The 112,194-nt window shown below is 68.7% G+C and carries 101 protein-coding genes and 1 tRNA gene (2 of these 102 only partly in view); 47 read left to right on the forward strand and 55 right to left on the reverse strand.

The window, feature by feature from the left end:
• The 6 genes from QTH87_RS12550 to QTH87_RS12575 form a co-directional block, all read left to right on the forward strand.
• Positions 1-640, forward strand: the final stretch of a protein-coding gene (locus QTH87_RS12550; protein ID WP_286609371.1) for a hypothetical protein. It extends 1,889 nt beyond the left edge of the window; 640 of the gene's 2,529 nt are visible here — the last part of the coding sequence; its start codon lies beyond the left edge, outside the window; its stop codon occupies positions 638-640.
• 29 nt (positions 641-669) lie between these two features.
• Entirely contained in the window at positions 670-2,571 is a 1,902-nt protein-coding gene (locus tag QTH87_RS12555) for a GMC family oxidoreductase (protein WP_286609372.1), read from the forward strand.
• 64 nt (positions 2,572-2,635) lie between these two features.
• The gene (locus tag QTH87_RS12560; protein ID WP_286609374.1) at positions 2,636-3,067 is read left to right on the forward strand and encodes a hypothetical protein; all 432 of its coding nucleotides are present in this window, start codon (positions 2,636-2,638) and stop codon (positions 3,065-3,067) included.
• A 4-nt stretch (positions 3,068-3,071) separates the two neighbouring features.
• Positions 3,072-4,400 (forward strand): hypothetical protein, encoded by a 1,329-nt coding sequence (locus QTH87_RS12565; protein ID WP_286609376.1) that lies wholly within the window; start codon positions 3,072-3,074, stop codon positions 4,398-4,400.
• Positions 4,397-5,899: a Dyp-type peroxidase gene (locus tag QTH87_RS12570; RefSeq protein ID WP_286609378.1), complete on the forward strand. Its 1,503-nt coding sequence runs from the start codon at positions 4,397-4,399 to the stop codon at positions 5,897-5,899. The genes QTH87_RS12565 and QTH87_RS12570 overlap by 4 nt, the downstream gene beginning before the upstream one ends.
• Positions 5,896-7,122, forward strand: a complete 1,227-nt coding sequence (locus QTH87_RS12575; RefSeq protein ID WP_286609380.1) for a catalase family protein — start codon at positions 5,896-5,898, stop codon at positions 7,120-7,122. The genes QTH87_RS12570 and QTH87_RS12575 overlap by 4 nt, the downstream gene beginning before the upstream one ends.
• A gap of 9 nt (positions 7,123-7,131) precedes the next feature.
• Here the strand turns inward: QTH87_RS12575 and QTH87_RS12580 are convergent, their stop codons facing one another.
• The 4 genes from QTH87_RS12580 to QTH87_RS12595 form a co-directional block, all read right to left on the reverse strand.
• Positions 7,132-7,785, reverse strand: a complete 654-nt coding sequence (locus QTH87_RS12580; protein WP_286609382.1) for a glutathione S-transferase — start codon at positions 7,783-7,785, stop codon at positions 7,132-7,134.
• Positions 7,782-9,128, reverse strand: a complete 1,347-nt coding sequence (locus QTH87_RS12585; RefSeq protein ID WP_286610380.1) for an MATE family efflux transporter — start codon at positions 9,126-9,128, stop codon at positions 7,782-7,784. Before QTH87_RS12585 ends, QTH87_RS12580 begins: the two co-directional genes overlap by 4 nt.
• A 137-nt stretch (positions 9,129-9,265) precedes the next feature.
• The gene (locus QTH87_RS12590; protein WP_286609384.1) at positions 9,266-9,871 is read right to left on the reverse strand and encodes a DUF2239 family protein; all 606 of its coding nucleotides are present in this window, start codon (positions 9,869-9,871) and stop codon (positions 9,266-9,268) included.
• 68 nt (positions 9,872-9,939) lie between these two features.
• Positions 9,940-10,437 carry a hypothetical protein gene (locus QTH87_RS12595; protein WP_286609385.1) on the reverse strand — a complete coding sequence of 166 codons (498 nt, stop codon included), beginning with the start codon at positions 10,435-10,437 and terminating at the stop codon, positions 9,940-9,942.
• 96 nt (positions 10,438-10,533) lie between these two features.
• Between QTH87_RS12595 and QTH87_RS12600 the strand changes: the two genes are divergently transcribed.
• The 3 genes from QTH87_RS12600 to QTH87_RS12610 are packed head-to-tail and all read left to right on the forward strand — an operon-like array spanning position 10,534 to position 14,272.
• A complete protein-coding gene (locus QTH87_RS12600) occupies positions 10,534-12,906 on the forward strand; it encodes a Tex family protein (RefSeq protein WP_286609387.1) in 2,373 nt (790 codons plus the stop codon).
• Positions 12,907-12,948: 42 nt separating this feature from the next.
• Entirely contained in the window at positions 12,949-14,022 is a 1,074-nt protein-coding gene (locus QTH87_RS12605) for a patatin-like phospholipase domain-containing protein (protein ID WP_286609390.1), read from the forward strand.
• A gap of 28 nt (positions 14,023-14,050) precedes the next feature.
• Entirely contained in the window at positions 14,051-14,272 is a 222-nt protein-coding gene (locus QTH87_RS12610) for a hypothetical protein (RefSeq protein WP_286609391.1), read from the forward strand.
• A 28-nt stretch (positions 14,273-14,300) separates the two neighbouring features.
• On the opposite strand, the gene gbd is transcribed toward QTH87_RS12610, so the two are convergent.
• Entirely contained in the window at positions 14,301-15,437 is a 1,137-nt protein-coding gene (gbd, locus tag QTH87_RS12615; RefSeq protein ID WP_286609393.1) for a 4-hydroxybutyrate dehydrogenase, read from the reverse strand.
• Between the two features lie 113 nt (positions 15,438-15,550).
• Between gbd and QTH87_RS12620 the strand changes: the two genes are divergently transcribed.
• From QTH87_RS12620 to QTH87_RS12645, 6 genes are all read left to right on the forward strand, one after another.
• The gene (locus QTH87_RS12620; RefSeq protein ID WP_286609394.1) at positions 15,551-16,486 is read left to right on the forward strand and encodes an alpha/beta hydrolase; all 936 of its coding nucleotides are present in this window, start codon (positions 15,551-15,553) and stop codon (positions 16,484-16,486) included.
• Positions 16,483-17,352: a YbgC/FadM family acyl-CoA thioesterase gene (locus QTH87_RS12625; protein ID WP_286609395.1), complete on the forward strand. Its 870-nt coding sequence runs from the start codon at positions 16,483-16,485 to the stop codon at positions 17,350-17,352. Before QTH87_RS12620 ends, QTH87_RS12625 begins: the two co-directional genes overlap by 4 nt.
• Before the next feature lie 28 nt (positions 17,353-17,380).
• Positions 17,381-18,745, forward strand: coding sequence for a cache domain-containing protein (locus QTH87_RS12630; protein ID WP_286609397.1), 1,365 nt, complete (start codon positions 17,381-17,383; stop codon positions 18,743-18,745).
• Positions 18,742-19,383, forward strand: coding sequence for a response regulator transcription factor (locus tag QTH87_RS12635; protein WP_286609399.1), 642 nt, complete (start codon positions 18,742-18,744; stop codon positions 19,381-19,383). The genes QTH87_RS12630 and QTH87_RS12635 overlap by 4 nt, the downstream gene beginning before the upstream one ends.
• Positions 19,384-19,510: 127 nt before the next feature.
• Entirely contained in the window at positions 19,511-21,577 is a 2,067-nt protein-coding gene (locus tag QTH87_RS12640) for a carbon starvation CstA family protein (RefSeq protein WP_286609400.1), read from the forward strand.
• Between the two features lie 5 nt (positions 21,578-21,582).
• Complete coding sequence (locus QTH87_RS12645) at positions 21,583-21,801, forward strand: YbdD/YjiX family protein (RefSeq protein ID WP_353506146.1); 219 nt, start codon at positions 21,583-21,585, stop codon at positions 21,799-21,801.
• Between the two features lie 3 nt (positions 21,802-21,804).
• Here QTH87_RS12645 and QTH87_RS12650 read toward each other — a convergent pair whose 3' ends face one another.
• Together QTH87_RS12650 and ygfZ are read right to left on the reverse strand one after the other, a co-directional pair.
• On the reverse strand, positions 21,805-22,320 hold the full coding sequence (locus QTH87_RS12650) for a DUF1697 domain-containing protein (RefSeq protein WP_286609401.1): 516 nt from the start codon (positions 22,318-22,320) through the stop codon (positions 21,805-21,807).
• A 4-nt stretch (positions 22,321-22,324) separates the two neighbouring features.
• Positions 22,325-23,254: a CAF17-like 4Fe-4S cluster assembly/insertion protein YgfZ gene (gene ygfZ / locus QTH87_RS12655; protein WP_286609403.1), complete on the reverse strand. Its 930-nt coding sequence runs from the start codon at positions 23,252-23,254 to the stop codon at positions 22,325-22,327.
• Between the two features lie 127 nt (positions 23,255-23,381).
• Here ygfZ and mltG point away from each other — a divergent pair, with 127 nt between their 5' ends.
• From mltG to QTH87_RS12685, 6 genes are all read left to right on the forward strand, one after another.
• Positions 23,382-24,464: an endolytic transglycosylase MltG gene (gene mltG / locus QTH87_RS12660; protein WP_286609405.1), complete on the forward strand. Its 1,083-nt coding sequence runs from the start codon at positions 23,382-23,384 to the stop codon at positions 24,462-24,464.
• A complete protein-coding gene (tmk, locus tag QTH87_RS12665) occupies positions 24,461-25,114 on the forward strand; it encodes a dTMP kinase (RefSeq protein WP_286609407.1) in 654 nt (217 codons plus the stop codon). Before mltG ends, tmk begins: the two co-directional genes overlap by 4 nt.
• A complete protein-coding gene (locus tag QTH87_RS12670; RefSeq protein WP_286609408.1) occupies positions 25,111-26,130 on the forward strand; it encodes a DNA polymerase III delta subunit-related protein in 1,020 nt (339 codons plus the stop codon). The genes tmk and QTH87_RS12670 overlap by 4 nt, the downstream gene beginning before the upstream one ends.
• Positions 26,127-26,501 carry a PilZ domain-containing protein gene (locus QTH87_RS12675; RefSeq protein WP_286609410.1) on the forward strand — a complete coding sequence of 125 codons (375 nt, stop codon included), beginning with the start codon at positions 26,127-26,129 and terminating at the stop codon, positions 26,499-26,501. Before QTH87_RS12670 ends, QTH87_RS12675 begins: the two co-directional genes overlap by 4 nt.
• Before the next feature lie 119 nt (positions 26,502-26,620).
• A complete protein-coding gene (locus tag QTH87_RS12680; RefSeq protein ID WP_286609412.1) occupies positions 26,621-27,427 on the forward strand; it encodes a TatD family hydrolase in 807 nt (268 codons plus the stop codon).
• Entirely contained in the window at positions 27,424-28,092 is a 669-nt protein-coding gene (locus tag QTH87_RS12685; RefSeq protein WP_286609414.1) for an ankyrin repeat domain-containing protein, read from the forward strand. Before QTH87_RS12680 ends, QTH87_RS12685 begins: the two co-directional genes overlap by 4 nt.
• A gap of 7 nt (positions 28,093-28,099) precedes the next feature.
• On the opposite strand, the gene QTH87_RS12690 is transcribed toward QTH87_RS12685, so the two are convergent.
• The 8 genes from QTH87_RS12690 to glgB form a co-directional block, all read right to left on the reverse strand.
• A complete protein-coding gene (locus QTH87_RS12690) occupies positions 28,100-28,525 on the reverse strand; it encodes a hypothetical protein (RefSeq protein WP_286609416.1) in 426 nt (141 codons plus the stop codon).
• Positions 28,526-28,646: 121 nt separating this feature from the next.
• On the reverse strand, positions 28,647-33,788 hold the full coding sequence (gene treY, locus QTH87_RS12695) for a malto-oligosyltrehalose synthase (RefSeq protein ID WP_286609418.1): 5,142 nt from the start codon (positions 33,786-33,788) through the stop codon (positions 28,647-28,649).
• Complete coding sequence (treZ, locus tag QTH87_RS12700) at positions 33,781-35,676, reverse strand: malto-oligosyltrehalose trehalohydrolase (RefSeq protein WP_286609420.1); 1,896 nt, start codon at positions 35,674-35,676, stop codon at positions 33,781-33,783. The genes treY and treZ overlap by 8 nt, the downstream gene beginning before the upstream one ends.
• Entirely contained in the window at positions 35,673-37,808 is a 2,136-nt protein-coding gene (gene glgX / locus QTH87_RS12705; protein ID WP_286609421.1) for a glycogen debranching protein GlgX, read from the reverse strand. The genes treZ and glgX overlap by 4 nt, the downstream gene beginning before the upstream one ends.
• Positions 37,805-38,635, reverse strand: coding sequence for a mechanosensitive ion channel family protein (locus tag QTH87_RS12710; RefSeq protein ID WP_286609423.1), 831 nt, complete (start codon positions 38,633-38,635; stop codon positions 37,805-37,807). Before QTH87_RS12710 ends, glgX begins: the two co-directional genes overlap by 4 nt.
• Positions 38,636-38,686: 51 nt before the next feature.
• Positions 38,687-42,013, reverse strand: a complete 3,327-nt coding sequence (gene treS / locus QTH87_RS12715; protein ID WP_286609425.1) for a maltose alpha-D-glucosyltransferase — start codon at positions 42,011-42,013, stop codon at positions 38,687-38,689.
• 12 nt (positions 42,014-42,025) lie between these two features.
• Positions 42,026-44,086 carry an alpha-1,4-glucan--maltose-1-phosphate maltosyltransferase gene (locus QTH87_RS12720; RefSeq protein WP_286609426.1) on the reverse strand — a complete coding sequence of 687 codons (2,061 nt, stop codon included), beginning with the start codon at positions 44,084-44,086 and terminating at the stop codon, positions 42,026-42,028.
• Positions 44,087-44,100: 14 nt separating this feature from the next.
• Entirely contained in the window at positions 44,101-45,996 is a 1,896-nt protein-coding gene (glgB, locus tag QTH87_RS12725; protein WP_286609428.1) for a 1,4-alpha-glucan branching protein GlgB, read from the reverse strand.
• Between the two features lie 380 nt (positions 45,997-46,376).
• On the opposite strand from glgB, the gene QTH87_RS12730 reads away from it, so the two are divergent.
• Together QTH87_RS12730 and clcA are read left to right on the forward strand one after the other, a co-directional pair.
• A complete protein-coding gene (locus QTH87_RS12730; RefSeq protein WP_286609429.1) occupies positions 46,377-47,495 on the forward strand; it encodes a glycosyltransferase family 61 protein in 1,119 nt (372 codons plus the stop codon).
• 106 nt (positions 47,496-47,601) lie between these two features.
• Positions 47,602-48,909: a H(+)/Cl(-) exchange transporter ClcA gene (clcA, locus tag QTH87_RS12735; RefSeq protein ID WP_286609430.1), complete on the forward strand. Its 1,308-nt coding sequence runs from the start codon at positions 47,602-47,604 to the stop codon at positions 48,907-48,909.
• A gap of 11 nt (positions 48,910-48,920) precedes the next feature.
• Here the strand turns inward: clcA and QTH87_RS12740 are convergent, their stop codons facing one another.
• Entirely contained in the window at positions 48,921-49,952 is a 1,032-nt protein-coding gene (locus QTH87_RS12740; RefSeq protein WP_286609432.1) for an isocitrate/isopropylmalate dehydrogenase family protein, read from the reverse strand.
• An 82-nt stretch (positions 49,953-50,034) separates the two neighbouring features.
• Here QTH87_RS12740 and QTH87_RS12745 point away from each other — a divergent pair, with 82 nt between their 5' ends.
• Both QTH87_RS12745 and gnd read left to right on the forward strand, forming a co-directional pair.
• Positions 50,035-50,946, forward strand: coding sequence for a 2-deoxy-5-keto-D-gluconate 6-phosphate aldolase domain-containing protein (locus tag QTH87_RS12745; protein ID WP_286609434.1), 912 nt, complete (start codon positions 50,035-50,037; stop codon positions 50,944-50,946).
• 20 nt (positions 50,947-50,966) lie between these two features.
• Complete coding sequence (gene gnd, locus QTH87_RS12750) at positions 50,967-51,980, forward strand: phosphogluconate dehydrogenase (NAD(+)-dependent, decarboxylating) (protein WP_286609436.1); 1,014 nt, start codon at positions 50,967-50,969, stop codon at positions 51,978-51,980.
• 44 nt (positions 51,981-52,024) lie between these two features.
• Here the strand turns inward: gnd and QTH87_RS12755 are convergent, their stop codons facing one another.
• Complete coding sequence (locus QTH87_RS12755; RefSeq protein ID WP_286609438.1) at positions 52,025-52,333, reverse strand: hypothetical protein; 309 nt, start codon at positions 52,331-52,333, stop codon at positions 52,025-52,027.
• A gap of 333 nt (positions 52,334-52,666) precedes the next feature.
• Between QTH87_RS12755 and QTH87_RS12760 the strand changes: the two genes are divergently transcribed.
• The 3 genes from QTH87_RS12760 to QTH87_RS12770 all read left to right on the forward strand — a co-directional run bounded on the left by QTH87_RS12760 (position 52,667) and on the right by QTH87_RS12770 (position 54,582).
• Positions 52,667-53,161, forward strand: coding sequence for a hypothetical protein (locus QTH87_RS12760; protein ID WP_286609439.1), 495 nt, complete (start codon positions 52,667-52,669; stop codon positions 53,159-53,161).
• Positions 53,162-53,311: 150 nt separating this feature from the next.
• Complete coding sequence (locus tag QTH87_RS12765; RefSeq protein ID WP_286609441.1) at positions 53,312-53,944, forward strand: response regulator; 633 nt, start codon at positions 53,312-53,314, stop codon at positions 53,942-53,944.
• A gap of 95 nt (positions 53,945-54,039) precedes the next feature.
• A complete protein-coding gene (locus tag QTH87_RS12770) occupies positions 54,040-54,582 on the forward strand; it encodes a hypothetical protein (protein WP_286609443.1) in 543 nt (180 codons plus the stop codon).
• Here QTH87_RS12770 and QTH87_RS12775 read toward each other — a convergent pair.
• Positions 54,579-55,532: an adenylate/guanylate cyclase domain-containing protein gene (locus tag QTH87_RS12775; RefSeq protein WP_286610384.1), complete on the reverse strand. Its 954-nt coding sequence runs from the start codon at positions 55,530-55,532 to the stop codon at positions 54,579-54,581. The genes QTH87_RS12770 and QTH87_RS12775 overlap by 4 nt on opposite strands.
• 399 nt (positions 55,533-55,931) lie before the next feature.
• Here QTH87_RS12775 and QTH87_RS12780 point away from each other — a divergent pair, with 399 nt between their 5' ends.
• Positions 55,932-56,159, forward strand: coding sequence for a hypothetical protein (locus QTH87_RS12780; RefSeq protein WP_286609444.1), 228 nt, complete (start codon positions 55,932-55,934; stop codon positions 56,157-56,159).
• A gap of 33 nt (positions 56,160-56,192) precedes the next feature.
• Here the strand turns inward: QTH87_RS12780 and QTH87_RS12785 are convergent, their stop codons facing one another.
• The 8 genes from QTH87_RS12785 to QTH87_RS12820 form a co-directional block, all read right to left on the reverse strand.
• Positions 56,193-57,116, reverse strand: a complete 924-nt coding sequence (locus tag QTH87_RS12785) for an LD-carboxypeptidase (protein ID WP_286609446.1) — start codon at positions 57,114-57,116, stop codon at positions 56,193-56,195.
• Positions 57,113-58,198: a tRNA adenosine(34) deaminase TadA gene (tadA, locus tag QTH87_RS12790; protein WP_286609448.1), complete on the reverse strand. Its 1,086-nt coding sequence runs from the start codon at positions 58,196-58,198 to the stop codon at positions 57,113-57,115. The genes QTH87_RS12785 and tadA overlap by 4 nt, the downstream gene beginning before the upstream one ends.
• Positions 58,188-58,415 carry a hypothetical protein gene (locus QTH87_RS12795; RefSeq protein ID WP_286609449.1) on the reverse strand — a complete coding sequence of 76 codons (228 nt, stop codon included), beginning with the start codon at positions 58,413-58,415 and terminating at the stop codon, positions 58,188-58,190. The genes tadA and QTH87_RS12795 overlap by 11 nt, the downstream gene beginning before the upstream one ends.
• Positions 58,416-58,418: 3 nt before the next feature.
• Entirely contained in the window at positions 58,419-59,054 is a 636-nt protein-coding gene (locus tag QTH87_RS12800) for an FMN-binding negative transcriptional regulator (RefSeq protein ID WP_286609450.1), read from the reverse strand.
• Between the two features lie 54 nt (positions 59,055-59,108).
• Positions 59,109-59,813 (reverse strand): ankyrin repeat domain-containing protein, encoded by a 705-nt coding sequence (locus QTH87_RS12805; RefSeq protein ID WP_444812784.1) that lies wholly within the window; start codon positions 59,811-59,813, stop codon positions 59,109-59,111.
• A 5-nt stretch (positions 59,814-59,818) separates the two neighbouring features.
• Complete coding sequence (locus QTH87_RS12810) at positions 59,819-60,349, reverse strand: GlcG/HbpS family heme-binding protein (RefSeq protein ID WP_286609451.1); 531 nt, start codon at positions 60,347-60,349, stop codon at positions 59,819-59,821.
• Positions 60,350-60,500: 151 nt separating this feature from the next.
• Positions 60,501-61,124 carry a response regulator transcription factor gene (locus QTH87_RS12815; protein WP_286609452.1) on the reverse strand — a complete coding sequence of 208 codons (624 nt, stop codon included), beginning with the start codon at positions 61,122-61,124 and terminating at the stop codon, positions 60,501-60,503.
• Positions 61,121-62,614 carry a sensor histidine kinase gene (locus tag QTH87_RS12820; protein WP_286609453.1) on the reverse strand — a complete coding sequence of 498 codons (1,494 nt, stop codon included), beginning with the start codon at positions 62,612-62,614 and terminating at the stop codon, positions 61,121-61,123. Before QTH87_RS12820 ends, QTH87_RS12815 begins: the two co-directional genes overlap by 4 nt.
• Positions 62,615-62,728: 114 nt before the next feature.
• On the opposite strand from QTH87_RS12820, the gene QTH87_RS12825 reads away from it, so the two are divergent.
• From QTH87_RS12825 to QTH87_RS12835, 3 genes are read left to right on the forward strand one after another with little or no spacing between them, the layout of a single operon-like run.
• A complete protein-coding gene (locus tag QTH87_RS12825) occupies positions 62,729-64,630 on the forward strand; it encodes an ABC transporter ATP-binding protein (protein ID WP_286609454.1) in 1,902 nt (633 codons plus the stop codon).
• 7 nt (positions 64,631-64,637) lie between these two features.
• Positions 64,638-65,693 (forward strand): phospholipase D-like domain-containing protein, encoded by a 1,056-nt coding sequence (locus QTH87_RS12830; protein ID WP_286609455.1) that lies wholly within the window; start codon positions 64,638-64,640, stop codon positions 65,691-65,693.
• Positions 65,690-66,397, forward strand: coding sequence for a hypothetical protein (locus QTH87_RS12835; RefSeq protein WP_286609457.1), 708 nt, complete (start codon positions 65,690-65,692; stop codon positions 66,395-66,397). Before QTH87_RS12830 ends, QTH87_RS12835 begins: the two co-directional genes overlap by 4 nt.
• A 25-nt stretch (positions 66,398-66,422) precedes the next feature.
• Here QTH87_RS12835 and QTH87_RS12840 read toward each other — a convergent pair whose 3' ends face one another.
• Positions 66,423-67,361 (reverse strand): LysR family transcriptional regulator, encoded by a 939-nt coding sequence (locus QTH87_RS12840; RefSeq protein WP_286609459.1) that lies wholly within the window; start codon positions 67,359-67,361, stop codon positions 66,423-66,425.
• A 118-nt stretch (positions 67,362-67,479) separates the two neighbouring features.
• Here QTH87_RS12840 and QTH87_RS12845 point away from each other — a divergent pair, with 118 nt between their 5' ends.
• Genes QTH87_RS12845 through QTH87_RS12855 form a run of 3 tightly spaced genes read left to right on the forward strand, consistent with a single transcriptional unit; the run spans position 67,480 to position 71,409 of the window.
• Positions 67,480-68,817 carry a DUF3100 domain-containing protein gene (locus tag QTH87_RS12845; RefSeq protein ID WP_286609461.1) on the forward strand — a complete coding sequence of 446 codons (1,338 nt, stop codon included), beginning with the start codon at positions 67,480-67,482 and terminating at the stop codon, positions 68,815-68,817.
• A 20-nt stretch (positions 68,818-68,837) separates the two neighbouring features.
• Positions 68,838-70,007: a M20 aminoacylase family protein gene (locus QTH87_RS12850; protein WP_286609463.1), complete on the forward strand. Its 1,170-nt coding sequence runs from the start codon at positions 68,838-68,840 to the stop codon at positions 70,005-70,007.
• A gap of 7 nt (positions 70,008-70,014) precedes the next feature.
• Positions 70,015-71,409 carry an L-serine ammonia-lyase gene (locus tag QTH87_RS12855; RefSeq protein WP_286609465.1) on the forward strand — a complete coding sequence of 465 codons (1,395 nt, stop codon included), beginning with the start codon at positions 70,015-70,017 and terminating at the stop codon, positions 71,407-71,409.
• 6 nt (positions 71,410-71,415) lie between these two features.
• Here the strand turns inward: QTH87_RS12855 and guaA are convergent, their stop codons facing one another.
• From guaA to guaB, 4 genes are all read right to left on the reverse strand, one after another.
• The gene (gene guaA, locus QTH87_RS12860) at positions 71,416-73,062 is read right to left on the reverse strand and encodes a glutamine-hydrolyzing GMP synthase (RefSeq protein WP_286609466.1); all 1,647 of its coding nucleotides are present in this window, start codon (positions 73,060-73,062) and stop codon (positions 71,416-71,418) included.
• Positions 73,063-73,067: 5 nt separating this feature from the next.
• The gene (locus QTH87_RS12865) at positions 73,068-73,502 is read right to left on the reverse strand and encodes a type II toxin-antitoxin system VapC family toxin (RefSeq protein ID WP_286609467.1); all 435 of its coding nucleotides are present in this window, start codon (positions 73,500-73,502) and stop codon (positions 73,068-73,070) included.
• Entirely contained in the window at positions 73,499-73,747 is a 249-nt protein-coding gene (locus QTH87_RS12870) for a type II toxin-antitoxin system Phd/YefM family antitoxin (protein ID WP_286609469.1), read from the reverse strand. The genes QTH87_RS12865 and QTH87_RS12870 overlap by 4 nt, the downstream gene beginning before the upstream one ends.
• Positions 73,748-73,828: 81 nt before the next feature.
• The gene (gene guaB, locus QTH87_RS12875; protein ID WP_286609471.1) at positions 73,829-75,298 is read right to left on the reverse strand and encodes an IMP dehydrogenase; all 1,470 of its coding nucleotides are present in this window, start codon (positions 75,296-75,298) and stop codon (positions 73,829-73,831) included.
• Positions 75,299-75,469: 171 nt separating this feature from the next.
• On the opposite strand from guaB, the gene QTH87_RS12880 reads away from it, so the two are divergent.
• Positions 75,470-76,003 (forward strand): DUF4124 domain-containing protein, encoded by a 534-nt coding sequence (locus tag QTH87_RS12880; protein ID WP_286609472.1) that lies wholly within the window; start codon positions 75,470-75,472, stop codon positions 76,001-76,003.
• A gap of 47 nt (positions 76,004-76,050) precedes the next feature.
• Here QTH87_RS12880 and QTH87_RS12885 read toward each other — a convergent pair whose 3' ends face one another.
• Entirely contained in the window at positions 76,051-76,383 is a 333-nt protein-coding gene (locus QTH87_RS12885; RefSeq protein ID WP_286609474.1) for an RnfH family protein, read from the reverse strand.
• Between the two features lie 5 nt (positions 76,384-76,388).
• Positions 76,389-76,835 carry a type II toxin-antitoxin system RatA family toxin gene (locus QTH87_RS12890; protein ID WP_286609475.1) on the reverse strand — a complete coding sequence of 149 codons (447 nt, stop codon included), beginning with the start codon at positions 76,833-76,835 and terminating at the stop codon, positions 76,389-76,391.
• Between the two features lie 62 nt (positions 76,836-76,897).
• Here QTH87_RS12890 and smpB point away from each other — a divergent pair, with 62 nt between their 5' ends.
• Positions 76,898-77,374 (forward strand): SsrA-binding protein SmpB, encoded by a 477-nt coding sequence (gene smpB / locus QTH87_RS12895; RefSeq protein WP_028250248.1) that lies wholly within the window; start codon positions 76,898-76,900, stop codon positions 77,372-77,374.
• A gap of 64 nt (positions 77,375-77,438) precedes the next feature.
• Positions 77,439-77,822, forward strand: a complete 384-nt coding sequence (locus QTH87_RS12900; RefSeq protein WP_286609478.1) for a COG4315 family predicted lipoprotein — start codon at positions 77,439-77,441, stop codon at positions 77,820-77,822.
• 81 nt (positions 77,823-77,903) lie between these two features.
• Here the strand turns inward: QTH87_RS12900 and QTH87_RS12905 are convergent, their stop codons facing one another.
• From QTH87_RS12905 to QTH87_RS12960, 12 genes are all read right to left on the reverse strand, one after another.
• Entirely contained in the window at positions 77,904-78,809 is a 906-nt protein-coding gene (locus QTH87_RS12905) for a DMT family transporter (protein ID WP_286609480.1), read from the reverse strand.
• 12 nt (positions 78,810-78,821) lie between these two features.
• Positions 78,822-80,648: a translational GTPase TypA gene (gene typA, locus QTH87_RS12910; RefSeq protein ID WP_286609482.1), complete on the reverse strand. Its 1,827-nt coding sequence runs from the start codon at positions 80,646-80,648 to the stop codon at positions 78,822-78,824.
• The gene (gene truB / locus QTH87_RS12915; protein WP_286609483.1) at positions 80,645-81,592 is read right to left on the reverse strand and encodes a tRNA pseudouridine(55) synthase TruB; all 948 of its coding nucleotides are present in this window, start codon (positions 81,590-81,592) and stop codon (positions 80,645-80,647) included. The genes typA and truB overlap by 4 nt, the downstream gene beginning before the upstream one ends.
• Before the next feature lie 2 nt (positions 81,593-81,594).
• Positions 81,595-81,966: a 30S ribosome-binding factor RbfA gene (gene rbfA / locus QTH87_RS12920; protein ID WP_286609485.1), complete on the reverse strand. Its 372-nt coding sequence runs from the start codon at positions 81,964-81,966 to the stop codon at positions 81,595-81,597.
• A gap of 21 nt (positions 81,967-81,987) precedes the next feature.
• Positions 81,988-84,885: a translation initiation factor IF-2 gene (infB, locus tag QTH87_RS12925; protein WP_286609487.1), complete on the reverse strand. Its 2,898-nt coding sequence runs from the start codon at positions 84,883-84,885 to the stop codon at positions 81,988-81,990.
• A gap of 24 nt (positions 84,886-84,909) precedes the next feature.
• Positions 84,910-86,394 (reverse strand): transcription termination factor NusA, encoded by a 1,485-nt coding sequence (gene nusA / locus QTH87_RS12930; RefSeq protein WP_286609488.1) that lies wholly within the window; start codon positions 86,392-86,394, stop codon positions 84,910-84,912.
• A 17-nt stretch (positions 86,395-86,411) separates the two neighbouring features.
• The gene (gene rimP, locus QTH87_RS12935) at positions 86,412-87,020 is read right to left on the reverse strand and encodes a ribosome maturation factor RimP (protein ID WP_286609489.1); all 609 of its coding nucleotides are present in this window, start codon (positions 87,018-87,020) and stop codon (positions 86,412-86,414) included.
• Positions 87,021-87,182: 162 nt separating this feature from the next.
• Positions 87,183-88,388, reverse strand: coding sequence for a YbfB/YjiJ family MFS transporter (locus QTH87_RS12940; RefSeq protein ID WP_286609491.1), 1,206 nt, complete (start codon positions 88,386-88,388; stop codon positions 87,183-87,185).
• A gap of 19 nt (positions 88,389-88,407) precedes the next feature.
• Complete coding sequence (locus QTH87_RS12945) at positions 88,408-90,036, reverse strand: ABC transporter ATP-binding protein (protein WP_286609493.1); 1,629 nt, start codon at positions 90,034-90,036, stop codon at positions 88,408-88,410.
• On the reverse strand, positions 90,033-91,073 hold the full coding sequence (locus QTH87_RS12950; RefSeq protein ID WP_286609495.1) for an ABC transporter permease: 1,041 nt from the start codon (positions 91,071-91,073) through the stop codon (positions 90,033-90,035). Before QTH87_RS12950 ends, QTH87_RS12945 begins: the two co-directional genes overlap by 4 nt.
• Positions 91,066-92,100, reverse strand: a complete 1,035-nt coding sequence (locus QTH87_RS12955; protein WP_286609497.1) for a microcin C ABC transporter permease YejB — start codon at positions 92,098-92,100, stop codon at positions 91,066-91,068. The genes QTH87_RS12950 and QTH87_RS12955 overlap by 8 nt, the downstream gene beginning before the upstream one ends.
• A gap of 4 nt (positions 92,101-92,104) precedes the next feature.
• Complete coding sequence (locus tag QTH87_RS12960) at positions 92,105-93,901, reverse strand: extracellular solute-binding protein (protein WP_286609499.1); 1,797 nt, start codon at positions 93,899-93,901, stop codon at positions 92,105-92,107.
• A gap of 37 nt (positions 93,902-93,938) precedes the next feature.
• Here QTH87_RS12960 and fabI point away from each other — a divergent pair, with 37 nt between their 5' ends.
• Together fabI and QTH87_RS12970 are read left to right on the forward strand one after the other, a co-directional pair.
• Positions 93,939-94,730, forward strand: coding sequence for an enoyl-ACP reductase FabI (gene fabI, locus QTH87_RS12965; RefSeq protein ID WP_286609500.1), 792 nt, complete (start codon positions 93,939-93,941; stop codon positions 94,728-94,730).
• Between the two features lie 95 nt (positions 94,731-94,825).
• On the forward strand, positions 94,826-95,722 hold the full coding sequence (locus QTH87_RS12970) for a DNA ligase (protein ID WP_286610387.1): 897 nt from the start codon (positions 94,826-94,828) through the stop codon (positions 95,720-95,722).
• Positions 95,723-95,727: 5 nt separating this feature from the next.
• On the opposite strand, the gene phnX is transcribed toward QTH87_RS12970, so the two are convergent.
• From phnX to QTH87_RS12995, 5 genes are read right to left on the reverse strand one after another with little or no spacing between them, the layout of a single operon-like run.
• Complete coding sequence (gene phnX, locus QTH87_RS12975) at positions 95,728-96,543, reverse strand: phosphonoacetaldehyde hydrolase (protein ID WP_286609502.1); 816 nt, start codon at positions 96,541-96,543, stop codon at positions 95,728-95,730.
• Between the two features lie 27 nt (positions 96,544-96,570).
• Positions 96,571-97,701 (reverse strand): TIGR03364 family FAD-dependent oxidoreductase, encoded by a 1,131-nt coding sequence (locus QTH87_RS12980; RefSeq protein ID WP_286609504.1) that lies wholly within the window; start codon positions 97,699-97,701, stop codon positions 96,571-96,573.
• 27 nt (positions 97,702-97,728) lie between these two features.
• A complete protein-coding gene (locus tag QTH87_RS12985) occupies positions 97,729-99,432 on the reverse strand; it encodes a putative 2-aminoethylphosphonate ABC transporter permease subunit (RefSeq protein ID WP_286609505.1) in 1,704 nt (567 codons plus the stop codon).
• Positions 99,433-99,446: 14 nt separating this feature from the next.
• Positions 99,447-100,544 (reverse strand): putative 2-aminoethylphosphonate ABC transporter ATP-binding protein, encoded by a 1,098-nt coding sequence (locus QTH87_RS12990; protein ID WP_286609507.1) that lies wholly within the window; start codon positions 100,542-100,544, stop codon positions 99,447-99,449.
• 28 nt (positions 100,545-100,572) lie between these two features.
• A complete protein-coding gene (locus QTH87_RS12995; protein WP_286609508.1) occupies positions 100,573-101,604 on the reverse strand; it encodes a putative 2-aminoethylphosphonate ABC transporter substrate-binding protein in 1,032 nt (343 codons plus the stop codon).
• Between the two features lie 159 nt (positions 101,605-101,763).
• Here QTH87_RS12995 and QTH87_RS13000 point away from each other — a divergent pair, with 159 nt between their 5' ends.
• From QTH87_RS13000 to QTH87_RS13010, 3 genes are read left to right on the forward strand one after another with little or no spacing between them, the layout of a single operon-like run.
• Complete coding sequence (locus tag QTH87_RS13000; RefSeq protein ID WP_286609510.1) at positions 101,764-102,483, forward strand: phosphonate utilization associated transcriptional regulator; 720 nt, start codon at positions 101,764-101,766, stop codon at positions 102,481-102,483.
• A 10-nt stretch (positions 102,484-102,493) separates the two neighbouring features.
• The gene (locus QTH87_RS13005) at positions 102,494-103,042 is read left to right on the forward strand and encodes a phosphonate degradation HD-domain oxygenase (RefSeq protein ID WP_286609513.1); all 549 of its coding nucleotides are present in this window, start codon (positions 102,494-102,496) and stop codon (positions 103,040-103,042) included.
• Between the two features lie 11 nt (positions 103,043-103,053).
• Positions 103,054-103,923, forward strand: coding sequence for an EamA family transporter (locus QTH87_RS13010; RefSeq protein WP_286609514.1), 870 nt, complete (start codon positions 103,054-103,056; stop codon positions 103,921-103,923).
• On the opposite strand, the gene QTH87_RS13015 is transcribed toward QTH87_RS13010, so the two are convergent.
• The gene (locus QTH87_RS13015; RefSeq protein ID WP_286609515.1) at positions 103,886-106,288 is read right to left on the reverse strand and encodes an arginine/lysine/ornithine decarboxylase; all 2,403 of its coding nucleotides are present in this window, start codon (positions 106,286-106,288) and stop codon (positions 103,886-103,888) included. The genes QTH87_RS13010 and QTH87_RS13015 overlap by 38 nt on opposite strands.
• Positions 106,289-106,457: 169 nt before the next feature.
• Here QTH87_RS13015 and QTH87_RS13020 point away from each other — a divergent pair.
• Together QTH87_RS13020 and QTH87_RS13025 are read left to right on the forward strand one after the other, a co-directional pair.
• Positions 106,458-106,548: transfer RNA gene (locus QTH87_RS13020), tRNA-Ser, on the forward strand.
• 145 nt (positions 106,549-106,693) lie between these two features.
• Entirely contained in the window at positions 106,694-107,056 is a 363-nt protein-coding gene (locus QTH87_RS13025) for a hypothetical protein (RefSeq protein WP_286609516.1), read from the forward strand.
• Between the two features lie 118 nt (positions 107,057-107,174).
• On the opposite strand, the gene QTH87_RS13030 is transcribed toward QTH87_RS13025, so the two are convergent.
• From QTH87_RS13030 to QTH87_RS13045, 4 genes are all read right to left on the reverse strand, one after another.
• A complete protein-coding gene (locus tag QTH87_RS13030; protein ID WP_286609517.1) occupies positions 107,175-108,380 on the reverse strand; it encodes a branched-chain amino acid ABC transporter substrate-binding protein in 1,206 nt (401 codons plus the stop codon).
• 123 nt (positions 108,381-108,503) lie between these two features.
• Positions 108,504-108,926 (reverse strand): hypothetical protein, encoded by a 423-nt coding sequence (locus QTH87_RS13035; RefSeq protein ID WP_286609518.1) that lies wholly within the window; start codon positions 108,924-108,926, stop codon positions 108,504-108,506.
• Entirely contained in the window at positions 108,926-109,363 is a 438-nt protein-coding gene (locus tag QTH87_RS13040) for a DNA polymerase III subunit chi (RefSeq protein WP_286609519.1), read from the reverse strand. The genes QTH87_RS13035 and QTH87_RS13040 overlap by 1 nt, the downstream gene beginning before the upstream one ends.
• A complete protein-coding gene (locus tag QTH87_RS13045) occupies positions 109,360-110,871 on the reverse strand; it encodes a leucyl aminopeptidase (protein ID WP_286609520.1) in 1,512 nt (503 codons plus the stop codon). The genes QTH87_RS13040 and QTH87_RS13045 overlap by 4 nt, the downstream gene beginning before the upstream one ends.
• 21 nt (positions 110,872-110,892) lie before the next feature.
• Between QTH87_RS13045 and lptF the strand changes: the two genes are divergently transcribed.
• Together lptF and lptG are read left to right on the forward strand one after the other, a co-directional pair.
• A complete protein-coding gene (gene lptF / locus QTH87_RS13050; RefSeq protein ID WP_286609521.1) occupies positions 110,893-112,002 on the forward strand; it encodes an LPS export ABC transporter permease LptF in 1,110 nt (369 codons plus the stop codon).
• Positions 111,999-112,194 carry the start of an LPS export ABC transporter permease LptG gene (lptG, locus tag QTH87_RS13055; protein ID WP_286609522.1) on the forward strand. The gene runs 911 nt beyond the window's last position, so 196 of the gene's 1,107 nt are visible here — the first part of the coding sequence; it begins with the start codon at positions 111,999-112,001; its stop codon lies beyond the right edge, outside the window. The genes lptF and lptG overlap by 4 nt, the downstream gene beginning before the upstream one ends.

Here is a 112,194-nt window from a genome sequence, read left to right on the forward strand (position 1 = left end):
CACGCTCGGCGACGCCACGGGCAATCCGTCGGTCGAGAGCCGGATGAAGGTCTTCGACCAGTCGATCGAACAGCTGCTGTGGCCCGAGAAGCGCCGCGGCGATGCGGTCTTCGGCGACAAGCTCGGCGGCACCATCGACCGCACGACCGAGCGCAGCATGGTGACGATCCCGACCGGTTTCGCGCCCGATTCGCTGCAGCCGCTGCAGGGCGCGCTGCACCGCTGGCTGCCGTGGCTGGTGCAGGAGGGCGGCGACATCGTGCTCGGCCCCATCCCGCAGGGCGTGCCGGTGAACCTGCTGGCCAATCTGAGGCTGCGCGCCGAGGGCGACGTGCTGGGCGACAAGGTGGATCACGTGAAGGATGCCGGGGCGCTGCTTGTGAAGCTCAAGCTCGCGCTCGCGAGCACGCCGGCCGGCGTCAGCGACGACGAACTGCGCAAGCACTTCGCGGCGCTCGGCGAGCCGATGCTCGAGCTCAGCAAGTGCCGCGACTTCGTGGTCAACCGCGGCCACTATTTCGGCACCGCGCAGTTCAACCGCCAGGAGGGGCTGAGCGCAGACGAGAAGGCCTTCGGCCGCGAGCCCGAGCTCGGCGACGAGGACAAGCGCGCGCTGATCGCCTTCCTCAAGACCTTCTGAACGCCGCGCCGCCCGAAAACGAACCCGGCATGGACGGCGCCGATGCTGCAAACCTCCGCGACGACTGGGACTACGTGATCGTCGGCTCCGGTGCCGGCGGCGGCACGCTGGCCGCGCGGCTGGCAGAGGCCGGCATGCGCGTCTTCCTGCTCGATGCCGGCGGCGACCCGCGCGGTGGCGATGCGCCTGCCACCCCGCAGCCTGGCCTGCCCGACGACTACGACGTGCCGGCCTTCCATGCCTTCGCCTGCGAGAACCCGGCCATGCGCTGGGACTTCCACGTGCGCCACTACGCCGACGAGACACAGCAGGTGCGCGACTGGAAGTACCGGGCCGGGCAGGGCGTGCTGTACCCGCGCGCCGCCGGGCTCGGCGGCTGCACCTCGCACAACGCGATGATCTTCATGCTGCCGCACGCCTCGGACTGGAACCACATCGCGCGCCTGACCGGTGATTCGTCCTGGCGCGCCACCCCCATGCGGCGCTACGCCCTGCGCATCGAGGACTGCCGGCACCGGCCCGTGTGGCGCGCGCTGCGGCATCTCGGGCTCGACCCGACCGGCCACGGCTGGAGCGGCTGGCTCCGCACGGAGAAGGCGCTGCCGCTGTCGGTGCTCGGCGACCATGGGCTCATGCGCGTGCTGCGCGATACGGCGGGCACCTTCACGCGCAGCCTGCCGACACCTCTCGCGAGCACCTGGCGCTGGCTGCGCGGCGGGCTCGGCGACCCGAATTCGAAGCGCAGGCGCGCGGGCAGCTTCGAAGGCATCTGCTACACGCCGCTTGCGACCTCGGGACACCGGCGCAGCGGCGTGCGCGAACGGCTGCTCGACGTCGCGCGACGCCACCCCGACCGGCTCCACATCGAACTCGATGCGCTCGCGACGCGCGTGCTCTTCGATGCCGACGGCGGCGCCAGCGGCGTCGCCTACCTGAAGGGCGCGCGCCTCTACCGCGCCCATGCGGCGCCGAGCACGGACCCGGGCCTGCAGCGCGAGGTGCACGCCCGGCGCGAGGTCGTGCTGTGCGGCGGAACCTTCAACACGCCGCAACTGCTGATGCTCTCGGGCATCGGCCCGGCGGATGAGCTGCGGGCGCATGGCATCACGCTGCGCGTCGACCTGCCCGGCGTCGGCAGCAACCTGCAGGACCGCTACGAAGTGGCGATCACGCACCGCATGCGCGCACCCTGGGATGTGCTCGAAGGCGCGCGCTTCGAACGCGACGACCCGCTCTGGCAGCGCTGGCAGGGCAGTCGCTCGGGCATGTACGCGTCAAACGGAGCCGCGCTCGGCGTCATTCAGCGCTCGCGCGCAGCGCGGCGGCAGGGCCACGAACCCGACATCTTCTGCATGGCGCTGCTGGCCCGCTTCGAGGGCTACTTCAGCGGTTTCTCCCACTGGATCCGCGACCAGCCCGACCAGCTGACCTGGGCCGTGCTGAAGGCGCACACGAGGAACCGCGCCGGCACGGTGCGACTGGCTTCGGCCGACCCGCGCGACATGCCGCGCATCGACTTCCGATACTTCGAGGAAGGCAGCGACGCCGCCGGCGAGGACCTGCAGGCGGTCGTGCAGGCCATCCGCATGGTGCGCGCGATGACCGCGCCCCTGATCCGCAGCGGCTGGATCGCCGAGGAGACGGCGCCGGGCGCGCAGGCCGACAGCGACGACGACCTGGCGCGCTACGTGCGCGATACCGCCTGGGGCCACCATGCCTCGGGCAGCTGCGCCATCGGCGATGCGGCGCGCGGCGGGGTGGTCGACAGCACCTTCACGGTGCATGGCGTCAAGCGGCTGCGCGTGGTCGATGCCTCGGTCTTTCCGCGGATTCCGGGCTTCTTCGTCGCGGCCGCGATCTGCATGGTGGCCGAGAAGGCCGCAGACGTGATGCTGAGCGCGTCGGGGGGCACACCTCTTTCGGCAAATTGACGGGGCCCATGGGCGGGCCGACACTTTCCAATCACCAGCGGGGCTTCCCCGGAGGAGAGAGCACATGGCCTATGACGTGCAACAGCTGCTCGACATGTCGCAGCAGCAGCTCGATGACCTGTTCCGCGCCAGTCCGCCGGGCGACATCCCCGACGGCGAGGCCGACGGCACCGCGATCATCGCGCCCGGCACGCGCTACACCGAGTCGATCGCGAAGATCATCAACGTCTTCGGCTGGCAGGGAAAGGTGTTCGACGGCGCCAAGGGCGTGCTGAAGAACAAGGTCAGCATCCTCGGCGTGCAGGCGATCGTGGCCAAGGTCTACGAGGACGAGAGCTGGCTCGACGGCAAGCCGTGCATCGTGCTCGACTACTCCGACACCTCGTTCGTGGCGCAGTACATCCGCGACGAGATCCGGCTGATCTCGCCGGACTTCTATCTCGGCAAGGTGTACTGGGGGCGCGAGCGGCTGATCGACTTCTGCCTCAAGTTCTGATGCGGTGACGCCCCAATCGCATTTCATGGTGGTGGCGCCTGTTGCCACGGGCCGCGAGACCGCGCTGCGGCAGCTGCTCGACACCCTGAACCTGAAGCCCGGCATGGCCGATCCCGCGCACCCGGTGCTGCCCTTCGGCGTCTTCGGACGGCTGCATTTCGCCCGCTTCGCGATCCTCACCGACGGCACCATGGCCGACCTCGAGGTGTTCGACCTGCCGCGCCCGCGCGTGCCGCTCTACCTGAGCTTTCTCGGCGAGTGCGACGGACCGGCACGGTCGCAGCTGGCCGAGTTCGTGCAGCACGCGGGCGAGGGCCTGCGCCGCATCTTCGGCCATTGCGAGAGCTTCGACGACGGCGGCGATCTGCTGGAGTGGCTCGAGGCCCATTCGGTGCCGGTCGGCGCCGGCTACGTCAACCGCATCGGCCGTACCGTGCGGCAGATCCGAGAGAACAGCGCGCTGCAGCGCGCGCTGTCGTCGCAGGTGCCACGCGACATCGCGGCCGAGGCGATCGATGCGCAGGCGCTGCGGCTGCTCCTGCTGCGCTTCGTGCAGCAGGAGCAGCTCGAGGGCCGGCTGCTGCTGAGCTCGCCCGAACGCACGCCCACGCGATGGCTGCTGCGCAACTTCCTGCATGCGGCAGCGCCGCTGCTGGTCGCGGCCTTGCTGCTGATCGCGATGGTCTGCTGGCCTTGGCTGCTGCCGCTCATGCTGCTGCTGGTGCTCGGCGTGCTGTGGCAGCTGCGCTGGCACGAGCGGCGCGACCCCGAGTTCTGCCCGCGGCCCGATCGCGGCGCGCTGCTCGCGATGCAGCGGCTCGAGGACCACGACCTCACGAACAGCTTCACGGCGCTCGGTCCGGTCAAGCCCGGGCTGTTCCGGCGCTGGCTCACGCGCGCGATCCTCTATGCGATCGACTATGCGTGCCGCCATGTGTTCGGGCGCGGGCACCTCGCACGGGTGCAGACCATCCATTTCGCGCGCTGGGTGTTCATGGACGACCGCCGGCGCGTGCTGTTCGCGAGCAGCTACGACGGCAGCCACGAGAGCTACATGGACGACTTCATCCACAAGGCGGCCTGGGGGCTGAACCTGATCTTCAGCAACGGCTTCGGCTGGCCGCGCACCGACTGGCTGATCAAGGGCGGCGCGCGGCACGAGCAGCGCTTCAAGTACTACCAGCGGCGCCACCAGTTGCCCACACAGGTCTGGTACAAGGCCTACCCCGGCCTCACGCTCGCCGACCTCGAACGCCACGACGCGATCCGGGCCGGCTTCGACCTGCACGAGATGAGCGACGAACAGGCGCTGGCCTGGCTCCGGCTGCTATGAACCACCTGCCCACGGTCGACTACGACGACATCCAGGGCCTGGTGCGCTTCGGCTACCGGCGCCTCACGCAGGCCTCCTTCCTGTTGCTGCGCGTGCGCGATGCGCAGGCTGCACGGAACTGGATCGCCGAGGCGCCGGTGAGCAGCGCGGCAACGCAGGAGCCTCCGCCCACCACCGCGCTGCAGCTGGCCTTCACGAGTGCAGGGCTGGCGGCGCTGGGCGTGCCGGGCGACATCGTCGACGGGTTCTCGCACGAGTTCATCGTCGGCATGGCCAGCGACGAGAGCCGCTCGCGCCGGCTCGGCGACATCGGCCCCAACGATCCGGCCGGCTGGCAATGGGGTGGCGCGCCCGATCGCCTGCCGCACCTGCTGCTGATGCTCTATGCGGTGCCCGGCGAACTCGGCCCCTGGGCCGAGCGCGTGCTCGCAGGCTGCGGAGAAGGCTTCGATCAGATCGGTGTGCTGTCGACCTCCGACATGGACGGCGTCGAGCCCTTCGGCTTCGCCGACGGCATCTCGGAGCCCGCGCTCGACTGGCAGCGCGAACGCCGCGTGCGCGACGAGGAGCGCACCGCCTACGACAACCGTTCCTGCCTCGGCGAATACCTGCTCGGTTATCCGAACGAGTACGGCGCCTACACCGACCGTCCCCTGATCGACCCGGCGCGCGATTCCGGCACGATGCTGCCGAAGGCCGAGGACGCGCCCGCGCTGGCCGACCTCGGGCGCAACGGCAGCTATCTCGTGCTGCGCCAGCTGCAGCAGGACGTCGCGGGCTTCTGGCGCTTCGTCGATACGCAGGTCGGCGGCGATCCGATGCTGCGGCAGCGCCTGGCCGAAACCCTGGTCGGCCGCACCATGGCCGGCGAGCCGCTGATGGGCGACACCGGCGAGCGCATTCCCGGCGAGGACGATCCGCGCAACAGCTTCACCTATGCCGACGACCGCGAAGGCCTGCGCTGCCCGATCGGCGCCCATATCCGGCGCAGCAACCCGCGCAACGCCGACCTGCCGCCCGGACCGCCCGGCTTCGTCTCGTGGGCCCGGCGCACGCTGGGCTTCGACGCCGAGGCCCTGGCGGCGGACCGGGTCTCGTCCACGCGCTTTCACCGGCTGCTGCGGCGCGGCCGCGAATACGGCCGGGGTGTGTCGCTCGAACAGGCACTGGCGGGCATGCCGGTGGCCGACGGCGATGCCACGGGCCTGCACTTCATCTGCCTGGGCGCCAACATCGCGCGGCAGTTCGAGTTCGTGCAGTCGGCCTGGCTCGCGGGGCTGCGCTTCGATGGGCTGGCCGACGAGAGCGATCCGCTGATCGGCCACCACCTGCCGCGCGCCGACGGCACGCCCACCGACGGCTTCTCGGTGCCGCTCGAATCGGGCCCCGACCGCCGGGTCTGCGGCCTGCCGCAGTTCGTGACGGTGCAGGGCGGGGCCTACTTCTTCCTGCCCGGCCTGCGCGCGCTGCGCTACCTGTCGAAGGGGTCGCCGCCATGAACTCGAACATCAGCCGCCCGACGCCGCGCGCCAACACCGGCTCGGCCTGGCGCAACCTCGTGAGCGACGGCGGCATGGCGATGATCCGCCTCGAGCGCCGATTCGACCCGCTGCTGCGGCCGGCCTTCGATGCCCTGCTGCGCGATCCGCTGGCGCGCTTCACCACCTACCTCATCAACCGCAACCGTGTCGACGAAGGCCTCGCACTGGCCGAGGAGAGGCCGCTCCCCGACGAGGAGGCGTACATCGATTCGATCGTCAAGAGCTTCACGCGGCAGATGACCGACCTCTGGAAGCCCGGCGGCTTCGAGCGCGGCGGCAACACCAAGACGCAGGGCCTGGTGCGCGGCGAGTTCACGGTTCACGACGACATCCCGCCGCACATGAAGCGCGGCATCTACGCGCAGCCGCAGACCTTCCGTGCCTGGGTGCGCTTCTCGGGGCCGGGGCCCTACATCACGCCCGACATCGACGACGTCGGCTTCATGAGCATCAGCATCAAGCTCATGGGCGTGCCGGGCGAGAAGCTCATGCCCGAGGAGCAGCACACGCTCGACATGTTCGCGGTCTCGACGCCCACCTTCGTCACGCCCGACACCCGCGCCAACGCGGCGCTGCAGCGCGAGAGCGTGAAGAACGCGCAGATCTTCTACTTCGTGAACCTGCGCGAATCGCACGTGCTCGACCTGGTGATGCAGTCGCTCTTCATCAAGACCCAGAGCAGCCCCTTCGAGGCGCCTTATTTCAGCTGCGTGCCCTATCTGATGGGAGAAGGGCAGGCGATGCAGTATTCGGTCTGGCCCAGGAGCAGCAAGCGCACGCCGATTCCGCGGCTGCCGCTGCGTCCGCCCGACGACTACCTGCGCCAGGCGATGGTGGCCTCGCTGGCCGATGGTGACGTCGAGCTCGAGATCCGCATGCAGATGCAGACCGACCCGCACCTGATGCCGATCGAGAACGCGGCCGTGCTGTGGCCCGAACGGCTGTCGCCGCGCATCCCGGTGGCGACGCTGCGGCTGCCACGCCAGGTCTTCGATTCCCCGGCGCAGATGGAATTCGCCAAGCGCCTTTCCTACAACCCCTGGCACACGATCGCCGAGCATCGGCCGCTGGGCAACCAGAGCCGTGCGCGACAGCGCATGTACTGGGAGCTCGCGAAGCTCCGGCATTCGATGAACGCCGTGCCGCACTACGAACCCGACGGCGACGAGACCTTCGATTGAACCGATGCGTCAGGGAAAGGCGGCGCCGGCTTCGCCTGCACGCCAGGCCGGGTACTTCGCCATCGCGCGCTCGAACTCCGGCGCGGCAATGCGCGCGGCGAGCCAGCCTTGCAGCGCTGTCCACGGCTGCAGGCCGAACCAGGCGGCATCGACTTGCGCGAACTGCCGCACGAAGGGTGCGATCGCGATGTCCGCGAGCGCGGGCCTGTCGCCGTGCAGGCAGCCCGAGACGGAAAGCATCGCATCGAGCCTTTGCAGGAAGAGGGCGCCACGGTCCCGATGCACCGCGGCATCGCCTCCGGGCTGCCGCTCCGGATACTTGTAGCCGTCGAGCTGCCGCTTGAAGTCGCCGTCGCATTCGGCGATCAGCGCGAGCATGTCGTCGAGTGCGCCCCGCTCCGGCCGCAGCCAGCCCTGCGGATCGTGCCGGCGCAGTGCCCACAGCATGATCTCCAGGCTCTGCTCGATCACTCTTCCATCCACGTCCACAAGCACCGGCACGGTGCCCTTGGGCGAAGCTGCGAGCAGTTCGGCCGGCTTGTCGCGCAGCACCACCTCGCGCAGTTCGCAGGCGCTGCCGCTCGCGACCAGCGCCATCCGGGCACGCATCGCATACGGGCAACGGCGAAACGAATACAGCACCGGCAGCACGGCGCCGCTCATATCAGCTTGCGGATCGACTTCTTGCGCCACACGAAGCGGTAGTAGCAGGCCTGCAGCGTCAGCATCGCCGTGAAGCACACGGGATAGGCCACCCAGATGCCGTTGAGGCCGAAGCGCTTGCTGAGCCACCAGGCCACCGGCACCTCGATCAGTGCGATGCAGAAGACCGAGATCGCGGTCGGCACCAGCACCGAGCCGCTGGCGCGCATGATGCCCGACAGCGCCGAGCCCATGCCGAAGATGACGGTGCTCCACAGCATGATGTGCAGCAGCGTCTGCGCCACTTCGATCACGGGCGCGTCGGTGATGAACAGGCTCATCAGCGGGCGCGAGAACAGGTAGCCGAGCAGCACCAGCGAACCGGTCAGGAACAGGTTCATGAGCAGCGCGGTGCGCGTGATGGCGCCGAGCCGGTCGACCCGGCCGGCACCGATCGCCTGGGCGCCGAGGATCGATGCCGTGATCGCGATCGAGATCGCCGGAAACTGCACGTAGGCCACCACCTGGTTGACCGCGCCATAGGCCGCCGTGGCATGCGAGCCGTAGCCGTTGACGAAGGACAGCAGCGCGATCTCGGCCAGCGACACCACGATCATCTGCACGCCCGTGGGCACGCCGACCTTGAGCACGCCCTTGAGCAGCTGCGGCCGCACGCGCAGGTGGCGCATGAAATCGGCATCGGGTGCCAGCGGGCTCTTCTTGCGGCGCAGGTGAAAGCCCAGCCAGAGGGTCGCGATCACGAAAGAGACCACGGTGGCGCAGGCGCCGCTGGCCACGCCGAGCTGCGGCAGCCCGAACCAGCCCTTGATCAGGGCCGGCGTGACCGCGAGACCGATCGCGGTCGAGATCATCAGGGTCCACAGCGGCGCCACCGTGTCGCCGACGCCGCGCAGCATGGCGGTCGACAGCAGGAATACGAAGAGGCCCGGCATCGCGATCAGGATGATGCGCGCGTAGCGCGTGGCATCGGGAAGGATGTCGGACGGCGTGCCCAGCAGGCGCAGCATCGGCTCGGTGAAGAGGCCGCCGAACAGCGCGACGCAGAGCCCGAACAGGATGCCGACCGTGAGCGTGGTGCCGGCCACGGCACGCGCCTTGTCGGTCTCGCGGGCGCCCCAGGCCTGGCCGATCAGCACCGAGGCGCCGGCGCCCAGGCCGATCGTGAAGGCGATGAAGAAGAACATCACCGGGAAGAAGCCCGACACCGCGGCGAGCGCCTCGACGCCGATCATCTGGCCCAGGTAGACGTTGTTGAGCGTGCCCGACAGGGACTGCAGCACGTTGCTCAGCAGCATCGGTGCGAGGAACAGCAGGAACACCTTCCACAGCGGCTGGGTGGCCATGGCGGCGGCGCGCGGGTCGGCCCTGGAGGCGATCTGCGGCGGCACCGGATCGGCCACGGAGGCCGGCGGCGCGGCGATCTCGCCAGCGTGCTCGATGTCCTCGGGCTCCATCGCCTTCGCGGTCGTTGCCGCGCCGCTCATGCCGCGCTCCAGGCGTCGGCCGCGAGCCGCTGCAGATGGCCGCGCAGGTCTTCTGGCCAGGGCTCGACCAGCTGCTCGAAGCGCGGCCGCTCGCCCGCGAACAGCGCGCGCGTGGCTTCCTCGAAACCCGGCAGGTCGCCCGCGATGGCGGTCATGAAGCGGTAGGCGGCCTCGCGCGCGGCGCGCTGCAGGTCGCGGTCGGCGTGAACGTGGCGGGCCTCGTCGACCAGCCGGCGCAGGGCCACCGAGGCGCCGCCGGGCTGTCGGCCCAGCCATTCCCAGTGGCGCGGCAGCAGCGTGACCTCGCGCGCAACCACGCCGAGACGCGGCCGGCCGACCGCGCGCGCTGCCGCCTGCTGCTCCTCGGCCGGCGCGGGCCCGCAGTCCGCCGGCACCGGATCGCGCAGGTCGAGGTCGAGCCGTTCGCCGGTGCGGTCGTCGAAGACCAGCGGCGGCGTGCCGTCAGCGGCGGACAGCTCGCGCAGGCGGGCGACGACCTGCTCGCGCGGCCCGGATGCGATGCGATGGAAGCCGGCGAAGGCCGTGTAGGTGTGCTCTGGAAAGCGGGCTGCGGATGCGGCCGAGGGGGCGGAGGAAGACATGGGCGCGAATAATACCCGGGCAAAAGCCTTCGAGCAATCTACCCGGGCAAAAATATTCTGGCTGGCGCTCAAGAGGCCGAATGGCGCGCGCGCCACCAGCGCCGCACGCCCTGGCCGAAGCGGCGGGCCGAGCGCCAGGGCGCACTCGAACGCACGCGCGCGAACAGCGCGTCCTTCCAGGCTTTCCAGCGCGGATACCAGAGCGCGAACAGGGGAATCCGCATGAGGGCGGGTTCGAGCAGCTGAAACAGCCGGGCGAGGATCGCCGTGCCGATCAGCTTGGCCGCCAGCAGCAGGAGCAGGGCGCTCGTCGAGTGCCCTTCGCCGAGCAGGTAGAGGCCGAGGAACTTGACCGGCAGCAGCATCAGGGCCGGAACGAAGAAGGCCAGCACCGCGCCCCAGGGCGGCAGGCTGCGCAGCCAGGCCTCGGCACGCGCCCAGACCGGCAGCCGGGCGAGCCGCGCGGCGAGGCGCGCGAGCGGCTCCCAGCCCCATTCCTCGAACAGCAGCACCGGCACCACCAGCGCAGTGCCGAGGGCGCCAAGGAGTTTCTTCAGGATACGCATGCCGGCCCATTCTGCGCCGGGCCGTATGGCAAACTTCTGCGCTTTATCCGCAACGCGCCCCCGTGCGCCCAGTCCTTCGGGACACGCCTCTCATTCATGCAGAAAATCATTCGCCAGCTCGCGGCCGAGATCAAGGTCGGCGAGCACCAGGTGAAGGCGGCCGTCGAATTGCTCGACGGCGGCGCCACCGTTCCCTTCATCGCCCGCTACCGCAAGGAAGCCACCGACGGGCTCGACGACACCCAGTTGCGCGAACTCGAGGCGCGCCTGTCCTACCTGCGCGAGCTCGAGGACCGGCGCGGCGTGGTCATCAAGAGCATCGACGAGCAGGGCAAGCTCACGCCCGAGCTGCGCGCCGCGATCGAATTCGCGCCGACCAAGCAAGAGCTCGAGGACATCTACCTGCCCTTCAAGCAGAAGCGGCGCACCAAGGGCCAGATCGCGCGCGAGTTCGGCATCGAGCCGCTGGCCGACAGGCTGCTGGCCGATCCCACGCTCGATCCGGCGGCCGAGGCCCAGGCATTCCTGAAGCCCGCCACCACGCTCGACGACGGCAAGCCCGGCCCCGATTTCTCGACCGTGCCGGCGGTGCTCGACGGCGTGCGCGACATCCTTTCCGAGCGCTGGGCCGAGGACGCGCCGCTGGTCCAGCGGCTGCGCGAATGGCTCTGGGCCGAAGGCCTGCTCAAGTCCAGCCTGATGACCGGCAAGGACGAGAACAACCCCGACGTCGCCAAGTTCCGCGACTACTTCGACTACGACGAGCCGATCGGCCGCGTGCCTTCGCACCGCGCGCTGGCCGTCTTCCGCGGCCGTGCGCTCGAGATCCTCGACGCCAGGCTGGTGCTGCCGGTCGAGCCCGAGCCGGGCAAGCCGTCGGTCGCCGAAGGCCGCATCGCGCTGCACCTGGGCTGGAGCCACGCGGGCCGCGCGGCCGACGACCTCATCCGCAAGTGCGTGGCCTGGACCTGGCGCGTCAAGCTGTCGCTGTCGACCGAACGCGACCTGTTCACGCGGCTGCGCGAAGAGGCCGAGAAGGTCGCGATCAAGGTCTTCGCGGACAACCTGCGCGACCTGCTGCTGGCCGCACCGGCCGGTCCGCGCGTCGTGATGGGCCTCGACCCGGGCATCCGCACCGGCGTCAAGGTGGCCGTGGTCGATGCGACCGGCAAGCTGGTCGAAACCGCGACCGTGTTCCCGCACGAGCCGCGCCGCGACTGGGAAGGCTCGCTGCACACGCTGGGCAAGCTCAGCGCAAAGCACGGCGTGAACCTGATCGCGATCGGCAACGGCACCGCGAGCCGCGAGACCGACAAGCTCGCGGCCGACCTGATCAAGCTGCTGGCCAAGATGGCGGCGCAGGCCGGTGCGCCCGCGCTCGAGGTGCAGAAGGTGGTGGTCAGCGAGGCCGGGGCCTCGGTCTACTCGGCGAGCGAATTCGCCTCGCAGGAGATGCCGGATGTCGACGTCAGCCTGCGCGGCGCCGCCAGCATCGCGCGCCGGCTGCAGGACCCCCTGGCCGAACTCGTGAAGATCGACCCGAAGTCGATCGGCGTCGGCCAGTACCAGCACGACGTCAACCAGAGCGAACTGGCGCGCACGCTGCAGGCGGTGGTCGAGGACTGCGTGAACTCGGTCGGGGTCGACCTCAACACGGCCAGCGTGCCGCTGCTGTCGCGCGTCTCGGGCCTGTCGGCCAGTGTCGCCAAGGCCGTGGTGCGGTGGCGGGAGGCCAATGGCGCCTTCGCCACCCGCAAGCAGCTGCTCGACGTGACCGGCTTCGGCCCCAAGGCCTTCGAGCAGAGCGCGGGCTTCCTGCGCATCCGCAACGGCGCCGATCCGCTCGACATCACGGGCGTGCATCCCGAGACCTATCCGCTGATCGAGCTGATCATCGTCAGGACCGGCAAGCCGATCGGCGAGCTCATGGGCCGCGCCGACATGCTCAAGACGCTCAAGCCCGAGCTGTTCGCGAACGAGAAGTTCGGTGTCATCACGGTCAAGGACATCCTCGGCGAGCTCGAGAAGCCCGGCCGCGACCCGCGCCCCGACTTCAAGGTGGCGCGCTTCAACGACGGCGTCGACGACATCAAGGACCTGGTCGAGGGCATGGTGCTCGAGGGCACGGTCAGCAACGTCGCGCAGTTCGGTGCCTTCGTCGACCTGGGCGTGCACCAGGACGGGCTGGTGCACGTGAGCCAGCTGTCGAACAAGTTCGTCAACGATGCGCGCGAGGTCGTGAAGACCGGCGACATCGTCAAGGTCAAGGTGATGGAGGTCGACGTGGCGCGCAAGCGCATCGGCCTCACGATGAAGCTCGATGCCGCGCCGGCCCGACGCGACGGTCCGCGCGACAACCGCTTCGAGGGCGCGGGACGCGGCCAGCAAGGCCCGCGGCGCGACAGCTCGCCGCAGCCGGCCGGCCAGATGGCCTCGGCCTTCGCCAAGCTGCAGGGCCTGCGCAAGTAGGCGGGCCATGGGCGAAGGGCAGCTTTCCAGGCCAGCCGGCGCATGAAGGCGCTGCGCATCCATGCCGGTCCCGCGGCCCGGGCGCATATCGCGGCCGAGGGCCTGCGGCCGCAGGACGTTCGCACCATCCCGGGCGCGGCCGGCGGGCCGAAAGGGCTCCTGCTCGGGCCGATCGACCGCTACCTGTTCGGCGACTGGCTGGCGCGTTCGCAGCAGCCGGTCGACCTGGTGGGTGCCTCGATCGGCGCCTGGCGGCTCGCCAACGCCTGCCTGAACGACAGCCAAGCTGCCTTCACGCAGTTCGAGCAGGGCTACATCCATCAGCACTTCGATCTGCCGCCGGGCCAGAAACGCCCGAGCGCGAGGCAGCTGAGCACCCAGTTCGGCGAAGGGCTGAAGAGCTTCTACGGCGGCCGGTCGGCCGAGGTACTCGGGCATTCGCGCTACAGGCTGCACGTGATCACCTCGCGCGGGCGGCACATCCTCGGGCGCGAGGGCCGTGCCCGCACGCCGGTGGGCTACCTCGGCGCCTTCCTCACGAACAGCGTGCACCGGCGCAGCCTCGGCGCCTGGCTCGAGCGCGTCGTGTTCTCCACGCCGGGCGCGGCGCTGCCCTTCGGTACGCGCGACTTCCGCACGCGCCAGGTCGACCTGGTCGATGCCAACTTCGAACTCGCGCTGCAGGCCTCGTGCTCGATCCCCTTCATGCTCGAGGCCGTGCACGACATCCCGGGCGCGCCGCCCGGCGCCTATTGGGACGGCGGCATCACCGACTACCACCTGCACCTGGACTACGCCAACCGCGACGGCATCGTGCTCTATCCGCACTTCCAGCAGGCGGTGGTGCCGGGCTGGCTCGACAAGGGCCTCCGGTGGCGCCACAGGCCCACGGGTTTCCTCGACCGCATGGTGGTGCTGGCGCCCGATCCGGAATGGGTGCGCAGGCTGCCGAACGGCAAGCTGCCCGACCGCAACGACTTCCTGCACTACGCCAACGACCTGCCGGGCCGCATCAAGGCCTGGAGCACGGCCGCGCAGGCGGCCCAGCAGCTCGCGGACGAATTCGCGCAGTGGCTCGACCAGGGTTGCAGCCCCGACGACGTGCGGGCGCTCTGAGCGCGCGCGACCGCGCTACAGTGGCGCGATGAATCCCCTGCGCCTCATCGGACTGGTCCTGATCCTCGCGGGCGTTCTCGCGCTCGGGCTCGGCCGCGTGAGCTTCACCAAGTCCACCCACCAGATCAAGGTCGGCCCGATCGAGCTCGCCGTGAAGGAGACGAAGGACTTCGAGCTGCCGATCTGGGCCGGCGTGTCGGCGATCGTGATCGGCGGCGTGCTGATGGTGCTCGGCGGGCGCAGGCCCTGAATCCGGGCGACCCGGCTCCTGCCGGTGCCTACATCGATGCTTCGAGCATCTGCCGGTAGTCGTCGCGCGTGGCAAGCCGCGGGTTCGTCTTGTGGCAGTGGTCGGCCATCGCGCCGTCGATCACCTTCTCGAACAGCTCGGGCGTGACGCCGACCTCGGCCAGGCCGGTGGGCAGGCCCAGCCGGGCGCTCATGTCGCGGATCGCATCGCCGAGGTCACCGGCCGAATCGAGGTGCATGGCCTGCGCCATGCGCTGCAGGCGCTGGTCCTTCTGCACCGACTCGGCACCGGCGTTGAAGCGGATCACGGCCGGCAGGAAGAGGGCGTTGAGGGTGCCGTGGTGCAGCCGCGGATCGACCCCGCCCAGGCTGTGGCTCAGCGAATGCACGCAGCCCAGCCCCTTCTGGAAGGCCATCGCGCCCTGCATCGAGGCGCTCATGAGGTTGAGCCGTGCCTCGCGGTCGTTGCCGTCGCGCGTGGCGCGTTCGATATGGCCCCAGGCGCGCTCGAGGCCATCGAGCCCGATGCCGTCGGCCGGCGGATTGAAGGCTGCCGACATGAAGGTCTCCATGCAGTGCGCGATCGCATCCATGCCGGTGGCGGCCGTGAGCCTGGGCGGCAGGCCGAAGGTGAGCTCGGGGTCGCAGATCGCGGCCTTGGGCATCAGCAGCCAGCTGTGGAAGCCGAGCTTGCGGTGGTCGTCGACGATCACGATCGCGCCGCGCGCCACTTCGCTGCCGGTGCCGCTGGTGGTCGGCACCGCGATCAGCGGCGCCACGCGGTCGGTGATCAGGCCCGAGCCGCCTTCGATCGTGGCGTAGGTCTTGAGGGGGCCTTCGTGCGTGGCCGCGATCGCGACGCCCTTGGCGCAGTCGATCGCCGAGCCGCCGCCGACCGCGATTAGGCCGTCGCAGCGCTGCTCGCGGTATTGCGCCGCGGCCAGCCGGACCGCGGCCTCGGTCGGGTTCGACGGCGTCTGGTCGAAGACAGCCACGGGCAGGTCGCCGAGCGCATCGAGCGCCTTCTGCAGGATGCCCGCGGCGCGCACGCCGGCGTCGGTCACGACCAGCGGCCGCGCGATGCCGATGCGCTCGCACTCGCTGCGCAGCAGGCGGATGGCGCCGAAGTCGAACTGGATCTGGGTCAGGTACTGGATGAGGGCCATGGAAGATGCCGGCGGGCCGGACGGTACGATGCGGGCCTTCGAATCTAACAAGCAGCGACGCCCTTGGACACTCAGAAAACCCTTGGCGATGTCACCAGCGGTACAGCCCGGCCATGGCGGCACTGACGACCCGGATGGCCGGCGTGGTCGAGCGGATGGCGCGCGCCCAGCGCGTGCCGCTGCACGAGATGTCGCCCGCCGATGCACGCGCCGCCTATGAGAAGGGCGCCGGCGTGCTCGAGGTGCCGAAGCCCGAGCTCGCGCGCGTGGAGGAACTGGTCCTGCCGGCGCGCGACGGCCACCTGTTGCCGGCGCGCCTCTATGCGCCCGAGGGCGACGGACTGCCGGTGCTGGTCTTCTTCCACGGTGGCGGCTTCACGGTCGGCAGCATCGCGACCCACGACACGCTGTGCCGCGTGCTGAGCCAGCGCAGCGGCTGCGCCGTGATCTCGGTCGACTACCGGCTGGCGCCCGAGCACAGGTTTCCGACCGCCTCGAACGACGCCTGGGACGCCTTCTCGCACGTGGCGCGCAACGCGGCGCAATGGCGGCTCGACGGCAGCCGGATCGCGGTGGGCGGCGACAGCGCGGGCGGCACGCTGGCGGCGGTCTGCGCGATCCTCGCGCGCGATGCGGGCCTGCCCGTGGCACTGCAGCTGCTCATCTATCCCGGCATGGCGGCGCACCAGGACACCGACTCGCACCGCCGCTATGCCGAGGGGCCTCTGCTCGGCGAGGCACTGATCGGCTGGTTCTTCGGCCTCTACGTGAATTCGCGCGCCGAGCGCGACGACTGGCGCTTCGCGCCGCTCAACGCCGACGACCTCGAAGGCGTCGCGCCGGCCTGGATCGGCCTGGCCGAGATCGACCCGGTGGTCGACGAAGGCATCGCCTATGCCGACCGCCTGCGCGCCGCGGGCGTGGCGGTCGATCTCGAAATCTATCGCGGCGTGATCCATGAATTCGTCAAGATGGGCCGCGCCATCCCCGAGGCGCTGCAGGCCCATGCCGACGCCGCCCGGGCCCTCACCGAAGCCTTGCAACCATGACCGACCTGCTCCAGAAATCCGACTTCCGCTTCTTCCACCGCCTGCGCGTGCGCTGGGCCGAGGTGGACATGCAGAAGATCGTCTTCAACGCCCACTACCTGATGTACTTCGACACCGCGGTGGCCGACTACTGGCGCGCGCTGGCATTGCCGTACGAGGAGGCGATGCATTCGCTCGACGGCGACATCTACGTCCGCAAGGCCACGGTCGACTACCACGCCTCGGCGCGCGTGGACGACGTGCTCGACGTCGGCATGAAGTGCGCGCGCATCGGCACCTCGTCGATGCTCTTCGTGGGCGGCCTGTTCCGCGGCGACCGGCTGCTGGTCGGCTGCGAACTGGTCTATGTCTTCGCCGACCCGGCCACGCAGACGCCCAGGCCGGTGCCGCCACCGTTGCGCGAGATCATGCTGGGCTACGAGGCGGGCGAGACGATGAGCGAGGTCGTCACGGGCGACTGGGAACAGCTCGGCGAAGGCGCCGGCAAGGTGCGGCGCGAGGTCTTCATCGAGGAGCAGGCCATCCCCAAGGAGTTGGAGTGGGACGCGCACGACGCGACCGCGATCCATGCCGTGGCACGCAATCGCCTGGGCCAGACGCTTGCCACCGGGCGGCTGGTGTCCGAGGCGCCGGGCCTGGGCCGCATCGGACGCATGGCGGTCAGCCGCGTGCTGCGCGGCGGCGGCCATGGCGAAGCCGTGCTGCGCGCGCTCGAGGCCGCCGCCAGGGCGCGCGGCGATGCCGAGGTGATGCTGCACGCCCAGCGCAGCGCGGAGCGCTTCTATGCACGGCTCGGCTATCTGCCGCACGGCGAGCCGTTCGAGGAAGCCGGGATCGCGCACCTGGAGATGCGGCGCAAGCTGTGATCCCTTCCGACGCCAGACTTGTCGATCCATGAACCTGCGCAGCAAGATCGTCGCCCTGGCCGTGGCACCGCTGCTGGTCGCGCTGGTGCTGGTCTCGCTTGCGGTGCGGCATCAGGAACGCGATCTGGCGCAGCGCGAGAAGGCGCTGATCGAGAAGACCTACATGGCGCAGCGGCGCAGCGAACTGCGCAGCTACGTCGACCTGGCCGTGAGCATCGTGAAGCCGCTCTACGACGCCGGCCTCGACGACCCCGTCACGCGCGAGGAGGCGCTGCGCCGGCTGGCCGCGCTCGACTACGGCAGTGACGGCTACTTCTTCGTCTACGACATGCAGGGCCGCTCGCTGATGCATTCGCGCCAGCCGGAGCTGGTGGGGCAGACGCTCTGGGATCTGCGCGATTCGCAGGGCCGTGCCACCATCCAGGACCTGATCGCCCGGGCCCGCGAGGGCGGCGGCTTTGTCGAATACCAGTGGCGCAAGCCCTCGAGCGCGCAGCTGGCCCCCAAGCTCGGCTACGTCACCTCGCTGCCGCGCTGGGACTGGATGGTCGGCACCGGCCTGTACCTCGACGACATCGATGCCGCGATGCAGGCCCTCGACCGGCAGATGAACACCAACGTCACGACCACCATGCTCTGGATCGCCGGCATCGCCGCCCTGTGCCTGGGCGTCGTGAGCGCGGCGGGGCTGCTGCTCAATCTCAGCGAGCACCGGGTCTCCGAAGCGCGGCTGCGGCTGCTGGCGCGGCAGGTCGTGCAGTCGCAGGAGGACGAGCGTGCGCACCTCGCGCGCGAGCTGCACGACGGCACCAGCCAGACCCTGGTGTCGGCCAAGCTGCTGGTGGAATCCGGCGTCGATGCGCTCGAGCGCGCGCACGAGCCGGTGCCGCCGGTGCTCGGCAAGGCGCTTCAGCGGCTCAACGAATCGCTGGTGGAGGTAAGGCGCATCTCGCACCGGCTGCGCCCGGCACTGCTCGACACGCTGGGGCTGGCAGCGGCGCTCGAGCACCTGGGTGCGGAGTTCGGCGAGGAGGGCGGCGTGGCGGCCTCGGTCGGCATCGTCGGGCCGCCGCGCGAGCTGCCGCCCGAAGTCAAGACCGCGCTGTTCCGGGTCGCCCAGGAGGCGCTCACCAACGTGCGCAAGCATGCGCGGGCGCACCGGGTGCGCATCGTGCTGGCATTCGAGCCGCGCGGCGTCGGGCTCGAGATCAGCGACGACGGGATCGGCTTCGAGCCCGCGGCGATCGATCTCGATCCGCGGCGCGGCATCGGACTGCGCAACATGCGCGAACGCGTGGCCGCGATCGGCGGCACGCTGGCCGTGCACGCCGACAGGGGCCGCGGCACGCACATCCGGGCCCAGGTGCCGGTGGTCGCGGAGGTGGCCGCATGACGGTCGCGCAGACCCCGGCGATCCGGCTGTTCCTGGTCGACGACCATCCGCTGGTGCGCGACGGCCTGCGCGCCCGCCTCGGTCCGCTGCCGGGCCTGGAGATCGTCGGCGAAGCCGGTGGCGGTGCCGAGGCGCTCGAGACCATCGCCGCCGCGCGACCGGACCTGGTGCTGGCCGACGTCGGCATGAAGGGCATGAGCGGCATCGCGCTGGCCGCGGAGCTGCAGGCCCGCCACGCCGGCATCAAGGTGCTGATGCTCAGCATGTACGACAACCCCGAATACGTGCAGCAGGCACTGCAGGCGGGCGCGCGCGGCTACGTGCTCAAGGACGCGCCGGCGGCCGAGATCGTGGCCGCGATCGAGGCGGTGGCGGCCGGCGGCACCTTCCTGAGCTCGGCCGTGTCGCACCGGCTGTTCGCGACCCGGGAGCCGCGGCCGCTGCTGACGCCGCGCGAGGCCGAGATCCTCTCCGCGCTGGGTCGCGGCGATTCGAGCAAGCAGATCGCGCGCGATCTCGGCCTCAGCGTGCGCACGGTCGAGGCGCACCGGCAGAGCATCAAGCGCCGGCTCGGGCTCGAGGGCCAGTCGGCGCTGATCAAGTACGCGGTGGAGCACGCGCGCGAGTTCAAGGACTGAGTGCCACCTCCGGTCCTCTAGGGTTATCCCTTAGGTGATGCTGCGCGGTCGGCCTGCGCGGTGCAACAGATGCGGCTGGAACGCGGCCTCGCGAAACTGCCGGGGTTCATCTTCCGGAGACATTCCCATGCACAGCATCCGCCGCCACCTCGTGTGGCTCGTCGTGGCCGTGGTCGGCGCCTTCGCGCTCGGCACCGTGGCCCTCGCACGCGGCGAGGCCATCAACGCGCTCTGGATCGTGGTGGCTGCGATCTGCACCTACCTGATCGCCTACCGCTACTACAGCCTGTTCATCGCCGACACGGTGCTGCGCCTCGACGGCAGCCGCATGACGCCAGCCTACCGCCACAACGACGGCCTGGACTATGTGCCGACCGACAAGAACGTGCTGTTCGGCCACCACTTCGCGGCCATCGCGGGTGCCGGACCGCTGGTCGGCCCGGTGCTGGCGGCGCAGATGGGCTATCTGCCCGGGCTGCTGTGGATCCTGGCCGGCGTGGTGTTCGCGGGTGCGGTGCAGGACTTCATCATCCTGTTCATCTCGACCCGACGCGACGGCCGCTCGCTCGGCGACCTGATCAAGCAGGAAATGGGCACCGTGCCCGGCATGATCGCGCTGTTCGGCACCTTCATGATCATGATCATCATCCTGGCGGTGCTGGCCCTGATCGTGGTCAAGGCGCTGGCCGAATCGCCCTGGGGCACCTTCACGGTCGCGGCCACCATTCCCGTGGCGATCTTCATGGGCCTCTACCTGCGGTACATCCGTCCCGGCCGCATCGGCGAGATCTCGGTGATCGGCTTCGCACTGCTGATGCTGGCCATCTTCGGCGGCCAGGCCGTGAGCCAGAGCCCCACCTGGGCGCCGATGTTCACCTTCGACGGCAAGGCCCTCACGTGGATGCTGATCGGCTACGGCTTCATCGCCGCCAGCCTGCCCGTGTGGCTGCTGCTCGCGCCGCGCGACTACCTGTCGACCTTCCTCAAGATCGGCACCATCATCGCGCTGGCGATCGGTATCGTGTTCGTGGCGCCGACGCTTCAGATGCCCGCGCTGACGCAGTTCGCGCAAGGCAACGGCCCGGTCTGGTCGGGCAACCTGTTCCCGTTCCTGTTCATCACCATCGCCTGCGGCGCGGTGTCGGGCTTCCACGCGCTGATCTCGTCGGGCACCACGCCCAAGATGCTCGACAACGAGAAGAACGCGCGCTACATCGGCTACGGCGGCATGCTGGCCGAGTCCTTCGTCGCCGTGATGGCGCTGGTGGCGGCCTCGTGCATCGACCCGGGCGTCTATTTCGCGATGAACAGCCCGGCCGCACTGGTCGGCAGCACGCCCGAAGCGGTGGCGCAGGTGATCTCGGGATGGGGCTTCGCAGTCACGCCCGACATGCTCGTGCAGACCGCCAAGGACGTCGGCGAGACCACGATCCTCGGTCGCGCGGGCGGCGCGCCGACGCTGGCCGTCGGCATGGCGCACATCCTGCACCAGGTGATCGGCGGCCAGGCCATGATGGCCTTCTGGTACCACTTCGCGATCCTGTTCGAGGCGCTCTTCATCCTGACCGCGGTGGACGCCGGCACGCGCGCCGGCCGCTTCATGCTGCAGGACCTGCTCGGCAGCTTCGTACCGGCCCTCAAGCGCACCGACTCGCTGCCGGCCAACCTGATCGCCACCTTCCTGTGCGTGGCCGCCTGGGGCTACTTCCTCTACCAGGGCGTGGTCGATCCGCTCGGCGGCATCAATACGCTGTGGCCGCTGTTCGGCATCTCGAACCAGATGCTCGCCGCGGTGGCACTGATGCTCGGCACGGTGGTGCTGTTCCGCATGAAGCGCGACCGCTACGCCTGGGTCACGATGGCGCCGGCGGCCTGGCTGCTGGTGTGCACGCTGACCGCGGGCTGGCTCAAGATCTTCTCGTCCGATCCCAAGGTCGGCTTCCTCTCGCATGCATCGAAGTACGCCGAGGGCCTGGCCCAGGGCGTGCTGATCGCACCCGCGAAGACGCCCGAAGCCATGTCGCGCATCATCTTCAACGACCGGCTCGATGCGGCACTCTGTGCGATCTTCATCTTCGTGGTGCTGAGCGTGCTGGTCTACAGCGTGCGCAGCGTCTGGGCGGCGCGTTCGACCAACCAGCCGACCGCACGCGAGACGCCTTTCGAGCCGATGCCGGCAACGGCTGCGGCCTGACCCTCATGAAGAAGCCTACTGCGGCCAGCCTCGGCGAGACCGGCCGCTACCTGGCCCGGTCGATGGCGCAGTCGCTGCGGCTGATGGTCGGGCTGCCCGACTACGACACCTACCTGAGCCACATGGCGCGCACCCACCCCGATCGCGAGCCGATGAGCTACGAAGCGTTCTTCAAGGAAAGGCTCGAGGCGCGCTACGGGGGCGGCAAGGGGCGCTGCTGCTGAGGCTCAGGCGGCTGCGCACTTCCTCACCGTCTCCCAGGTCCTGGTCGTCAGGCCGGTGCCGAAGGTCTTCTCGATCAGCGTCATGAACACGGGCCCGCGCGGGTTCGGCACATAGGCCGTGAAGACCTCCAGTCCGTCCATCGCGAGGATGCGCGCGCCATCGAGCTCGACCGGCAGCGGCAGCGTGGTTTCGGGCGGCGTGCGCAGGAAGGTCACGACGCGCTTGGCCCCGGGCGCAAGCCGGTGCGCGGCATACGGGTCTGCCTCGAGCAGCGCGCGCAGGGCCTCGACCGAACGCACCAGCGTCGGAAAGCGCCGCCCGAGATGCTGTTCCATCGCCGCCTCGGCCCGGCGTTCGAGCGCGGCCCGCGCCATCGCGCGCGAATCGAACACCACGTTGCCGCTCGACAGCACCGTCTTCACTTCGCTGAATCCCGCGCTTTCGAAACAGCCCTTGAGCGCCGGCATCCGGGCGTTCATCGGGCTCACGCCGCGAAGGAAGGCGACGTAGCGCGCCACGTCCTCAGAGGTCTTCGAGCAGCGGGTAGGGCAGCGGCTCGACGGCCAGCGCGGGCCCGTCGGCCGCACGCGCATGCAGACCGCCCGCGTCGAGCGCCGCGATCTGGATCGAGATCAGCGCCGCCCAGCCGCCGCCTGGTGCGGGCGCAGCCTGCGCCACCGTGCCGACCGGCTGTCCGGGATCGTTGGCCGCGAAGACCTCGTCGCCCGCGGCGAGTTCGGCATCGGCCTGAACGAGGTAGGTGCGGCGCTTGAGCGTGCCGCGGAACTGGCTGCGCGCGACGATCTCCTGGCCCGGGTAGCAGCCCTTCTTGAAATTGACGCCGCCCACCGACTCGTAGTTGATCATCTGCGGCACGAAGGTCTCGACCACCGGCGTCGTCAGCGTCACGATGCCGCTTCGGACCTCGCTCCATTGCCACGTGGCGGGGTCCATGGGCGCACCCTGCGGCGCGGGCGCGCCGGCCGGGGCGATCCAGAGCGCGCGCGGCACGCCGTCGGCCGGATAGAGCGCCACGGCATGGGCTTCGCCGCCGTGCAGGGTGATGGCGGTGCCGGGCAGGGCCGAGGCGTCGACGCCGTTGGCGGTCAGGGCGCTGCCGGCCAGGCCGTAGAGCGCGAAATCGGCGCTGGCGTCCGTCAGTTTCGCCTTGGCGCGCAGCACGTACATCGACAGCCGCTTCAGCGTCGCGGCCAGGATGTCGCGGCTCAAGACCAGCAGGATGCGCTCGGGCTCGGGCCGGATGCCGATGAAGCTCGCGATCGCCCGGCCCTTGGCGGTGCACAGTGCCGCGAGCCGGGCCTCGGAGGCACCGAGCAGCACGAAGTCCTGGGTCAGCTGGCCGTGCAGGAAGCTGGCGGCGTCGGGGCCTTCGGCGCGGATCACGCCGAGGTGGGAGAGGGCGGCAACGCCATTCGGAACGACTGAGGTCATCGCTGAATTATCATGGTCGACCGTGTTCCGTTCGGCCCGCAGGGCTACCCGATTCCCGGCCGACTGCTTCCCGCCAACCCACCGCCAGCCCTTTTTCCCCGGAACTCCCGGAACCCACCCGGAACCCGTGCGCCGCTTCTTCCTCACACTTTTCCTGCTGGCCTCCGTGCTCGTCCTCGGGGCCGGCGCGGCGGGCCTCTGGTGGGTCAACCAGCCGCTCAAGCTGCCCGCGCCCAATGTCGACCTGTCGGTCGAGCCCGGCACCACGCCGCGCGGCATCGCGCAGGCGGTGGCCGATGCCGGCGTCGACGTGCCGCCGCAACTGCTCTACCTGTGGTTCCGCTTCTCGGGCCAGGACCGCCAGATGCGTGCCGGCAGCTACGAACTCGACCGTGGCGTCACGCCGCGCACGCTGCTCAGCATCCTGGTGCGCGGCGAGGAGGCGACCCGCAGCCTGGTGCTGGTCGAGGGCTGGAACTTCCGCCAGGTGCGCGCCGCGCTGGCCAAGGCCGAGCAGCTCAAGCCCGAAACCGCCGGCCGCAGCGACGAGGAACTGATGGCCCTGCTGGGCCGCCCTGGCGTGCATCCGGAAGGCCGCTTCTTCCCCGACACCTACACCTACTCGAAGGGCTCGACCGACGTCGCGCTGCTGCAGCGCGCGATGCGGGCGATGGACAGGAAGATCGACGCGGCCTGGAGCGCCCGTGCCGCCGACCTGCCGCTCAAGACGCCCGACGAGGCGTTGATCCTGGCCAGCATTGTCGAAAAGGAGACAGGCAAGCCGCAGGACCGGGCCGAGATCTCCGCCGTCTTCCACAATCGCCTGCGGCTCGGCATGCCGCTGCAGACCGACCCGACCGTGATCTACGGCCTCGGCACCCGCTACGACGGCAACCTGCGAAAGCGCGACCTGCAGGCCGACACGCCCTGGAACACCTACACGCGCAACGGCCTGCCGCCGACGCCGATCGCGATGCCCGGCAAGGCCGCGCTGCTCGCGGCCGTGCAGCCGGCGCAGAGCAAGTCGCTCTACTTCGTGTCGCGCGGCGACGGCAGCAGCCAGTTCAGCCGCTCGCTCGACGATCACAACCGGGCCGTCAACCGCTACCAGCGCGGCGGCGGTGGCACCAGCACCAGCAACGGCGGCAACAACAGCGGCGGCGCCGATCCAGGCAGCAGCGCCGACCCCCAACAGCGGAGCGGGCAATGAAGAAGGGTTTGTTCCTGAGCCTCGAAGGCATCGACGGCGCCGGCAAGTCCAGCCACATCGACGCGCTCGAGGCGCTGTTCGCCGGCCTCGGCCGGAGCGTGACCCGCACCCGCGAGCCCGGCGGCACGGCGCTGGCCGAGAAGCTGCGCACCATGGTCCTGGCCGAGTCCATGGACCCGCTGACCGAGTCGTTGCTGGTCTTCGCGGCACGCCGCGACCACGTGGTGCAGGTGATCGAACCCGCGCTCGCACGCGGCGAGGTGCTGCTGTGCGACCGCTTCACCGACGCCACCTTCGCCTACCAGGGCGCGGGCCGCGGCTTCGATGCCGCGGTGCTCGAAACGCTCGAAGGCTGGGTGCAGGCCCGGCCCACGGGCGCGCTGCTGCAGCCCGACCTCACGCTGTGGTTCGACCTCCCGCCCGAAGCCGCGGCCGAGCGGCTCGCGGGTGCCCGGCTGCCCGACCGGTTCGAATCGCAGCCGGTCGAATTCTTTCGCCGCGTGGCAGCGGGCTATGCGCAGCGTGCGGCCGCGGCGCCGCGCTTCGCGCGCATCGACGCCAGCCGTTCGCGCGAACAGGTCTGGCAGCAGGTCGAGGGCGTGCTCGCCGAGCGCGGGCTGCTGGGCATGCATCCCGGAAGCCAGGCATGACGCCCGATTCCCTGCCGGCCTGGCTGGGCCAGTCGCTCGCCGAGCTGCTGCGCCAGCGCGGCCATGCCTGGCTGCTGCAGGGACCTTCGGGCCTGGGCCAGTACGAACTGGGCCTCGCGATGGCCGCAGCCTGGCTCTGCGAACAGCCCGATGCAGCCGATGGGGGCGGCGCCTGCGGCCACTGCCCGAGCTGCCATGCGATCGCGGTGCGCACCCATGCCGACCTCTGCGTGCTGATGCCCGAGGTCGAGATGCAGGCCCTGGGCTGGCCCCTGTCCGAGAAGGCGCAGGCCGACATCGACGACAAGAAGCGCAAGCCCAGCCGCGAGATCCGGGTCGAGGCGATGCGCGATGCCATCGGCTTCGCCCAGCGCACCAGCGCCCGCGGCCGTGGCAAGGCGGTGCTGGTCTATCCGGCCGAGCGCATGAACATGGTCACGGCCAATGCGCTGCTGAAGACGCTCGAGGAGCCAGTCGGCGACGTGCGCTTCGTGCTCGCGAGCGAGGCCGCCTGGCAACTGCTGCCGACCATCCGGAGCCGCTGCCTGGGCTTCACGCTGCCCTGGCCCGAGGACGCGCAAGCCCGCACCTGGCTCGAAGGGCAGGGCGTGCCCGCTGCCGATGCGCCGGGCCTGCTGCGCGCGGCGGGTGGCCGGCCCAGCGACGCGCTGCGCCTGGCCGCCCAGGGCCAGGCCCCCAGGGGCTGGTCGCAACTGCCGAAGGCGATGGCACGCGGCGAGGTCGGCGCGCTGGCCGACCAGTCGCCGGCCCAGGCCATCGGGGCGCTGCAGAAGCTTTGCCACGACCTGATGGCCGCCGAATGCGGCGCCGCTCCGCGATTCTTCGAAAGCGCCGACCTGCCGCCCGTGCCTTCTCGCGCGGCGCTCGCGCGCTGGTCCCGATCGCTCGCAAGTGCGGCAAAAACCGCAGAACACCCGTTCAATCCGGGCCTGATGCTCGAAGCCCTTGTGAGCGAGGCGCGAACCACCCTAAACTCGGCACGCCCCCGCCCATGAACACACCCGCCGCCCCCACCCCCTCCGCGCCCGCCCGGCCCAGCGTCATCCAGCTGGCGATCAAGGAGAAGGGCGCGCTCTACGCGGCCTACATCCCGCTGTTCGCTGAAGGCGGAATATTCATCCCTACCGCGCGCGAGTACCGCCTGGGCGACGACGTCTACGTGCTGCTCACGCTACCCGAGGATCCTCAGCGCTATCCGGTGGCCGGCAAGGTCGCCTGGATCACGCCTGCGCGTGCCGCGGGCAACCGGGCGCCCGGCGTCGGCATCCGCTTTCCGTCCGACGAGAAGTCGCGCCAGCTGAAGGCGCGCATCGAGGAAGCCCTGGGTGCGACCCTGGCTTCCGACCGCGCCACCCAGACCATCTGACCTCTCCCGGCCGCGCGGCCCGGGTCCCGAGGCCCGCCGGCGACGCGGCGGCATCGCAATGGCGACAATGGAGGGCCGCGACACCGCTGCTCGCTGCCTTCGCCTTCGTTCTCCCCGCCATGTTCACCGACTCCCACTGCCACCTGACCTTTCCCGAGTTCGCGGACCAGATGCCGCAGATTCGCGCCGCCATGGCGGCCGCCCAGGTCGACCGGGCGCTCTGCATCTGCACCACGCTCGAGGAATTCCCCGCCGTGCAGGCCCTGGCCGAGCAGCACGACAACTTCTGGGCCAGCGTGGGCGTTCATCCCGACAACGAGGACATCCTCGAGCCCACGGTCGAAGGCCTGGTCGAGCGCGCCGGACTGCCGAAGGTGATCGCGATCGGCGAGACCGGGCTCGACTACTACCAGATGGAAGAGCGCAAGGGCGGCCGCAGCATCGCCGACATGGAATGGCAGCGCGACCGCTTCCGGGTCCACATCCGGGCGGCGCAACAGACCCGCCTGCCGCTCGTGATCCACACGCGCGAGGCCTCGGCAGACACGCTCGCGATACTCCGGGAAGAGGGCGAGGACGGCGGCGCACAAGCGGCCGGTGGCGTCTTCCACTGCTTCACCGAGACCGCCGAGGTGGCGCGCGCGGCACTCGACCTCGGCTTCTACATCTCGTTCTCGGGCATCCTGACCTTCAAGAAGGCGCAGGACCTGCGCGACGTCGCGGCCTTCGTGCCGCTCGACCGCATGCTGATCGAGACCGACAGCCCCTACCTGGCGCCCGTGCCGTACCGGGGCAAGACCAACAACCCCTCGTACGTGCCTTTCGTGGCGCAGCAGATCGCGCAGCTGCGCCAGCTGCCCGTGGAAGCCATCGCCAAGGCGACGAGCGACAACTTCCAGACCCTGTTCAGCGCGGTCGCATCATGACAAATTACTTTAAATATTTCTTGTATCTTGTTGTTCTGTCAGTATCTTTTACTGTTCACGCCAACGATTACGACGACTTCTTCCGGGCTGCCAGGGCCGACAACCCGAGCGGCATGAAGAGCCTGTTGGCCAAGGGCTTCGACCCCAACACGCGCGACGAGAAGGGCCAGACCGGCCTGATGATCGCGATGCGCGAGCCCTCGCCAAAGGTGGTCGACGTGCTGATCGCCTTTCCGAAGACCGACGTCAACGCCCGCAACGCGAGCGACGAAAGCCCGCTGATGCTGGCCGCGCTCAAGGGCCAGCAGGACCTCGTGAACCGGCTGATCGAGCGCGATGCCGACATCAACAAGCCCGGCTGGACGCCGCTGCACTACGCGGCGACGAGCGGGCAGGTGGCGATCATGAAGCAGCTGCTCGACAAGTACGCCTACATCAACGCCCAGTCGCCCAACGGCACCACGCCGCTCATGATGGCCGCGATGTACGGCTCTGCGGCTGCCGTACAGCTGCTGCTGGACGAAGGTGCGGACGTGGGAACGAAGAACCAGCAGGGCATGACCGCGGCCGACTTTGCCGAACGCGGCAAGCGACCCGACGCGGTGCAACTGCTCGGCGCCGCGGCCGGTGCCAAACCGAAGAAGCCCGCCGACGGCAAGTGGTGAAGACTGCTCAGCCCTGGAGGGGCGAGGACGCGCTGACGTAACGCGCCGCTTCCTCAGGCGTCATCTGGGCCTCGACCTGGGCCAGTTCGAGCTGCTCGTGGTCGTGCGCGATCCATTCGAACAGGCGCGAGGGCGGCATCTGGTCGAGGCGGTCCTGATCGCTCCAGCCCCGAAGCCGACGCGGTGCACTCTCGACCAGCATCTGCAGGAAGAGGGCGCGGCCCAGCTTCACCTCCGAGCGTTCGTCGGGGCTCATGGTCGCGAGCAGCCGTGTCGCGCGCTGCTCAAGGGAGACAAGTTCCTCCTGCAGCCGGCGCTCGAGCGACCAGTGCTCTTCGAGCAATGATGTCGACAGCTGAACGCAGGTGAGCCGGATGCCGGCCTGGGAGACCCTCTGGAGGATCGTCAGCAACTGGGAAACGGAATTCGTCATGGTCAGCGATATGAGCCGGTTTAGGGCGATCGCGGCGTAGGACATCGACGCGCCAGCGATGCGCATTCGGCGCCGAACTGCAACGTCTGGGCCCATCGGCGGGCGTTGGTTCGGTTCGTTGCTACCGATACCGGGGCGCCTGCGACGGTTCGCTCGACGTGGTGTCCGCGCCCACGAGCGCCGCACCCGGGAAGTCGCGCAGCACCGCAGCCAGCTCGACTACGCCGGCGAAGGGCGGGTGCGCTGCGCCGGTCAAGACGTCCACGAGGGCCTCTGCACCGAGGTCGGCTGGCAGCAGTACCCGCGTGTCGCCCCAGACCTTGCCCCCGAGCGGCGGCTGCCGCCCACCGGCCGCTCGGTCGAGCTGCGCATGCAGGCGAACCGCGATCAAGACCAGCACCTGCCCTTCGTGGCGGCGCAGAAAGGCGATCACATGCCCCGCGTGCTCGCCGCGCACCTCGAGCGGCTCGTAGCTACCCTCGCGGAAGAGCAGGGGCCGGCGGCGGCGCAGCGACAGCAGGCGCCAGATCAGCCACAGCTTGGCGCGGCCGTCCGGCGCCGACAGCGCGAAGCCGCGCACCGCGGCGGCGAGCGCGGCAGGCGATTCGGACGCCGCCAGCGCCTCGAACTGGTCGAGCAGGATGGCGCGTTCGGCGTAGTCGACCGGCCTCCGGTTGTCGGGATCGACCAGGCTGCGGTCGATCAGTTCGCAGCCCTGGTAGAGATCGGGCACGCCCGGCGAACCGTACTTGAGCAGCCCCAGGCTGATGCCGTTGAGCGCGCCGTAGCGATCGAGTGCGCCGACCACCTGGCCCAGGTCCGCGAGGAATGCATTGCCTTCGCGCGGCGCCAGCACGCCACGCACGAAGCGCTCGAGCGCTGCTTCGTAGGCCGTGTCGGGCCGGGTCCAGCTGGTGCGCGCCTTGCCTTCGCGCGCGGCCTTGTGCATGTAGGCCACGATGCGCTCGGCATAGGCCTCTTGCAGCGCCTCGTCGAGCGGCTCCGCGGGCAGGGTGCCGAGCAGCGTCTGGTAGAGCAGGTACTGGTGCGCGGAAGAGACGCCGGCGGCCAGCGGCGCGTTGAAGTGAGACCAGCGGCGCAGCGCGAGCCGCCACAGGCCCGGCATCTCGGACAGCACGTCGATGCGCAGCCGCACGTCCTCCGAGCGCTTGTTGTCGTGGGTCGAGGTGGCGAGCATGGTCTGCGGCCAGCGCCGCTGGCGGTCGCTGCTGGCCTCGTGGAAATCGGCCACCGAGACGCCGAGGAAGTCGGGCTCGCCACCCACCTCGTTGGCCGAGGCCAGCGGAAAGTAGCGATAGAAGGCCGTGTCCTCGACCCCCTTGGCCGCCACCGGCGCGCTGAACTGCTGGAAGCGGCGCGCGAAGCGCAGGGCCTGGCGCCGCGCTGCGCGGGCCGGCCCGGGTGCCCGCCCGAGCAGCGCCTCGCGCACGAAGCCGAAGACGGAGTCGTCGGGCAGCGCGAGCCGATCGCGTGCCGCGGCGATCGCCTGGTCGACGTAACGCTCGTCCTGAGGCGCGACCCGCTCGTCGTTGTAGGTGCGGTAGACCGCGAGGCTGGCAGCCACCGCGGCCAGGACTTCGCGCAGCGTGTTGAGCGAATGGTCGCGGGTGCGGCGGTTTCCCTTGGCGATGGTGAGCAGCGCGATCGACAGCACCTCGAGGTCGGAGGCGAGCGTGACGCGTGCCACCTCGCGCTTCGATTGGTAGACGATCTCCTCGAACGAGGGCCCGTCGCCCGTGAAGTCGCGCCAGATGCGTCGCAGCCGCCCGGCCGCGCGCTCGTCGAGCAGCACCGCGTTGGCCAGGTTCGCGAAGCGGTAGCCGGTGGTGCCGTGGATCGCCCAGGTCACGGGAACGTCCTCGTGCGGCGCCGCGATCTTTTCCGCCACGACATAGAGCGGGCGGTCGGGCCGGCCGTCCGCATCGATGCCGCGCGCCGGCAGCCCCGCACGAGCGACGAAGCCGTCCTGCAGCCGCTCGAAATAGGCGGCCGGATCCTGCAGGCCGTCCGGATGGTCGATCCGCAGGCCGTCGACCCAGCCGCGCGCGGCGAGGTCGAGCGCCATCGCATGCGTGGCCTCGAACACCGGGCGGCGCTCGTTGCGCAGCGCCGCCAGTTCGTTGACGTCGAAGAAGCGGCGGTAGTTGATCTCGTCGGCCGCCACGCGCCAGTGCGCCAGTCGGTAGGCCTGGGCCTCGAGCAGCCGGTGCAGGCGGTCGGGGTCGTTCCAGGCCTGGACCGCCTGCCCGATCGCGCCGGCGACCGCGGGCCTGTCGGCAGCCAGGGCGGCCAGTTGCGCCTTGAGCAGTTCCTTGTCGCGCGCGCGCTCGGCCACCGCACGCCGCTTGGTGTGATCCATGGCCGGCAGGTGACGCAGCGCCGTGGCGATGCCCGCGAGGGCATCGCTGGCGTCGCCGTCCCCGAGGCTCGCGCAGGCGTGCTCGAGCAGCACCGCCACGCTGTCGGGTGCGAGCGGAAAGTGATGATCGAAGTAGTGCAGCTCGAAGGCTCCGGCCTCCGCGCGCCAGACCGGCTTCAGCTCTCCGCGCTCGAGCACCTCGCCGTACGAATCGCCGAGCACGGGCAACAGCACCTTGCCGGCCAGGTGGGGCGTGAGCGGCGTCCAGTCGATGTCGAAATGACGCGCGTAGCGCGAGGCCCGGCCGTTCTCGAGCACGTCGTTCCACCAGGGGTTGTCGGCCCCGAGCACGCCCATGTGGTTCGGCACCAGGTCGATCAACTGGCCCATGCCGCGCGCCTTGAGCGCCTGCGTCAGACGCTCGAAGGCCGCCAGGCCGCCGAGTTCGGGGTTGATCTCGTCATGGGCGACGACGTCGTAGCCGTGCATGCTGCCGGGCCGCGCGCGATGGATCGGCGAGCAATAGACATGGCTGATGCCGAGCCGCTCGAGGTAGGGCACGATGCGCACCGCGTCGTCGAAGGTGAAGCCGCTGTGCAGCTGCAGGCGGTAGGTGGCACGCGGCACGCGCATCGGCAGGCCGCGGGCCTGGGCCGCGTGGGCGTCGGTGCGCGGCGAGCGGCGCGGCCGGGCGCGCGCGACCTCGGCGCAGAGCACCGGCATCGGGCCGTGGTCCGGGAAGTCTTCGAGGGCAACGCCGTACTTGCGCTGCCAGTTCGGATGCTCGGTGGTGGTGCCGGGCAGGTTGGGCTGCTCGATCTCGCCGAGCGCATCCTCGAGCTGCACCATCATCACGCTCGACGGTGCCGCCGCAAGGAAGCCATGCAGCAGCGCCACAGCGCGGTCGTCCAGGCTGCCGGCCTCGGCCGCCGCGAGGCTCGGGGCGGGCCAGTCGGCGTGACGGCGGGCGGCCTCGAGCAGCCGCGCGCGGTCTTCCATGCGCTGGCCTTCGTCGCGCACGAATTCGTCCGCATCGGCGATCAGGCCCAGTTCGCGCCGCACGAACAGGTCGTGCCCCGTCCACCAGCCGGCCAGGGTCGGAAGGTCGTGGGTGCTGACCGCGACCACGGCCTCGCGCGGGTAGTCGGCCGGCGCACGGAAGGCACCGGCGGCGTCGCGCTCGAAGTACAGCAGGCGGTAGGAAAGCACGCCATGGCGGCGCAGCGCGTCGCGCATCGCATCGGGCACGGTGCCGAGGTCCTCGCCGATCACGAGGCAGCAATGGCGCCGGCTCTCGAGGGCGAGGATCGCGAACAGTTCGTCGACCGGATAGTCCACGTAGCTGCCGTCGCGCGGGGTGCCCTGGCGCGGAATCCAGAACAGGCGCATCAGCATCATCACGTGGTCGATGCGGATCGCGCCGGCCCCGCGCATGTTGGCGCGCAGCGCCTCGATGAAGACCCGGTAGCCGTCCTCGCGCAGGCGATCGGGACGCAGGGGTGGCAGGCCCCAGTCCTGGCCCTCGGTGTTGAAGGCGTCGGGCGGCGCACCCACGCGGATGTCGAAGGCGAAGCTCGACCGATGGCGCCAGGCGTCCGATCCGCCACGGTCGACCGACACCGCGAGGTCGAGATAGAGGCCGATCGCCATGCCGAGTTCGGCGCAGCGCGCGCTGGCCGCCTCCAGCTGGCGCGCCGCCTGCCATTGCAGCCAGGCGTGGTAGCCGATGCGCTCGGTATGCAGGGCGGCAAAGGCGGCCACCGCGGGCGATGCGGGGTCGCGCAAGGCCTCGGGCCAGGCGGGCCAACCCCAGACTGCCGGATCGGCCGCATGCAGGTGCGCCTGCAGCGCCTCGAACAGCGCATGCTCGCGCAGCGCATCTCCCCCGCGGACACGGAAGGCTTCGAATGCGCGCACCTCGGCGTCTTCCGGCGCGCGCCGAAGAAAGGCGCGGTGCAGCTGTTCGAGCACCTCGTGCTTCGCAGCTGCGACTCCTGCGTGGTCGATCGTGGGTGCCGCGCGCAACGCCGAGAGGCGCGACTGGAAGGCAGGCGCGCGCACCTGCTGCTGCAGCGTCTTCGACGCGAGGAAGTCCGGCACCGCTTCGACGTCGATGTAGAGCGGGTTGAGCTGTCCGCGTGACGAGGGGCTGTACGGGCTTCGATGGGCGGGGTTGTGCGGGAACAGGGCGTGCAGCGGGTTGAGGCCGATCACGTCGGCGCCCGCGCGGGCCGCCTGCACGACGAAGGCCGCAAGGTCGCCGAAGTCGCCGATGCCCCAGTTGCGCGTGCTGCGCAGCGCATGCAGCTGCAGCGTGAAGCCCCAGATGCGGCCACCGCCGGCCAACGCTTCGGGCTCGTGGCAGCGCGGGGGCGCGCAGACCAGCAAGCTCTCTCCGGGCAGGCCGGTGATGCTCAGGCGGTGGTAGCCCTCTGCCAGGGCCAGCGCGATCGGAAGGCGCAGCCGCCGGAACCGCACGCCATCGCATTCCGCCTCGGACTCCAGTGCCAGGCTCGCGACATCGGCCGTGCCTTCGTGGAAAGCGCCGCCTTCATCGACAAGACGCCATTCGACATGGGCGATCGATGCGGGCAGTTGCAAGCTGACCGTGAAATGCGCGCTGCCGGCCTCGACCAACTGCACCGGGGGCAGGACCCGGCGCCAGTCCTCGCGCTCCGCAGCCGCTTCGGCGCGTTCGTACGCAAAGGACTCGCGCGACGCATCGGCGCCCGGTACTGCGGCGGCGGGCAGCCAGCCGGCATCCCGCAGCAGGGCGGCGAGCGCCTCGGGCGCCACCGCCTGCCACTGGCCGAAGACGTCGTGATAGCCGCTCGCCACGCCATGGCGTACGCACAGGCGGCGCAGTGGCGCATGCTCATCCATCGACGAATTCCTCGAGCGCGGCGCAGACGCCGCCCGATGCCAGCCGCAGCATGTTGCCGGGGGCCGGCGAGGCGTCGCCATGCCGCAGGTGGATCACGCGGCCGGGCGGCCACGCGAGTTCCGCGTCGCCGCGGCCGAAGTTGGCCACCAGATGCAGGAAAGCCTGCGGCACCTTGCCGTCAGGGGCTCCATCGGCGTCCGTGCCGGGCGCGTCGAGCTGCCACACGAGGCGCAGCGCGTCGCCCTCGCAGGACCACTGGTGCGTGCGGCAGCCGGCGCCGAAGCGCGGCGTCAGTTCGACGCGCCGCACGCGCAGCAGCTCGCGCGTGAGTGCCAGGGCTTGCGCCTGGGTCGGCGCCTCGCGCTCGGCCGAGTCGAGCCGGGAAGCAGCGAAGGTGGCCTCGTCGTTGGGGTCGGGGATGCGCGCCTGCGCGGCCTGGTCGCCGAAGGATGCGAAGCGCCCGAACTCGCTGCGCCGGCCCGCGGTCACGGCCGCCGCCAGCTCGGGGCCGAAGTCGCAGAAGAACTGGAAGGGCGTCGTGGCTGCGTATTCCTCTCCCATGAACAGCATCGGCGTATGCGGAGACAGCAGCACGCAGCTGCGCGCTGCCAGCAAGCGCGCGGGATCGGCCAGCGCGTCGATGCGTTCTCCAAACGCGCGGTTGCCGACCTGGTCGTGGGTCTGAAGGAACGACACGAAGGCGCCGAGCGGCAGGTGGGTGCAGGGTTCGCCGCGCGGCTCGCCGCCTCGAAAATCCGAGGGCTGGCCGCTGTAGATGAAGCCCTGGGCCAGCGCGAGGCCGAATTGCTCGATGGGCCGCTGCGCATAGTCGGCGTAGTAGCCGTCGGCCTCGCCGGTCAGCAGCACATGCGCGGCGTGGTGCAGGTCGTCGTTCCACTGCGCGGTGGCCGCGAGCGGTTCGCCCTCGGCATCGCGCTCGAGCCGATGCGCCTCGTTGAGGTCGTTCTCGAGCACTACGTGCACCTGGCGCAGGCGACCCGGCCCCTGCCGCAGCGCGCTGCAGATCTCTTCGACGATGCCTGGCCTGGAGTCGTCCCGGATCGCATGCACCGCGTCCAGGCGCAGGCCGTCGAAGCCGTATTCCTCGATCCAGTAGAGCGCGTTGTGGACGAAGAAGTCGCGCACCGTGCGCGCCTCGGGTCCGTCGAAGTTGATTGCGGCGCCCCACGGCGTCTGGTGCGCGGCATTGAAGAACTCGGGGCAGCAGGCATGCAGGTAGTTGCCTTCGGGACCGAAGTGGTTGTAGACCACATCGAGCAGCACCATCAGGCCCAGGCCGTGCGCGCGCTCGACGAAGCACTTGAGGTCTTCGGGCGTGCCGTAGCTGGTGTCGGGCGCGAAGGGCAGCACGCCGTCGTAGCCCCAGTTGCGCCGGCCCGGAAAGTCGGCAATCGGCATCAGCTCCACGGCCGTGATGCCGAGCTCGGCAAGGTCGGCCAGCCGGTCGCCGGCGGCGGCCAGCGTGCCCTGGGGGGTGAAGGTGCCCAGGTGCAGCTCGTAGACCACGGCCTCGTTCCAGGGCCGGCCAGTCCAGCTGTCGTCGGTCCAGTCGTGCGCGCGGGGATCGACCACCTCGCTCGGCCCGTGCACGTCGTCGGGGTTGCGCCGCGAAGCGGGATCGGGCACCCGCAGGCCGTCGGGCAGGCGCAGCCGGTAGCGGTCGCCGGCTGCGGCGTGGGGCAGGGTGGCCTCGTGCCAGCCGCCTTCGAGGCGCTGCATTGCATGGTCCTGCCAGCTTCCGCCGTCGCCGTCGCCGCGCGCGAGCTCGAGCACCACCTGCGGCAGCGAAGGCGCCCAGAGCCGGAAGCGCACGCCGCCGGCCTCGAGCAGCTCGGCCCCGAAGGGCATCGCGTGGACGCGCTTCATGCCGCGCCCCGGCTGCGCCGCAGCAGCACCAGCGATCGGCCCTGCAGTGGGTACGAAGCCTCGGTCAGCTCGGCCCACAGGTCGCTTGCGCGCGCGGTGTCGATCAGGCGCGTCCAGCGTTCACCCGGCGGCGCCGGCATGCTGAAGGGCAGGGGCTCGTGGTAGGCGTTGAGCAGCAGCAGGAAGTCGTCGTCCTGCTGCGCCTCGCCGCGCGGGCCGACGTCGGTGATGCCGGTGCCCGAGAACAGCATGCCGAGGCAGCGCACATGCTCGCCCCAGTCGTCCTGCGTCATCTCCCGCCCGTCCGGACGCAGCCAGACCACGTCCTTGGTGGCGCCTTCGCCCGTTGGCTGACCGCGGAAGAAGCTGCGGCGCCGGAACGAAGGATGCTGGCGCCGGATGCGGATCAGCTCGGCGACGAAGTCGCGCAGGGATTCCGCCTCGGGACGCGGGCTCCAGTCGATCCAGCCGAGCGGGTTGTCCTGGCAGTAGACGTTGTTGTTGCCCTGTTGCGTGTGGCCGCGCTCGTCACCGGCCAGCAGCATCGGCACGCCCTGCGACAGCAGCAGCGTGGCGAGGAAGTTGCGCTTCTGGCGTTCGCGCAGCGCGAGCACCTCGGCATCGTCGGTCGGGCCTTCGACGCCGCAGTTCCAAGACAGGTTGTTGCTGTTGCCGTCGCGGTTGTCCTCGCCGTTGGCCTCGTTGTGCTTGTCGTTGTAGGAGACCAGGTCGTGCAGCGTGAAGCCGTCGTGCGCGGTGATGAAATTGATGCTCGCATGCGGCCCCTTGCCCGACCAGCCGTAGAGATCCTGCGAGCCTCCGAGCCGATGGGCGACGTCGCCGGCCACGCCCGAATCTCCCTTCCACCAGCCACGCATGCCGTCGCGGTAGCGGTCGTTCCACTCCGCCCAGCCGGGCGGGAAGTTGCCCACCTGGTAGCCGCCATGGCCCAGGTCCCAGGGCTCGGCGATCAGCTTGACCTGGTTGAGCGTCGGGTCCTGCCGGATGGCATCGAAGAAGCCGCCGAGGTTCTCGACCTTGCCGGCCTCGCGCGCGAGCGCCGAGGCGAGATCGAAGCGGAAGCCGTCGACATGCATCTCCTCGGCCCAGTAGCGCAGCGAATCCATGACCAGCTGCAGCGCGCGCGGATGCTCGAGGTTGACCGTGTTGCCGCAGCCCGTGAAGTCGTCGTAGTAGCGCGGCTGCTCGGCATTGGCGATGTAGTAGGAGGCGTTGTCGACGCCGCGCATCGACAATGTCGGCCCCAGGTGGTTGCCCTCGCAGGTGTGGTTGTAGACCACGTCGAGGATCACCTCGATGCCGGCCGAGTGCAGCGTCTTGACCATGGTCTTGAATTCCTTCACCTTGCCCGAGGCGCTGTAGCGGTTCTCGGGCGCGAAGTAGCCGAGCGTGTTGTAGCCCCAGTAGTTCTGCAGGCCTTTTTCCGCCAGGTGGCGGTCGTTCAGGTAGGAATGCACGGGCAACAGCTCGAGCGTGGTCACGCCGAGTCGCTGCAGGTAGTCGATCACCGGTGCGCAGCCCAGCGCCGCGTAGGTGCCGCGCAGGTGCTCGGGAATGTCCGGGTGCTGCATCGTGAAGCCGCGCACGTGCAGCTCGTAGATCACCATGTCCTGCCACGGCACCTCGGGACGGCGGTCGTCGCCCCAGGTGAACGCGGTCTCGAGCACGCGGCCCTTGGGCATGAAGGCGGCGCTGTCGCGGCGGTCGAAGGAAAGATCCTGCCGCTTGCTGCCGAGCGCGTAGCCATAGAGCGCATCGCTCCAGCGCAATTCGCCGATCAGGTCCTTGGCGTAGGGATCGAGCAGCAGCTTGTGGGGATTGAAGCGATGGCCCTGCTCGGGCTTGTACGGTCCGTGAATGCGCCAGCCGTAGGCCATGCCGGGCCGCGCCTCGGGCAGGTAGCAGTGCCACACATCGTTGGTGCGCTCGCGCACCTGGATGCGCTGGCGTTCATGACGGCCCTTGTCGTCGAAGATGCAGAGCTCCGCCTTGTCGGCGTGCTTGGAGAAGATCGCAAAGTTGACACCCTGGCCGTCCCAGGTGGCGCCGAGCGGATAGGGGCGGCCCGGCCAGACGGCACCAAGCGGGGGATGGGGAGGGCGCTTGCTCATGGATGCGGTCGGTCGTCCTGCAAATTCTGCGCCGGACGATTCGACCAGGCGCTCGCCACCGAGCCACTGCCTTCGGCAGAGCTGGCGGGGTTCTGGAACGGGCTGGCGTCCCGGCGCGGGGGCGGCTCTTCCGGCACCGGGCTGCGGACCGCGACACCGGGTCGCTTGCGCGGCCACCACTCCTCGATCCGGTCGGCCGCCCATTCCCTGCCCGCGAGGCCGAAGGCCAGGGCCAGCGCGAACACGACGCCGCCCAGGATGATCAGGAAACTCTGGCGCACGATGTCGCCGCCGATCTTGAGATGGTCGAGCGCGACCAGCACCACGAACAGCAGGATCGCGTACTGCGCCACCTTGCCGAGCAGAAGCGAGTCCTGCATGCCGGCGTTGCGCCCGTAGGTGGTGACGGCATCGCCCACGAACTTGGCGAAGTAGGCGCCGAAGGCCAGCACCAGCAACGCCACGAACACGTTCGGCACGAACCACATCACGCGGCCCAGCAGATCGGTCACGTAGCTCAGGCCGAGACCGTTGAACGCCACCACCAGCGAGGCCAGGATCACCATCCAGTAGGCCAGCGCGCCGAACACCGCGGTCGAATCCGAGACCATGCCGCCCTGGCGCAGGAAGTTGTCGATGCCGGCGCGCTCGGTCAGCACCGGGAAGTTGATGGCGTGCAGACCGCGGATGACGGCGAAGCGCACCACCTTGGCGATCAGCCAGCCGGCGACGACCACCAGCAGGGCGAACACCAGCCGCGGCACGAAGGCGCCGATCTGGAAAAGGAAGGCGCGCAGCGGCTCGAAGTAGAAGGTGAGGGTGTCCATGAATGCTCTCCGTCGGGTGGCGGTTCGGGTCGGGTCGGGCGGCCGGGTCGCTCAGCGCGCCGCGTGGCGCTCGAGCAGGGCCAGGATGCCCTGCAACGGCACCGGCACCCAGTCGATGCGGTTGCTCAGTTCATAGCGCAATTCGTAGAAGGCCTTCTCGAGCTCGAACAGTTGCAGCAGCTGCGGCTCGACGGCGCCCGCCTCGGGAGCCAGCGCGCCGGCATAGCCGGCCAGGAAGGCTTCGCGGGTCTCGGCCTCCCACTGGCGGGCCTCGGCATCGAGCCGGCCGAGCTCCTCGACGTTCTGTGCCGCGCGCCGCAGCGCGCTCCAGCGCGCGTAGTTGAAGGACCGCAGCATGCCCGCCACGTCGCGCAACGGCGATTGCTTGGCGCGCCGTTCCTCGATGGAGCGCGCGGGCTCGCCCTCGAAGTCGATGATCACGAAATCGTTGCGCGCGAGCAGAACCTGGCCCAGGTGGTAGTCGCCATGGAAACGCGTGCGCCAGCCCGCAGCGCCGCCTTCGACCGGCAACGCATCGATGAAGGCATCCACTGCGCCGGCCTGCTCGAGCAGGCGTTCGGCGTCGCTGCGCACCGCAGGCGCCAGACCGTTCAGGTGCTCGCGCAGCCGCGCCAGCGTGGCGTGGGCCTCGGCGCGCACGGTGTCGCGCATCGTGCGGCGATCGGTCTCCGCCAGCGGCTCCGGATCGAAGGCCGGGTTGCCGCTGCGGCGGCCGAGCGCGTTGTGCAGCTCCGCGGTGCGGCGTCCGAGGATCGCGACCAGTGCCAGGAAGGCGCCGTGCGGATTGGTCGGCCGCGCTCCGTCGGCGTCGCGCAGTTCGCGCAGCGTGCGGTCGAGGTAATCGAGCGTCCAGCTCCAGCCGTCGCCCTGGTTGGGCACGTAGGCCTGCAACAGCGCGAGCGTCAGCACGGTGCCGTCGTTGCCCGTGTATTCGAGCGCGCCGGCCACCGGAACGCCGTGCAGGAAGCCGGCGTCCTCGGTCAGGAAGCGGCCCATCTCGAGCTCGGGGTTGATGCCCGCGCGCAGTTGCCGATAGCCCTTGAGGAACAGCGTCTCGCCGAGCATCACGACCGTGTTGCTGCTCATCGCGGTCGGCCGGCTCACCTCGAGATCGGCGATGGCGTCCACCACCAGTTCGCGGCCCAGCGAGGTCGGACGGAAGTGCAGCCGGCCGTGGGCGGTCGCGAGCTCGGTGCCGGCGACGATCGCGCGCACCAGCGCCCGGCAGAAGGCCTCGTCGAAGAAGGCGTCGCCCATGACGCCGACGTTGGCCTGCTGCCGCACCTTGGCGATCGCGGCCGGCTGCAGGCACTTCATGCGCTCCTCGTCGCGGTCTTCCCATGCCAGCGCAAGCGGCATGAAATAGCGCGCCTTCTCGGGCAGGCCCTCGAGGTCGAGCAGCGGCAGCAGCCAGCTGAGCCCGTCGGCCTCCCAGATCGCCTGGTCGCCCAGGCGGGCCCGCGCAATGGTCGAACCCTTGGCCGCATACCAGCGCTGGGCCTCGATGTGCGGCGGCAGGGTCTCGACCTCGAACTGCTTGATCAGCCGGTCGGCGAAGCCGATCCGCCAGGGCATGACCTTTTCCTTCTGCAGGCTGGTCCAGCCGTCGAACAGCACGATCACCGGCCGGTCGAGCAGCGCCACGCCTTCCTGGTGCCAGCTCGGCATCGGCGCCTCGTCGGCCAGGCGGAACCAGTAGAAGCCGTGCGAGGGCAGGGTGAGCAGGTAGGGCAGCTCGCCGATCGGCGGGAACGAGGTGCGGCCGAGCATCTCGACCGGCACCCGGCCCTTGAAGGCCGAAAGATCGAGCTCGACCGGCTGGGCCGCGCGCGAGAGGTTGAACACCGACAGGATCGCGTCGCCGTCGTGTTCGCTGATGTAGGCCAGGATCTTGCGGTTGCCGGGCTTCAGGAAGGTACGCCGACCGCGGCCGAAGGCACGGCTGGTCTTGCGTACCGCCAGCATGCGGCGGGTCCAGTGCAGCAGCGAGCTCTTGTCGCGCAGCTGGGTCTCGACGTTCACGGCCTCGTAGCCGTACATCGGGTCCATGATCGGCTGCAGGTAGAGCCGCTGCGGATCGGCGCGCGAGAAGCCGGCGTTGCGATCGGGGCTCCACTGCATGGGCGTGCGCACCCCGTTGCGGTCGCCGACGAACACGTTGTCGCCCATGCCGATCTCGTCGCCGTAATAGATGATCGGCGAGCCCGGCATCGACAGCAGCATGCCGTTCATGAGCTTGATGCTGTCCTTGTCGTTGTCCATGAGCGGCGCCAGTCGCCGCCGGATGCCGAGGTTGATGCGCGCCTGCATGTCGGCCGCATAGGTGGTGTACATGTAGTCGCGTTCCCGGCTGGTCACCATCTCGAGCGTGAGCTCGTCGTGGTTGCGCAGGAAGATCGCCCACTGGCAGCCTTCGGGGACCTCCGGCGTCTGCTGCATGATCTCGACGATCGGGTCGCGGTCCTCCTGCGCGATCGCCATGTACATGCGCGGCATCAACGGGAAGTGATAGGCCATGTGACATTCGTCGCCGTCGCCGAAGTACTCGCGCACGTCCTCGGGCCACATGTTGGCCTCGGCCAGCAGGAACCGGTTCTTGTAGTTGGCGTCGATCGCGGCACGCAGCTTCTTGATCACCACGTGGGTCTCGGGCAGGTTCTCGTTGCTGGTGCCGTCGCGCTCGATCAGGTAGGGAATGGCGTCGAGCCGGAAGCCGTCGACCCCCATGTCGAGCCAGAAGCGCATGGTCCGGAACACCGCCTCGAGCACCGCCGGGTTGTCGAAGTTGAGATCGGGCTGATGGCTGAAGAAGCGATGCCAGTAGTAGGCCTTGGCCACCGGGTCCCAGGTCCAGTTCGACTTCTCGGTGTCGGTGAAGATGATGCGCGTGCCCTGGTAGAGCTGGTCGGTGTCGCTCCAGACGTAGAAGTCGCGTTCGGGCGAACCGGGCGGCGCGTTGCGCGCCGCCTGGAACCACGGGTGCTGGTCCGAGGTGTGGTTGATGACCAGCTCGGTGATCACGCGCAGCTCGCGCTTGTGGGCCTCGTCGAGCATGTCGCGGAAGTCCTGCAGCGTGCCGTACTGCGGGTGCACGTCCTCGTATTCGGAGATGTCGTAGCCATCGTCGCGCAGCGGCGAAGGATAGAAGGGCATCAGCCAGATCGTGTTGACGCCCAGGTCCTTCACGTAGTCGAGACGGCTCGCGACGCCCTTGAAGTCGCCGACGCCGTCGCCGTTCGAGTCCACGTAGGCCTTGACGTTGAGCTGGTAGATCACCGCGTCCCGATACCAGGTGGGATCGTCGCGCGTGTCGATCTCGGTGGTCTCGAGCGCCAGCTTCGGCAGGGGAGCGTTCATGGGCTTGCGTTCCTAGACGTAGTAGTCGAAGTCGCGCTCGTCGCGCAGCCGGCGCCGCACGGCCAGCACGTGCGCGGGCATGCGCTGCGGCTCGAGCAGGATGTAGTGATGCCCCCCCTGCCAGGTGAAGCGCTGGTCGGTCAGGAGGTCGTGCATCTGGAAGGGCTGATCGCGCGGCACGTCGATCTCGGAGGGGTCGAGTGCGAGCCAGCCCGACTGCGCGTTGCGCGGATCGAGGTTGACCACCGTGACGATCGTGTTGCTGCCGTCGGGCGACTGCTTCATGTAGGCGATGAGGCGGTCGTTGTCGATCTCGAGAAAGCGCAGGCTGCGATCGGACTGCAGCGCCGGGTTCTCGCGCCGGATGCGGTTGATGCGCGCGATGAACGGGCGCAGGCCGGCCTCGGGGCTCCAGTCCCAGTGGCGAAGCTGGTACTTCTCGGAGTCGAGGTATTCCTCGCTCGCGGGGCCGCGCGGCAGGTGCTCCAGCAGCTCGTAGGCCGGCCCGTACATGCCGTAGCTCGCGGCCAGCGTGGCGGCCAGCACCAGCCTCGACCGGTACACCGACTCTTCGCCGGTCTGCAGTGCGGCATGCAGGATGTCGGGCGTGTTGGGCCAGACGTTGGGACGGAAGTAGTCGCGGCCGGGCCCCTGCGACAGCTCGGTGAAGTACTCGGTCAGCTCTTCCTTGTCGTTGCGCCAGGTGAAGTAGGTGTACGACTGGTTGAACCCGAGCTTCGCAAGGCGGTGCATGACCTTGGGCCGCGTGAAGGCCTCGGCCAGGAAGATCAGTTCGGGGTGCGCGCGCCGGGTCTCGCCGATGGCCCACTCCCAGAACGCGAAGGACTTGGTATGCGGGTTGTCGACCCGGAAGATCGTCACGCCCTCGGCGATCCAGTGGTCGAGCACGCTCTTGAGCTCCACCCACAGGCCCTGCCAGTCCTCGCTCTCGAAGTTGAACGGGTAGATGTCCTGGTACTTCTTGGGCGGGTTCTCTGCGTATTGCACGCTGCCGTCGGGCCGCCAGCGAAACCACTTCGGATGGGCCGCCACGTAGGGGTGATCGGGCGCGCACTGGAAGGCGATGTCCATCGCGATCTCGAGGCCCTGCGCACGCGCGGCCGCCACCAGGCGCCTGAAGTCCTCGGGCGTGCCGAGTTCCGGCAGGATGCTCTTGTGGCCGCCCTCCGCGGCACCGATCGCCCAGGGGCTGCCCACGTCGCCGGCTTCGGTCACGAGCGCATTGTTGCGGCCCTTGCGCTGCTCGCGGCCGATCGGATGGATGGGCGGAAAGTAGAGCACGTCGAAGCCCATCGCCGCGACCAGCGGCAGTCGCGCCTCGACGTCGCGGAAGGTGCCATGCACGCCCGGCTCGTCGCCTGCAGAGCGCGGAAAGAGCTCGTACCAGGTGCTGAAGCGCGCGCGCTCGCGTTCCACGTCGAGCGGGAGCTCCTTACCGAATCGGGTCTCGAGCGAGCGGTCGGGATAGCGTGCCGCGGTTGCAGTCAGTTCGTCGTCGAGCGCGAGCGCCTTGAGCGCCGCGACCTCGCTCGCGGAATCGGCTGCGCCGTCCTCCAGCGAGCGGGCCCAGGAGGCGAGGGCGCTTCGGTCCTCGCCGCTCGCGCGCTGCGCCGCGGCAGTGATCTCCAGGGCGCCGACGCGGGCCGCGATGCGGATGTCGTCCGGGTCGACGCGGCGTTCCAGTTCATGACGCCAGGATTCGAATCCGTCGACCCAGGCCGACACGGAGTAGAAATAGCGCCCGAGCGTCGGCGGCCGGATGTCCGCATGCCACTCGTCGTTGTAGCGCAGCTTCATCGGCAGCTCGTGGCGGCGCTCTGCGCCTTCCTTCCACCACTGCAGCATCACGCGCGGCGCGTCATGGCCATCGGTGAACACATGGGCCGTGATGCGAAGCGGCTCGCCGGCCACATGCTTGACCGCGAAGCGGCCGCCGTCGACCACCGGCAGCACGGCGTCGACGACCGCACGACTGCGCCCGTCGTCACTGTCGATGGCGGCGGGCGCACGGGGTGCGGTCGGCGTGGATTGCAGCAGGATGCTCCTGGTCATAGGCGGCGGCCCTTTCAGGAAGAGGACTTCAGGAAAACGGTGGAAAGAGGCGGCAGCGTGAGGCACAGCGAGTGCGGGCGGCCATGCGTGCGCATCGGCGAGGCCTCGACCACGCCGAGGTTGCCCCAGCCAGCACCGCCGAAAGGCAGTGCATCGCTGTTGAGGATCTCGGTCCAGCTGCCGCCGGTGGGAACGCCGACGAAGTAGTTCTGGCGCGGCACTGGCGTCAGGTTGCAGAGCACCAGCACCGACTCGCCGCCACGCGAGCGGCGCAGGAAGGCGAACACGCTCCGAGCCTCGTCATCGGCCTCTACCCATTCGAAGCCTTCGGCCTCGAAGTCCAGCTCGTGCAGCGCCGGCTCGGCGCGCAGCACGCGGTTGAGCTCGCCCACGAGGTGCTGCATGCCCCGATGCTCCGGCAGTTCCGTCAGCTGCCAGTCGAGCTCGCCCTCGTGGGTCCATTCACGGCGCTGGGCGAACTCGCCACCCATGAACAACAGCTTCTTGCCCGGATGCGCCCACATGTAGGCCAGCATCAGTCGCAGGTTGGCGAACTGCTGCCAGGCGTCACCGGGCATCTTGTCGATCAGCGACCCCTTGCCGTAGACCACCTCGTCGTGCGAGAGCGGCAGCACGAAGTTCTCGCTAAAGGCGTAGACCATCGAGAAGGTCAGCTTGTGATGGTGGAAGCGCCGGTGCACCGGGTCCTGCTTCATGTAGGCCAGCGTGTCGTGCATCCAGCCCATGTTCCATTTCATGCCGAAGCCGAGCCCGCCGGTCTCGATGGGCCGCGAGACGCGCGGCCAGGCAGTCGATTCCTCGGCGATCGTGAAGGTGTCGGGGTATTCGCGGTACACGGCCCGATTGAGTTCCTGGAGGAAGTCGATGGCCTCGAGGTTCTCGCGGCCGCCGTTCCGGTTGGGTATCCATTCGCCGTCGCGCCGCGCATAGTCGAGATAGAGCATCGAGGCCACCGCGTCGACACGCAGTCCGTCGATGTGATAGCGGTCGAGCCAGAACAGGCCCGAGGAAATCAGGAAGCTGCGTACCTCGTTGCGGCCGTAATTGAAGATCGCCGAGTTCCATTCGGGATGGAAGCCCTGGCGCGGATCCGCATGCTCGTAGAGGTGCGTGCCGTCGAACTCTGCCAGGCCGTGGGCATCGTTGGGAAAATGCGATGGCACCCAGTCGAGCACCACGCCGAGGCCGCGCTGATGCAGGTGATCGACGAAGTACATGAAGTCCTGCGGTTCGCCGTAGCGTGCCGTGGGCGCGAAATAGCCGGTGGTCTGGTAGCCCCACGAGCCATAGAAGGGATGCTCGGTGACCGGCATCAGTTCGACATGCGTGAAGCCCGTCGCCACAAGGTAGTCGGCCAGCGCGTGCGCCAGTTCGCGATAGCCCGGCATCCGGCCGTCGGGGCGCCGCCACGAACCCGGATGCATCTCGTAGATCGACATCGGCGCGTCGAGGCTGTTGCGCTTGGCGCGGTTTGCCATCCAGTCGCCGTCGCTCCACGTGTATTCCAGCGACCAGAGCTTCGAGGCGGTCGCAGGCGGGGCCTCGGTTCGCATCGCGAGCGGATCGGCCTTTTCGAGCACGCGTCCGGTCGATGTGACGATGCGGTACTTGTAGCCGTCGCCGCGACCGGCGCGCGCCGCACTGCCTTCCCAGACGCCCGAGCCATCGCTGCGCGGGTGCAGCGGATCGGCTTCGGCATCCCAGCCGTTCCAGTCGCCGATGACGGACACCGCGCGTGCATTGGGTGCCCAGACCGCGAAGCTGGCGCCTTGCCGATCGGCATCTTCGAGCCGTCCGCCCAGCTTTTCGTACAGCCGCGCATGGGTGCCTTCGGCTAACAGATAGGTGTCGGTCTCGCCAAGTGCGGGATAAGTGGAGATGAGGGTCACGTCGGGCACGAAGTTCGCGGTAAACGCGGTAAAGGCAGACCCTCGGGCCTGGCCCTGGGAAGAAGCTCCTGTTTAGTCCTACGAGCCGTCGTTGCGTAGGCGACGAAGCGCCCGTCGCCTTGTCGGACACAGGCTCAAGGGGGAACTGGCCGACGCGTGCGGGGTCGCAGAGGCGCCTTTCGTGCTCTCGCTAATCCCGCCTTGTTTTATACAATGTAGATTATGTTAAATACATGAAGCCGTCACGCCTGACATTCTTCACGATCCCCCGCTTCTTCTCCGCCATGCACTCTCTGACTGCGGCCGGCCCCCTCCGAGCTACGACTGACTTCTTATACTGGCGCGTCCAGACATCGCGCAACGTCCTAACAGAGTCTTAAATGCACACAAATGGTCATGGGCATCGCAAGTCCTCGCGCATCACTGTCGCAGCCTTTTCGAGCTACGCGCTAGGTCTGCGCCGCCAACTGCCTTTGTTCCGGATCGGTTCGACACTCGAGAAGCTCGCAATCCGCACTTGGGAGCTCGAAGCCCCCAGCGTGTCGATCGCGAGCAAGGCCTTTTACCTCCCAGGTCAGCTCGATCGCGTCACGGGGATGGCCTACACGGACAACCCGCTGCGCGAGATGCAGGGCGGCTACGAGATCCAGCACAACCCGACCCGCGCCTTCCTGTTCAAGAACATGTGGCAGACCAACAATTCGCTCTACCGGGGCCGTTGGCGCATCGATCTCCGGGCCAGGAAGTGGCTGAGCAGGGCCCAGAAGCTGATGCCGCCGATGCAGGTGGAGGTCGAACTGGACCGGGCCTCGATCTACAGCACCTACGACGGCAACGAGTTCTTCGGCCTGTGGCTGACCGACGATTGCCCCGCCTACAGCCTCGCGGCGAACGAAGGCACGCCATTGACCTGCCTGCCGGCCGGCCACTACCCGCACCAGCTCGAATACCACACGTTGTGGGGCATGAATCCAGTGCGTGCCCAGACCGCCTATCTCAAGGAGGCGGTCATCGTCCACGACGACTGGAGCTACGGCAAGGGAAAGCACGCGCGCTTCGGCGACCTGCGCAGCCGGCTTCTGGCGCGCATGCCGCATGAACCCCATCCCGGCGTATTCATCCTTCGGCGCGACTCGGGCAACTCGCGGATCATGCGCAACGAGCTCGAGGTCGCCGAGTACCTGCGTGAAAAGCGCGGCTTCAAGGTGATGGACGTGACGCAGAACACCGCGACCGAGATCCTGACGGCCAGCGCGGGTGCTCGCGTCGTGGCGGGCGTGGAAGGCAGCCAGATCATCAACGGTCTCATGGTGCTGAACCCGGGTGCGTCGCTGCTCGCGCTGCAGCCGCCGAACCGGTTCTGCTGCGTGATCAAGAAGGCCACCGACATGGAAGGCATCCACTATGCCTTCGTCGTCGGCACGCCGACCGAGCAGGGTTTCGAGGTCGACACCCAGGAGATCGAACGCACGCTCGACCTGCTTCCGGTCGCCGCATAGCGTCTTCCCTCGATTGCTTTGCCGGCGCAAGGCGTCGAAGCGACAACCCGACGCCGCCCTTCCCTTTCGGCCCGGAAGCGCCGATGGAAGCGGTGACAATCGTCCGATGACAAGCCCCGAATCGGATGAACGCAAGACCGGAATGCTCGTCCTCGCCTTGCTGTCCGTGCTCGTGGGATGCGTGACGGGGCTCGTCTGCGCCCTGTTCCGGCTCGCTCTGCAAAAGGGCGAAGGCCTCAGATCCGAGTTCGTCGCCTGGTCGCACCAGCAGGGCTTCGTCGGCCTGCTGCTCGTGGTCGGCGGCATCAGCGCGGCGGCGGCGCTCGCGTCGGCCCTGGTCAGCAGGTTTTCGCCCAATGCGGCCGGCAGCGGCATCCCGGAGGTCGAGGCTGCGATCCATGGCGGCGAATCGGGCAATCCCGTGCGCACCGCCGTCGTCAAGTTCTTCGGCAGCCTGCTGGCCATCGGTTCGGGCCTCGCGCTGGGCCGCGAGGGGCCCAGCATCCAGATGGGCCACGCCATCGCCGACGTCACGGGACGCGTTTTCCGGCGCAGCGCAGTCGACGCCCGCGTGCTGTTCGCGGCCGGTGCGGGCGCCGGACTCGCGACCGCCTTCAATGCGCCGATCGCCGGCGCGGTGTTCGTGCTGGAAGAACTGCTGCGACGCTTCGACAGGCACAACGCCGCTGCCGCCCTGGGCGCCTCGGCCGGCGCCATCGCGGTGGCACGTCTGTTCCTCGGTTCGGAGCCGGATTTCTCGGTGCCCGAGCAGGACTTCCCGGGCTTCGCCGCGGTTCCGTTGCACCTGCTGATGGGCGTCATCGCCGGGCTGGTGGCGGCGGTCTACGCCCGGGCCATCATGGGCGCGCTCGCGATCGCCGATCGGAGCACGGGACTGCCGGTCACCGCGCGCGCCGCGCTCATCGGCGCCGCGGTCGGCCTGCTGGCCTGGTTCGCGCCGGGCTGGGTCGGCGGTGGCGACTCGCTGACCCAGCAGACGCTGCTGGGCGCCGGTTCGCTGTCGATGATCGGGCTGATCTTCGTCGTCCGCTTCATGCTCGGCCCGCTGTCCTATGCGGCCGGCACGCCGGGCGGCCTGTTCGCGCCGATGCTGGTGCTGGGGGCGCAGATCGGCCTGGTCTTCGGCCGAGTCCAGAGCCAGTGGATCGCAGGCGGCGGCCTGCCGACCACCTATGCCGTCGTGGGCATGGCAGCCTTCTTCGCTGCGGTCGTGCGCGCGCCGTTGACCGGCATCTGCCTTGCCGTCGAGATGACCGGCAGCGCCAGCCTGCTGCTGCCGATGCTGGCGGCCTGCTTCGGCGCCATGGTCGTCATGAACAGGCTCGGCATCGATCCAATCTACGACCAGCTGCGCATGCGCGCCGAGCGCAGATCGGCCTCTGCATCGCCCTGAGCGCCGACCGCTCAGCCGCCCGCGATTCGGCGCACCAGCGCCTTCGAGAAGGCCTCGGTGCCGGCCGTGCCGCCGAGGTCGCCGGTCCGCACGCGGTCGATGTTGAGCGTCTCGTCGATGGCGCGGCGCAGCCGGCTCGCGAGTTCGGGCAGCTTGCAATGGTCCAGCATCAGGGCGGCGGCCAGCAGCAAGGCGGTCGGGTTGGCGACGCCCTTGCCCGCGATGTCGGGGGCCGATCCGTGCACCGCCTCGAAGATCGCCGCGTCGGCGCCGATGTTCGCGCCCGGCGCCATGCCGAGGCCGCCCACCAGGCCGGCCACCAGGTCCGAGAGGATGTCGCCGAACAGGTTGGTCGTCACCAGCATGTCGAACTGCCAGGGGTTGAGGACCAGCTTCATCGCGCAGGCATCGATGATCACGGTGTCGAGTTCGAACCTGCCCTTGTATTTGCGTTCGTAGAGGTCGAGCCCGGTCTCCAGGAAGATGCCGGTCAGCGCCTTCATGATGTTGGCCTTGTGCACGATCGTGACCTTCTTGCGGCCGGTCGCGACCGCGGTCTTGAAGGCGTACTCGAGCAGCCGCCGGCTGCCCTGGCGCGTGTTGATGCCGGTGGCCATGGCCACCGCGTGCGGATCGCCGTCGATCGGCACGTAGTGCTCGTGGCCGATGTAGAGGCCTTCGAGGTTCTCGCGCACCACCACGAGGTCGATGTCGTCGTAGCGACCGCCCGGGATGATCGTGCGTGCGGGCCGCAGGTTTGCATAGAGCCCGAACTCCTCGCGCAGCCGGACGTTCGACGAGCGGTAGCCGCCGCCCGACGGCGTCTCGAGCGGGCCCTTGAGTGCCAGCCGCGTGTGCCGGATGCTGTCGAGCGTGGCCTGCGGCAGCGGATCGCCCGCCGACTGGACGCCCGCCAGGCCGCCGACCTGGCGGTCCCATTCGAAGGGGGCCCCGAGGGCATCGAGTGCGGCCAGCGTGGCGTCGACGATCTCGGGACCGATGCCGTCGCCGGGGATCAGCGTGGCGGGAATGACAGTGGGCATGGCTCTGACTCGCAGGAAAAGAAGGGATCGAAAGATTATGGGCGCTGGCGCGGGGCACATCGAAAGGCGCATCATCCTGCCGATGGGTCACGACCAGCCGCTCTACATCCTTCCCTTCGACCACCGCGGTTCCTTCGAGACCGGCATGTTCGGTTGGCACGGCGCGCTCGATGCGGCACAGACCGCGCAGATCGCCGCCGCCAAGCGCGTCATCTTCGATGGCTTCCTGGCGGCGCTCGCTGCCGGCGCGCCGCGCCATGCGGCAGGCATCCTGGTCGACGAGCAGTTCGGTGCCGGAATCCTGCGCGATGCCGCCGCCGCCGGCATCGCCACCGCCTGCCCGGCCGAGAAAAGCGGCCAGGACGAGTTCGACTTCGAATACGGCGAGGATTTCGGCAGCCACATCGCCGCCTTCGATCCCACCTTCTGCAAGGTGCTCGTGCGCTTCAACACCGAGGCCGACGCTGCGCTCAACGCACGCCAGGCGGCACGGCTCGCGCGGCTGTCCGCCTGGCTGCGCGCACGCGGGCGCAGCAAGTTCATGTTCGAGCTGCTGGTGCCTCCGGAGCCCGCGCAGCTGGCCCGCCTGGGCGGCGACCGCCAGCGTTACGACCTGGAACTGCGCCCTGCCCTCATGGTGGCGGCGATCGAGGCGCTGCAGCGCGCCGGCGTCGAGCCTGACGTCTGGAAGGTCGAGGGCCTCGACCGGCGCGAAGACTGCGCCCGCATCGTCGCCGCGGCCCGCGCCGGCGTCGGCCGCGGGCAAGTCGGCTGTATCGTGCTGGGCCGCGGCGAGGATGAAGGCAAGGTCGGCGAGTGGCTCGCCACCGCGGCCGGCGTGCCGGGCTTCATCGGCTTCGCGGTCGGCCGTACCGATTTCTGGCAGCCGCTGGTCGACTGGCGCACCGGGATACTCTCGCGCGAAGGCGCTGTGGCACGCATCGCCGAGCGCTACCTTGCCTTCGTCGCCATCTTTCAGGACCATCGTCCATGACTCTCGAAAAGGAAGAAAGCATGCAACTTGGAATGATCGGCCTCGGCCGCATGGGATCGAACATGGTTCGCCGGCTGCTCGCCGCCGGCCACCGGTGCACGGTGTTCGACATGTCCGCCGCCGCGGTCGCAACGCTCGCCGAGGCGGGCGCCACGGGCTCCGCGTCGCTGGCCGAAATGGCCGCCAGGCTGGACAAGCCGCGCGCGATCTGGCTCATGGTGCCGGCCGCGGTGGTCGACCGGACCATCGCCGAACTGCTGCCGCATCTCGACGCCGGTGACATCCTGATCGACGGCGGCAACTCCTACTACGTGGACGACATCCGGCGCGCGCAGGAACTCGCGGCCAGGCAGATCCACTACGTCGACGTCGGGACGAGCGGGGGCGTATGGGGGCTCGAGCGCGGCTACTGCATGATGATCGGCGGCCCGGCCAGCACGGTCGAGCGCCTCGATCCCATCTTCAAGTCGCTCGCGCCGGGCATCGGCACCATCGAGCGCACGCCCGGTCGCGCAGCCGGTGGCAGCGCCGAACAGGGCTACCTGCGCTGTGGCGACAGCGGCGCCGGGCACTTCGTGAAGATGGTCCACAACGGCATCGAGTACGGCGTCATGGCCGCCTTTGCCGAGGGCATGGGCATCCTCAAGGCCGCCAATGTCGGCAAGCAGAGGCACGACGTCGACGCCGAGACCACGCCGCTGCGCGACGCCGAGCACTACCAGTACGACATGAACCTGCCCGACATCGCGGAGGTCTGGCGGCGTGGCAGCGTGATCGCGTCCTGGCTGCTCGACCTCACGGCCAACGCGCTGACCGAGGACCCGGCGCTCGAGAAGTTCGCCGGCCGCGTATCGGATTCCGGCGAAGGCCGATGGACCATCAAGGCCGCGATCGACGAAGCGGTGCCGGTGCCGGTGCTCACGGCCGCGCTGTATTCGCGTTTCGCCTCACGCGGCGAGGCCGAGTTCCAGAACAAGCTGCTGTCGGCCATGCGCTTCCAGTTCGGTGGCCACGTCGAAAAGTCCGGCCACTGAGGTGCAGCGCCGGGCGGCAGCCGTCCGGCGCAGTTGTCTCGGCCTCAATGGCGGGTGTTTCGGAGCGCGGCCCACATCAGCGTGGTGAACGCTGCACCACCGGCCGCGGCCATCATCACCGAACTCATGGGGCGCTCGGCGACGTAGTTCCCGCCCTGCTCGCGCATGCGGCGACCTCGGGACTTCAGCTCGTCGAGCAGCTCGGCGGCGCGGCCCGGCTTCGGGCGCGTCGAGCGAGCCGCGTGGTCGATTTCTGCGCGGTCGCCACCGCCCGTGACGCGAACCGCCTCACGGGTAGCTTCGGCGATCTGTTCGGGGCTCTTGAATTCGGTTGTGTTCAGGCTGCCGTCCATGGTGGGACTCCTTAGGTAGTTGTCGGATTTGCGGGATGAGTTGGGGGATCGAAGTGGCAACGCGGCCTCCAGACGCCGCGCAGGATTCCTTCATAGACCGACGCACTGACCGTCCCTGTCGTCTCCGGCGTGAAGGGTGCGTAGTCCAGCGCTCACCCGTCAAATGCGCATTCCAAGCTGCGCGAGGAATCCGAGGCGCGCGAACGCGGCAAGGGCTGTCGACAACTTTCGTGTTCGATAAATCCACGGTTCTGTAAGAATTTTTCGACGATTGCCCGATGCAGGCCCCGCGGCTCTCGCGCTCTGCCTGGATCGAAGGAATAATCGGCCGCGATGGGACAAGCGCTATCCGAACATGAAACCGTCGCCGGCGTGCTGGTGATGCTGGTACGTCAACGTCCTCCCGCCCCCGGCGGTGGCGGCAAGACCTCGCGAACGGGGCTGCAGGCCAGCGTGCCTGTCAGCGAACGACCTGCTGTTCGGCGAGGCCTGGACGCCCTGCTCGAGCACGGCGTACTGGCGATGAGCGGCGAGAACATCGGCATCACGCCAAAGGGCAAGATCTTCCTCGCCCATGTCCAGCGCGCCCGCGGCGAGACGCCCACCAGCTACGAACAGGACGATAGCAACCCGGCGTTGCTGGCCGCCATCTCTGCCGCCATCGACGCCGACGAAAGGCTGGCGCCCCAAGGCTCCATCGACGACGTTCGCACCCTGCCCGCCCGTCTGGAGGGCTACCGGGCCAGCCGCTCGCCGCGCTTTTCCAAGGCCCTGGTGGTGATCGGCAGCCTGGCGGCCGCGGCCGCGGCCTTCGCGCTCCTGCGCTGATGCGCCAGGCGGCGGCGCGCCTGTCATCCGATTGCCCGCTCTGCAGGCGCGTCTCTCCTACGTGGCGTCGGGCCTTCGACAGACGCACGCTGGCCCCGATAGCCCGCATCCTTCTCCCATCTCAATAACTCTGACCTGAGGGGAAAGCGAATGATCAAGATCGGTATCGTGGACGACCATGCCATCGTGCGCTCGGGGCTGCGCGACTTCTTTTCGCAGCATGTGGACCTGCGTGTGGTCGGTGAAGCGGCCAGCGGACGCGAAGCCATCGATCTGGTGCGCAACCACGAGATCGACGTACTCGTGATGGACCTGTCGATGCCCGGCCAGAGCGGCATCGACGCCATTGCGATGGTGCGGGCCAAGGCGCCCGACACCGGCATCCTGATCCTGAGCGGCTATCCCGAGGAGCACTACGCGATGAACCTGATCCGCCAGGGCGCGAGCGGCTACCTCAACAAGGAGTGCGATCCCAAGGAAATCGTCGAGGCGATCCGCACCATCTCGCTGGGCCGTCGATACATTACGCCCGCAGTGGCAGAGCTGCTGGCTCGCCAGCTCGACCGCAATACCGACGCCGCCCCGCACGAGCAGTTGTCCGAGCGCGAGTTCCAGGTTTTCCTGAAGCTGGCCACCGGCGAGACCGCCGGCAGCATCGCCGAGCATCTGTCGCTATCGGTCAAGACCGTGAGCACCTACCGAAGCCGCCTCATGGAAAAGATGAACCTGGCTTCCAACAGCGATCTGACCTACTACGCGCTGAAGAATCAGCTCATCAGCTAGCTCGCGGCCGTACCGCGGATCGCCTTCGGGCGAGGTCCCTGGGCCCTAAGGGGCGTTAAGCTGGCCGGCTTTGCCGGCCGCTTTGCGTTGCCTTCATGACCACCATCCAGTCCCGCCGCAAGCTCATCGTCATCATCCTGCTTTGCGTCGCGGTCGCGGGCGCAGTCTTGCGCTACCTTGCCGCGCCAGGATCGACTGCACGCGACGTCGGGACGCTGCTGATGCTCCTGTGGGTGCCGATCATCGGCAACGTCATCGCCTGGCTGATCGGCCGGCTGCGACGGCCCGATCAGCTGGCGCCCTCGCCCTTCGACGCCCGAGGAGCCTTCGAGCCGCAATTGCAGGTCGAGCTGACGCTCCGGCCGCCCGGCGTTCCGGCGGCCGACCTGCCGGTGGCGGCCGGCGAGCATCGCTGCGCCTTCGTGGTCGGCAACGAAGCTTTCTCGGCACGCTGGTGGGTGCCCGAGGGCCGGAGCTTTCGGCGCGGAACCGTCCAGCTGCTCGAAGCCGAGTTCCTGGCGCCGGCAGTTGCCCTGCCCCGCTTCGAGGCTGGCACAGACTTCAGGATGCTGGTGGGCGATTCGTTCGTCGGCGATGGCTGCGTGATCGCGCACCTGCCGCGAACCGGGCAAGCCTAGCGCTCGCGCATGTCGCGCCGCGCCAGAAGCACGTTGCCGCCCGTGGTGTTGAAGGAGATGGTGGGGGCGCTGAAGTCGCTCAGCGGCGCGCCGAGGCCAATCTCGCCGCTGCCGTGCAGCACGCACTCGTCGCGGCGCAGCGCGATCTCGCCGCTCGCACCGGCGGTGCCGTGGAAGCGCACCCACGTGCCGTAGGTGCTGACGTCGACCAGCACGCAACTGCCCTGGCGGGCCTCGATGCGCGCATGCAGCCGCGACACGCGCGGATCGTTGACCACGAACTGCGCCTCGTCGACACGCCCGAGATGGATGGGCAATTCGGCGGCGCGGAACATCGAGCGCACATCGAGCCACGCGAGCTCGATCTGGCCGAAGGACGAATCGGCGCCGCGCGGCTGCTGCGCCAGCGTGGCGGGCATGGTGAGGAATTCGGAGACCTCGTCCTGCCAGTCGACACGATGGATCACCGGCATCTCGCTCTTGCCGCGGATGTTGATCGGGCCGAGGCTGCGGTGACGCACCTCGCCGCCATTGAACTGTTCGATCACCGATTCGGTGGCCCAGATCTGCCCAGGGCCGGCCAGGTCGCTGAGTCGTGATGCGGTGTTGACCGCATCGCCATAGCAATCGCCGTCGACCTCGACCACCTCGCCACTCGCGACACCGATCTGGAGTTCCATGCGCAATGGCGCGGGCCAGGTCTGCAGGCGCTTCTGGTGATTGCGCTGCATCTCGAGCACGGCCTTGGTGGCGCTGACGCCGTCGCCGAATATCGCGAAGACGCCATCTCCCAACGATTTGACGACACGCCCGCCATGCGCCTCGCAGACGCCGCCGATCCACTGCGTCAGACGCGTCACGGTTTCCGTGGCGCGCGCGTTCCCCATGGCCTCGAAGACTCGGGTACTTCCTGTCAGGTCAGCGAATACAACGGTGGAAGTGGCGCCCATTTGTGTGCAGTTTTTGGTAGCTCTCGCTAAGAGATTATGGCAAAGCGGGGGCTGAAGGCGGTCACGCACGCTCAAATCGGGTGCGTTGCGTCCGAACATGTTGCTTTTTCAATTAGTCACAAGGATACCGGGCGCCTGAATACCAAAAAGTAGAACTAAGGTATCCATTCCTGAAGCGTTTCCTTAACAGATTCGTGAAGAATGTTGTTTTTGAACATGAAATGATGTTTCCACGCTTGTGTGGTCATGGGGTGAGGCTTAACGTAGCACCCTGTCAAGACTTTTCGACTACGCGTGCATCTCATGGTGTCCCCCAGCAGTCTTCTTCGCTTTCTGTCCTTTCCGGGGCTCGGCTTGCGCCGTTCCTCCGATCGCCAGATGGGGCAGATTCGCACCGCCATGCTCTCGCTGTTGCAGGTCCATGGCGGCCACACGATGCAGCGCGTGGCGCAGCGCGTGCGCTTCGCCGGCGACCTCGAAGCCCTCTGGTATCTGCGCCAGGACGTGCTGACCGCGCTCAGTGCGGTCGACGGTGAAGTCGCTGCCCGGCGGCAGATGCGCCAGATCAACCGCCTGTTCAAGGGCGGCCTGCCGGGCACGATGGAACCGCGCAGCCACACCAGGTAGGCCTGCGCGGCGCCGGGGCAGCGCCCCGGTCTTTCAGTGCATGTGTCCCCAGACCATGAAGACATCGCGGCCGTCCGCGGCCAGCTCCACCTTGGCACCGACCGGCAGCAGCACCTTGGTCGGCACATGGCCGTACGGCAGCCCGGTCAGCACCGGCGCCTTGATCTGCTCTCGCAACCTCGCCACCACCGTGTTCATGCCGAAGCCCCGGTCATGCGGCGCCTTCCGGATTCCCGTGAACTGGCCGATGACCACCGCCTTCTGACGCGCCAGCACGCCTGCGTGGCGCAGCTGGTCGAGCATGCGCTCGACCCGGTACGGGTGCTCGTTGATGTCCTCGAGAAACAGCACGCCCTTGTCGATCTGCGGGAACCATGGCGTGCCGAGCAGGCTGGCGAGCACGCACAGGTTGCCGCCCCAGAGGGTGGCGCCATGGATGCTTCGCAGCGCCGGCTGGTCAGCGCTGTCGCGTGCCGGCATGCGCCAGCCCGTGCCTTCGCCCTGCCCGGCCAGGAGGTCGTCGAAGCAGGCTTCCATGATGTCGTCGGGGCCGGCCTCGGCGCCGAAGTCCTCGCCGAGCGATGGGCCGGCCCAGGTGGTGGCGCCGGTCTTTGCCAGCAGCGCGAGCTGGAATGCCGTGAAGTCGCTGACGCCGACGAAGCGCGTGCCGCCGTGGATCGCCTTGGCCACGGCCTTGTAGGGAATGGCGTCGAGGATGCGCGTGAGCCCGTAGCCGCCGCGCGAGATCAGCGCGACGTCGGCGCCGCTGGCCGCTGCGCGCGCGATGGCAGCGAGCCGCGTGGCGTCGTCGCCGGCGAAACGTTGATGCACCGCGAGCGCGGCTTCGTCGATCTCGACCTGGTGACCCAGCGCCTGGAGGCGCTTGATGCCGCGCCGGAAGGCGGCCTTGTCGCGCACGGCGCTCGACGGCGAATAGATGTAGATGTGTTTTTTCACGGGGCGAAGTATCCCATTGCCTCCGTGGCGAGGATCTCGGCCTGCGCGGGCGTAGGGCCTGAGACGGCTTCCGGGATCGCCCCCAGCGCCCGCAGCCCGGCCTCGTAGCCACGATCGGGAAAGGGCGCTCGCCAGGCCTCGTGCGCGATTCTTCCGGCGCCGTCGGGCGCAGTCCGCACCGAGGCGAAGCGACCGGGCTCGGCCTCGACCCAGAGCGCGGCCAAGGTCGCGGCGCTCGCACTGTGCACCAGCGCGACAGGCTGCGGCTCAGGCGCCACGCGCGCGAGCCAGGCGCGCAGCACGTCGCGGTGCCAGGCCAGGCCGTGCGCCGATTCGCGCTTGGGCTTGTCGCTGCGGCCGAAGCCGATCAGGTCAGGCGCCAGCACGCGCAGGCCCGGACGGGCCGCGAGATGGCGAAACAGGTAGCTCCACTCGCCGGCACCGTGCAGGCAGACGCAGGTGCAGGCGGCATCGCGCGGGCCCTCGTCGAGGTAGTGCAGGCGCCAGCCGTGCAGCTGCGGCAGGTCGTCGAGGTAGTGCGGCTCGAAGGGGTAGTCGACCAGGCCGGCGAAGCGCCCGGGCGGCGTGCGCAGCGCATCGTCGCGCAGCGGCTCGGCGGTCTCGCGTGCCGCCTGGCGCCGGTCGCGGAAGAAGTCCTGCAGCAGCGACTGGCATTCGTCGGCAAGCACGCCGCCCCGCACCTCGGTGCGATGGTTCAGGCGCTGCTGCGCGAACAGGTCGACCACCGAGCCCGCCGCACCGGTCTTGGGGTCGGCGGCGCCGAACACCACGCGTGCAAGGCGCGCATGGAGCATCGCGCCGGCGCACATCGCGCATGGCTCCAGCGTGACGAACAGCTCGCAGCCGTCGAGCCGGTAGTTGCCGAGCGCGGCACCGGCGGCGCGCAGCGCGTTGATCTCCGCGTGGGCACTCGGGTCGTGCAGTGCGATCGGCGCATTGCGCCCGCCGGCCACGCGCCGACCGTCCTTCACGAGCACCGCACCGATCGGGACCTCGCCGGCCGCACCCGCCTGCCTGGCCTCGGCCAGGGCAAGCGCCATCCACTCGGCGTCAGTTGTCATCGGGCATCGCGCGCGGCTGCGTCGCGGCATCGAGCGACTGCCGGATCTGCCGCTGGATCTGCTGGCTTTGCGCGCGCGCATCGCCGGCCGGAACGCTGCCGGTGGCAGCCGGCAGCGGGGGCAGCACCGGCGAGGCGACGCTCGACAGCTGCTTCTTCGCCAGCAGGCCGACGATCAGCAAGGCGAGCAGCAACCCGATCACGCCGAAGACCCGCATCGCTCAGGCCTCCTCTGCGGCGCCGGCCATGCCCAGCTCGCGCATCCACCCGGCGAGCGCGCGCTCGTCGGGCGAGCCCGCGCCGTAGGTCGCGAACATCGCGGCGTGCGATTCCTTGCGGTGCTGGTTGAGCTTGATCTTGCACTGCAGCGCCGTCACGCGCAGCGCGAAGCCGACGATGCCGTTGAGCATCTTGAGCTGGAAGTCCTGGCCCAGGTCGCGCCACTGCTGCGCATAGGCCGGCTCGTGCTGAGCGATCAGCCGCTTGAGCAGCGCGTCCTTGGCCTCGGGTGTCTCGATCAGCTCGGCCTCGACCGTGCAATGGACCGCGAGGTAGTTCCAAGTCGGCACGCGCGCCAGGTCCGGGTAGACCGTGGGCGACAGGTAGGCATGCGGACCGAGGAAGGTCACGACTGCGCGCGGCCGGTCGCGCAGGTAGCGCCAGTGGGGATTGGGCTTGGCACAGTGGCCGAGCAGCACGAGGTCGTCGGGCCCGCGCTCGTCGAGCACCAGCGGCAGGTGGGTGATGCTGGGCAGGCCGTCGTCGTCGTTCGAGATCAGGCTCGCGAAGGGATGCTCGCGCATGAGCCGGGCGGCCGCGCGGCGATCGGTGACGTTGAACTGGGGAGGCATGTACATGGGGCTTGTTCCTGCGGTCCCGTCGAGGGGATCGCCGATTGTCCCCGAGCCGCCCTACTTTGCGCCCGCAGCGGCGAGTTTTTCGGCCATCGCCGCATAGCCGCGCGTGCGCGCCAGCTGCAGCGGCGTGTTGCCCTGGCGATCGGTGAGCTGCAGGTTGGCGCCGGCGTCGACCAGCGCGATCAGCACGCGCTGGTGGCGCGGGCCGCCGTCGCCGAGCACGATGGATTCGATCAGCGCGGTCCAGTGCAGGTTGTTGACGTGATCGAGCGGCGCCTTGGCGGCGATCAGGCGCCGCACCACCTCGTCGTGGCCCAGGTGGGCCGCAGCGATCAGCGCCGTGCCGTCGTAGCGGCTGGTGGTCAGGCCTGCGCTGGCGCCGAGCGACAGCAGCAGCGCGAGCGTCGGCACGTCGTCCGCCACGGCCGCGATGGTGACCGCGTCGTAGCGGTCGTTGTCGAGGGCATCGAGCCGGGCGCCAGCCCTGGCCAGCGCAGATACGGCCGCGCCCTGGCGCGCATGGGTGGCGACATGCAGCGGCGTACGGCCCAGGCCGTCGCGGGCCTCGAGGTCGGCGCCGCGCGCCGCCAGCGCGTCGATCTGCGCCACGTCGCCGCGCCAGGCCGCCCGGTGCAGGCCCTGGTAGGCCTGCACCTCTGCGGCCGAAGGCGCCACCTGGGCCGCTGCCGGCAGCGCGACCATGGCTTGCGCCAGCAGCGACAGCGCGAAGCCGGCAAAGGAAGCGGTCCAGATCTTCATCGCGCTCAGCCCAGCTGGGCCCGAACCTTGTCGAGCGCCGCGTTGGCGCATTGCTCGTCGAGCTGTCCGCCCGGCGCACCGCCGACGCCGACGGCGCCGATGACTTCGTTGCCGACCTTGACCGGCACCCCGCCACCGAGCAGCAGGAAGCCCGGGATGTTGACCAGGTTCGCTGCGGCCGGGTTCTTCTGCGCGTTCTCCATCATGGCCAGGGTCGGGCTCTTGGCCGAGGCCGAGGTCCAGGCCTTGCGCTCACTGGCACCCAGCGTGTGGGCGCCGGCGTTGTTGGCGCGCTGCACGGCGCGCACGACGCCCGAGCGGTCGACCACGGTCGCGCTGACCGCATAGCCGTTGGCCGCGCAGGCAGCGACGGCGCCGGCGGCGATCTCGTTGGCGAGCTCGAGCGACATGTTCTTCTCGGCGCGTACCGCGGGTGCCGGTGCCGCGGGTGCAGGCGTGGGCGCCTGGGCCTGGGCGCTGGTGAGGGAGGCGGCGAGCAGGGCGGCAAGGCTGCCGAGACGAAGGATGGATGGCATGGAAAGTCTCCGGAATACGGGTTGGGTTGCTGGGTTCGCGCCGGCATCTGCCGACCGCCCTGCGACTGTAGAAAAGCCCGGCCGCCGCGGCCATTCGTACGGCTACCCTCAGCGCTCCGTACAACTACGGAGCGCCCTCCTCCCCTTGTCCTCAGGCTGCCGCGTCCACCAGCGCCGCATAGCGGCGGATCAGCTGCGCGAGCGAATCGCAGTCGAGCTTGGCGAACAGATTGGCGCGATGGCTCTCGACCGTGCGCGGCGACAGCGCGAGCGCACGCGCGATCTCCTTGTTGGTCAGCCCGGCCACGATGAAGCCCAGCACCTCGCGCTCGCGCTCCGACAGCTGCTGGAAGCGCTCGCGCGCCGCCTGGTCGGCCTGCGTGCGCTCGCGCGAGGCCACGTGCTGGCGCACCGCCTGCTGCAGCGCCTCGAGCAACTGCTCGTCGTCGACCGGCTTCTCGAGGAATTCGGCCGCGCCGGCCTTGAAGGCCCGCCGGCACATCTCGACCGTGCCGTGGCCGGTCAGCATGAGCACCGGCTGGTCGATGCCTTCAGCGACCAGCCTGTCCAGCAATGCCAGGCCGCCGATGCCGGGCATGCGCACGTCCAGCACGATGGCGCCGATGCCGCCGCGGTCGAAGCCGTCGAGGAAGGCTCGCGGGTCGGCCCAGGTCCGGGTCCGCAGGCCGACCGTGCCGATCAGCAGCGCCAGGCTGTCGCGCACCGCCTGGTCGTCATCGACCAGGTGGATCAGCGGCGACTGGTCGCCGGTCATGCGGGCAACCCCGCGCCGTTTGCGCCATCCGACCCGGCGAGCGGCAGCCGCAGCGTGAAGCGCGCACCGCGCGGGCTCTCGGCCGCGGCGGAGAGCGAGCCGCCCATGCCGCTGGCCAGCGTCTCGGACAGGCTCAGCCCCAGGCCCAGCCCGCCGTCGCGCGTGCTGAAGAACGGCTCGAAGACCCGCGGCAGCGCCTCGGCAGAAAGACCGATCCCGCTGTCGCTCACGGCCAGCAGCCCCGATCCGCGCTCGCTCGCGATGCGCAGCCGAAGCCGGCGCTCGGCCACGGGCACCGGTTCGAGCGCCTGCAGCGCATTCATGAGCAGGTTGTGGACGATCTGCTCGAGCGCCACCGGATCGGCACGCACGCGCACCGGTGCCGGCTCGGGCGCTTCGATGGCAGGCGTCACGGCGCGACGCGCGAGCTCGGGCGCCAGCAGGTGCAAGGCGCCCCTCAGCGTCTCCTGCAGGTCGACCGCCCGTGTCTCTGCCGAACGCTCGGGCCGCTCGATGACGCGCCGCAACCGGCCGACGACATCGGCCGCGCGACGCGCCTGCTCGGCCGCCTGCTTCATGGCGGCGCGCGCGGTGTCGAGCTCGGGCGGGTCGTCCTCGAGCAGGCGCCGCGCCGCCTGGGTGTTCGCGAGCACGGCGGTCAGGGGCTGGTTCAGCTCGTGCGCCATGCCGGCGGCCAGCTCGCCCAGGGCATTGAGCCGCGCGACCTGCCCGAGGCGCAGCAGTTCCTCCGCCCGGCGGCGCGCGACGCGCTGGCGCCGGAGCGCGTGGATGCCGGCGAGCACGGCAGCGACCGCGAGCGACCAGGCCGCCATCGTGAGCCACGGCAGTTCGCGCCAGGACACCTGCCTCACCGCCACCAGCTCGAACGGCTGGCTGTCCGAGGCCAGCACCTTGCGGAACTCGAAGGACCAGCCCTGCGCCGGGTCCGCGCGGCCCGGCTGGACCACGAACTGCGCGCCGGCCTGCTCCAGCGTCACGCGCACCGGGCTGGTCTTCGGGTCCATGGGCCAGTCGCGCCACGGCACGGCGGTCGCCAGGTCGATGCCGAGCGCGTAGCTGTTCGGATCGGCGCCGATCACCAGCCGGTAGCGGCCGCGTGCGAATTCGTCGGCCAGGTAGGCGGGGCGGCGCTCCCGGCGCGAGGCGGCCTCGGGTGCCGCGAGCTGCGGCTGCGACCAGGCCGCCCCGGCCCCGCGGCGCTCGACCTCGAGGACCGACGGGTAGACCGATGTCAGGCGCCGCTCGGGCCGCAGTTCGCCGGCCACCGGCTCGAGCAGCGCCAGCGTTGCCAGCACGGCGTCGTACTGCACCACCTGCTGGCTCATGAGCCGATGGGCGATGCGTCCGTTGACCTCGAAGTCCTCGTGGATCTGCCGCAACTCGGCGCGCGCGAGCCAGGCCGCACCGGCGCCGGCGAGCAGCAGCCCCGCGAGCCACCAGCCGCCCTGTCTTCTCATCCATTGCCTCATGGCGACGGATTGTGCCGCGGGGGCGCGGCGACTTTGCCTACACTTGCGCTGCGAATCGGCCTACGCACACAATCGCGGCGAACCCTGTACCGCCAAGAAGGACCCTCTCTCCGCATGTCCACACCTCTTCCAGCCACCGACGCGCCGGCCGTTGCCGAGCAACCCCAGGCCTCCGCGACCGGCGTTGCCCGGCACGCCGCCGAGGACAGGAAGCGGGACATGCGGGTCCTGGTGCTCGGCCTTCTGAAGCCGTACCACGGGTGGCTCGCGATCGTCTTCGCTGCGATGCTGGTGGAGATCGTCATGAGCCTGGCGGCACCCTGGCCGCTCAAGCTGGTGCTCGACGACGCGCTCGGCACCCACCACCTGCCGTCCTGGCTCGAATGGGCGCACACCCAGATGGGCATCGGCCGCCACACGCTGGGCGTGGCCCTGTTCGCGGGCATCGCGACCGTGGCGATCGCGGTCATCGGCGGCATCGCGACCTACATCGACAACTACTACACGACCAGCATCGGGCAGTGGGTCGCCAACGACCTGCGGCTCAAGATCTACGAGCACCTGCACCGGTTGTCGCTGGCCTACTACGACACGGCCAAGACCGGCACGCTGATGTCGACCATCACGAGCGACGTGGCGACGGTGCAGAACTTCGCGTCGTCGTCGACGCTCGGCATCCTGGTCGACGTCCTCACGATCGTCTTCATGCTCGGCCTGATGATCTGGCTCGACTGGGACTTCACCCTGATCGCGGTGGCGGTGATGCCGTTCCTGCTGCTGTTCGTGTTCCGCTTCAAGAAGGCGGTCAAGGAAGTGACGCGTGACGTCCGCATCAAGCAGAGCGAGATCGTCGCCGTGGTGCAGGAAGGGCTGGGTTCGGTGCGCGCGATCAAGGCCTTCGGCCGCCAGGACCTGGAAGTCACGCACATGCAGGCCGCCAGCCTGGCCAGCACCGCGGCGGCGCTGCGCGCGCGGCGCATCAAGTCGCTGCTCGGGCCGGTGGTCGCAGTGGTGGTCTCGATCTGCACCGGCATCGTGCTGTGGAAGGGCACGGCGCTGATCATCGCCGGCACCATGACGGCCGGCGCCCTGACCGTCTACCTCGCCTACCTGAGCAAGTTCTTCAAGCCGGTCAAGGACCTGGCCGGCATGGCCAGCACCATCGCGCAGACCACCGTGGCGCTCGAGCGCATCCAGAAGATCCTCGGCGCCGACGACATCATCCGCGAGCATCCGAATGCCACCGACCCCGGCCGCACGAAAGGCGAGATCAGCTTCGATCACGTCGCCTTCGGCTACGGCAGCGCGCCGCCGGTGCTGCGCGACGTCTCCTTCACGATCAAGCCGGGCCAGGTGGTGGGCATCGTCGGCCCCACGGGCAGCGGCAAGTCGACCGTGGTGAGCCTGATCCCGCGCTTCTACGATCCGACCGGCGGCCGGGTGCTGATCGACGGCATCGACATCGCCGGCCACAAGCTCACCGGGCTGCGCTCGCAGATCGGCTTCGTGCTGCAGGAGACCGTGCTGTTCCGGGGCACCATCGGCGAGAACATCGCCTACGGCAAACCCGGCGCGACCCACGAGGAGATCGTGGCGGCGGCCAAGCTCGCCAATGCCGACGAATTCATCAGCCGCATGCCGGACGGCTACGACTCGCTGGTCGGCGAGCGCGGCGACACGCTCTCGGGCGGCCAGCGCCAGCGCATCGGCATCGCGCGCGCGGTGATCCGCAACAGCCCGATCATGATCCTCGACGAGCCGACGGCCGCACTCGACACCGAGTCCGAGCGCCTCGTCATCGAAGGCCTCGAGCGGCTCATGGAGGGCCGCACCGTGATCATGATCGCGCACCGGCTGAGCACCCTGCGCAACGCCGACAAGATCATCGTGCTGAAGGACGGCGTCGTGGTCGAGGAAGGCACCAACGACGAGCTGGTGGCGCTCGGCGGTGTCTATGCCGAGCTGCATCGCATCCAGTACGAAGACCCCGCCGCGGCCGCGTCCGCATCTGCCTGAGGAAACCATGTCCCACCAATTGATCGTCCTGCCCGACGACACCGCCAAGCCGATCCTCGATGCGATCAACGGCGCCAAGTCCGCGCTCAACATCCGCATGTTCCTGTTCACCGACGAGACGCTGCTCGCCGCGGTCATTGCGGCCAAGCAGCGCGGCGTCAAGGTGCGCGTGATGCTGAATCCGGCACGCCGCAGCGGTGAGAGCGAGAACGAGGCCGCCCGCACCGCCCTGCTCGCGGCCGGCATCGAGGTGCGCGACAGCAACCCCAAGTTCGAGCTCACGCACCAGAAGTCGATGGTGGTCGACAACCAGGCCGGCTTCATCGAGTCGCTCAACTGGGAGCCGCGCGACCTGACCGAGACGCGGGACTATGCGGTCGTCACCACGCACGGCCTCGAGACCAAGGAGATGGTCGACTGCTTCGACGCCGACTGGGAGCACAAGGACTTCACGCCGCACCCCGAGTCGCGCCTGATCTGGTGCCCCGACAACGGCCGCCCGCGCGTGGCGGCCTTCATCGACGGCGCGACGCATTCGCTGTGGGTGCAGAACGAGCGCTACCAGGACACCGTGATCATCGAGCGCCTGGTGCGGGCGGCGACGCGCGGCGTGAAGATCCACATCCTCACCAAGCCGCCGCATTCGCTCAAGGCCGAGAAGCTGATCGAGGGCGTGGGCGGGCTGCGCATCCTGCAGGACGTGGGTGCCAAGGTGCACACGATGAAGCACCTGAAGCTGCACGCCAAGATGATGCTGGCCGACGGCAAGCGCGCCATCGTGGGCTCGATCAACCTCGCGCCCGGCAGCTTCGACGGCCGGCGGGAGCTCGCGATCGAGACCGACGACCGCGCCACCGTGCAGCGGCTCGAAGATACGGCGCGGCGCGACTGGGAGTCCTCCCACAAGATCGACCTGAGCGACGCCGGACTGCTGCACGACCTGCAGAAGCGGCAGCTCGACCCGAGCCACCTGGTGCTCGACGGCAGCGGCGACCCGGTGGTGCAGGCCGAGAGCAAGGCCGCCGACAAGTCGAAGAAGCATCACGGCAAGGACAAGCATTGAGCCGCGCCAGACACCTGCGGCCGCTGGCATTGCTGCTCGCGATGACGGGCTTCGCGGGCGTGGCCGCGGCGGCCGGCAATGCCGAGTTCGCGCTGCGCTGGGACCCGGCCGAGGGCGGGCCCGCGAGCCTCGAGCAGATCGCCGAAGTCCTGGGCGTCCCGGCCACCGGTCGGCGCAAGAGCTTCGAGGTGCGCTACTTCACGATAGAAGGGCCGGCCGACGCGCCGGAGGGCGCTTCGGCCATCGCCCGAGAGCGAGTGACCGACGGCCAGCTGCTCGCCATGTACAAGCTGCGCAGCGCGACTTCCTTCGACAAGCGCACAGCGACCGCATGGCGCTGCCCGCTCGGCAAGGGCGCCAAGGCCAAGAACGAGGTCGACGTCGGCTGGAACGCCGATGGCACGCCGAGGACGAGCCATTCGCTGAGCTGCGAGACCGCAGGCCGCATCGACAAGCTGTTGCCCGCAAGCTTCAAGGCGCAGGCCCTGGGCTGCACCAGCACCGTGATGCGCGTGACCACCGGCGGTCTCAAGATCGAGAGCTGGAGCCTGCCGGGCGGTCGGCTGGCCTTCGAGGTCTCGGCCAACGGGAAAGACACCGCCGGTCAGCTGAAGGGATTCGATCAGCGGGTGGTTCAGCCCTTGCGCGCGCGCGGCGCCAGGCCGCTGGCCCAGAGCAAGACGGAACTGGGCAGCAGCTGCTGAGCCAGGTCCGCGGGTCGGCGCACCGTCAGGCGGCAGCGGCGGGGGCCGCCGCCCCCATGGTGCGCGACATGTCGTCGACGATCAGCCGCAGCAGCTCGGTCGCAGCCGGAGCCAGCATGCGGCCATGGCGCGAGATCACGTGCGAGCAGCCCTGGCTCAGCAGCGGATTCTTCATCGGCAGCTCCACCACGGCCGGCGTGTCGAGATGCGGCGGCAGCGACATCCGGGTGCTCAGCGCGTAGCCCAGCCCGGCCACCACGAAGTGGCCGAGCGCGCTGAACGAGGTCGTGGTGAGCAGGGTCGGCAGGCGCACGCCCTCCCCGACCTCCGCCGCCTCGATGTGCTGCCGCACCCCGAAACTGCGCTGCAGCGTGGCGCCCGGATAGGCCACGAGGTCGGCCAGCCGCAGCGGGCGGCCCAGGCTCGCCAGGGGATGACTGGCAAGCACCAGGGCCTGGATCGGCTGCGGATGCGAATGGTGCGAGCGCAGGCGCTCGTCGCGCGGGGGCTGGAACAGCAGTCCGATGTGGGCCCGCTCGTCGACCACGCGGCGGACGATTTCGTCGCTGCTGCCCACCTCCAGGGACACCGTGATCGCCGGGTGCGAGCGCATGAAGGCCTGCAGGCTGTGGCGCATGAGCCAGTCGACATAGCCCTCGCCCGCCACGATGTCGATGTGTCCGCGCTCGACCTTGCGGATCGCATCCATCTGCGCCAGCAGCTGCTGCTTCTGGCTTTCCTGGCGACGCAGGTAGACCGCGAGCAGATGACCAGCGTCGGTCGGCACCACGCCCCGGCCGCGGCGCTCGAGCAGGATCGTTCCGCACTCCTTCTCGAGCTGGCCGATCGCCCGGCTGACCGCCGACGGGTCCATGTCGAGCACCTCGGCAGCGCCGCGCACGGAGCCGCTCTCCAGCACCTGCATGAAGTAGCGCACGCGTCGCGTGTCGAGCTTCTCGTCCATTGCGTACCCCGCTGACTGTTGCATTCAATGCAACACAAATCCCGAAGTTTAGTCATTGATGCAACGACTTCTTTCTTCGAGACTTCCTGGCATCCCCTCCCGACCCGCTCGATTCCCCATGACATCAGCCGCCGCCGCCCTCCCGCCCGAACCCCTGCACGCTCCCTTCATCGGCAAGCTCAGGCTCGTCGTGGTCGCACTGGTCGTCGTCGTGGCGGCCGAGCTGATCGGTCCGGCGCAATTCAAGCTCGGTCCGGGCCAGGTCGTGCTGCTGCCGATGCTGTGGGCCCTGCTGCTCGCCGCGGCCTGGGGCATCGCGTCGCGCCACACACCCGCCGCAGCGCGCATCCACTCGGGCCTGCAGTCCTATGCGGGAGGCCTGCTCAATGCGGGCCTGCTGCTGTTCATCGTCAAGCTCGGCCTCACGGTCGGCGCCGCCCTGCCCTTCGTGCGTGAAGCCGGCTGGGCACTGCTGTTCCAGGAATTCGGCCACACCTTCGGCACCTTGGCCCTCGGCCTGCCGCTGGCGCTGCTGCTGGGCATCAAGCGCGAGGCGGTGGGCGCCACCTTCTCGGTCGGGCGCGAAGGCAACCTCGCGATCATCGGCGAGAAGTACGGCATGGCCTCGCCCGAAGGCCGCGGCGTGCTGGCTGAATACATCACGGGGACCGTCCTCGGCGCCCTCTTCATCGCGGTTCTCGCAGGTTTCATCACCAGCCTGAACATCTTCGATCCGCGCTCGCTCGCGATGGGGGCCGGCGTCGGCTCGGGCAGCCTGATGGCCGCGGCCATCGGCGCGATCAGTGCCCAGCAGCCGCCCGAGATGGTCAAGCAGCTCACTGCCATTGCGGCCGCCTCCAACCTGCTGACCCTGGTGGTCGGGTTCTACTTCACGCTGTTCCTGTCGCTGCCGCTGTGCTCGTGGCTCTATGGCCGGCTCGAGCCGGTGCTCGGCCGCTTTTCCACGCGGCGCTCGACGGCCGACACCGCAGCGCTGACCGACGTGACCGGCGTGGAAGCACCGACACTGCGCTTCGCCGACAACCTGATCGCCTGGGTCGTGATGACCGGCGGCGTGATGATCGGCAACCTGCTGTCCTTCAAGGTGCCGCTGCGCGAATCGCTGATCGGCATGCTGGCGGTGATCGCCGTGGTGGCGGTGGTCGGGCTGCTCAAGCGCCTGCTGCCGAAGACGCCGATGGTGCTGACGCTGTCGATCGTGGCCACGGTGGCCGGCATCCCGGGCCTGCTGCCGTTCTCGGATGCGCTGATCGCGCTCACCGCCAAGCTCAATTTCCTGGCCTTCACCACGCCGGTGCTGGCGCTGGCCGGCTTTTCCGTCGCCAAGGACCTGCCGATGTTCCGCCAGCTCGGCTGGCGCATCGTGGTGGTGTCGCTGACCGCCACCGCAGGCACCTTCCTCGGCGCGACGCTGATCGCCGAACTCTTCCACTGACCGACCACGAGACCACGCCCATGTACCGCGAACCCGAGATCGCCGAAGACACCCGCCAGCGCATGCTGGCCTGGCGCCACGACATCCATGCCAATCCCGAGACCGCCTTCGAGGAACACCGAACCGCCAACGTGGTCGCCAATGCGCTGATGCTGATGGGCATCCCGGTGCATCGCGGCCTGGCGGGCACCGGCGTGGTTGGCAGCCTGCGCAACGGAGAAGGCCCGAGCATCGCGCTGCGCGCCGACCTCGATGCGCTGAACATGACCGAACTCGGCGAGCGCGCTCACAAGTCGACCTGCGCGGGCAAGATGCACGGCTGCGGGCATGACGGCCACACCGCCATGCTGCTCGGCGCGGCCGAGCACCTGGCGCGCCACAAGCCTTTCAACGGCACGGTGCACTTCGTCTTCCAGCCGGCCGAGGAGAACGAGGGCGGCGGGCGCCGCATGGTCGACGAGGGCCTGTTCGAGCAGTTCCCGGCCGACGCGGTCTACGGCATGCACAACTTCCCGTCCATGCCGCGTGGCCACTTCGGCATCCGCACCGGCATCATGACGGCCTACCTCGACACCTTCGAAATCGTGATCACGGGCAAGGGCTGCCACGGTGCCATGCCCGAGACCGGCATCGACCCGGTCGTGATCTCGGCCCAGCTCGTGAACGCGCTGCAGACCATCGTGAGTCGGCGCGTCGGCGCCACCGAGTCGGCGGTGGTCAGCGTGACCCAGATCCACGGCGGCGACACCTGGAACGTGGTGCCCGAGACCGTTGTTCTGCGCGGCACCGCGCGCGCGCTCGACGCCGCGGTCCAGGACCGGGTCGAGGCCGCGATGAACCAGATCTGCGCCGGCCTCGCGCAGACCCACGGCGCCGGCGTGGCGCTGAAATACATGCGCGGCTACCCGGGCGTGGTCAACACCGCTACCGAGACGGCGGCTGCGGTCTCGGCCGCCGCCAGCCTGGTCGGCGAGTCCCAGGTCCACACCGACATCCCGCCCGCGATGGGTTCGGAGGATTTCGCCTTCATGCTGCAGAAGCGGCCGGGCGCCTACATCGGCATCGGCGCCGGCGAAGGCCCGAACGACCCGCCGATCCACAACCCCTACTACGACTTCAACGACGCCATCCTGCCGCTCGGCGCAGCCTACTGGGTGGCGCTGGTCAAGCAGCAGCTGAAGGCCGCATAGTCGGGCCATGCTGTCCGTCTTCGACATCTTCAAGATCGGCATCGGGCCGTCGAGCTCGCACACGGTCGGGCCCATGCGGGCCGCGCTGATGTTTGCGCAGGCCGTCGAAGATGGCGCACTGCTCGACCGCGTGGCACGCGTGCAGGTTCGCCTCTACGGCTCGCTCGGCGCCACCGGGCACGGCCATGCGACCGACGTGGGCGTGATCCTCGGCCTGCTCGGCGAGGCGCCCGACACGGTCGAGCCGGCCGCGGTCCGACCCCGGATCGATGCGATGCGCCGCACCGGCACGCTGGCGCTGCTGGGGCGGCACGCGATCGCGTTCGATCCGCTGAACGACATCGCCTTCATGGGCGAGGAATCGCTGGCCGAGCATCCCAACGGCATGCGGATCGCAGCGTTCGACGCCGAGGGCGGCGTGCTGGCCGACCGCTGCTACTTCTCGATCGGCGGCGGCTTCGTTGTCGAAGGCGGTGCCGGTGCGGCGCCGTCCGGCAAGGGCCCTGCCCTCGCCTGGCCGCATCCCTTCGGCAGCGGCGACGAGTTGATCTCGCAGGCAAGGTCCAAGGGCCTGGACGTGGCGACGCTGGTGCGCGACAACGAGAGGGTCTGGCGCAGCGACGCCGACATCCGCGCCGGCGTGCTGCGCATCTGGCGCGTCATGCAGGCCTGCGTGGCGCGCGGCCTCGGGATCGGCAACGAGGGGATCGGCGAACGCCTGCCGGGCCAGCTCAACATGCGGCGCCGCGCGCCCTCGCTGTACCGCGAACTGTGCGCGCGCGACGCCGCCGCTGCCGGTGCCGACCCGCTGGCCGCGATCGACTGGGTCAATGCCTACGCGATGGCGGTCAACGAGGAGAACGCCGCCGGCGGGCGCGTGGTCACGGCACCGACCAACGGCGCGGCCGGCGTGATTCCGGCGGTGCTGCACTACTACGAGAAATTCTGTCCGGGCGCATCCGACGACGGCGTGGTGGACTTCCTGCTCACCGCAGCGGCCATCGGCATGCTCTACAAGGCCAACGCTTCGATCTCGGGTGCCGAGGTGGGCTGCCAGGGCGAGGTCGGCGTCGCCTGTTCGATGGCCGCCGGCGCGCTGGCCGCGGTGCTCGGCGGCACGCCGGCCCAGGTCGAGAACGCGGCCGAGATCGGCATGGAGCACAACCTCGGCCTGACCTGCGATCCGGTCGGCGGCCTGGTGCAGATCCCCTGCATCGAACGCAACGCGATGGGCGCGGTCAAGGCCATCAATGCCGCACGGCTGGCGCTGCGCGGCGACGGCAGCCACTACGTCTCGCTCGACGCCGTGATCCGCACCATGATGCAGACCGGCGAGGACATGAAGTCGACCTACAAGGAGACTTCGCTGGGGGGCCTGGCCGTGAACGTGGTGGAGTGCTGAGGCAGCTCACTCCCACTCGATCGTCGCCGGCGGCTTGCTGCTCACGTCATAGGTCACGCGGTTGATGCCGCGCACCTCGTTGATGATCCGCCCCGACACCTTCTTGAGCAGCGCATAGGGCAGCTCGGCCCAGTCTGCGGTCATGAAGTCGCTGGTCTGGACCGCGCGCAGCGCCACCACGTAGTCGTAGGTGCGGCCATCGCCCATCACGCCCACGCTCTTGACCGGCAGGAACACGGTGAAGGCCTGGCTCGTGAGGTCGTACCAGCTCTTGCCCGATTCGGGATCGATGAAGTTGCGCAGCTCCTCGATGAAGATCGCGTCGGCGCGGCGCAGCAGGTCGGCGTATTCCTTCTTCACCTCGCCGAGGATGCGCACGCCCAGGCCCGGGCCCGGGAACGGATGGCGATACACCATCGCGTGCGGCAGGCCGAGCGCGACGCCGAGCTCGCGGACCTCGTCCTTGAACAGGTCGCGCAGCGGCTCGAGCAGCTTCAGGCCCAGCTGCTCGGGCAGGCCGCCGACGTTGTGGTGGCTCTTGATCGTCACGGCCTTCTTGCTCTTGGCACCGCCAGACTCGATCACGTCCGGATAGATGGTGCCCTGGGCCAGCCACTTGGCGCCCTCGACGGCCGGTCGGCCGTCGTCCTTGAGCTTGCCGTCGGCATGGGCCTTGAGCTTGGCCGCCTCCTGCTTGAACACGGTGACGAACTCGCCGCCGATGATCTTGCGCTTGGCTTCGGGGTCGCTCACGCCGGCCAGCTTGCCGAGGAACAGCTCGCTCGCGTCGACGCGGATCACCTTGGCATGCAACTGGCCCACGAACATGTCCATCACCATGTCGCCCTCGTCGAGGCGCAGCAGGCCGTGGTCGACGAAGACGCAGGTCAGCTGGTCGCCGATGGCGCGATGGATCAGCGCTGCAGCGACTGACGAATCGACGCCGCCCGACAGGCCGAGGATCACCTCCTCGTCGCCGACCTGCTTGCGGATCGCTTCCACCGCCTCGGCGATGTGGTCGCGCATGACCCAGTCGGGCCGGGCGGCGCAGATGCCGAGCACGAAGCGCTCGAGGATCGCCTTGCCCTGCTGCGTGTGCGTGACTTCGGGATGGAACTGCACGCCGTAGTAGCGACGCGCCTCGTCGGCCATGCCGGCGATCGGGCAACTGCCGGTCGAGGCCATGAGCTTGAAGCCCGGTGGCAGCTCGGTGACCTTGTCGCCGTGGCTCATCCAGACGTCGAGCATGCCGTGGCCTTCGTCGGTCGTGAAGTCGGCGATGTCCTTCAGCAGCGCGGTGTGGCCGTGCGCGCGCACCGCCGCGAAACCGAACTCGCGCTTGTGGCCGCCCTCGACCTTGCCGCCCAGCTGGTGCGCCATGGTCTGCATGCCGTAGCAGATGCCGAGCACCGGCACGCCGAGCTCGAACACCGCCTGCGGCGCCTTGTCCGTGGTCTCTTCGTAGACGCTGGCATGGCTGCCCGACAGGATCACGCCCTTGAGCGAGCCGTCGGCGGCATAGGCGCGAATCCAGTCGTCCGTGACGTCGCAGGGGTGCACTTCGCTCAGCACGTGCGCCTCGCGCACGCGGCGCGCGATCAGCTGGGTGACTTGCGAGCCGAAATCGAGAATGAGGATCTTGTCGTGTTGCATGGATTTCAGAGGGTCGAGAGATCGAGGATGCCGATGCCGGAGCGCGTCGCCGCCTCCGCGAGTCGCTTGTCGAAGGTGGCGAGCGGCAGGTTCAGGGAGCGCGCCAGCCAGAGGTAGCCGGCGTCGTAGGCAGAGAGGCCGGCGTCGAGCGCGATGCCCAGCGAGGCCTTGTGCTGAGGCGGCGCCAGTTCATGAAGCTCGACGCGATGGCGCACCGCCTCGAGCACCGACCAGATGCCCTCGACGGCCGCCTGCGGGATGCGGCCCCGCCGCACGCCGTTGGCGATGATGTTGGCGCACTCCCACTGCCAGAGATTGGGCGCCTGCGGCTCGACCTCGTCGCGCCGGATCAGGGCGTAGAGCCGCCGCGTCTGCTCGCTGGCCTCGTCGGGCAGCAGCCAGGCGGCCGTGACCGAGGCGTCGAGCACAAAGGCCGTCATTCCTGGCGGCCTTCATCGCGCAACTCGCGTACCGAGGGGCCGGGCAGGATCATGGCGTGCAGGGCGTCGATCTGGCTGAGCTCGCGCTCGATCTGGGCGTCGGTGATGACGGGCTTGCGCCGCACCGGAAGCAGCCGCGCCACTTCCTTGCCGTGCCGCGTGATGCGCACTTCCTCGCCCTTCTCGACCATGTCGATCAGGGCCGAAAAATTGTTCTTCGCCTCATAGATGCCGGTGTACTGCATGAATCTGACCAGACTTTGAAAGTTTGGCCATTATACCGATCCGGCCTGATTTTCGATATCTGGCCAGAACGCACGAGACGGCTATTCGGCGCGGTAGTTCGGCGCTTCCTTGGTGATCTGCACGTCGTGCACGTGGCTCTCGCGGATGCCGGCGGTCGTGATCTCGACGAACTCGGCCTTGTTCTTCATGTCGTCGATCGTGGCGCAGCCGCAGTAGCCCATGCTCGCGCGCAGGCCGCCGGACATCTGGTAGACGATCGAGACCATCGAGCCCTTGTAGGGCACGCGGCCCTCGATGCCCTCCGGCACCAGCTTGTCGGCGTTCGGGTTGCCGGTGGTCGATTCCTGGAAGTAGCGGTCGGCGCTGCCCTGCTGCATCGCACCGATCGAGCCCATGCCGCGGTAGCTCTTGTAGCTGCGGCCCTGGAACAGCACGATCTCGCCGGGTGCCTCTTCGGTGCCCGCGAACATGCCGCCCATCATCACGGTGCTCGCGCCAGCCGCGATCGCCTTGGCGATGTCGCCCGAGTAGCGGATGCCGCCGTCGGCAATCAGCGGCACGCCGGTGCCCTGCAGCGCGGTGGCGACGTTGTCGATCGCCATGATCTGCGGCACGCCCACGCCGGCCACGATGCGGGTGGTGCAGATCGAGCCGGGGCCGATGCCGACCTTGACCGCATCGGCGCCGGCGTCGGCCAGCGCGCGGGCCGCATCGCCGGTGGCGATGTTGCCGCCGATGACGTCGACCTGCGGATAGTTGTTCTTGACCCAGCGCACGCGCTCGATCACGCCGGCACTGTGACCGTGCGCGGTATCCACCACGATGGCGTCGACACCGGCGCGCACGAGCGCCTCGACGCGCTCCTCGGTGCCCTCGCCCACGCCCACCGCCGCGCCCACGCGAAGGCGGCCGCTGGAATCGCGCGCCGCATTCGGGAAGCTGGTCTGCTTGGTGATGTCCTTGACCGTGATCAGGCCCTTGAGCTCCCAGCCATCGTTGATGACCAGCAGCCGCTCGAGCTTGTACTTGTTGAGCAGGGCCTTGGCATCGGCCAGCGTGGTGCCGTCGGGCACGGTGATGAGCTTGTCGCGCTGGGTCATGATCTCGCTGACCGGCACGTCGTAGCGGCTCTCGAAGCGCAGGTCGCGCCCCGTGACGATGCCCACCACCTTGCCGCCGTCGCAGACCGGGAAACCCGAAATGCCGAGCTGGTCGGACAGCGCCATGACCTGGCGCACGGTATGGGTCGGCGTGATCACCACCGGGTCGCGCAGAACGCCCGATTCATAGCGCTTGACCTTGGCAACCTGCGCCGCCTGCTCGGCCGCCGTGAGGTTCTTGTGGACGATGCCGATGCCGCCTTCCTGCGCCATCGCGATCGCGAGGCGGGCTTCGGTCACGGTGTCCATCGCCGCCGAAACGAGCGGCAGGTTGAGCGTGATGTTGCGGGAGAGCCGGGTGGCGAGGGAGGTGTCCTTGGGCAGGACCTGGGAGAACGCTGGCACCAGCAACACGTCGTCGAAGGTGAGCGCTTTGCCGAGAAGGCGCATGGGTGAAGCTCCAAAAGAAGGATTGTAACGAGGCACCGGGGAAGCGTCCGGCGAGGGTCTTCGCACTTTCTGCTTAACGCGCTCGTCGAATTGCGCGCGAAAGTTGACGATGCCGTTGCAAATCCGCTGACGGACAGGTTGCAAAACGTAAGGCGACGCTAAACTTCCGCCATGAAACTCGCGTCGCTCCTGCTCATAGGTTCCGTCCTCCTGCTGCCGCTCGGCGCGCACGCGCAGTGGCAGTGGATCGACAAGGACAACAAGAAGGTCTTCAGCGACCAGGCGCCGCCGCCCGACGTGCCCGAGAAGAACATCCTGCGCCGTCCCACCGGACCCTCCAAGCGAGTGAACGTCACCCCGCCCGCCGCCGCTGGCGATGCCGCAGCGGCCGACCCGGCTGCTGCCGCGGCAGCGCCGCGCGCGCCGGTGCCCGGCGCCAAGCCTGCCGGCGTGGACAAGGAACTCGAGGAGAAGACCCGCAAGGCCGAGGAAGCCGAGAAGGCCAGGCAGGCCGCCGAGACGCAGAAGCAGGCCCAGGCCAAGGCCGACAACTGCAATCGCGCGCGCCAGGCGAAGGCCACCATGGACAGCGGCATCCGGGTGGCTCGCGTCAACGCCAATGGCGAGCGAGAAATCATCGACGACAGCGCCCGCGCCAGCGAGCAGCGGCGCCTGCAGGGCGTGATCGACGCCGACTGCAAGTAATCCAGGCTCCAACGCAGCACCCACGCGCAGCGAACGCGCTTGCCGGCTCAATACCCTGCCTTGCCGCCCTTGCGACGATTGGCGAACAAGCCCGTGCCGCGCGCTCCCTGCTGACGAAAGCGCTCGCGGCGTGCCACCTTGGGATCGACCGTGAGCGGCCGGCACAGCTCGATGCGGTCCTGGTCGCACACGGTCTGCGTCCATTCGACGGCCCGGCCCCAGACCCCCGGCGACAGCGATTCCCACGCCAGATCCGGCAGCGCCCCGGCCAGGCCGCTTGCGAGCACGGCATCGCGCACGGTCGCGCCTTCGGCCAGTTCGACGACCTGCTCGAACACCGAGCGCGGAGCCGGCGAGCAGGCGACCGTGACCCTCGGCATGCCGCTCACGCGCTGCCGTAGACCTGCTCGGCGCGCTTCACGAAGGCCTCGACCAGGTTCGATGCGATCTTGTCGAACACCGGCCCCACGAGCGCCTGCAGCGCGAAGTTGCTGAAGCCGTAGCTTAGGTTGAGCTCGACGCGGCAGGCGCGTTCGCCCTCCTCGCCGACCGGCGTGAAGCTCCAGGCGCCGTCGAGGTTCGAGAACGGCCCGTCGACCAGCTTCAGGTGCACCTCGCGCCCTGGCACGTGCGTGTTGCGGGTCGTGAAGCTCTGGTGAAAGCCGCTGAAGGCGAGGCCGACCTCGGCGGTCATGCCATGGCTGTCCTGCTCGATCACCTTGGAGCGGTCGCACCATGGCAGGAACTCGGGATAGCGGGCCACATCGGTGACCAGCGCATACATCTCGTCGGCGCTGTACCAGATGAGGACGGACTTGTGGACTGTTTTCATAGAATCGGCACCGCGTGCGCGACGGATTGTATTGAAGCCATGCAGCCCTTACCTGACACACCATGGCCACGAAGAAACAAGACACCTCCTCCCGCATCGCCGACAACAAGAAGGCCGCGTACAACTATTTCTTCGAGGAACGCTTCGAGGCCGGCATGGTGCTCGAGGGATGGGAGGTCAAGTCGCTGCGCGAGGGCAAGGTCCAGCTCACCGACGGCTATGTCGTGATCCGCGACGGCGAGCTCTTTGTGATCGGCTGCCAGATCAACCCGCTGCGCTCGGCCTCGACCCACGTCACGCCGGATTCGGTCCGAACCAAGAAGCTGCTGCTGCACAAGGAGCAGATCCGGCGCCTCATCGGCAAGGTGGAGCAGAAGGGCTACACCCTGGTGCCGCTCAACCTCCACTGGAAGGCCGGCAAGGTCAAGTGCGAGATCGCGCTGGCCAAGGGCAAGGCCGAGCACGACAAGCGCGACACCATCAAGGACCGCGAAGGCAAGCGAGAAGTCGAGCGCGCCATGAAGAGCCGCAGCCGCTGAGCCCGGCCGGGCGGCTAGACTGAGGGTTGCAATCCAGATTTTTTCAACCGAAGGAGAACTCCTCATGAAACTGCTCAGCGCCTCGATCCTCGCCGTCGCCCTGCTTGCCGGCTGCGGCAGCATGTCCGGCAAGGCGCCCGACACGCCCACCCGCACCGCCGACGGCGTGCTGATCGGCCCGACCGGCATGACGCTCTACACCTTCGACCGCGACGTCGCCAACAGCGGCAAGTCGGCCTGCAACGGCCCTTGCGCCACTGCCTGGCCGGCACTCAAGGTGGCCGACGCCGCCAAGCCGATCGGCCCCTACACCATCATCGTGCGCGACGACGGCGCCAAGCAGTGGGCCTACAAGGGCGCACCGCTCTACTACTGGTCGAAGGACACCAAGGCCGGCGACAAGACCGGCGACGGCTTCAACGGCGTGTGGAAGGTGGCGCGCCCCTGACGGCACCAGCCCGCCCTCGGCGGGCTGCAGACACCACGGGCCGGCCCTTGCGCCGGCTTTTTTCATGGCGCAACGCGCGCCTCAGTGCGCCGTCGGCAACGCCTCGCGCGAGGCCTGGCGCCGGTCACGCAGGCCCAGCAGCTCGTTGAAGACCAGCGCACCGATCACCAGTGCACCGCCAGCCAGCACGCTGGCCTCGGGCGCCTCGCCGGCACCGAGCCAGGCCAGCGCGATGCCGAAGATGACCTCGAGCAGGCCCAGCAGCGCGACCTCCGGCGCACGCAGCACGCGTGCGCACAGCACCGACAGCACGCAAGGGATCGCGAGCTGGAACAGCCCGAGAAAGCCGAGCAGTCCGAGATCGTGTGCGTTGGCCTGGAACGGCCAGGCCAGCGGCAGCGTGACCAGCGCCGAGATGGCGGCACCGATCAGCACCGCGGGCACGAGGTCGATGTCGCGTCCCTTGGCATGGGCATGCTGGACCACGGTCCAGTTGCAGGCGCCCGCGATCGGCACGCAGAGCGCCACCAGCGTGCCGACCAGCTGACCCTCGCCAAGCTGCGTGCCGTACATCCACGCGATGCCCAGCCCCGCGACCACGATCGCGATCCAGGTGCGCGTCGGCAGCCGATGGCCGATGAAGAGCCGTGCCGCGAGTGCGGTCAGCAAGGGCCCCAGGGCCATCGTCACCAGGACGTTGGCCACGCTGGTCAGCGTGAGCGCCACCATGAAGGCAGTGAACATCACGCTCCAGCACACGCCCGACACCCATAGCGCGGGCCCGGCATGGCGGATCTTGGCGAAGACCGCGCGGCCGCGCCAGAGCGGCAGGATCACCAGCAGCGCCAGCAGCGTGAAGAAGCTGCGCCAGAAGGTGACCTCGAAGCTGCGCGCATGCTCGAGATGGCGCGTCACCACGCCGGCCGTGGCCCACATGAGGGTCACGGCCACCATGAGCCCGACGGCACGGCCGTGGCTGAGCCTCATGGGGCGGCAGGCTTACTCGCGCGAGGCGCGCTTGCGCTCGTGCTCCTTGAGGAAGCGCTTGCGCAGGCGCACGCTCTTGGGCGTGATCTCGACCAGTTCGTCGTCCTCGATGAACTCGACGCCGTATTCCAGCGTGAGCTCGATCGGGGGCGTGATCTTGATCGCATCTTCCTTGCCCGAGACGCGGAAGTTGGTGAGCTGCTTGGTACGCGTGGCGTTCACCACCAGGTCGTTGTCGCGGCTGTGGATGCCGACGATCATGCCCTCGTACACCGGGTCGTTGGCGCGCACGAACATGCGGCCGCGGTCGTCGAGCTTGCCGAGCGCGTAGGTGAAGATCTCGCCATCGTCCATCGAGATCAGCACGCCGTTCTTGCGGCTGCCGATCTCGCCCTTGTAGGGCTCGTAGCTGTCGAAGATGTTCGAGATCAGACCCGAGCCGCGCGTGAGATTCAGGAACTCGTTGGTGAAGCCGATCAGGCCCCGCGCCGGGATGCGGTACTCGAGGCGCACGCGGCCACGGCCGTCCGGCTCCATGTTGACCAGTTCGCCCTTGCGCTCGCCGAGCGCCTGCATCACGCCGCCCTGGTGCGCGTCCTCGATGTCGGCCGTGACCATTTCGATCGGCTCGTGCTTCTCGCCGTTGATCTCGCGGAACACCACGCGCGGCTTCGAGACGGCCATCTCGTAGCCTTCGCGGCGCATGTTTTCCAGCAGGATGGTCAGGTGCAGTTCGCCACGGCCCATCACTTCGAAGATGCCTTCCTCGTCGGTCTCGCTGACGCGCAGCGCCACGTTGTGCTGCAGTTCCTTCTGCAGGCGGTCCCAGATCTGGCGGCTGGTGACGAACTTGCCTTCGCGGCCGGCCAGCGGGCTGGTGTTGACGCAGAAGTTCATCGTCAGCGTCGGCTCGTCGACCTTGAGCATCGGCAGCGGCGCCGGCTTGGCCGGGTCGGTGACGGTGACGCCGATGCCGATGTCCGGAATGCCGTTGATCAGCACGATCTCGCCCGGGCCGGCTTCGGTGGCCTGCACGCGGTCCAGACCCTGGAAGGTCAGCACCTGGTTGACGCGACCCTTGACCGACTTGCCGTCGGGGCCTTCCATCACGACCACGTCCATCATGGGCTTGATGGTGCCCTGGCTGATGCGGCCGACGCCGATGCGGCCGACGAAGGTGGAGAAGTCGAGCGCCGAGATCTGCAGCTGCAGCGGCGCGTTCGGATCGCCCTTCTGGCTCGGCACGTGCTTGAGGATGGTGTCGAACAGGGCCGACATGTCGGGGCCCCACTGCTCGCCGTGCTCGCCTTCCTCCAGCGAGGACCAGCCATTGATGCCCGAGGCGTAAACCACCGGGAAGTCGAGCTGTTCGTCGCTCGCGCCGAGCTTGTCGAACAGATCGAAGGCGGCGTTGACGACGTAGTCCGGGCGCGCGCCCGGCTTGTCGACCTTGTTCACCACCAGGATCGGCTTCAGGCCCAGGGCCAGTGCCTTCTTGGTCACGAAGCGGGTCTGCGGCATCGGGCCTTCCTGGGCATCGATCAGCAGCACCACGCCGTCGACCATGCTCAGCGCGCGTTCCACCTCGCCGCCGAAGTCCGCGTGGCCGGGCGTGTCGACGATGTTGATGTGCGTGCCCTTCCAGGTCACGGCGCAGTTCTTCGCCAGGATCGTGATGCCACGTTCCTTTTCGATGGCGTTGTTGTCCATCACGGTGTCGACCACCTTCTCGTGTTCGGCGAAGGTGCCCGACTGGCGCAGAAGTTGGTCGACCATCGTGGTCTTGCCATGGTCCACGTGGGCAATGATGGCGATGTTGCGAATCTGGTTGGTGCTCATGGTGTCGCTTCGGTCAAAGGTAATGTCTGCTGGATTTCGATGGGGCTCAGCAGCCGCCCCGGGATCAGTTCGCCGGCCTTGACGTGGCCCGTGCCGAGGAAGGCGTCGGGCGTGCGGCCGAACACGGCCACCGCGGACGCGTCGGCCCAATCGCCACGACGGCGCAGGCCCGAGAGAAAACGCCCTGCATCCTCGACGTCGAGCGTGACGCGCGTGTGATCGGCCACCAGCGCCTCGGTCGGCAGCAGGCAGGCCAGGCGCTCGTCCTCTTCCATCGCTTCGAGCGCCTCGAGGCTCAGGCATTGCGCCGCCTCGAAGCCGCCGGTCGCGATGCGGCGCAGCGAGGTCAGATGGGCGCCACAGCCGAGCGCCTCGCCGATGTCCTCGCCGAGCGTGCGGATGTAGGTGCCTTTGCTGACGGCGGCGACGATGCGGATCTCGTCGTCGCCGGTGCGTGTCAGCGACAGGTCGTGGACCACGATGTCGCGCGTCTTGCGCTCCACCTCGATGCCCTCGCGCGCGTACTCGTACAGGGCGCGGCCGTCTTTCTTGAGCGCGCTGTACATCGGCGGCAGCTGACGCTGCGGTCCCGTGAACAGGGCCTGCACGCGCGCCAGCTCGTCGGGCGTGACCGCCACGGGGCGCTCGGCAATCACCTCGCCCTCGGCATCGCCTGTGGCGGTCTTGACGCCCAGGCGGGCCGTGGCCTCGTAGGTCTTGTCGGCCTCCAGGTGCAGCTGGCTGAACTTGGTGGCGGCGCCGAAGCACAGCGGCAGCACGCCGGTGGCGAGCGGGTCGAGCGTGCCGGTATGGCCCGCCTTTTCGGCGCGCAGCAACCACTTGGCCTTCTGCAAGGCCTGATTGCTGGAGAGCCCCAGCGGTTTGTCGAGCAGCAACACCCCGTGCACAGGGCGCCGCTGCACCCGTGTGCGTGGCGCGTTCATCTTCAGTCGTCTTTGGAACGCGAAGCGACGGCCTGAGCGATCAGCGCATTCATGTCGGCCGCACGTTCGGTCGTGCGGTCGAACAGGAAGTGCAGCGTGGGCACCGTGTGGATGTGCAGGCGCTTGAACAGGCCATTGCGCAGGAATCCCGCGGCCTGGTTCAGCGCTTCGGTGGTCTCGGCCACGTCGCCCGTGAGCACGCTGAAGAAGACCTTCGCATGCGCGTAATCGGGCGTGACCTCGACCGCCTGGATCGTCACCATGCCGACGCGCGGGTCCTTCAACTCGCGCGCGATCAGTTCCGTCAGATCGCGCTGGATCTGATCGGCAACCTTGAACGCGCGGTTGGGTGCGGCGGCTTTTCTTTTCGGCATGGATTCGTTCGCACCGAACGCTTACAGCGTCCGGGCGATTTCCTTGATCTCGAAGAACTCGAGCTGATCGCCTTCCTTGATGTCGTTGTAGTTCTTGAGCTTGATACCGCACTCAAAACCTTCGCGGACTTCGCGGACATCGTCCTTCATGCGCTTGATCGAATCGACTTCGCCGGTGTAGATCACCACGTTGTCGCGCAGCAGGCGGAAATGCGCGCTGCGGTTGACCGAGCCCGAGGTGACGTACGAACCTGCGACCGTACCGATCTTGGAGGCCACGAACACGGTGCGGATCTCGGCCGAGCCGATGATCTCCTCGCGCCGCTCGGGTGCCAGCATGCCGGACATGGCGACCTTGATGTCGTCCACAGCGTCGTAGATGATGCTGTAGTAGTGCAGTTGCACGCCGTTGCCTTCGGCCAGCTTGCGCGCACCGGCATCGGCCCGCACGTTGAAGCCGATCACGATGGCCTTCGAGGCGATCGCGAGGTTGATGTCGCTCTCGCTGATGCCGCCGACGCCGGCGTACACCATCTGCACCTTGACCTCATCGGTCGCGAGCTTGAGCAGCGACTGGGCAAGCGCTTCCTGCGAGCCTTGCACGTCGGCCTTGATGATGATGCGCAGCGTCTGCACCTCGCCCGCCGACAGGTCGGTGAACATGTTCTGCAGGTTCGCGGCTTGCGCCTTGGCCAGCTTGGTATTGCGGAACTTGCCGGCACGGTAGGTGGCGATCTCGCGCGCACGGCGCTCGTCGGCCATCACCATGAACTCGTCGCCCGCCTGCGGCACTTCGGTCAGGCCCTGGATCTCGACCGGGATCGACGGACCCGCGGACTTGATCGTCTTGCCGTCTTCGTCCAGCATGGCGCGCACGCGGCCATAGGTGGAACCCGCCAGCACCACGTCGCCGGTCTTGAGCGTACCGGACTGAACCAGCACGGTGGCAACCGGGCCGCGACCCTTGTCGAGCTGCGCTTCGATGACCAGGCCCTTGGCTGCGGCATCGACCGGCGCCTTGAGCTCCAGCACTTCGGCCTGCAGCAGCACCTGCTCGAGCAGGTCGTCCACGCCCTGCCCTGTCTTGGCCGAGACCGGCACGAAGGGCACGTCGCCGCCGTACTCTTCGGGCACGACTTCCTCGGCGACCAGCTCCTGCTTGACGCGGTCGAGGTTGGCGTCGGGCTTGTCGACCTTGTTGATCGCGACCACGATCGGCACACCCGCCGCCTTGGCGTGCTTGATGGCTTCCTTGGTCTGCGGCATGACGCCGTCGTCGGCCGCCACCACGAGGATGACGATGTCGGTGGCCTGCGCACCGCGGGCACGCATGGCGGTGAACGCCTCGTGGCCCGGGGTGTCGAGGAAGGACACCATGCCGCGCTCGGTCTGCACGTGGTAGGCGCCGATGTGCTGCGTGATGCCGCCGGCTTCGCCCGCGGCGACCTTGGCGCGACGGATGTAGTCCAGCAGCGAGGTCTTGCCGTGGTCGACGTGACCCATGACGGTCACGACAGGTGCGCGCGGCAGGGCTTCGGCCTGCGTCGCGGACACGTCCTCGTCGGTGAAGGCTTCCGGATCGTCGAGCGCGGCGACCACGGCCGTGTGGCCCATGTCCTCCACGATGATCATCGCGGTGTCCTGGTCGAGCGACTGGTTGATGGTCGCCATCTGGCCCAGCTTCATCAGCTGCTTGATGACTTCGCCGGCCTTGACGGCCATCTTGTGCGCGAGCTCGGACACCGTGATGGTCTCGGGCACGTGCACTTCGAGCACGCGCGCCTCGACCGGCGCTGCCGGCATGCGGTCTTCCTGGCCATTGCGATCGTTGCCGCGGCGGCCGCGCGGGCCTCCGCGCCAGTTGCCGCGGCCGACACCGCCGCTGGCGTCGCCGCGGGTCTTGATTTCCTTCTTCTTGGCGGTGTCGCCGGCCCAGCTCGAGGAGAGCTTGGCGGACTTCACTTCCTTGCCGGCGCCAGGGGCCCCAGGCGCGCCGGCTGCGGCGGGCGCGCCCGGGCGGGCGGCCGGCGTGGCCGGTTTGTGCAGCGTGCCCTTGACGGCGGCCTTGACTTCGGGCGCCGGCTTCTCGGGCGCCTTGTGCGGCACCAGCACGCGGGCCGGTGCGTTCATCATGGCGCGGATGGCCTCGGCTTCAGCCAGCGCCTTGCGACGGCGCTCGTCGAGGTCCTTGGCGCGCGCTGCTTCCTCGTCGGCGCGGGCCTTCGATTCGGCGGCGGCCTTGGCCTTGGCGTCGTCCTTGGCCTGCACGGCAGCGGCTTCGGCAGCGGCCTTGCGGTCGGCCGCGGCCGGTGCTTCCTCGGCGGGCTCGGGCGCGCCTTCGGTCACGGTGGCGGCGGCAGCGGCCTCGGCGGCAGCCTTCCTGCTGGCGGCCTTGGCTTCCTGTTCGGCCTGTTCGGCGCGCTCGGCCTTCTCGCGTTCGCGCGCCTCGGTTTCTTCGCGCAGACGGCGCTTCTCGACCAGTTCTTCTTCCTGGCGGCGGATCAGCTCGGCCTGGCGGCGTGCCTCTTCCTCGCGGCGCGAGAGTTCGGCCTCGTCGATCTGCGGTTGTGCGGCCTCGGCAGCCTCGGCGGCGGCCTCGGGCACGGCCGGGTGGCCCTCGTCGCGCTGGATGAAGGTGCGCTTCTTGCGGACTTCGACCTGGATGGTGCGGGCGCGGCCGGTGGCGTCGGCCTGCTTGATCTCGCTGGTCGACTTCTTGGTCAGCGTGATCTTCTTGCGCTCGGGCTCGACCGTGCCGTGGCTGGCCTTGAGGAAGCCGAGCAGGCGCTGCTTGTCGGCCTCGCTGAGCGCATCGGTGGCGGCCTGCTTGGGCACGCCTGCGCTCTTGAGCTGGTCAAGCAGGGTTTCGGGAGTCTTCTTGAGTTCGTTCGCGAACTCGGCGACAGTGGTACTGGACATATTGGTTTCGTGCCTCCATGACCGTCACTCTTGGCCGGCGAACCAGTGTTCGCGGGCTTTCAAGATCAGGTTCTTGGCCTCATCGGCGGTTTGGCCGGTGATTTCGGTGAGTTCATCGACCGCAAGGTCGGCCAGGTCGTCACGGGTGTGGACACCCGCCTCGGCCAATTTGGGAATGAGGGCCGCATCGAGGCCTTCGAGGTCGCGCAGATCCTGCGAGACGCTCTCGACATCCTCTTCACGGGCGATCTCGGCGGTCAACAGCGCATCCTTGGCACGCGAGCGCAGCTCGTTGATGGTGTCTTCGTCGAAGCTCTCGATCTCGAGCAGCTCGGAGATCGGCACATAGGCCACTTCCTCGAGGCTCGTGAAGCCTTCGGAGATCAGGATGTCGGCGATTTCCTCGTCGACGTCGAGCTTCTCCATGAACAGCTTGCGGCTGGCATCGGTCTCGGTCGCCTGCTTCTGGGCCGACTCGTTCGCATCCATGATGTTGATCTTCCAGCCGGTCAGATCGGAGGCGAGCCTCACGTTCTGGCCGCCGCGGCCGATCGCGATCGCGAGGTTCTCCTCGTCGACCACCACGTCCATCGCATGCTTTTCCTCGTCGACCACGATCGACGACACGTTGGCCGGCGCCAGGGCGCCGATCACGAACTGGGCCGGATCCTCGCTCCACAGCACGATGTCAACGCGCTCGCCGGCGAGTTCGTTGGTCACGGCGTTGACGCGCGTGCCGCGCACACCCACGCAGGTGCCGATCGGATCGACCCGCTTGTCGTGCGAGAGAACCGCGATCTTGGCGCGCGAACCGGGGTCGCGGGCGCAGCTCTTGATCTCGAGCAGGCCTTGTTCGATCTCGGGCACTTCCTGGCGGAACAGCTCGATCATGAACTCGGGGGCCGAGCGCGACAAGATGATCGGCGCGCCGCGCAGCGTCAGGTCGACCTCCATGATCATGGCCCGCACGCGGTCGCCGTTGCGCAGGTTTTCCTTGGCGATCATCTCGCTGCGGCGCAGGCGGCCTTCGACCCGGCCGGCCTCCACGATGATGTCGCCCTTGTCCAGCCGCTTGACGGTGCCGGTGAAGATCTTCTCGCCGCGCGACATGAAGTCGTTGAGCAGCATCTCGCGCTCGGCGTCGCGGATCTTCTGCAGGATCACCTGCTTGGCAGCCATGGCGCCGATGCGACCGATCGGCACCGATTCGACCGCTTCCTCGATGTACTCGTCGACCTCGATGTCGGGCATCTCTTCCTTGGCCTCGAACAGCAGGATTTCCTGGTCGGGCAGCTGCAGGCCGGCCTCGTCGGGCACCACGTGCCAGCGGCGGAAGGTCTCGTAGTCGCCGCTGTCGCGATCGACCGCGACGCGGATGTCCACGTCGCCCTGATGGAGCTTCTTGGTGGCTTGCGCCAGGGCGGACTCGACCGCACCGAAGACCACGTCGCGCTCGACGTTCTTCTCGCGCGAGATCGCATCCACCAACATCAACATTTCGCGATTCATGCCACCACTCTCCTCGTTCAGTCCGACACCTGCGTGTCAGGTTTGGGCCTGCGCCCCTTGAAATCCACTATCGGGGCGAGCCGCGCCTCGCGCAGCTCGTCCAATACAAAACCCAGCGCCTGCAACGGTGCAGGCGCGCGCTTCTTGCTGATCTTCTGGCCGGGCTTCGCCTCGGGCTCGTCGCTCCAGACGATCTGCCACCCTTGCGAACCATCGGCTGCGGCAACACGTTCGAGCGTGCCGCGAAACTTCTTTCGATTGGCCGCCACCTGGCCCATTGCCGCCGCACCCATCGGCGCCTTCAGCGTGACGTCGATCACCTCGCCGACGAAGCGCTCGAAATCGCGTTCGTGACGCAAGGGCCTGTCGATGCCTGGCGACGAGACCTCGAGCCGCTTGTAGTCGGCGCCGTCGACCTCCAGCGCGAACTGCAGCTGGCGCGTGACCTTCTCGCAATCTTCGACCGTGACGTAGGGCTCCGGCGCACCAGCCACCCCACTGGAGGTGGGGCCTTGCCAGGGCAAATCAATCGTAACGCGCAGCAGTCCCCCGGCCGAGCGTTCGATCTCGACCAGGTCGTAGCCGAGTCCGGCCACGGTTTGTTCCACTGTCTGCTGCAATGCCACGTGTCTGCTTGTTCCTCAGAGGTGCCTGTAGGCCGTTCGCTGCCGCCACCCACTTGCGGCATACGAAAATGCGTCGACCCATAAAAAAACGGGCGGTTGGTACCCGCCCGTTTGGTCGTGAGCCTCGAATTATATGCCAAATGCGTTACGAATCAGGGGTTTTTACGCATTCGAAGCACCTGCGGCGGCCCTGGAACGCCACCAGACCTGCAGGAAAAGCAGGCCGCCCAGGCTCAGTGCCGCGGCCGCCACCAGCAGCGGCACTGCGAAGGAGCCCGTGCGCTGCGCCAGCGGCGCCGCGAACAGCGGCCCGAGGATCTGGCCGACGCCGTAGGAAGCGGTGGCATAGCCGATCAGCCCTGCGGCCGCGTTGCCGCGCAGCCGGCGCGCATCCCGCAATGCGAACAGGGTGATGGCGGTAAACGGCATGCCCAGCAGCAGGCTGCCGAGCGCAAAGCCGGCGATGGTCGGCCAGGCGACTGACAGCACCACGCCGAGCGCCTGCAGGCCGTAGGCGATCGCCAGCAGCAGCCGGTTGTCCCAATGCATCGGCGAGCGAGCACCGATCAGCGCCCCGATCACCACCGCGAGGCCGAACAGCGGCCAGAACAGGTCGGGCGAGGCCGAGCCCGGCAGCGCCTGGCGCGCGATCACCGGCAGGAAGGTGGCCGTGATGATGTAGCCGAAGCCCGCCAGTCCATAGAGACCGACGAGCCAGCGCGCATCGTGGCGCGCGGTTTTCGATTCAGCCGCGGTCGGCGCCGGCGCCGCAGCCGGCGCCCGGCCCGGCGCTTCCTCGTGGGCGTCGCCGAAGATGCGCCAGATCGACGCGATCAGGACCAGCGACAGCAGGCCGAAGCCGATCCAGCCGGCGTTCGAACCCCAATGCCCCACGGCCCCGCCCAGCAGGCCGGTGGCCGCGATGCCGATGCCCGGCCCCGAATAGATCACGCCGGCCAGCGCCGGCGCGCCGGTCTCGGCCAGCCGCCGCAAGCCCCAGCCCGAGGCGAAGACGAAGGTCCAGGCGCTCATCACGCCGGCCACGAGCCGCAGCGCGCCCCAGGCCGTGAAGCCATGCAGCAGCCCCATGCCCAGCAGCAGCACCGCGGTGGCCAGCAGCCCGCCGCGCACCATGGTGGCGGGCCGGACGCGGATCGCGGCGCAGCTCACGGCGCCGAGGAAGTAGCCGAGGTAGTTGAGCGAAGCCAGCACGCCGCCGGCCTGCAGATCGAGCTTGCCCTCGTGCAGCATGATCGGGAGCATGGGCGTGAAGGCGAAGCGCCCGAGCCCCATGGCGACCGCGAGCGTCACCATGCAGGCCAGGGCCGCACGCCAGGCACCGCGCCTGTCGTATCCGGTCAGCGACATTTCATTCCTGGGATTTCTTCTATTCGGCCAATGCCGCCGCGACCAGCTTGCGTGTGTAGGGATGCTCGGGGGCGTCGAGCACGCGCCCGACCGGTCCCGATTCGAGGATGGCGCCGTCCTTCATGACGATCACCTCGTGCGCCATGGCGCGGATCACCTCGACGTCGTGCGTGATCAGCATGTAGCTCAGGCCGCGCTCGCGCTGCAGGCGCTGCAGCAGGGCCAGCACCTGCTTCTGGATCGTGACGTCGAGTGCGCTGGTCGGCTCGTCGAGCACCAGCAGCCTGGGATCGACGATCAGGGCCCGCGCGATCGCGAGGCGCTGCCGCTGTCCGCCCGAGAACTCGTGCGGATAGCGCGCCAGCAACGCCGGGAACTGGGCTTCGGTGAGGCCGACGTCGGCCAGGGCCTCGAGCGCACGCGCCCGGCGCGCCGCGGTGTCGAGCGTCGGTGCATGGACGGTCAGGCCCTCGGCCACGATCTCCTCGACCGTCATGCGCGGCGACAACGACGAGAAGGGGTCCTGGAACACCACCTGCATCGCGCGCCGCAGCGACCGGTCGCTGGCGCCGCCCTCGGCCCAGCGGCGCCCCGTGACCGCCAGCGTGCCCTGGTGCTTCAGCAGGCCGAGCGCAGCCAGCGCCAGGGTCGACTTGCCCGAGCCCGATTCGCCCACCACGCCGAGGGTCTGGCCCGGCGCGATGCGGAAGTCGGCGCCCTGCACGGCCACGAACTCGCCCTTGCGGAACCAGCCTGCGAATCCCGGCCGCGGCACCGGATAGACGACGCGCAGACCTTGCGCCTCGAGCACCGGCGTGGCGTCGGGCGCGGCCTGCACCTGCGCCACGTCGCGGCTCGGGCGACTGTCGATCAGCTTGCGCGTGTAGGGATGCTGCGGCGCCTCGAACACGGTCGCCACGACGCCGTGCTCGACGATGTGGCCGCTCTCCATCACGGCCACTCGGTCGGCGAAGCGGCGCACCAGGTTCAGGTCGTGCGTGATCAGCAGCACGGCCATGCCGTGCTTGCGCTGCAGTTCGTCGAGCAGGTCGAGGATCTGGGCCCGCACCGTGACGTCGAGCGCGGTGGTGGGTTCGTCGGCCAGGAGCAGCCGCGGCTTGCAGGCCAGCGCCATCGCGATCATCGCGCGCTGCCGCTGGCCGCCCGAGAGCTGATGCGGAAAGGCGCGCGCGCGCCGTGCCGGCTCGGGGATGCCGGTGTCGGCCAGCAACTGCACCGCAGCCTCGTGCGCCTCGCGCGCCGACATCGCCTGGTGCAGTTCGAGCACCTCGGCGATCTGGTCGCCGACCGTGTAGAGCGCATTGAGCGCGGTCATCGGCTCCTGGAAGATCATCGCGATCTCCTTGCCGCGAATGCCGCGCAGCGTGCGTTCGGGCAGCGCCAGCAGGTCGCGTGCGCCCTCGCCTGCCACGACTTCGCCGCCCTCGAAGAGCGCGCGGCCCGAGAGCTCGGCGTTCTGCACCAGCCGCAGCAGGCTCAGCGCGGTCACGGTCTTGCCCGAGCCCGATTCCCCGACCAGCGCCAGCTTCTCGCCCGCGGCGATCTCGAAGTCGATGCCGTGCACCACCTCCTTGCCGCCGAAGGCGACGCGCAGGTCCTGCACCTGGAGCAGCGGCTGGCGGCTCATCGGTCGGCCTTTCGCGGATCGAGCGCATCGCGCAATGCGTCGCCCATGAAGGTCAAGAGCATCAGCGTGACCACCAGCACGCCGAAGGTGGACATCGAGATCCACCAGGCGTCGATGTTGGCCTTGCCCTGGCTCAGCAGCTCGCCCAGCGAGGGCGTGCCGGGCGGCACCCCGAGCCCCAGGAAGTCGAGCGAGGTCAGCGCCAGGATCGCGGCACTCATGCGGAACGGCAGGAAGGTCACGACCGGCGTCATGCTGTTGGGCAGGATGTGGCGCCACATGATCTGCAGGTTGCCGACGCCGAGCGCACGCGCCGCGCGCACGTAGTCCATCTGGCGGTTGCGCAGGAACTCGGCCCGCACGTAGTCCGACAGCCCCATCCAGCCGAACAGGCTCAGCAGCACCAGCAGCAGCGTGATGCTGGGCGCGAACACGGCGCTGAAGATGATCAGCAGGTAGAGCTCGGGCATCGAGCCCCAGATTTCGATGAAGCGCTGGAAGGCCAGGTCGGTCTTGCCCGCGAAGTAGCCCTGGATGGCGCCGGTGACGATGCCCAGCAGCACGCCGATGGCGGTCAGCGCCAGTGCAAACAGCACGCTCACGCGAAAGCCGTATATCAGCTGGGCCAGCAGATCGCGGCCGCGGTCGTCGCTGCCGAGGAAGTTCTCGCGCGACGGCGCGGCCGGGTTGGGCGACTTGGCGAAGTAGTTGAGGGTGCGCGGCCCGTAGGGGTTGGGCGCGTAGACCGCCCAGTTGGCGCCGCTCGTGATGCGCTCGCGGATGAAGGGATCGAGGTAGTCAGCCGGGGTCTCGAAGTCGCCGCCGAAGGTCTTCTCGGAGTAGTCGCGCAGCACGGGGAAATAGAGCTTCTGCTCGTAGTTCACCACCAGCGGCTTGTCGGTCGAGAGGAACTCCGCGAACAGGCTCGCCACCACCATCGCCGTGAACAGCAGCAGGCTCCAGTAGCCGAGGCGGTTGCGCCGGAATCGCTGCCAGGCGCGGCGCGCGGGCGAGACGGTGACGCCCGCGCTAGTCAAACTTCACCCTCGGGTCCACCATGACGTAGCAGAGGTCGCTGATCAGCTTGGTCGCCAGCCCGATCAGCGTGAACAGGTAGAGCGTGCCGAGCACCACCGGATAGTCGCGCCGGATGACGCTCTCGTAGCTCAGCAGGCCCAGGCCGTCGAGCGAGAACAGGGTCTCGATCAGCAGCGAGCCCGTGAAGAAGGCGCCGATGAAGGCCGCCGGGAAGCCGGTCACGATCGGGATCAGCGCGTTGCGGAACACGTGCTTCCAGAGCACCTCGCGCTCGGTCAGGCCCTTGGCGCGCGCGGTCAGCACGTACTGCTTGCGGATCTCCTCCATGAACGAGTTCTTGGTCAGCATCGCGGTCACGGCGAAGCTGCCGAGCACCATCGCGGTCACGGGCAGCGCGATGTGCCAGAGGTAGTCGACGATGCGCGCACCCCAGCCGAGCGATTCCCAGTTGGGCGACGTCAGGCCGCGCAGCGGGAACCACTGCAGCTGCCCGCCGAAGATGACTAGCAGCGCGACGCCCAGCACGAAGCCCGGAATCGCATAGCCGATGAGCACGATCAGCGTGGTCAGGAAATCGAAGCGCGTGCCGGCGCGCACCGCCTTCGCGACGCCCAGCGGCACCGCGATCAGGTAGCTGATGAAGAAGGTCCAGAGCCCGAGGCTGATCGACACCGGCATCTTCTCCTTGACCAGCTCCCAGACCGCCTTGCGCTGGTAGAAGCTGGTGCCGAGGTCGAAGCGCATGTAGGACTTGAGCATCTGCCAGAAGCGCTCGGCCGGCGGCTTGTCGAAGCCGTAGAGCTGCTTGATCTCCTCCACGCGCTGCGGATCGAGGCCCTGGCGGCCACGGTAGCCGGCGCCGCTGGTGGCGGCGCGCTCGCCGCCCGAATCGCGTCCCTGGAGCTGCGCCACCATCTGCTCGACCGGGCCGCCCGGAACGAACTGGATCACGATGAAGGTCAGCAGCAGCACGCCGAACAGCGTCGGCACCATCAGCAGCAGGCGTTTGAGGATGTAGCTGGTCATTGCGCTATTTGTTGGCGGGCGATGCCCACCAGGTGCTCATGGCCCAGCTGTCGGACTCGTAGTAGGGAGGAATGGTCGGGGGCAACTCGAAGGGCTTGGCACGGTAGCCGATCAGGAAGGCATCCCCATAGTATTGCGGCACCGAGTAGTGGCCGTGCGTGAGCACGCGGTCGAGCGCACGCAGCGCGGTACGCAGCTCGGGCCGCGTCGTGGCGGTCACGACCTTCTGCAGCAGCGCATCGACCGCGGGATCGGCGATGCCCCAGATGTTGCGCGAGCCCGGCGTGGCAGCGGCCTGCGAGCCGAACAGCTCGAGCAGCTCGCCGCCCGGGGCGGTCGATCCGGGCAGGCGGACGCTGGTCATCTCGAAGTCGAAGTTGTCCATGCGCTGCTGCGCCAGCGAGAAATCGACCGTGCGGAAGTTCATCTGGATGCCGAGCTTTTGCAGCGCGGTCTGGAACGGCGTCGCGACCCGGATCAGCGACGGTTGGTCGTTGAGGAACTCGATCGTGAAGGGCTCGCCCTTGTCGTTGCGCAGGGCGCCGTCGCGGTACACCCAGCCGGCCTCGGCCAGCAAGGCGCGCGCGCGGCGCAGGTTCTCGCGCAGGCTGCCGGGCGGCGCCGTGCTCGGCGACAACGCGGCCGGACCGAACACCTCGGGCCGCAGCTTGTCGCGCAGCGGCTCGAGCAGCGCCAGTTCCTCGGCCGAGGGCAGCCCGGTGGCGCGGAACTCGCTGTTGGGAAAGTAGCCGTCGACGCGCTTGTAGATGCCGTAGAACAGCTGCCTGTTGAGCCATTCGAAGTCCATCGCCAGCCCGATGGCCTCGCGCACCCGGATGTCCTTGAACTTCGGGTCGCGCGTGTTGAACACGTAGCCCTGGAAATCGCCGGGGTTCCTGTTCTCGAAGGCGCGCTTGACGATCTCGCCCGAGTCGAACTGCTTGCCCTTGTACTGGCGCGCCCAGTTGCGCGAGGTGAACTCGCGCATGAAGTCGTATTCGCCGGCCTTCAGCCCCTCGAACTTGGCAGTCTCGTCGAGGTAGATCCGGTAGGTCACGCGGTCGAAGTTGAAGAAGCCCCTGCGCACCGGCAGGTCGGCACCCCAGTAGGCCGGATCGCGCACGTAGGTGATGTCCCGGCCCATGCGCGGGTTCGGCAGCTTGTAGGGCCCCGAGCCGATCGGCACGTCGGTCGTGATCTGGTCGAAGGGCTTTCCGCCGCCCCAGGCCCGGCTGAAGACAGGCATGCCGCCCACCACCAGCGGCAGTTCGGGGTTGGGGTTCTGAAATTCGAAGCGCACCGTGCGGTCGTCGAGCGCCTTGACGTCCTTCACCTCGGCGTAGAGGGTGCGGAACTGCGGCGCCGCGAGCTTGCCGGTGAGCGTGCGGAAGGAATGCACCACGTCGGCCGCCAGCACCGGGCTGCCGTCGTTGAAGCGGGCCTTCGGGTTGATCCTGAAAGTGGCGGATTTCTTGTCCGCGGGCACGTCGACGTCTTCGGCGAGCAGGCCATAGGCAGTGGTCGGCTCCTCCGAATTGCCGGTCAGGAGGCTCTCGAACATCAACCCGCCGATGCCGTAGGGGGCGGTGCCCTTGAGGGTGAAGGGGTTGAACTTGTCGAAGTTGGTGGGCCGGGTCGGCGGCACCATGCGGATCTCGCCGCCCTTGGGCGCCTTGGGATTGACGTAGTCGAAGTGGCTGAACCCGGCCGGGTACTTGATGTCGCCGAACTGGGCATAGGCATGCGCCGCCCAGGAAGGAAACGCACACAGCAACAGCAAGGAAAACCAGAGAACCCGCATGCGAGAATTCTGCCCAAGATTTACACGAGGTCGTCCCATGGGCTTTCTTTCCGGCAAAAAACTTCTGATCACCGGCGTTCTGAGCAACCGTTCGATCGCCTACGGCATCGCCCGCGCCTGCCACGCGCAGGGCGCGGAACTGGCGTTCAGCTATGTCGGCGAGCGCTTCAAGGACCGCATCACCGAGTTTGCGGCCGATTTCGATTCCAAGCTGATCTTCGACTGCGACGTGGGCGATGACGCCCAGATCGAGCGCCTGTTCGCCGACCTGGCCCAGACCTGGCCCACCTTCGACGGCTTCGTGCACAGCATCGGCTTCGCACCGCGCGAGGCGATCGCGGGCGACTTCCTCGACGGCCTCTCGCGCGAAGCCTTCAAGGTGGCGCACGACATCAGCGCCTACAGCTTCCCGGCCATGGCCAAGGCCGCCCTGCCCTACCTCAACGACAAGTCGGCGCTGCTCACGCTGACCTACCTGGGCGCCATCCGCGCGCTGCCCAACTACAACACCATGGGCCTCGCGAAGGCCTCGCTCGAGGCCTCGGTGCGCTACCTCGCCGAATCGCTGGGCCCGAAGGGCATGCGGGTCAACGGCATCAGCGCCGGCCCGATCAAGACCCTGGCCGCCAGCGGCATCAAGGACTTCAGCAAGCTGCTCGGCGCCGTCACGAAAATGTCGCCGATCCGCCGCAACGTCACGATCGAGGAAGTCGGCAATGTCGCCGCCTTCCTGCTGAGCGACCTGGCCAGCGGCGTGACCGCCGAGATCACCTACGTCGACGGTGGCTTCAGCCAGGTTGTCGGCGGCCTGACCGAGCCCGCGGCCTGAGCGGCGGGAGAGCCCCTGCACTCCATAATGCGGAGGTCGCTCGCAGAAGCGTCGGGGAGTCGGTCTTGCAAGTCTTCGTTCGTGCGGTCCGTGCCATGCAGGCGCGGGCCGGGACGGCAGCGTCGCCGCCCATCGCCGGATCGCGCCGCGCGCTGATCCTCGGCGGCCTCGCAGCCGCCCTTCTACCGCTCGGTGCGTTGCGTACGGCTGCAGCTGCAGCCGCGCCGCCGCTGATGCTCGCCGGTGTCTATCGGCGCGGGATGCCGCTCGACGACTACTGGGTCAGCGAGAAATACGACGGTGTGCGCGCGTACTGGGACGGCCGGCAGCTACGCACCCGCGGCGGTGAAACCATCGTCGCACCCGCCTGGTTCACGGCGCCGCTGCCCGCGACGCCGATGGACGGCGAGCTGTGGGCAGGCCGCGGCCGCTTCGAGCTCAGCGTGTCGACCGTTCGCAGCCAGACGCCCACCGACGCCGCCTGGCGCGAGATGCGCTTCATGGTCTTCGACCTGCCGGCCCAGCCGGGAGACTTCACGGCGCGGCTGGCCGTGCTGCGCCGGTTGCTGCCGATCACCGGCGCCACCTGGATCGTGCCGGTGCCGCAGCAACGCGCGACCACCCACGAGGCGTTGCAGGCCTTGCTCGACAAGACCGTGAAGATGGGCGGCGAAGGGCTGATCCTGCATCGCGGCGCCTCGCCCTATCGGGCAGAACGTACGGTCGACCTGCTCAAGGTCAAGCCCTTCGACGATGCGGAGGCACGCGTGGTCTCGTACGTCGAAGGCCGCGGCCGCCATGCCGGGCGCATGGGCGCCCTGTGGGTCGAGACGCCCACCGGCCAGCGCTTCAAGCTCGGCACCGGCTTCAGCGACGCCGAGCGCAACCGGCCGCCGCCGATCGGCAGCTGGGTCACCTACCGATACCAGGGCACGACCGCCAAGGGCCTGCCGCGCTTCGCGAGCTTCATGCGCGTGCGCGAGGACGGCTAGACCGCTCAGGGCCTGGCGCCTTCGGCCAGCCGGGTCTCGATGTCCGAAATCACCGGCAGCAGGTCGGCCACGCTGTCGATCACGTAGTGGGCACCGGCCGCCCGCAAGCTGGCGCCGGCGGCGGTGCGCAGCTCCTGCTGGCGACCGGCATCCAGCGCCTGCCATTCGGCCAGCGAGAGGCCGACCGCGTTGCCGCTGACCGCGAGTCCGACGGTCCAGGTACCCGCGTTCAGGCCCTCCTCGATGCCGACGCCGGTGTCGTCGACCTTGACCACCGTCGAGGGCGGCCAGACGCCGAGGTCGGCAAAGCTGCGGTACATCATGAGCGGCGACGGCCGGCCCGCGGCCAGGTCGCCGGCGCAGACCAGGTTGTCGGGCACATAGCCGCCAGCGGCCGCGATAGGCGTCACGATGTCCATGATCGGCCGGTTGTAGCCGGTGGTCGATCCGATCTTCAGGCCACGTGCGCGCAGGGTGTCGACCACCTGCACCGCGCCCGGAATGAAGGCGGCGAAGTCGGCCACGATCGCGGCGTTCATCGGCGTGAAGATCTCGTAGAGGTGGTCGACGTCGGCATCGCCGAAGTCCTTGCCGTGGCGCTCGCGCCATTGCGCCGCCACGTGCGGCAGCATGCCCAGGGCCTTGATGTGGTCCCACTTGGCCACGCCCATGGGGCCGCGCGCGTCCTCGATGGTGAGCGCGATGCCGAACTGATCGAACAGCTTCACGAAGGCGCCCATGGGCGCGCAGGAGCCGAAGTCGATGATGGTGCCGGCCCAGTCGAAGACGACGGCGGAGAGTCGGGGTGCGGGTGAGGTCATGGTGCAGTGTCTGGAAGATGAAAGGTGCTACCAGGCCGCGAATACGTCCTCGGCAATGCCGAAGGCTGTGCTGGCGCCGGTGCCGCTCGTGACCAGCACGAGCCGCGTGGCGTCGTCGGGTTCATCGATCAGGCAGTCGGTCTGGTCCGACGACGGGTAGAGGCCGACCCAGCGTTCGGTGACGCGGGCCTGCCCGAGGTTCAGCGCCCGCTGGAGGTGACCCAGGATCAGCTCGTCGACACGCTCGTCGGCGAAGGGCTCGGGTGCCGCGCCGTAGTGATGCGAATCGCCGACCACCAGCGAGCCGTCGGCGCTCTGCACCACGATCAGGTGGATTCCGTGGGCCAGGGATTCGGCTTCTTCCTGCTGCAGCTGCGCGAGCAGCTTGCGGGCCGCCGGCAGCTTGCTGTAGCCGTGGTAGCGCACCAGGCTCAGGTCCGCCATGACCGACCCCGGCAGCCTGAAGCCCGGCTCCGGCCGCACGCGCAGCATGTGCAGCAGGCACAGCTGCAGCCGGTGCGACGCGATGCGATCGGCGAACAGGCCGTTGAGCTCGGTGTTGGTGCAGACCACCACGCGTTCGGCATGCAGCATCGCCCGCGCGGTCCGCACCCGCGGGGTCGCCACCTCGAGCACGGCTTCACCGAAGCGGAAGACGACGCCCATCGCCTCGCCCAGCCAGCGCGCCAGCAGGCCGATCGCGGTTCGCGATTCGACCCGCATCTCGTGCGGGCTGTAGAGAACGCCCTGCGCCCCTTCGAGCCGCAGCGCGGGGGCCCGCGCCGCGGCCTGCGAGGGCGCGAGCAGTTCGCAGCCCTCGGCCATCGGCGTGACCATGAATTCCTCGAGGACGGCCAGCGCCTGCGGCCTGGAGGCCGTGAGCCACAGGCCGTGGTGCACGGCCTCGATGCCTGCCGCCGGGGCGACCTCGCCCCAGACCTCGCGCGCGCGTCGCGCCCGGCGCCAGGTGTCGCCCGCTCCCTGGCCGGTCACGGTGATGAAGCCGAAGTTGCGGATCGAGGCGCCGACGCAGGCGGCGTCGCGCTCGACCACGCAGACCTTGAGGCCGCGCCGCGCAGCGGTATAGGCGTGCGCAAGGCCGACGATGCCGGCACCGACGACGATGAGATCGAAATGGAGGGATGCGTTTTCAGTCATGGCAGATGGGGTGCGAAAGGCACGGGCTCAGCGGGCCGGGCTCCGCCAGGCCTGGGTGCGCCGGTCGACCAGTTTGCCGACCGCAAGATACAGGAGTGTGACGATCGTCGAGACGCCTGCGATCATCACCGCCATGGCCGCCGCCGCGCCGCTCTCGCCGGCCTCGTCGAGGTTCAGGATCGCGACAGCTGCGACCTTGGTGTCGGGCGAATAGAGAAACACCACCGCCGAGATCGTGGTCATCGCGTTGATGAAGAAGTAGCGCGACACGTCGAGCAGCGTCGGCAGGCAGATCGGCAGCGTGACGCGCCAGGAGGTCTTGTAGAAAGGCACCTTGAGCGAGGCCGACACCGCCTCGAATTCGGGATCGATGGCCTTCAGCGCAGTGACCATCGTGAGGTGCCCGGTGGTGTAGAAATGGACCACGGTGCACAGCACCAGCAGCGCCATCGACTGGTACAGGAAGTTGAGCGGATTGCCCGGCGCGTTGAAGAAGAAGATGTAGCCCAGGCCGAGCACCAGCCCTGGCACTGCCATCGGCAGCATCGCCATCAGCCGGATCAGCGAACGCGTCGTCTCGAGCCCGCGCGTCTTCTCGAGCAGATAGGCCCCCACGAAGACCGACGCCGTGCCGAACACGGCGGTCGCCGCCGCCAGCTCGATGCTGTTGAGCATGGCGACGCCGAGTTCGGCATCCACCAGCCCCGACACGTAGTGCACCAGGCTCGGCGCCAGGTTGTAGGGCCAGAGCGTCGCGAAGGATGCGAACACCGCCATCCCGAACATCGCGAGCATCAGGGCCGCGATCAGCATGCAGAACAGCGTCATGGCGCGATCGAAACGCGGCGCCGGCTTCGGCTGCAGCGCGACCGCGCGCGCCGACAGGGTGGCGGTCTGGCGCCGCTGCACCGCGTGGTCGATCGCGAAGGTCAGTGCGGCCGGGACCAGCAGCAGCAACGCGACCACCGCGCCGCGCTGGAAGTCCTGCTGCCCGATCACGAGCTTGAAGACGTCGGTCGCCAGCACGTTGAAGTTGCCGCCGACCACCTTGGGTACGCCGAAATCGGTCATCACCAGCGTGAAGGTCACGAGCGCGGCCGACACCAGGCCGTACTTGGCGCCGGGCAGCGTGATGGTCAGGAACCGGCGCAATGTGCGCGTGCCGAGCGCATCGGCCGCCTCGTAGAGCCGCGCATCGGCCAGCGTCAGCGCCGTGACGAGGATCATCAGCGTGTGCGGAAAGGTCGCGAAGCATTCGGCCAGCACGATGCCCGGCGCACCGTAGATGCCCTCGAAGCCGAGCGCGAGCCAGAAGTCCCTGGCCACGCCCTGGTTGCCGAACCAGTAGATCAGCGAGATCGCCGACAGCAGCGAGGGGGCAAGCAACGGCAGCAGCGTGATGGCCCGGAACAGGCCCTTGAACGGCATGCAGCTGCGCGTCAGCGCATAGGCGAAGGTGAAGGCCAGCGGCACCACGATCAGCGTCACGAGCAGCGACACCCAGACGCTGTTCCAGAGGCTCTGCAGCAGGGCCGGCGAGGCCAGGTAGGCCGCGAAGGCGCCGGCGCCCCCACCCTCGGGCGACTCGAGCGCCTTCGAGAGGATCAGCAGCAGCGGCGCGACCAGCCCGACCAGCAGCAGCAGCGCAGTGCCGACCAGCGCGATCTGCCCGAGCCGATCGCTCGAGGGCACTCGCTGTCTGAGCGTGGGGGGCTTGAGCACCGCCGACATGGCCTGCCTGCGATTCAGGCCGCGTCCGCAGCTGCAAACACCCGGACCCGATCGGCGCGCAGGGCGAAGCGCAGGCGGGCACCTTCGCGCACGTCGAACTCGTCCATCTGGTTGAGCGAAAACTGCAGCTGCAGCGGCTGGTCCGGAATGGCGTCGACCAGCACTTCGGCCAGGCAGTTGCCGCCCAGGAACTCGACGTTGCGCACCGTGCCCGCGCAAAGCAGCGGATCGTCGTCGCGCACGCCTTCCATCACGCGATCCTCGGGCCTGAGGTAGAGGGCTACCGGACGGCCGGGCCGGAAATCCGCGCCGGCACCCGGCGTGCATTGCAGGCGAAGTTCGCCGCAACGAAACCAGCGGTCGCCCTCGGCTACCGCGCGCAGTCGATTGGCCTTGCCCACGAAGTCGGCCACGAACGCCGACGCCGGCTCCCGGTAGACCTGCATCGGCGTGCCGATCTGCTCGATCGCGCCATGGTTCATGACCACGATGCGGTCCGCCACCGACAGCGCCTCTTCCTGGTCGTGCGTGACCATGACGGTGGTCACGCCGAGCTTGCGTTGCAACGAACGGATCTCGTTGCGCAGGTGCACGCGCACGATGGCGTCGAGCGCCGACAGCGGCTCGTCGAGCAGCAGCAGACCGGGCGAGGTCGCAAGCGCCCGCGCGAGCGCGATGCGCTGCTGCTGGCCGCCCGACAACTGCGCCGGGTAGCGCGCTCCGCTTCCCGGCAGCCCGACCAGAGAGAGCAGTTCCTCGACCCGCGGCGCGGCCTGGACGCGCGACTGCCTGCGGTTGACCAGCCCGTAGGCCACGTTGTCGGCCACCGAGAGGTTGGGGAACAGCGCGTAGGACTGGAACATGATCCCGTAGTCGCGACCGGCCGGCGGCAGTACCGAGATGTCGCGGCCGGCCTGCAGGATCGTGCCCGAGGTCTGCATCTCGAGACCCGCGATGATCCGCAGCAAGGTGGTCTTGCCGCAGCCCGAGGGGCCCAGGAAGCAGACGAACTCGCCGCGCCGGATCGCGAGGTCGATGCTCTCCAGGGCCGTGAAGGCCCCGAAGCGCTTGTGGATGCGCCGCAGGTCGAGGTAGGTCGGGTCGTCGCTCATGGGTCGTGGCGCAGGCAGTGGCGCCGCCCTACTTCTTCTCGCTCTTGGCGTCGTAGCGCTTGGACCATTCGGCCAGCGTGCGCTCGCGGCCCGCCGCGGCCTGGTCGAAATTCATCTTGATGAGGCGCGACTCGTAGTCCGCGGGGATGTTGGCCAGCTTGGGCGCCACGCCGGGCTGCGCGGTGAGCGCGAAGTTCTTGCCGTAGAGCATCATCGCGTCCTTCGACGAGGCCCAGTCGGCGAGCTTCTTCGCTGCCTCGAGCTTCTTGGTGCCCTTGTAGATCGCGAAGCCCTCGAGGTCCCAGCCCAGGCCTTCCTTGGGGAACACCAGCTCGATCGGCGCGCCCTTGGCCTTGTTGGTGTGGCCGCGGTATTCGAACGAGATGCCGGCGACGTACTCGCCCGCTGCCGCCATGTTGCAGGGCTTGGAGCCCGAATGGGTGTACTGGCCGATGTTCTCGTGCAGCGCGTCCATGTACTTCCAGCCGCCGCCCTTGCCGCCCTCGTCGCCCCACAGCTGGAGCCAGGCCACGACATCGAAGTAGCCGGTGCCCGAGGATGCCGGGTTGGGCATCACGACCTGGCCCTTGAACTCGGGCTTGGTCAGGTCCTTCCAGGTGGTGGGCAGCGCAATGCCCTTCTTCTTGGCCTCGACCGTGTTGAAGCACACGACCGCGCCGAACACGTCCATGCCCCACCAGGCGGGCGGGCTGTTCTTGTCGCGATACTGGGACATGATCGCGTCGAGGTTCAGCGGCGCATAGGCTTCGAGCATGCCGTTGCGCTCGAACAGCGCCAGGCTCGATGCCGCCACGCCCCAGATCACGTCGGCCTGCGGATTGACCTTCTCGGCCAGCAGCTTGGCCGTGACCACGCCCGTGGAGTCGCGCACCCACTTGATCTCGATGTTCGGCTGGACCTTGTTGAAGGCTTCCTGGTAGGCCTTGAGCTGGTCGGTCTCGAGCGCGGTGTAGACCGTGAGCTGGGTCTTCTGCGCCCACGCACCTGCAGCGAAGGCCAGGCCGAGCGTCGCGGCCAGCATCGATTTCCAGAACTTCATGAATGGACTCCTGACGTTGATTGGGGTTGATCACCACCGCGCGAGGTGCAAGCACTTCGTGGTGATCGGCATCCAAGCAAGTTCAGGGCCAAAACTTCCCGCCGCGGTCATTTGTGTAAATCGTAGACAATCTACAAGCGACAACCTACGATCAAGGCCATGCCGGGACCGAACCCCACCCACGCCGCCATCGCCCAATTGCAGGGCAATTCGCTCGCCGATCTGGTGCAGACCGAGATCGAACGCATGATCCTGGACGGCGAACTGGCGTCGGGCACCAAGCTCACCGAGGCAGCGCTGGCCGAGCGGCTGGGCGTCTCGCGCGGCCCGGTGCGCGAGGCCTTCCGCATGCTCGAGGAGGCGGGCCTGGTGCGCACCGAGAAGAACCGGGGCGTGTTCGTGCGCGACGTCCCGATCGAGGAAGCGCTCGAGATCTTCGAGGTCCGCGCCGTGATGGACCTGTATGTCGGCCGCAAGGTCGCCCAGTGCATCCGCCCGCCCGAGGTCCGCGAACTGCGGCAACTGCTGGAGGCCATGGAGCAGGCCGGCAAGGCCGGCGATGCGCCCGGCTACCACCGCTTCAACCTGATGTTCCACGATCGCCTGCTGGCGCTGGCCGGCAACGCCAAGCTCACGGCCACCTACGGCCGGCTCATCAAGGAGCTGTCGCTGTTCCGGCGCAAGAACCTCACGACCGAATCGATGCACGTGTTCTCGCGCGAGCACCGCCAGATCGTCAAGGCGATCGCAGCGGGAGACGCCGACGCGGCCGGGCAGGCCATGTACCAGCACGTCATGAACAGCCGCGAGCGCACGCAGCGCAACCACGAGTCGCAGTCGCTGCGCATGGCCCGGCCCAGCGAACACTCGCCGGCCTGAAGCGCAACGCATGTCCCTGACCCTGTCCGACATCCAGACCCTGTTCGAGCGCCGCGGCGGCGAGCAGTACAGCGGCGAGCCCGTCACCCAGCTCCAGCATGCGCTGCAGACCGCGCAGCGCGCCGAGCAGGAGGACGCCGACGACGAACTGGTCACCGCGGCCCTGCTGCACGACCTCGGCCACCTGCTCAACGACCAGGGCGAATCGCCCACGCTGCGCGGCATCGACGACCTGCACCAGTACTTCGCCCTGCCCTTCCTGCGAGGTGTCTTCGGCGAACGGCTGCTGTGTGCCATCAAATGGCACGTGGACGCCAAGCGCTACCTGTGCGCGACGCAACCCGCCTACTGGCAAAGCCTCTCGGACGATTCCAAGCGCAGCCTCGAGCTGCAGGGCGGCGTCTTCCCGACGGCCGAGGCCGAGCGCTTCATGAGCCAGCCCCACGCCGCCGAGGCAGTGCGCCTGCGCGTCTGGGACGACCTCGCCAAGGAAGCCGGGCGCCCGACGCCGCCGCTCTCGCACTACCTCGCACGCGCCTGGCGCTGCCTGCGAGCCTGAGCGACCCGCCCGTGGCGCTCACCGGCCCGATCGTCCTTGCCGTCCTGTGCGCCGCCCTGCTGCATGCGGGCTGGAACGCGCTCATCAAGTCGGGCGGCGACAAGCCCCTCGACACCGCACTGATCCACGGCCTGGGGTTCGTGGTGGCGATACCGCTGCTGCTCCACACCGGCCTGCCCGAACCCGCCGCCTGGCCCTACATCGCGGCCTCGCTGGTCATCCATCTGGGCTACTACGTCGCACTGGCGGGCGCCTACCGGCACGGCGACCTCGGTCTCACCTATCCGGTGATGCGCGGCTGCGCGCCGATGCTGGTCGCGATCGGCAGCCTGCCCTTCATCGGCGAGGGGGTCTCGCCCGCCGGCTGGATCGGCGTGGCGGTGATCAGCATCGGGGTCGTCGCGCTGGGCCTCTCGCGCTCGGCACTGCACGGCGGCGACGAGGCAACGCGCCGCAAGGCGCTCGGGTTCGCACTCGCCAACGCAGCCATCATCGCGCTCTATACGGTGGTGGACGGGATCGGCGTGCGCGCCTCGGGCGACGCCCTGGCCTACGTGGCGGCGCTGTTCCTGTTTGACGGCCTGCCCTATCTGCTGCTGGTGCTGTGGCGGCGACCGGGCCGGCGCCGCGCCGCACTGGCCTACATGGCCGGGCGCTGGCCGGTCGCGCTGATCGGTTGCGTCGCCTCGCTGGCCAGCTACGGTATCGCGCTCTGGGCCATGACGCGCGCGCCCGTGGCCGTCGTGGCGGCGCTGCGCGAGACCTCGGTGCTGTTCGCCGCCGTGATCGGCACCGTGCTGCTGCGCGAACCCTTCGGCTGGCAGCGTGGCGCCGGCACGCTGCTCATCGTCGCGGGCGTGATGACCTTGCGGCTGGCTTGACGGCCGTCGGCTTGGCAGTCACAGGTGCGGCGAGAGCCGGCTTGGCGGCGGCCCGCTTGACGGTCCGCGCCGGCTCGATGGTGGCCAGCGCCGGCGCCTCGACCCGCACGCAGTCGGCGTAATAGCGCTTCTTGCCGGTCTCGTCGATGCGCCCGACCAGGCCGTGGATGTCGGTCTCGAAGCCCGGGCACTCGGTGTTGAACTCGCGCGCGAACTTGAGGTAGTCGACGATCTTCTTGTTGAAGACCTCGCCCGGGATCAGCAGCGGAATGCCCGGCGGATACGGCGTGATCAGGCTGGTCGTGATGCGGCCCTCGAGATGGTCGATCTCGACCCGCTCGGTCTTGCGGTGCGCGATGTGGGCGAAGGCGTCGCTCGGCTTCATCGCCGGCGTGAGGTCGCTCAGGTACATCTCGGTGGTCAGCCGCGCGACGTCGAAGCGCGCATAGAGCTCGTGGATGTGGTGGCACAGGTCGCGCAGGCCGAGCCGCTCGTACTTGGGCTGCGCCTGGCAGAACTCCGGCATGATCCGCCACATCGGTTGGTTGCGCGCGTAGTCGTCCTTGAACTGCTGCAGCGCCGTCAGCAGCGTGTTCCAGCGGCCCTTCGTGATGCCGATCGTGAACATGATGAAGAAGCTGTAGAGCCCGGTCTTCTCGACGATCACGCCGTGCTCGGCCAGGAACTTGGTCACGATGCTGGCCGGGATGCCGGTCTTGGCGAACTTGCCGTTCAGGTCCAGGCCCGGCGTCACGATGGTCGACTTGATCGGGTCCAGCATGTTGAAGCCGTCGGCCAGCTTGCCGAAGCCGTGCCACTTCGCGGTGCGCGACTCGCCCTTGATGATCCAGTCGTCGGCACGCCCGATGCCTTCGTCGACCAGCTTCTCGGGGCCCCAGACCTTGAACCACCATTCGTCCTTGCCGAACTCGGCCTCGACCTTGCGCATCGCGCGGCGGAAGTCCAGCGCCTCGAGGATGCTCTCCTCGACCAGCGCGGTGCCGCCGGGCGGCTCCATCATCGCGGCGGCCACGTCGCAGCTCGCGATGATCGCGTATTGCGGGCTGGTCGACGAGTGCATCAGGTAGGCCTCGTTGAAGAGGTCGCGGTCGAGCGCCCGGTTCTGCGAATCCTGCACCAGCACGTGGCTGGCCTGGCTGATGCCGGCCAGCAGCTTGTGGGTCGACTGGGTGGCGAACACCAGCGAATCCTTCGGCCGCACGCGCCGCTTGCCCATCGCGTGATAGGCGCCGTAGAAGGGATGGAAGGCCGCGTGCGGCAGCCAGGCCTCGTCGAAGTGCAGCGTGTCGACGTAGCCGTCGAGCATGTTCTTGATGGTCTCGGTGTTGTAGATCACGCCGTCGTAGGTCGACTGCGTGAGCGTCATCACGCGCGGCTTGACCTTGTCGGGGTCGACGTGGGCGAGCAGCGGATTGGCTGCGATCTTGGCCTTGATCGCCGCCGGCTCGAACTCGCTCTTGGGGATCGGGCCGATGATGCCGAAGTGGTTGCGCGTCGGCTTCATGAAGACGGGAATGGCGCCGGTCATGATGATCGCGTGCAGGATCGACTTGTGGCAGTTCCGGTCCACCACCACCACGTCGTCGGGCGCCACCGTGTGGTGCCACACCATCTTGTTGCTGGTGCTGGTGCCGTTGGTCACGAAGAAGCAGTGGTCGGCATTGAAGATGCGCGCCGCGTTGCGCTCGCTCGCCGCCACCGGACCGGTGTGGTCGAGCAGCTGGCCCAGTTCCTCGACCGCGTTGCAGACGTCCGCCCGCAGCATGTTCTCGCCGAAGAACTGGTGGAACATCTGGCCCACCGGGCTCTTGAGGAAGGCGACGCCGCCCGAATGGCCCGGGCAGTGCCAGGAATAGGAGCCGTCCTCCGCATAGTCGATCAGGGCCTTGAAGAACGGCGGCTGCACGCCTTCGAGGTAGCTCTTGGCTTCGCGAATGATGTGGCGCGCCACAAACTCCGGCGTGTCCTCGAACATGTGGATGAAGCCATGCAGTTCGCGCAGGATGTCGTTCGGGATGTGGCGCGAGGTCTTGGTCTCGCCATAAATGTAGATCGGCACGTCGGCGTTCTTGCGCCGCACTTCGCCGATGAAGGTACGCAGGCTCAGCACCGCAGGGTCGAGGTCGGGGCCGACCGTGAACTCCTCGTCGTCGATCGACAGGATGAAGGCGCTCGCGCGGCTCTGCTGCTGCGCGAACTGGCTCAGGTCGCCGTAGCTCGTGACCCCCAGCACCTCGAAGCCCTCGCTCTCGAAGGCCTGCGCCAGCGCGCGGATGCCGAGCCCCGAGGTGTTCTCGGAGCGGAAGTCCTCGTCGATGATGACGATGGGAAAGCGGAATTTCATGCGCAGGGCTCCGGACAGGCAAATAGGCGCGAAGTGTACGGAATTCGGATGAAGCTTCGCATCGCAGGGAAACGAATCCGTCGTTTCCTCCCCACCGCGCATCGCGGCCCTGCAGGCTCGGGCAACGCGCGCCGGGAGCCTCTCGGCGCACTGCTACAATCGAAGGCTCGGAGCGGTGGATGAGCGGTTTAAGTCGCACGCCTGGAAAGCGTGTGAGGGTTAATAGCCCTCCGCGGGTTCGAATCCCGCCTGCTCCGCCAGAAAAAATCGTCTCCTGCAGCTTCCAACTGCAGTCCGGATACGTACTCGAAGCCCCGTTCACCGGGGCTTTTTTGTTCCCTCCGCCCAGCGCGGCCCATGCGGCGTACCATCACCGCGCACGACTCTCTTCCGAAGGAGCCCGCCATGGCCGGAACCAGCCACTCCCAGCCGCAGAACGACCGTACGCCGCTCGACCATTCGGCGGGAACCACCCGCACTGTCGCCGCCGACGTCAAGCGTGCCTCCGAGGATCTGCTGGTCATCAACACCGTGCTCGAACAGGAACTGCCCGAGGAATTGCAGGTCGGCGACGTCGCGCAGGCGATCGAGCACACGGGACATCTCGAGAAGAAGCTGGCCGAATCGGCCGAGAGCCTGGCTCAGGTGCATGAGGCGCTCGAGCAGGAGATCGAGAAGCGCAAGAAGGTCACGGCGCAGCGCGACGCCAGCCAGGCACTGGTCGAGAAACTCAGCACCAACGACCCTTCCGCCACAAGTGGCAACTGAAGGCGAAGGCCTGCCGAGCCTCGGCACGCTGCCCGCTCCGGTCGTCAGGCGGACATGAAAAAAGGGGCCCGAAGGCCCCTTTCGATTGATGGCGTCGCGAGACGCCACGCACCAGTGCTCAGCGCACCACGGCGATCTGCGTGCGTGCACCGTTCTTGTAGGTGTACAGCGTCAGCGCACCATTCTTGATGTCGCCCTTTTCGTCGAAGGCGATCGGGCCGGTCAGGCCCTTGTACTCGACCTTGCTGACTTCCGGCAGGTACTTCTCGGGGTCGGCGGAACCGGCCTTCTGCATCGCTGCAGCCAGCACGTTGACCGCGTCGTAGACGTAAGGTGCATAGATCTGCACTTCGACGCCGTTCTTTTCCTTGAACTTGGCCTTCCAGGCATCGAGCGGAGCCTTGAAGTCGCCGTCCACGCCACCGGCTTCGGCGCACACCACCATGTCTTCGCCGATCGCATCGCCGGCCAGCTTGGCCAGTTCGCCGGTGCACAGGCCGTCGCCGCCCATGAACTTGACGTTCATGCCGAGCTGCTTGACCTGCTTGAGCATCGGGCCGCCGACCGCGTCCATGCCGCCGAAGAACAGCACGTCGGGCTGGGCGCCCTTGAGCTTGGTCAGGATGGCGTTGAAGTCGGTCGACTTGTCGGTCGTGAACTCGTGGCCGACGACGGTACCGCCAGCGGCCTTGACGGCCTTCTCGAATTCCTCGGCGACGCCCTGGCCGTAGGCCGTGCGGTCGTCGATCACGGCGATCTTCTTGCCCTTGAGCTGTTCGACCGCGTACTTGCCCAGCGTGCCGCCGAGCTGCGTGTCGTCAGCCACCACGCGGAACGTGGTCTTGAAGCCCTGGCGCGTGTACTTCGGGTTGGTTGCCGATGGCGAGACCTGCGGGATGTTGGCGTCGCTGTAGAGCTTGGAAGCCGGGATGGTGGTGCCCGAGTTCAGGTGACCGACCACGCCGTTGACCTTGCTGTCGACCAGCTTCTGGGCCACGGCGGTGCCTTGCTTCGGATCGGCTGCGTCGTCTTCGGCCAGCAGTTCGAACTTGGCGACCTTGTCGCCGATTTTGATGCCCTTGGCATTGAGGTCTTCGATCGCCATGCGGGCGCCGAACTCGTTGTCCTTGCCGAGGTGGGCGATTGCGCCGCTGGTCGGAGCGACATGGCCGATCTTGACCACGATCGCGTCGGCCGGGGGAGCGGCGGGAGCGGGTGCGGCTGCGGTCGGTGCGGGAGCCGCAGGAGCAGCTGCTTCTTCCTTCTTGCCACAAGCCACGAGCGCGAGAGCGGCCAGGGCGACAGCAGTCCATTTCAATTGCATGGGAAACCTCCAGAACATGGATGAATAGAGTTGATAACCGGTCTTTGGATCCGGGCTCCGATCCTTGAGCAAGTATCGCGCCGCGGATGCGCAGCGCCCGCGCGCTTTCGACCCGCGCGCAGTTTAGCCCAAGGATTGCGGGCGGAATGCTGGCGTAGACCCGGGGTTGTCCGTAAGCTCGCGCGCCAGCGCTTCGCTCACGAGGGCACGCAGAACGCCCTCGATTTCGGCGCGCAACGCCGGGATCATGGTGTCGAGATGGAGCTGGACCGCGGCCCCCACCGCGTCGCTCACGCGCTCCTCGAGCGACAGGTCGACGCGCTGCAGCACCCGGTGCAGCAACTGCTCCTCGAGGCGGAACGATTCGGCCTCGGACAGTTGCGCCTCGGGACTCAACGCCACCGCCTGCGAGGGCTCGGTGACGACCGGCGGCGGGTCGGCCGCTGCGTGTGCGGGCTCGGCGGGCGGCTGTTGGAGGACCGTCGGCTCGAGCACGGTCGTCAAGGTCGGCACGAAGCGCGGCGGCGTGCGCGGACCGTTGCCCATCAGGCGGCGCCTCCACCGTAGGCATGGGTGCGGATCGCGTAGCCGCGGTCCTTGTAGTGACGCCAGCGCGCCCTGCCCGCCTGGCGGTCGGCATCGTCGCTGCCGACGATGTCGATCAGGCGTTCGAAACGTTCGAAGCGCGCGGGAAGGCCGGCGCCGAGATTGACCAGCACCGGGCGGTCGGGCAGCACGTCTGTCGCCTCGCGGGCCAGCACCACCGGCGAACGCGCAACGACATGGGGCGCGTCGTCGCTTCTGCAATGGGCCACGAAATCGGCCGGCGCCAGTCGCCACAGTGCCTGATCGAGAGTCTCCAGCAGCGCGCCCTCGCCCACCACCACGAGCCGGGCCCCGTGGCCGGCCACCGCCTTGCGCAGCAGGCGCGCGGCGTAGCCCACCTTGTCGGGCATGTTGTAGTGGCCGTCGATCTCGGTCACTTCGCGGCCCGGGCCTTGGCGGACTTGGCCTTGGGCTCGGCGGCCTTCGTACCGGCCGGCACCGGGCCGGCGCCGCGGGCCAGCAGGTAGCCCAGCAGCAGGCCCACCGGTCGGCCGGTCGAACCCTTGGCCGCGCCGCTCTTCCAGGCCGTGCCCGCTATGTCGAGGTGGGCCCACGGATAGTCGCTCGCGAAGCGCTGCAGGAACTTGGCCGCCGTGATGGCACCGCCCGCGCGTCCCGCGATGTTGGCCACGTCGGCGAAGTTGGTCTTGAGGCCCTCGGCGTACTCGTCGTCGAGCGGCATCCGCCAGCAGCGGTCCTGCGCCGCCTCGCCGGCGGACTCGAGGGCCGCGGCGAGCGTGTCGTCGGCCGAGAACAGGCCGCTGCGCACGCCGCCCAGGGCCACCACGCAGGCACCCGTGAGGGTCGCGATGTCGATCACGGCGGCCGGTTCGAAGCGCTTGGCGTAGGTCAGCGCATCGCACAGGATCAGGCGCCCCTCCGCGTCGGTGTTGAGCACCTCGATCGTCTGGCCGCTCATGCTCGTGACCACGTCGCCGGGCTTCAGCGCGCGGCCGTCGTTCATGTTCTCGCAGCTCGGCACGAGGCCGACCACGTTGATCGCGGGCTGGATGTCGCCGAGCGCGCGGAAGACGCCCAGCACGCTGGCGGCACCGCACATGTCGAACTTCATCTCGTCCATCTCGGCCGCGGGCTTGAGCGAGACGCCGCCAGTGTCGAAGGTGATGCCCTTGCCGACCAGCACCACGGGCGCCTGGGACTTGGGAGCACCCTGGTAGCGCAGCACGATGAAGCGCAGCGGCTCGGACGAACCCTGCGACACCGCGGCGAACGAGCCCATGCCGAGCTTGGCCACTTCCTTGGGGCCGAGGACCTCGCATTTGATGTTCGGCAGCTTGGCCAGGCCCTGGGCCGCTTCGGCCAGCAGCGTCGGCGTGGAATGGTTGCCGGGCCGGTTGCCCCATTCCTTGGCAAGCTCGATGCCGGCCACGGTGGCGCAGGCCCGGTCGAAGGGAGCGCGCAGCGCCTCGGCGTCGGCCACGCCCATCACGACCTGGCGCAGCGTACGCGGCTCGGCCTTGGACTTGGTGGTGGTGTACACATAGCTGGCATCGGCCGTGGCGAGCACCGCCGCGGCCAGGCCCGCGGCGTCGACCGGCTGGGCAAAGACGACGGCGGCCCGCTTCGGGTTCGCGGCCTTGGCCGCGTTGACCGCCGCGATGACGGCGCTGCGCACCGACGCCGGCAGGCCGTCTCCGATGGAGACCAGCAGCACGCGCGGCGCGGCGACGCCTGACGGCCGGTACAGCGCGAGCGTCTTGCCGGCCTTGTCGGCGAGGTCGCCGGCCTTTCGCGCCTGCGCGATCAGGCTGCCAAGGACATCGCCGGGAGTGAGAGAGGTTCCGGCAGCCACGAGCACGATGAGGGCATCTGCTTTCTCGGTGGCGGCCTGGGCGGTGGAGAGGGTCTTGAGTTGAAAGTCCATAATCCTTTTTTTCCCTCGACGATGTTATTCCATTCCTCTCTACGCAAGGAGCTGTCGCGCAGCTTCGGTGCCACGCTCGTGGTGCTGGTCACCATCGTGATGACGATGATGCTGATCCGCACGCTCGGCCTGGCGTCCAAGGGCAGCGTGAACCCCTCCGAGGTCTTCCTCGTGATGACCTATACCGTGCTCGGCTACATGCCGACCATCCTGAGCCTCTGCCTGTTCATCGCGATCGTCGGCACGCTGTCGCGCATGTACCGCGACAGCGAGATGGTGATCTGGTTCTCGAGCGGGCGCGGCCTGGCCAACTTCGCGCGGCCCCTGTTCCGCTTCGCCTGGCCGATCCTGCTGCTGATCGCGGTCTTCTCGCTGGTCGGCTGGCCCTGGGCCAATTCTCAGACCCTGAACATGCGCCAGCGGTACGAGCAGCGCAGCGACATCGAGCGCGTATCGCCCGGTGAATTCCGCGAATCGGCCGGCCGGCTGCGCGTGTTCTTCATCGACAAGGATGCGCCCGACAGCGCCACCGCCAACAACGTGTTCATCTCCTCGGTCGAGCGCAACCTGCGCATCGTGACCTCGGCCAAGAGCGGCCGCATGGAAGACATCAACGGCATCCGCTACCTGATGCTCGGCAACGGCCAGCGCATCGAGCAGCCGCTGCAGCCCACCGGCATCAAGATCAGCGAGTTCGAGACCTACGGCGCGCGGGTCGGCGGCCGCGCAGTCGATTCGCTCGACGCCACGCCGGTGCGCGCACGCAGCACGCTGACGCTGCTTCGCGACCCCAACGCGGTCAACCGCGCCGAGCTGGCCTGGCGCATCGGCCTGCTGCTGGCCGGGGCCAACTTCGTGCTGCTCGCGCTCACGCTGTCGAGCGTCAACCCGCGCGTCAGCCGCAGTGGCAACCTCCTCTTCGCGCTGTTCGCCTTCGTCGTCTACTTCAATCTGCTCAACCTGGGCCAGAACTGGATCGCCTCGGGCCGCTTCAGCATGCTCGGCTTCATGGCGCTGCTGCACGGCGGCATGCTGCTGCTGGGCCTGCTGTGGCTCGGCAAGCGGCAGTTCAACTGGGCCCTGCCGAGGCGCGGCGCGCATCGCCCGACCGACAAGGCACTCGTCTCTTGAAAACCATCCGCCGCCTGATCTACGTCGAGGTGCTGAAGGCCGTCACCTTCGTCGCCCTGGGCTTCCTGAGCCTGTTCTTCTTCTTCGACTTCGTCGACGAGCTGCAATCCATCGGCAAGCCCGAATCGCTGGGCTACGGCGCGCCGCAGGCACTGCTCTACGTGGCCCTGCTGATCCCGAGCCACCTGTACG

Origin of the sequence: Variovorax jilinensis (assembly GCF_030316885.1) — a bacterium.
Lineage (GTDB): Bacteria > Pseudomonadota > Gammaproteobacteria > Burkholderiales > Burkholderiaceae_C > Variovorax > Variovorax jilinensis.

Coding starts and splice junctions, on each gene's coding strand:
- QTH87_RS12820 (WP_286609453.1), bottom strand. CDS start 62,614: ATGAGGCAATGGATGAGAAGACAGGGCGGCTGGTGGCTCGCGGGGCTG.
- QTH87_RS12600 (WP_286609387.1), top strand. CDS start 10,534: ATGCAGAAAATCATTCGCCAGCTCGCGGCCGAGATCAAGGTCGGCGAG.
- QTH87_RS12815 (WP_286609452.1), bottom strand. CDS start 61,124: ATGACCGGCGACCAGTCGCCGCTGATCCACCTGGTCGATGACGACCAG.
- QTH87_RS12690 (WP_286609416.1), bottom strand. CDS start 28,525: ATGACGAATTCCGTTTCCCAGTTGCTGACGATCCTCCAGAGGGTCTCC.
- glgX (WP_286609421.1), bottom strand. CDS start 37,808: ATGAGCAAGCGCCCTCCCCATCCCCCGCTTGGTGCCGTCTGGCCGGGC.
- QTH87_RS12620 (WP_286609394.1), top strand. CDS start 15,551: ATGGCGGCACTGACGACCCGGATGGCCGGCGTGGTCGAGCGGATGGCG.
- treS (WP_286609425.1), bottom strand. CDS start 42,013: ATGAACGCTCCCCTGCCGAAGCTGGCGCTCGAGACCACCGAGATCGAC.
- rbfA (WP_286609485.1), bottom strand. CDS start 81,966: ATGCCGAAAAGAAAAGCCGCCGCACCCAACCGCGCGTTCAAGGTTGCC.
- tadA (WP_286609448.1), bottom strand. CDS start 58,198: ATGACAACTGACGCCGAGTGGATGGCGCTTGCCCTGGCCGAGGCCAGG.
- phnX (WP_286609502.1), bottom strand. CDS start 96,543: ATGACCTCACCCGCACCCCGACTCTCCGCCGTCGTCTTCGACTGGGCC.
- gbd (WP_286609393.1), bottom strand. CDS start 15,437: ATGGCCCTCATCCAGTACCTGACCCAGATCCAGTTCGACTTCGGCGCC.
- treY (WP_286609418.1), bottom strand. CDS start 33,788: ATGGATGAGCATGCGCCACTGCGCCGCCTGTGCGTACGCCATGGCGTG.
- QTH87_RS12940 (WP_286609491.1), bottom strand. CDS start 88,388: ATGTCGCTGACCGGATACGACAGGCGCGGTGCCTGGCGTGCGGCCCTG.
- QTH87_RS12755 (WP_286609438.1), bottom strand. CDS start 52,333: ATGGACGGCAGCCTGAACACAACCGAATTCAAGAGCCCCGAACAGATC.
- typA (WP_286609482.1), bottom strand. CDS start 80,648: ATGAGCACCAACCAGATTCGCAACATCGCCATCATTGCCCACGTGGAC.
- QTH87_RS12980 (WP_286609504.1), bottom strand. CDS start 97,701: ATGACTGAAAACGCATCCCTCCATTTCGATCTCATCGTCGTCGGTGCC.
- QTH87_RS13025 (WP_286609516.1), top strand. CDS start 106,694: ATGGCCGGAACCAGCCACTCCCAGCCGCAGAACGACCGTACGCCGCTC.
- guaA (WP_286609466.1), bottom strand. CDS start 73,062: ATGCAACACGACAAGATCCTCATTCTCGATTTCGGCTCGCAAGTCACC.
- lptF (WP_286609521.1), top strand. CDS start 110,893: ATGTTATTCCATTCCTCTCTACGCAAGGAGCTGTCGCGCAGCTTCGGT.
- QTH87_RS13045 (WP_286609520.1), bottom strand. CDS start 110,871: ATGGACTTTCAACTCAAGACCCTCTCCACCGCCCAGGCCGCCACCGAG.
- truB (WP_286609483.1), bottom strand. CDS start 81,592: ATGAACGCGCCACGCACACGGGTGCAGCGGCGCCCTGTGCACGGGGTG.
- QTH87_RS12590 (WP_286609384.1), bottom strand. CDS start 9,871: ATGTCTTCCTCCGCCCCCTCGGCCGCATCCGCAGCCCGCTTTCCAGAG.
- QTH87_RS12585 (WP_286610380.1), bottom strand. CDS start 9,128: ATGGCCACCCAGCCGCTGTGGAAGGTGTTCCTGCTGTTCCTCGCACCG.
- QTH87_RS12625 (WP_286609395.1), top strand. CDS start 16,483: ATGACCGACCTGCTCCAGAAATCCGACTTCCGCTTCTTCCACCGCCTG.
- QTH87_RS12840 (WP_286609459.1), bottom strand. CDS start 67,361: ATGGACGAGAAGCTCGACACGCGACGCGTGCGCTACTTCATGCAGGTG.
- infB (WP_286609487.1), bottom strand. CDS start 84,885: ATGTCCAGTACCACTGTCGCCGAGTTCGCGAACGAACTCAAGAAGACT.
- QTH87_RS12780 (WP_286609444.1), top strand. CDS start 55,932: ATGCTCTCGCTGTTGCAGGTCCATGGCGGCCACACGATGCAGCGCGTG.
- QTH87_RS12855 (WP_286609465.1), top strand. CDS start 70,015: ATGCTGTCCGTCTTCGACATCTTCAAGATCGGCATCGGGCCGTCGAGC.
- QTH87_RS12745 (WP_286609434.1), top strand. CDS start 50,035: ATGGGTCACGACCAGCCGCTCTACATCCTTCCCTTCGACCACCGCGGT.
- QTH87_RS12795 (WP_286609449.1), bottom strand. CDS start 58,415: ATGCGGGTCTTCGGCGTGATCGGGTTGCTGCTCGCCTTGCTGATCGTC.
- QTH87_RS12770 (WP_286609443.1), top strand. CDS start 54,040: ATGACCACCATCCAGTCCCGCCGCAAGCTCATCGTCATCATCCTGCTT.
- QTH87_RS12610 (WP_286609391.1), top strand. CDS start 14,051: ATGAATCCCCTGCGCCTCATCGGACTGGTCCTGATCCTCGCGGGCGTT.
- ygfZ (WP_286609403.1), bottom strand. CDS start 23,254: ATGACCTCAGTCGTTCCGAATGGCGTTGCCGCCCTCTCCCACCTCGGC.
- QTH87_RS12995 (WP_286609508.1), bottom strand. CDS start 101,604: ATGAAGTTCTGGAAATCGATGCTGGCCGCGACGCTCGGCCTGGCCTTC.
- QTH87_RS12670 (WP_286609408.1), top strand. CDS start 25,111: ATGACGCCCGATTCCCTGCCGGCCTGGCTGGGCCAGTCGCTCGCCGAG.
- QTH87_RS12570 (WP_286609378.1), top strand. CDS start 4,397: ATGAACCACCTGCCCACGGTCGACTACGACGACATCCAGGGCCTGGTG.
- treZ (WP_286609420.1), bottom strand. CDS start 35,676: ATGAAGCGCGTCCACGCGATGCCCTTCGGGGCCGAGCTGCTCGAGGCC.
- QTH87_RS12825 (WP_286609454.1), top strand. CDS start 62,729: ATGTCCACACCTCTTCCAGCCACCGACGCGCCGGCCGTTGCCGAGCAA.
- QTH87_RS12960 (WP_286609499.1), bottom strand. CDS start 93,901: ATGCGGGTTCTCTGGTTTTCCTTGCTGTTGCTGTGTGCGTTTCCTTCC.
- QTH87_RS12595 (WP_286609385.1), bottom strand. CDS start 10,437: ATGCGTATCCTGAAGAAACTCCTTGGCGCCCTCGGCACTGCGCTGGTG.
- QTH87_RS12730 (WP_286609429.1), top strand. CDS start 46,377: ATGCACACAAATGGTCATGGGCATCGCAAGTCCTCGCGCATCACTGTC.
- QTH87_RS12575 (WP_286609380.1), top strand. CDS start 5,896: ATGAACTCGAACATCAGCCGCCCGACGCCGCGCGCCAACACCGGCTCG.
- QTH87_RS12850 (WP_286609463.1), top strand. CDS start 68,838: ATGTACCGCGAACCCGAGATCGCCGAAGACACCCGCCAGCGCATGCTG.
- QTH87_RS12560 (WP_286609374.1), top strand. CDS start 2,636: ATGGCCTATGACGTGCAACAGCTGCTCGACATGTCGCAGCAGCAGCTC.
- QTH87_RS12830 (WP_286609455.1), top strand. CDS start 64,638: ATGTCCCACCAATTGATCGTCCTGCCCGACGACACCGCCAAGCCGATC.
- QTH87_RS12775 (WP_286610384.1), bottom strand. CDS start 55,532: ATGGGCGCCACTTCCACCGTTGTATTCGCTGACCTGACAGGAAGTACC.
- QTH87_RS13005 (WP_286609513.1), top strand. CDS start 102,494: ATGTCCCTGACCCTGTCCGACATCCAGACCCTGTTCGAGCGCCGCGGC.
- guaB (WP_286609471.1), bottom strand. CDS start 75,298: ATGCGCCTTCTCGGCAAAGCGCTCACCTTCGACGACGTGTTGCTGGTG.
- clcA (WP_286609430.1), top strand. CDS start 47,602: ATGACAAGCCCCGAATCGGATGAACGCAAGACCGGAATGCTCGTCCTC.
- smpB (WP_028250248.1), top strand. CDS start 76,898: ATGGCCACGAAGAAACAAGACACCTCCTCCCGCATCGCCGACAACAAG.
- QTH87_RS12870 (WP_286609469.1), bottom strand. CDS start 73,747: ATGCAGTACACCGGCATCTATGAGGCGAAGAACAATTTTTCGGCCCTG.
- QTH87_RS12680 (WP_286609412.1), top strand. CDS start 26,621: ATGTTCACCGACTCCCACTGCCACCTGACCTTTCCCGAGTTCGCGGAC.
- QTH87_RS12955 (WP_286609497.1), bottom strand. CDS start 92,100: ATGACCAGCTACATCCTCAAACGCCTGCTGCTGATGGTGCCGACGCTG.
- QTH87_RS13030 (WP_286609517.1), bottom strand. CDS start 108,380: ATGCAATTGAAATGGACTGCTGTCGCCCTGGCCGCTCTCGCGCTCGTG.
- QTH87_RS12845 (WP_286609461.1), top strand. CDS start 67,480: ATGACATCAGCCGCCGCCGCCCTCCCGCCCGAACCCCTGCACGCTCCC.
- QTH87_RS12580 (WP_286609382.1), bottom strand. CDS start 7,785: ATGAGCGGCGCCGTGCTGCCGGTGCTGTATTCGTTTCGCCGTTGCCCG.
- QTH87_RS12635 (WP_286609399.1), top strand. CDS start 18,742: ATGACGGTCGCGCAGACCCCGGCGATCCGGCTGTTCCTGGTCGACGAC.
- QTH87_RS12645 (WP_353506146.1), top strand. CDS start 21,583: ATGAAGAAGCCTACTGCGGCCAGCCTCGGCGAGACCGGCCGCTACCTG.
- QTH87_RS12720 (WP_286609426.1), bottom strand. CDS start 44,086: ATGACCAGGAGCATCCTGCTGCAATCCACGCCGACCGCACCCCGTGCG.
- nusA (WP_286609488.1), bottom strand. CDS start 86,394: ATGAATCGCGAAATGTTGATGTTGGTGGATGCGATCTCGCGCGAGAAG.
- QTH87_RS12800 (WP_286609450.1), bottom strand. CDS start 59,054: ATGTACATGCCTCCCCAGTTCAACGTCACCGATCGCCGCGCGGCCGCC.
- QTH87_RS12945 (WP_286609493.1), bottom strand. CDS start 90,036: ATGAGCCGCCAGCCGCTGCTCCAGGTGCAGGACCTGCGCGTCGCCTTC.
- QTH87_RS13035 (WP_286609518.1), bottom strand. CDS start 108,926: ATGGGCAACGGTCCGCGCACGCCGCCGCGCTTCGTGCCGACCTTGACG.
- QTH87_RS12555 (WP_286609372.1), top strand. CDS start 670: ATGGACGGCGCCGATGCTGCAAACCTCCGCGACGACTGGGACTACGTG.
- fabI (WP_286609500.1), top strand. CDS start 93,939: ATGGGCTTTCTTTCCGGCAAAAAACTTCTGATCACCGGCGTTCTGAGC.
- tmk (WP_286609407.1), top strand. CDS start 24,461: ATGAAGAAGGGTTTGTTCCTGAGCCTCGAAGGCATCGACGGCGCCGGC.
- QTH87_RS12970 (WP_286610387.1), top strand. CDS start 94,826: ATGCAGGCGCGGGCCGGGACGGCAGCGTCGCCGCCCATCGCCGGATCG.
- QTH87_RS12880 (WP_286609472.1), top strand. CDS start 75,470: ATGAAACTCGCGTCGCTCCTGCTCATAGGTTCCGTCCTCCTGCTGCCG.
- QTH87_RS13015 (WP_286609515.1), bottom strand. CDS start 106,288: ATGAAATTCCGCTTTCCCATCGTCATCATCGACGAGGACTTCCGCTCC.
- QTH87_RS12865 (WP_286609467.1), bottom strand. CDS start 73,502: ATGACGGCCTTTGTGCTCGACGCCTCGGTCACGGCCGCCTGGCTGCTG.
- QTH87_RS12740 (WP_286609432.1), bottom strand. CDS start 49,952: ATGCCCACTGTCATTCCCGCCACGCTGATCCCCGGCGACGGCATCGGT.
- QTH87_RS12985 (WP_286609505.1), bottom strand. CDS start 99,432: ATGTCGGCGGTGCTCAAGCCCCCCACGCTCAGACAGCGAGTGCCCTCG.
- QTH87_RS12760 (WP_286609439.1), top strand. CDS start 52,667: ATGGGACAAGCGCTATCCGAACATGAAACCGTCGCCGGCGTGCTGGTG.
- QTH87_RS13000 (WP_286609510.1), top strand. CDS start 101,764: ATGCCGGGACCGAACCCCACCCACGCCGCCATCGCCCAATTGCAGGGC.
- QTH87_RS12810 (WP_286609451.1), bottom strand. CDS start 60,349: ATGCCATCCATCCTTCGTCTCGGCAGCCTTGCCGCCCTGCTCGCCGCC.
- gnd (WP_286609436.1), top strand. CDS start 50,967: ATGCAACTTGGAATGATCGGCCTCGGCCGCATGGGATCGAACATGGTT.
- QTH87_RS12890 (WP_286609475.1), bottom strand. CDS start 76,835: ATGAAAACAGTCCACAAGTCCGTCCTCATCTGGTACAGCGCCGACGAG.
- QTH87_RS12765 (WP_286609441.1), top strand. CDS start 53,312: ATGATCAAGATCGGTATCGTGGACGACCATGCCATCGTGCGCTCGGGG.
- QTH87_RS12630 (WP_286609397.1), top strand. CDS start 17,381: ATGAACCTGCGCAGCAAGATCGTCGCCCTGGCCGTGGCACCGCTGCTG.
- QTH87_RS12900 (WP_286609478.1), top strand. CDS start 77,439: ATGAAACTGCTCAGCGCCTCGATCCTCGCCGTCGCCCTGCTTGCCGGC.
- QTH87_RS12990 (WP_286609507.1), bottom strand. CDS start 100,544: ATGAGCGACGACCCGACCTACCTCGACCTGCGGCGCATCCACAAGCGC.
- QTH87_RS12905 (WP_286609480.1), bottom strand. CDS start 78,809: ATGAGGCTCAGCCACGGCCGTGCCGTCGGGCTCATGGTGGCCGTGACC.
- QTH87_RS12710 (WP_286609423.1), bottom strand. CDS start 38,635: ATGGACACCCTCACCTTCTACTTCGAGCCGCTGCGCGCCTTCCTTTTC.
- QTH87_RS12640 (WP_286609400.1), top strand. CDS start 19,511: ATGCACAGCATCCGCCGCCACCTCGTGTGGCTCGTCGTGGCCGTGGTC.
- QTH87_RS12675 (WP_286609410.1), top strand. CDS start 26,127: ATGAACACACCCGCCGCCCCCACCCCCTCCGCGCCCGCCCGGCCCAGC.
- QTH87_RS12885 (WP_286609474.1), bottom strand. CDS start 76,383: ATGCCGAGGGTCACGGTCGCCTGCTCGCCGGCTCCGCGCTCGGTGTTC.
- QTH87_RS12685 (WP_286609414.1), top strand. CDS start 27,424: ATGACAAATTACTTTAAATATTTCTTGTATCTTGTTGTTCTGTCAGTA.
- QTH87_RS12805 (WP_444812784.1), bottom strand. CDS start 59,813: ATGAAGATCTGGACCGCTTCCTTTGCCGGCTTCGCGCTGTCGCTGCTG.
- QTH87_RS12605 (WP_286609390.1), top strand. CDS start 12,949: ATGAAGGCGCTGCGCATCCATGCCGGTCCCGCGGCCCGGGCGCATATC.